We start from the raw sequence: 100,052 nt of genomic DNA, 5'->3' as shown, positions 1-100,052 counted from the left end.
ATCGCAAGGCGGAGGAGGGAGCCCAATGCAGCGCATTGGCGACCGACGACAACGCGGCGAGGCGCGTGCCCCGGCGTCGGCCCGCAGACGGGAGTCCGAAGACGGGCCCTAGGATCGAGGCCATGCAGCCGGCCCCCGCCGATGACCCGGCCGATGACCCCGGCGACCCCCGTCACCCGGCCGAGGCCGCCGCCCGCGCCACCGGACTCACCGTCCTCGACCGGGTCGTCACCGACTGCCGGGCCTGCCCCCGGCTGGTCGCCTGGCGCGAGGAGACCGCCCGCACCAAGCGCCGCGCCTACCAGGACTGGGACTACTGGGCCCGGCCGATCCCCGGTTTCGGCCCGCCCGACGCCCCGCTCGTCCTGGTCGGTCTCGCCCCCGCCGCCCACGGCGCCAACCGCACCGGCCGGATCTTCACCGGCGACCCCTCCGGCGACCTCCTCTACGCGGCCCTCCACGAGCTCGGGCTCGCCAACCGCGCGGAGTCCGTCCGGCACGGCGACGGCCTGGAACTGTACGGCGTCCGGATCACCGACCCGGTGCGCTGCGCCCCGCCCGACAACAAGCCCAGCACCGCCGAACGCGACACCTGCCGCCCCTGGATCACCCGCGAACTGCAACTGCTGCGCCCCACCGTGCGGACGGTCGTCGCCCTCGGCGGCTTCGCCTGGCAGGCGATGCTGCCGGTGCTCGCCGACGCCGGCTGGACCGTGCCCCGACCGCGCCCGGTCTTCGGCCACGCCGCCCTGGTCACCCTCCCCGCCCGGGACGGCGGCCCCGACCTGCGGCTGTACGGCTGCTACCACGTCAGCCCGCGCAACACGAACACCGGCCGGCTGACCACCGCGATGCTCCGCGACCTGCTCCGCGAGGCGGCCGTCTCGGCGGGGCTCGACCCCCGCTGAACCCCCACTGACCCCCAGCTGATCCCCCGCTGACCCGCGGCTCCGAGCAGCTCAGTCGAACCGCCGGGTGGCCGTGATCCCGCCGTCCACCGCCAGGGTCACGCCCGCCACGTACGAGGCCCGGTCGCTGAGCAACCAGGCCGCCGCCTCCGCCACCTCGGTGTCCAGGCCCGGGCGGCCCAACGGGGTCGAGCGGGAGACCAGGGCGGCGAACTCCGGGCCCGCCGCGAAGTACTCCTCCGTCCCGGGGGTGCGGACCACCCCGGGCGCGACGGCGTTGACCCGGACGCCGTACCGGGCGTAGTCGGCGGTGGCCGCCTTCACCAGGCCGGTCAGTCCGTGCTTGGCGGCCTGCTGGGCGCCGTCGCCGAAGCCCCCGACCAGCGCGCCCACCCCGGAGGTGAGCACCACCGAGCCACCGCGGCCCGCCGCCGCCATCGCCCGCAGCTGGGCGCGCAGGCAGAGCCAGTTGCCCCGCAGGTTGAGCGCGTGGGTGTCGTCCCACTCGGCCTCCGAGCGTTCGGCGAGCGGAGCGGGCAGCAGGCCGTTGCCCGCGTTGTCGAAGGCCGCGTCCAGCCGGCCGAAGGCGGTCAGCGCCGCGTCCACCGTCCGCTGGGCGCCCTCGGCGGTGGTCAGGTCGGCGGCCACCGCCACCGCCTCCCCGCCGGCGGCCCGAAGTTCGGCGGCCAGTGCCTCCACCTGCGGCGCGGAGCGGGCGGCCAGCACCAGCAGCGCGCCCTCCCGGGCGAACAGCCGGGCGGCGGTGGCGCCGATGCCCCGCCCGGCACCGGTGACGATCGTGACCTTGTCGTCGAGAAGTCCCATGCGGCGAGCCTGCCGCCGCCCCCGCCGGCCCACCAGCGGCCGGTCGTTCCCCGGACCGCCCGACCAGGGACAGCCCAGCCAAGGACCGCCCAGCCAGGGACAGCCCGGTCCTGGTTGGGCCGGCCCGGCTGTGGCAGCCTGGCGCGCATGCCCGAGACCCCGCTGGGCGCGTTCCTGCGCGCCCGCCGTGCCCGACTCGCGCCCGCCGAAGCGGGCCTGCCCGCCGCCGACCGCCGCCGCACCCCCGGGCTGCGCCGTGAGGAGGTCGCCGCCCGCGCCGGGATCTCGGCCGACTACTACGCCCGGCTGGAACAGGGCCGCCAACGGGTGCCCACCGGCCCGGTCCTGGACGGTCTCGCCGAGGCCCTGCACCTGAGCGGCCCGGAGCGTGCCTACCTGCACCGGCTGGCCGTACGGCGCGACCGTACGACGCCGCCCTCCACCGCCCCCGCGGCCGCCCCGGCCGTCCCCGCGGCCACCCTGGCCCTGCTGGAGACCCTGGACGCCGCCCCCGCCTTCGTCACCGGCCCGACCTTCGACCTGCTGGCCTGGAACCGACCCGCCGCCCTGCTGCTGGCCGGGCCGGAGCGGCGGCCGCCGCACGAGCGCAACCTGCTCTGGCAGGTCTTCTGCTGCCCGTACCGGGACCGCTCGCCGGGCAACACGGCCGCCGACCGCTCGATCGGCGCCGACCTGGTCGCCTCCCTGCGCGCCCAGCACGCCGACCGCCCCCGCGACCGGAACCTGCTCGCCCTGGTCGGCCGGCTCTCCACGGCCAGCCCGGAGTTCGCCGCGCTCTGGGACCACCACCGGGCCGCCCCGCCGGGCCCCGGCCGCCTCCACGTCCGCCACCCCGCGCTGGACACCGCCGTCCTCGACTACACCGTGCTGCCGCTCCCCGAGGAGGGCCGCCACGTCTTCGCCTTCCTCGCCCCACCGGACAGCCCCACCCGCCGCGCCTTCGCCGCCGCGCGCGGGACGTGACGCAGCGGGCCGGGCGCGCGGGACGGACAGCGCAGGCAGGACGGCAAAACCGGTACCGCCGCGCCCCCGAACGGCCGTAGCCTCCACCCGAACCCGACGTGCCCCCACATGACGACCCGGAGTACCCGGAGCGATGACAGCACACTGCTGCGAGTCCATGACCAGGCAGCTGGCCCGGCAGTGCCACCAGCACGACAACCCGTACGACTGCCCCGACGCGGTGGTGCTGTTCATCGCCAAGTACCAGGAGTACGGGATCGTCGTCCACGACGGCGGCCGGGCGAGCATCGGCATCGACTTCTGCCCGTGGTGCGCGACACGGCTCCCCGAGTCCCAGCGGGACCGCTGGTTCGGCGAGCTCGAACGCCGAGGCATCGACCCCTGGGCGCAGGACATCCCCGCCGAGTTCGAGGACGACCGCTGGCTCGCCCTGCCCGGCGGCGACACCCGCTAGGGCCACAGGCCTCCTAACCGAACCGCGCCAGCTTCCGGCCCGCCGCCCCCGCCCACACCTGCGGCAGCCGGGCCCGGGCGGCCTCCGCCGCCGCCAGCTGGCCCGCGTAGAGCACCCCACAGGCGAAGGGCTCGCCGGCCGCCGCGGGCCGGGCCGCCAGGGCCGCGGCGGCGACCACCGCGTCCTGGTGCTCGCCCAGCACCTCCTGGACGGCCTTCATCCGCTCCGCGTACCGCTCCGCCGCCGCGCCGACCGCGGGTGCCGCCGTCTCCCCGGCGTAGCGGGCCCGCTTGGCGGCCTTGCGGGCCTCGTGCAGGGCGCCGTCGCGTTCCGCGGGGCCGGCCGCTAGGGCGGTGTGCACCCGGGCGGCGGTGCGGCGCTGTTCGCGGGCCGCGATCCGGGAGAGCTCGGGGCCGGCGGCCCGGGCCGCGCGCGGGCGCAGCGGCGGGTCGGCGAGCAGGGTGGTCAGGGCTTCGGTCAGCGCCCGGCGGCGGGGGCTGTCGAGGGCGGCGACCACCTCGGGCCGGGCCCGGCGGTACTCGGCCTCGCCCCACTCCCGCAGCGACCCGGCGACCCGTTCCGGCCCGCAGGCCTCGGGCAGTTCGCGGGCCCGGGCGGCCAGTCGTTCGGCGAGCACCTCGCTGTCGCGGGCCCGGCCGAGGGTGGCGCCCAGCCAGCGCAGGTCGGCGACCAGGGTGTCGGTGGCACCGGGGTCGAGGAGCCGGCGGAAGGTCCGCAGCGCGCTGCGCAGCCGCCGGCAGGCAACCCGCATCCGGTGCACGGCGTCGGGTTCGTCCGCCCGGACGGCGTCGTCCAGCCCGGCCAGCACCACCGCCTGGGCCTCGACGCGGTCGAGCAGCACCTCTCCGACCGTGGTCTCGGGCCTCGCCATGGACGCGCACCCCCTCGTCGGGGTCACCGGTGATGCCTTCCAGGGTAGGCACCGGGCGGCGGCTGTCGACCCCGCACGGCCCGAGCGGGCACCGTCACGGCACGAGCTGGCGCCGCCCGGGCTGTCAAGGGTCCTACGCGCCCTCGTCCCCGGCACGAGGGTCATGGCATACTCCGGAGCGTGCTGACCTCCACCCATGCGACCAGGGCCCTGCGGGCCGCGGTGTTCACCGCGCTCGCCGTGCCGATGGCCGCGTTGGGCCAGGTGGTCATCACCGGTCGCCCGCTGTCGTTGTCGCTGGTGGCCACGGCGAGCGCCGTCGTCTTCCTGGTGGTGGCCGCGATGGCCGGCGGGGAACGCCGGCTGCTGCACATCACCGCCGTGATGGTGCCGGTCGAGCTGCTGCTGAACACCACCTTCAACCTGGGCCAGACCGCCTGTGGGCCGGTGCTCTCCGAGCACGTGTCCGCGCGCGGGGTGAACCTGCTGGTCTGCGGCGGCGGTTCGGTGGACGGCTCGCTGCTGGGCGGCCCGCTGGGCCACACCGGGGAACTGGCGCCCGCGGCGACCCAGTTGCTGCTCCTGGTGGTGCACCTGGCGATCGCGCTGGCCGCCTCGGCCTGGCTGCGGCTGGGCGACGCCGCGCTGTCCGGCCTGGCCCGGGCGCTGCGCGCGCTGCACCAGTCGCTGGCCCGCCCGCTGCGGGCGCTGGTCCTGCTGATGCTCCCCGCCCCGGTGCGCCCGGTGCTGCGGGTGCCGCTGCCGGTGTCCGACCACGAGCGGCCGCGCCGCGAGGACGTGGTGCTGAGCCCGGCTCCCCGGCGTGGTCCACCGGTTCTCGCGCCTGCCTGCTGAGCGCGTACCCCCTTCCGGCACCTGAGCGTGCACGGTTCCGTACGCCCGTGGGCAGTGCGCTCGACTCCGCGTCACTTGCCCCCGCCGCACCCGAGTGCGGCCACCCGCGCGCGCCCGCGCGCCGCGTACAGGAGTTGACTTCCCCATGGCTCAGGACAAGAACAAGAAGCGCGTCAGCGCCCGCGAGCGGATCCAGGAGGCGCAGCGCCGCGAGCAGCAGGCGGCCAAGCGCCGTCAGCTGATCGTCGTGTCGGTCTCCGCCGTCGTCGTGCTGGCGCTGGCCGGCGGTGTCGCGCTCGCGATCAACACCGGTTCGAAGAACGACGACAAGGCGGCCGCGGCCGCCTCCTCGGCCCCGCTGGTCGTGCCGGCCAACGCCACTGGCCCGGACGGCACGGTGATCACCCTCGGCAAGGCCGACGCCCCGCACACCATGGAGGTCTACGAGGACTTCCGCTGCCCGGTCTGCAAGCACTTCGAGGCGGCGAACGGCCAGACCGTCAAGCAGCTCACCCAGGACGGCCAGATCAAGGTGGAGTTCCACCTGGCCGCCTTCCTGGACAAGAACCTCGGCGGCAAGGGCTCGCGCACCGCGCTGGCCGCCGCGGGCGCCGCGCTGAACGAGGGCGTGGACAAGTTCAAGGCCTTCCACGACGTGCTCTACGCCAACCAGCCGGACGAGCGCAGCGACGACTTCGGCGACGTCAACCACCTGCTGGACCTGGCCGGCCAGGTGCCCGGGCTCAAGACGGACGCCTTCGTGAAGGCGGTCACGGACAGGACGTACGCGCCGTGGGCGGCGAAGGTGGCCGACGCGTTCAACAACAGCCAGGTGACCGGCACCCCGACGGTCAAGGTGGACGGCAAGACGATCAACCTGTTCGCGGGCAACACCACCGCCACGCCGGAGCAGTTCACCGCCCAGGTGAAGCAGGCCGCCGGCCTCCAGTAGGCCGCACCGCACCCGTCCCGCACCACCCCGCACCACACCGCCCCGCACGGCACCACCGGCCCGGCCGAACTCCCGGCCGGGCCGGCTCCTCCCAGCCAGCCACCGGAGTGTGCTGTCATGACCGCCCCGACCACCGTGCACCCCTCCCCGTCCGTCCCCGACGCCGCCGGCCGTGGCCAGATCGGCGCGAGCCGGGCCCTCGCCCTCCTCCTGTTCCTCGGCGGACTGGTCGGGCTGGCCGCCTCGGCCGTCCTGACCTTCGACAAGCTCCGCATCCTGGAGAACCCGTCGTACGTCCCCAGCTGCAACATCAATCCGGTGATCAGCTGCGGCTCGGTGATGCGCACCGAGCAGGCGGGGGTCTTCGGCTTCCCGAACCCGCTGCTCGGCCTGGCCGCGTTCGGCGCGCTGGCGGCGATCGGGGCCGGGCTGCTGGCGGGCGCCGCGTACCGGCGCTGGTTCTGGCTGGGCCTGCACGCCGGGACGGCGCTGGGCGTGGTGTTCGTGCACTGGCTGATCGACCAGGCACTGTACGAGATCGGCGCGCTGTGCCCGTACTGCATGGTGGTCTGGGCGACGGTGGTGGTGCTGTTCTGGTACGTCACGCTGCACAACCTGCGCACCGGCGTGATCCCGGTCGGGCCCAGGGCGCGGGCGGTGGTCCGGGAGGCGGCGCGCTACCACTGGGCGCTGCCGGTGCTGTGGGCGGCGGTGATCGCGCTGCTGGTCCTGAGCCGGTTCTGGTACTACTGGAGCACCCTCCTCTGACCGGCCCGGTCAGCCCACGTACCCCGCCGAGTGCAGCAGTACGGCGGCGCCGGTGCGCCGGGCCTCCAGGGCCCCGGTGAGCCGGCGCGCCGCGCTGGGGTGCAGCAGGGCGGCCGCCCGGGCGGGGGTGAAGTAGCCGTGGTCGGCGATCTCCTCCGCCTGCAGCCGGATCACCGCTCCCCGCTCGACCGCACCGCCGTCGAACATGAAGTGCACGGCCGGGTGGGCGTGCCGGCCCTGGTCGGGGATCGCCTCGCGCCACTCCACCACCAGGAGCCGCAGCTCGCCCGCCGACAGCCCGGTCTCCTCCCGCAGTTCGCGGGCGGCGCACTCGGCGGGGCCCTCCCCCGGGTCCATCCCGCCGCCGGGGAACTGCCACTGGTCGCGGTAACTCGCTTTCAGCAGCAGGACCTTGCCGTCCTCGCCGGTGAGCAGCACGCTGCAGCCGATGTAGGCGCGCAGTATCCGGGCGAGCCACTGTTCCTCCGTGAGTGCCCAGGTCTCCGTCATCGCGCCTCCTCCGCCGGCCGCTGCCCGTCCCGGTCACTCTGCCGCAACCGCCGCTCCGGCAAAGGCGGTTCGTACCTAATCCACCCGATCGGGTATCACCCGAAGACGGCTCGTCGGAAGGCGTTGCGCAGGTCGGTCAGCGGCTGGGTGTTCCGGTCGTGGTGCACCTTGTTGGTGAGCAGCAGGGCCCAGCGGCCCTGGCGGCGGGAGACCCAGCAGCCGGTGCCGGTGAAGCCGTAGTGGACGAAGGTGCCCTCGGCCGGGTCGGTGCCGGCGGCGACCAGCCAGGACAGGCCGCGCGCGGGGGCCAGGCCGCCGGTCTGTTCGCGCAGCGATGCGGTGATCCACCGTGCGCCCCACGGGAGTTCGGGCGGCGGGGCGAGCACGGCGGTGAGGAAGCGGGCCAGGTCGCGGGCGGTGGAGAAGACGCCGGCGTTGCCGGAGACGCCGCCGAGCAGCCGGGCGGAGGGGTCGTGGACGACGCCGTGCAGGTGGGCGCCGGTCGGCTCGTGCCATTCGGTGGGCGCGGTCCGGGCGGTCTCCGCGGCGCCGAGCGGCCCGTACCGGGTGTCGGTCATGCCGAGCGGCCGCCAGGTCCAGCGCTCGGCGAGGACGTCCAGCGGCGCGCCGCCGAGGTCCTCGACCAGGTAGCAGAGCAGCACGGCGGCGCGGTCGGTGTACTCCACGGCCGCTCCCGGCGCACGGTGCAGCGGGGCGGCCAGCACCCCGGCCCGGATCGCCGCCGGCTCCCGCCCGTAGAGCTGCTCGAAGCGGGTGTACGGCGGCAACCCCGCGGTGTGAGCCATGAGTTGACGGACCGTCACTGCGCCGACGGGCCGCCCGGCGGCGGGCGGCCACCAGCGGCCGAGCGGTTCGTCCAGCGGCAGCCGGCCGGACTGCCACAGCACTCCGGCGGCGGGCCAGAGCGCCACCACCTTGGTGAGGCTGGCGAGGTCGTACAGGGTGTCCGGCCCCGGCGCGAGCCGCGCGTACGGGCCCTGCCCGAGGGTGCCGTGGCTGCCGCCGCCGAGGGCGCCCCCGGCGTCGCCGACGGCCCAGACGGCACCGGCGCCGACGGCGCGCAGGCCGGCCAGGACCAGCCGGTCCAGCTCCCCGCCGGGCGCGGCCAGGACGGGGAGGCGTTCCGCTTCGGGTGCTCGGTGGTCCACCCCGGGTGTCTACCCGGGGCGCCGGCCGCTCAGACCGCCGCGGGGAGCTCCTTGCCGAGGCAGATGCTCAGCGGGTGGTCCTTGTAGATGCCGAACTTGCGGATCGCCGTGTAGCCCTCGGAGCCGTACAGCGCGATGGCCTCGGGCTGCTCGCTGCCGGTCTCCAGGATGACGCGGGTGTGCCCGGCCTCGGCCGCGGTCTCCTCCAGGCGGTGCAGCACCGCCCGGGCCAGGCCCCGGCCGCGGGCGGCGGGGACCACGAACATCCGCTTGAGCTCGACGTCGCCGTCGCGCAGCCCGTCCGGGCCGGCCTGCTTGGCCCGCCAGCCGCCGCAGGCGACCGGCCGGCCGTCCAGGTAGGCGATCATGAACAGGCCGGCCGGGGCCTCGAAGTCCTCGGGGTGCATCACGGTCTCGTCCGGGTCGCCGTAGCGGCGGACGTACTCCTGCTGCACCTCCGCCGACAGGGCCTGCGCGTCGGGGTGGGCGTACCCGGTGATGCGGAACTCGACGGTGCTGGCGGCCTGCGCGGCGGTGCTCTCCATGGTCGAAGAGCCTACGACCTGCCCTTACTGAGACTCGAACCGGGCGAGCAGCTCGGTCTTGCCGAACATCGCGGCGGCGTCGACGGCGGACGGGACGCCCGCCCTGGGGTCGGCGCCGCCGGCCAGCAGGGCGTCGACGACGTCCGAGCCGCCCTTGAAGACGGCCCCGGCGAGCGGGGTCTGGCCCTTGTCGTTGGCGCGGTTCGGGTCGGCGCCGCGCCGGAGCAGGGTTTCCACGGTGGCCGCGTGGCCGTGGTAGGCGGCCAGCATCACCAGGGTGTCGCCGCTGCCGTTGGTGAGGTCCGCGGAGACCCCGGCGTCGAGCGCGGTGGTCAGGGTGGCGGTGTCGCCGGCCCGGGCGGCGTCGAAGAGCTTCCCGGCGAGCGCGACCACCTCGGCGTCGGGGGCATCGGTCATGGCGGACTGCCTTTCCAGAGGGGTGACGAGGGCTCGTGCGTACCGCACCGTAGCGGCCGGCGCCGCCGACGGACCAGCGGGCGTCCGGATTCCGGACGACGGCCCCACCGGCCCCGGGCGCGGTACGACGTGCGGCCGCACGGGTTGCGCGGCCATTCGAGCGAACTTCCGGGACCCCCCGGAAACTTCCCACCCACCCCCCGGGAATGCCTCGCGGCACCGGTCCCACCCGGATCCCGCACGACTCCAGGCCCCCACCCCGGCCGGTTCGCACACCGCCGCCCGGCCCACCCGACGGCAATGAACGGCAGAACCACCCATTTGCGCCGTTCCATCATCTATTACTTTTTGTCACGATTAGGGCACTTTAAGTAACACTGTCCCCCGTCCCCCTCCCCGAGGAGCAGAAGTGATCCTCTCGATTTCCGGCATCGTCCTGTTCGGCACCATCGCCTTTCTGTTCTTCCGCAGGGACGGACTAAAGGTCTCGCACGCCATCGTCTGCGCCCTCTTCGGCTTCTACGTCGCCGGCTCCTCGATCGCCCCCAGCATCACCGCGGGCGGTGCCAGCCTGGCGAGCCTGCTCGGCGGCCTTCGGTTCTAGGCACCGCCTCTCCCCCACCGGCCCGGGCGCGGATCCCACCGCCCCGGGCCCCGTCGTACCACGAGCAGTCCCCCCTCACCCCACCCGTCCCACTCGACCGGGGAGTCACGGAATGCCGCTCCACCGCCATCTCGGCAAGGGCCGCGAGTTCGCCCGAACCGCCGGGGACCACGCCACCGACATGTTCGCCCCGCTCACCGTGATCGGCCGCGGGCTGCGCCACCACGCCGGCTGGGCCAAGGGCCGCTGGCAGGCCACCCCGAAGGAGCGGCGCGGCCCGACGCTGTTCCTGTCGGCCGCCATGCTGGTCGGCATCTACCTGCTGCCGCACGGCCTGCTGTTCGCACTGGTCGGCCTGATGGCCAGCGCCGCCTGGGCCGGCCGGGCCCCCAAGGCGGCACCCGCCCCGCCCGCGCCCGACGTCGCCGACGTCAAGCTCGCCGCCCTCTACTCGGCGCTCACGCCGTACCTGTGCGGCCCCGAGGACGCCAATCCGCTGTACCACTTCGAGGGCAGCTACAAGAACGCCTTCGGCTCCTGGGAGTTCGACGGCGAGGGCCGGCTCTCCCGGCTGGAGCTGGGCTACCCCGCCTACTTCACCGACACCGAGCCCGCCGCCCGGGCCCGGATCGAGCAGGTCGTCCAGGGCAAGGCCGGGCGGGCCCGGGAGTACCGCTTCGACTGGGACGAGGAGTCCAACCGGCTGCGGATCACCGCACTGGCCCCGCTGCCCACCGACATCGCCGCCCAGCGCTTCGTCGCCGCCCCGGGCGAGATCGTGCTCGGCTTCACCGACGAGGACGGCAGCGCCCGCACCATCCCGGTCCACCAGGGCGGGGCCACCGCCCAGCAGCCGCCGGTGGTCTGGCGCACCGGCCCGCGCTCCTCCGAGCCGCACCTGCTGGCCCTCGGCGTCACCGGCTACGGCACCTCCAGCCTGATCCGCTCGATCGCCCTCCAGGCGCTCCCGTACGGCGACCTGGTGGTGATCGACGGCGCCGGCACCGGGGAGCACGCCTGCCTGGTCAACCGGCCCGGCGTGCACACCGTGGAGACCAGCCTGCACGGCGCGCTGGCCGCCCTGGAGTGGGCCGCCCAGGAGACCGAGCGGCGGCTCACCGCGCTGAACACCGCCCGGCACACCGGTACCCCGCTGCCCGAGGACCTCACCCGGCCGCTCTGGCTGCTGCTGGACCACCCGACCGAGCTGGGCGAGCTCGCCCACGCCGAGGGCCGCCCCGACCCGCAGGAGCTGCTGGAGCTGCCGCTGCGGCACGGCCGCGCCGCCCGGGTCACCGTGGTGATCGCCGACGACGTCGAGGCCCGGGACCGGATCACCCCGACCGTCCGGGCCACCACCCGGGCCAGGGTGCTGCTCGGCCCGGCCGGGCCCGAGGAGGGCCGAGCCGCGCTCGGCGCGCCGCTGGACATCGTGCCCGCCGCCCACGCCCCGGTCGGCCGCGGCTACGCCCGGATCGGCAACGGCGCCCCGGTCCGCCTCCAGGTGCCCGCCACCGTCGACCCGCTGGACGAGGAGGCCCCGGCCCAGCTGCGCGACGCGGTGATCGCCCTGCTGCCGCACCGCGACAGCCGGACCGAGCCCGCCTCCGCGGCGCCGCCCCGACCGGACCGCCCGCCGGTGGTCCCGCCGGACGCCGCCGCGCCCGTCCGCCCGGTCGACCTCGGCAAGACCGAGCCGATGATCCGTTCCCGACCGATCTCCTGACCGCCCGGGAAGCGGGGGCGACCGGCGCCGCGGAATCGCCGACCGGTACGCTCGTCACAGAAAGTCCGCACGATCACCAGATGTGAAATTGGTGACACCTGGGGTGATATCACCGGCCAGATGTGACAAATCGGGCGACGGTGGGTACAAACAGGGGCGGCACGACAGACGACGCATGTCCCGGGACGGGAATCTTCGTCGGAAGCCGAGCGTTGACCGAACGACGAAGAACAGCGACCAGAACAGCGACCACTAGTCCTGTGGGCCATTAAGCCCGGGAGGCACGATTCATGAGCGAGCGAGCTCTCCGCGGCACGCGACTCGGGGCCACTAGCTACGAGACCGACCGTGGTATCGATCTGGCTCCGCGCCAGACCGTCGAGTACGCATGTCAGAACGGACACCGATTCGAGGTTCCTTTCTCGGTCGAGGCGGAGATCCCTCAGGCCTGGGAATGCCGCTTCTGCGGCCAGGAGGCGGTTCTCCTCGACGGTGACGAGCCTGAGGAGAAGAAGACCAAGCCCACGCGCACCCATTGGGACATGCTGATGGAGCGCCGGACGCGCGAGGAGCTGGAGGAGGTGCTGGCCGAGCGGCTGGCCGTGCTCCGCTCCGGCGGGATGAACCTCGCGGTGCACCCGCGTGACACCCGCAAGAGCGCCTGACACATCTCGCTCCCGCCGCAGGCGGGAGGACGCGAAAAGGGACCCTGGTCACCAGGGTCCCTTTCGCGTTGTCCGGAGCAGTTCGCGTTGTCCGGAGCAGTGGGTGCCGGAGCCGTGGGTGTCAGCCGGAGATCGGCGGGCGGTAGGTGGTGTCGGGGCCCTGCGGTCCGCGCGGACCCGCCTCCGGGTCGACCACCTCGCCCTGGACGACCTTGCCGTCCGGGCGGTGGATGCGCATCTGCTCCTGCAGCCGCATCGCGTCCGCGAACGCGTCGGCGCCCACGGCGGAGGTGCTGCGCATCGCCTTGTCCGCGATCCGGCGGCCGGCCACCCGCCACAGCGCCCGGGTCGGCGGGAACAGCAGGGTCAGGGCGACCAGGTCGGACAGGAAGCCCGGCACGATCAGCAGCAGCCCGGCCCCCACGGTCATGCTGGTGCCGGTCTGCGGCTGCTCGGACTGCGGGTTCTTGCTCTGCTCGATCGCCGCCGACAGGGCCTTGAGCCCGGCCCGCTTGATCAGCGAGCCGCCGATCACCGCGCCGGCGATGAGCAGCAGCAGGACGGTGAGGCCGCCGAGCCAGGAGGCGACCTGCACCAGCAGCCAGATCTCCAGCACCAGCCAGGCGGTGAACAGCAGCGGCAGCACCCGGCGCAGCCTGCTCCGCGGGGCCGGACGGGCGGGGGTAGCTTGCTGGGTCACGGTACGGATCCACTCCAAGCGGTGCTCTGCGCGCCGCACGGGAGGTCCGGGCCGGCTACGGCACCACCTGGTCCAACGATTCCGCGGCGGCCGGTGTTCCGTGGAGCGTTCCGTCCACGGCCTTCCGGCGGCGGCCGACCAGCAGGGCGGCGGCGCAGGCCAGCAGGCCGCCGACGGCCAGCGTCCACTCCGGGACGGAGCCGACCTCGTCGGCGACCGTGGTGCCGTCACGCAGCGGGACGGTGGCGGACAGCTCGGCCGGGGTCAGCTCCCGGGTGCGCTGCTCGACGGTGCCGTCCGGGGCGATCACGGCACTGATGCCGCTGGTGGCCGCGATCAGCACGGCCCGGCCGTGCTCGACCGCGCGCAGCCGGCTCATCGCCAGCTGCTGCTCGGGCTGGCCGGTCTCGGCGTAGGTCGCGTTGTTGGTCTGGACGACCAGGACCCGGGCGCCGCTGTCCACGGTGTCCCGGACGATCTCGTCGTAGGCCACCTCGAAGCAGATCACGTCGCCGATCCGCGCCGGGCCGAGCTGCATCACGCCGTTGTGGTCGCCGGGGTAGAAGTCGCGGGCGACCCGCTGGAGGCGGGTGATCACCTTCATCAGCTGGGCCCGGAACGGCACGTACTCGCCGAACGGGACGGGGTGCTGCTTGGTGTAGGAGGCGCCGGGGCCAGTAACCGGGTCCCAGACGATCCCCTCGTTCTGGACGTGCTGCGCGTCCGGGCCGTCCACCAGGGTGCCGACCAGGGTGGGCACGCCGACGGCCTTGACCGCCTCGTCGATGCGCTGGCGGGCCAGCGGGTCGCTGAACGGGTCCAGGTCGGAGGAGTTCTCCGGCCAGATCACCACGTCGGGGCGCGGGACCTTGCCGGCCTGCACGTCGGCGGCGAGGCGCTCGGTGGCCGAGGCGTGGTTGTTGAGCACCATCATCGGGCGGCCGAGGAAGTCCATGCCCGGGTTGGGCACGTTGCCCTGGACGATGGCCACCTTCACGGTGTCGGCCGCGGCGGTGGGCACCGGGACGAGGTAGCCGGCCAGCAGCGCGGCCACCGCGCCGAGCGCCGCCAGTGCGGCCGCCTTCGGGGCCCGGCCCGGCCCGCGCAGGCGCAGCGCGGCCCAGGCGAGCAGGGTGCCGGACAGGGCGACGGCGAAGGTCACCAGCGGAGCGCCGCCGAGGGCGGCCAGCGGGGTGTACGGCGTCGCGGTGTTGGCGAAGGCCAGTCGGCCCCAGGGGAAGCCGCCCAGCGGCAGCCGGTCACGCGCCCACTCCTGGGTGACCCACAGGGCGGCCGCCCAGAACGCCCAGCCGGGCAGCCGGGAGGTGAGCGCCAGCGCCCCGCCGAGCAGGGCCAGGAACAGCGCCTCGATCACCGACAGGCCGACGGTCGCATCCCAGCCGACCACCCGCAGCCAGCTGAGCAGCATCAGGAAGAACGGGAAGCCGAAGGCGAAGCCCGTCCAGGCGCCCTGGCGGAAGGTGCGGCCGCGGGTGAGCAGCGACAGCGCGGCGACGCCCAGCAGCGACAGCGGCCAGAGGTCGTACGGCGGGAAGGCGAAGGCGAGCAGCAGGCCGGACAGCGCGGCGAGGCCGGTGCGCGGCAGGCCGGCCCGGACCTTGGCGAGGGCGCGGGCGAGGCGGCCGGGGGTCGGGGCCGGTTCCGGCTGCTCGGGAGCGGTCCCGGACCGCTCCTGGGTGACGGGCATGGCCACCGGCGCACCATCTTCCTGGGGCTTGCTGTTCGGACGCTGTGCGAAGAAGGTACCCCGGAACGTCGCGGGCGCGTGAGGTCAGGGTGCTGGGCCGGTTCGGGGGGTGGGGTCAGCGCTCCGCGTAGTGGAAGCGCCCCAGCGGCCAGTGGTCGGTGAGCCAGGCGGAGACGGCGCGGTACAGCGGGGCGTCCAGCTCGGCGCGGTCGGCGCGGACCCAGGAGCTGACCGAGACCACGGAGGCGTCCTCGCGGTCCGGGTAGATGTACACGCAGCCGATCACCTCGCCCCGGTCCGGCTCCAGGACGGTGTAGGTGAAGCCCCGGCGGGCCTCGAAGTCGGCGGCGTGCCGGCGCAGGTCGGCGAGGTTGTCCGCCAGGGGCATGCCGTCGGCGGGCGGCCAGCCGCGGCCGGCCCAGCCGGGGGTGGCGCGGATGTGCGAGGTGCGCGGGCGGGCCCGGCGAGGAGCGTCGGGTCAGCGCGCGGTGTTGGGGTGCGTGCATCGCAAGGCGGAGGAGGGAGTCCATGCGGAGCATCGGCGACCGACGACAACGCGGCGAGGTGCGTGCCCCGGCACCGCGCGCCCGACGGTCCTCGCCGGGCCCGCCCATGTCCAGGCGGCGTGGTCGGAGGCGTTGTGCTGCTCGCCCAGGGGTTCCAGGCGGAACTCCGGGGCGAGCAGCTCGCGCGGGACGGTGAAGTCGGCGGGGACGATCTCGGTCATGGTCGGCACCTTACGAGGGCGACCGCCCGCCGATCACCTGAATTACCGCTCGTACACGGTGTTACCGCTCGTACACGGTGCGGCCGCGGACCACCGTGCGCAGGCAGAGCGGGAGTTCGTGGCCCGGGGTGAGGTCGGGCAGGCCGGGGGTGCCGGAGCGCGGGTCGGTGGACCAGCCCGCCACCCGGGAGTCCGGGGCCTGGACGACCAGCTCGTCGGCGGCCCAGAGCGCGTAGTTGGCGACCGCGCCGGGCACCAGCACGCCGTCGTGGTCGCGGCCGATCGCGCGCCAGCCGCCGCGGGTGTGGGCGGTGAAGGCGGCGCGGACCGAGATCCGGTGCTCCAGGGTCCGGTGGAAGGCCGCGGCGCGGACGGTGCCCCAGGGGTCGAGCGGGGTGACCGGGGCGTCCGAGCCGAAGGCCAGCGGGACGCCGGCCCTCAGCAGGGCCGCGTACGGGTTGAGGCCGGCCGCCCGCTCGGCGCCCAGGCGCTGCGCGTACATGCCCTCCGGGCCGCCCCAGGCGGCGTCGAAGGCGGGCTGGACGGAGGCGGTGAGGCCGAGTTCGCCGAAGGCCGCGATCGCCTTGTCGTCCAGGGCCTCGGCGTGCTCGACGCGGTGGCGCAGCGCCTTGACCCGGTCGGCGCCGACCCGCTCCCCGGCCGTGCGCACGCCCTCGATCACGGCGGCGAGCGCCGCGTCGCCGATCGCGTGGAAACCGGCCTGCAGTCCGGCCCCGGTGCAGGCGGCGACGTGGTCGGCGACCTGCTCGGCGGTCAGGTAGGCGGTGCCGGTGTGCTCGGCGTCGGCGTACCGGGCGTGCAGGCAGGCGGTGTGCGAGCCGAGCGCGCCGTCCACGAAGAGGTCTCCGCCGGCGCCCACCGCGCCGAGCCGGCGGGCGGTCTCGATGCCGCCCAGCTCGCCCCAGTAGCCGAAGACCTCGGGGCCCTCGCCCTCGGCGGCCAGCTCCAGCAGTGCGGCGAGGTCGGCCTCGGAGGAGATCTCCGGGCCGGCGCACTCGTGCAGGGCGCCGATGCCGAGCTCGGCGGCGCGGGCCAGGGTGGCGCGCTGGGCGCGGCGGCGCTGCTCGGGGGTGAGGTGCGCCAGCGCGGTCCGACGGACGGCGTGGTGGGCGTCCTTGGTGAGCGGGCCGTCGGCGTGGTGGCCGGGGCGCTCGGCGAGGTCCTCGGTGAGGGTGCGCAGCGCGGTGGTGGCGAGCGCGGAGTGGACGTCGGTGCGGGAGAGGTAGAGCGCCGCACCGCGGGCGGCCGCGTCGAGTTCGGCGCGCGTGGGCGGGCGGCCCTCGGGCCAGCCGGTCTCGTCCCAGCCGTGGCCGATCAGCACCCCGCCGGTCTCCGGCTGCGCCTCGACGAAGGCGGTGACGGCGGCCAGCGCGGCGGGCAGCGAGGGGCTGCCGGTGAGGTCGAGGCCGGTGAGCGCCAGTCCGGTGGCGGTGGCGTGCACATGGGCGTCGACGAAGGCGGGGGTGACCAGGGCGCCGTCCAGCTCGACGATCTCGTCGGCGGTCGCGGCGTACGCCTCGGCGGCGCCGTCGCTGCCGACCCAGGCGATGTGCCCGCCCTCCACGAGCATCGCGGTGGCGAAGGGGTCGGCGGGGCTGTAGACGGCGCCGCCACGCAGCAGGACGGTCCGGGAGGTGCGTTCGGTCATGCGCCCAAGTCTGCACCCCGCCGGTTCGCGCTCAGATCTTCGGGGGTCGTGCCTCGTAGGGGGTGGAGAGCACCACCGTGGTGCGGGTGGACACTCCGGCGGCGCTGCGGATCCGCGCCAGCAGGTCCTCCAGGTCGCCCGGGGCGCCGACCCGGACCTTGAGGATGTAGTTCTCGTCGCCGGCGACGCTGTGGCAGGCCTCGATCTCGGGCAGGCCGGCCAGTCTCTCCGGGGTGTCGTCCGGGGCGCTGGGGTCGAAGGGCTTGACCGAGATGAACGCGGTCAGCGCCAGGTCGACGGCGTCGGGGTCGACGATCGCGGTGTAGCCGCGGATCACCCCGCGCTGTTCGAGGCGGCGCACCCGCTGGTGCACCGCCGAGGTGGACAGGCCAGTGGCCTTGCCCAGGTCCGTGTAGCTCATCCGGCCGTCCTCTAGGAGCAGCTGGACGATGCGTTGGTCGAGATCCTCCACGGTGCGCAAACCTACCCGGTCGGGGAGCACGGGGGGCGCACGGTGGTTGCACGGGGTCGGACCGCAGGTGTCGTACGGGCATGTGCCTGGTGAATGTGGCGGGCGGTGTGGCCAAGGACACACCCGGTGCATCACGGTGCGCAAGTCCGCAGGGTTATGAGCCCGAGTCGCAGGGAAGTGCTGGTTGTGGCCCCAGAGCGACCACGCCGGGCCCGATCCTAGGGGGATCTCCATGCCTGCTACCGACCAGCGCGTGCTGGCTCTCGACGAGACCGACGATCTGACCGGCCGCGACGACCTCGCGGTCGACCACGCGCCGGGCACCGACCCCGGCGACGCCGAGACCTGGGACATCTTCCGGGTCCACTGCCCCGAGTGCCGCCGCCCGATCGCCCTGGTGGCGGACGAGGAGCAGCTGCCGCAGCACGCACTGCTGCCCACGGCCTGGAACCCCTTCGCCCCCGCGATCTGCCCCGGCTCGGGCACCCTGACCGACGACCTGGCCGAGGCGGAGACCCGGGAGGACGCCGAACCGACCGGGTTCGAGGCGCTGTGCAAGCTGCCGAGCGGACTCGACTGGCGCACCCAGCCGTTCTCGCACGCACCGGTGCACCGCCCGGTGCGCAGCGCGGGCGGCGGTGTCGCGGCCCCGGCCAAGGCCGGGCGGGCGGTCGCCTCGGCCGTCCCGCTCGCCACCATCCCGGAGCAGCGCCGGCGGCTCGCGCGGCGCTGATTCCCTGCGGCAGCAGGCGAGTTGACGCCTGATCAGCGAATTGCCCCCGGTCGTCACTCCGCACCCTGGAGTGACGACCGGGGGCCGTATCGGGGAGGCCTCGGCCCCGAGCCGGACTGCGGCACCGGGGCCGGGCTTCGGGCCCGCCTCGGCTCAGCCCTTGGTGAGGTGGCGGCCGATCACCAGGCGCTGGATCTGGTTGGTGCCCTCGACGATCTGCAGCACCTTGGCCTCGCGCATGTAGCGCTCGGCCGGGAAGTCCTGGGTGTAGCCGTAGCCGCCGAGCACCTGGACGGCGTCGGTGGTCACCCGCATCCCGGCGTCGGTGCAGAACAGCTTGGCCATCGCCGCCTCCTTGGAGAACGGCCGGCCCGCGTCCCGCAGCCGCGCGGCGGCGAGGTAGAGCGACCGCCCGGCCTCGATCTGGGTGGCCATGTCGGCGAGCATGAAGGACAGGCCCTGGAAGTCCGCGATCGGGCGGCCGAACTGGCGCCGGGTGCGGGCGTAGTCGACGGCGAGGTCGAGCGCGGCCTGGGCGACGCCGACGGCACAGGCGGCGATGCCGAGGCGGCCGGAGTCCAGCGCGGCGAGCGCGATCTGGAAGCCCTGGCCCTCCTCCCCGACCAGCCGCTCGCGGGGCACCCGGGCACCGTCGAAGTGCAGCTGGGCGGTCGGCGAGGAACGCATGCCCATCTTGTGCTCCGGCGGCGCGGCCGACAGGCCCTGCTGGGCGCCGGGCACGAGCAGGCAGCTGATGCCCTTGGGGCCGTCCACCCCGGTGCGCACCAGGGCGCTGTAGAAGTCGGCCTGGCCGCCGTGGGTGATCCACGCCTTGGTGCCGTTGACGACGTACTCGTCCCCGTCGAGGTCGGCGCGGGTGCGCAGGGCCGCCGCGTCGGAGCCGGACTGCGGCTCGGAGAGGCAGTAGGCGCCGAGCTGCTCGCCGGAGAGCATGCCGGGCAGCCACGTCTCGCGCTGCTCGTCGCTGCCGAAGGTGGCCAGCGCGTGGCAGGAGAGGGTGTGCACGCTGACACCGAGGCCCACCGCCAGCCAGCCCGCGGCGAGCTCCTCCAGGACCTGGAGGTACACCTCGTAGGGCTGCTCGCCGCCGCCGTACTTCTCGTCGTACGGGAGGGAGAGCAGGCCGGCCTCGCCGAGGGTGCGGAAGACCTCCCGGGGGAAGCGGTCCGCGGCCTCGTCCTCCGCCGCGCGCGGCTGGAGCTCGCGCTGGACCAGGTCCCGGGTGAGGCTCAGCAGCTCGCGGGCCTCCTCGCTGGGCAGCTGGCGCTCCACGGCTTTCACGGGGGAGGGGGTCATGGCGAGGGTCGCCTCCTCGATCGGGCGCCGGCCCGGGGTGGCGGGTGGTCCGGCGCGGGTGTGGCAGGTCGGCCCGACCGGCACCGGGTTGCGGTGAACGGCCGTTCACAGGCGTGGCGAAGGCGAGTATGCCCGAAACCCGCGCTGCCGTCACGACCTGCACAGATGATCTGTCCGCAGTGGTGGGCTACGGCACCGTAGGGTTGACGTTGTGGCTGCATCCGGAACCGCCCCCTCCTCCCGCCCGTCCGCTCCCGCCGACCCGCTGACCGGGCTGGTCCGGGAGCTGCGGGCGTTGCCGCCCTCCTGCGGGCCGGTGCGGTTGGTCGCGGTGGACGGGCACGCGGGCTCCGGCAAGACGACCTTCGCCGGGCGGCTGGCGGCGGCGCTCGGCGGCGCACCGGTGGTCCACCTCGACGACCTGGCCACCCACACCGAGCTCTTCGACTGGACCGGACGGCTGCGCGAGCAGGTGCTGGAGCCGCTGGCGGCCGGCCGGGACGCCGAGCACCGGGTGTACGACTGGACGCTGCGCCGCTTCGCCGGCACCGCCCGGGTGCCGCTCGCCCCGGTGGTGCTGGTGGAGGGGGTCGGCGCGGGGCGCCGCGAGGTGCGGCCGTGGCTGGCCCGGGTGATCTGGATGGAGCTGGAGGCCGCTGCGGCCCGTCGGCGCGGCGAGGAGCGGGACGGGCCGGAACTCGCCGCGTTCTGGGCGGGTTGGGCCCGCGCGGAGGCGGCGCACTTCGCCGCCGACCCGAGCCGTCCGCACGCCGCCACCAGGGTCGACGGGGTGACCGGGCGGATCGTGCCGAGCACCGTCGGTGAACCTTCAACTAAGCCCTTGACCTGCGACATCACCAGGACTTAGGTTCTCCTCAGTCGCCGGAACCCACCGTTCCGGCCGCTTCGGACCCGGCGCTCCCGACTTGTTCCCCCGTGAGCCGGGAGCGCCGTCCGGTCCCCTCCCCCAGCCCCCCCGGTCAGCGGTTTTTCGGCCATCCGGCCGCCCAACCACCGTGTGCGCGATCGCATTTGACCCTGTGCGGCACCCTTCCGGATCAGCCCCGCGCCGGTACGATTCCCGGTAGGCGCATATGCGCCCCGGGGGCTCGACGACCACCGGCCCGGCTGCGTACAGGCGATCCGCCGGCCGAGCCCCGGGCCACACCGCGGGGGGCGTGAGTGACGACGGTCGACAGTTCCGACAGCACGGCGGGCGGCCCGGACCGGCTCGCCGACCGGGCCTGGCTGCGGGCCATGGACGCCTACACGGCCGGCGCCTACGCCCGGGCCGAGGAGGAGTTCCGGGCGGCCGTCCGGCTGGACCCCGGCATGGCCGACGCCTGGCTCGGCCTGCACGCGCTGCGCAGCGACACCTCGGCCGCCCTGCTCGCCATGTACCGCAACCAGAACCGCTTCGGCGAGCAGCGGCGGCTGCACCGCCGCCCGCTCAGCTCCTGGTACTGGCTGGGGTGGTGGGTGCAGCCGGTGCTGGAGGACGCCCGCGACCTCGCGCTGGCGCACGCCTCGCACTGGCTGGACGGCCGCCACCTGGCCGAGCTGGACCGGGCGTTGGAGCAGTGCCCGGCCCCCAGCGAGGACCCGTCCGCGCAGTTCCTGTACGCCTGCCGGTCCTACCTGCTCAAGGACTGGGAGCAGTTGATCCGGGACACCGACCGGCTGCTGGACGACCCGCTGCTGGGCATCGAGGCCGGGCTCTTCGCCGGCATGGCCCGGGTGCGGCTGGACATGTGCGCCCAGGCGCAGGCCCCGCTGGCCGCCTCACTGGCCCGCTGCCGCTCCGAGCAGCCGCAGCGCAAGGAGCTGCGCTACTGGCTGGCCCGGGCCTACGAGGGGGCCGGGCGCAGCGCCGCGGCGCTGCCGCTCTACCGGGCGGTGCACCGGGCGGACCCGGCGTTCATGGACACCTCGGCCCGGCTGACGGCCATCTCGGCCGAGGACGCGCTCGCGGACGGGCTGCTCGCGGACGGGCGCTCGGGCGGGCTGGACGGCTTCGGCCCGGACGGCGTCGGGCTCGACGGGGCCGGGCTGGACGGCGTCGGGCTGGACGGGGCCGGCCTCGACGGGACCGGGCTGGACGGGACCGGCCTCGACGGTGTGGGCCCGGAGGGAGCCGGGGCGGGCGGTGGGACGGGCTACCAGGAGGACCCCGGCTACGCCGAAGGGCCGCTCTACGACGCCGAGTTCGGCACCGGCGCCGCCCCGGTCGGCGGCGGGCCCACGGTGGACGCGACCCTCCTGGACGGCCCGCTCACCGCGCCGGACCCGGACCTCGCCCCGGCGGACGGCGCACCCCAGGCGGCCGGCGAACGCTCGGGTTCGGGCGCCCCGGCCGGCCCCGCCGCACCGCCGCTGCCGGTGCGCGGCGAGGCCCAGCCCCGCACCGCCGCCGCCCCGCCGCCCCGGACCGCCGGCAACGAGCGGGAGTTGGACGCGGCCCTGGCCGAACTCTCGCTGATGGTCGGCCTGGAGCCGGTCAAGCGCCAAGTCAGGGCGCTCTCGGCCCAGTTGAGGATGTCGCGGCTGCGCGCCGAACAGGGGCTTCCGGTCCAGCCGCCGAAGCGGCACTTCGTCTTCTCCGGCCCGTCCGGCACCGGCAAGACCACCGTGGCACGGATCCTCGGCCGGGTCTTCCACGCCCTCGGACTGCTCTCCGGCGACCACCTGGTGGAGGCCCAACGAGCTGACCTGGTGGGCGAGTTCCTCGGCCAGACCGCCGTCAAGGCGAACGAGCTGATCGACTCCGCGCTGGACGGCGTGCTGTTCATCGACGAGGCGTACAGCCTCTCCAACTCCGGCTACACCAAGGGCGACGCCTACGGCGACGAGGCGCTCCAGGTGCTGCTCAAGCGGGCCGAGGACAACCGGGACCGGCTGGTGGTGATCCTGGCCGGCTACCCGGAGGGGATGAACCGGCTGCTCGCCACCAACCCCGGCCTCAACTCCCGCTTCACCACCCGGGTCGACTTCCCCAGCTACCGGCCGAACGAGCTGACCGCGATCGGCGCGGCACTGGCCGGCCGGGACGGCGACGGCTGGGACGAGGACGCGGCCGAGGAGCTGGCCAGCATCTGCACCCACGTGGTGCGCGAGGGCTGGATCGACGAGCTGGGCAACGGCCGGTTCATCCGCACCCTGTACGAGAAGTCCTGCGCCTACCGGGACCTGCGGCTCTCGCTGCTGCGCGTGGCGCCGGGCCGGGAGGACCTGGCGACGCTGCGGCTGCCGGACCTGGTGCAGGCGTACGGGGAGCTGATCGACGGCCGGGGCTGACGACCGGCTCCCCCACCGGGCCTCAGCCCCTGAGCAGCTCCGCCTCGCGCGCCGGGTCGAGCCCGACGCTCGGCCGGTCGGCCCGCTGCGGGGCCTCGCCGCCGATCGACCGCAGCCAGGCCCAGGTGTCCTCGACCGTCTCGGCGACCGGGCGGCAGCGCAGCCCGGCGTCGACGGCGCGGGCGACCGAGGCGCCGTGCAGGAAGTCGTAGAGCTCACCGGGCGCCAGCCACACCGGCAGCTCCGTCCAGGGCTGCACACCGGCCGCCAGGATCCGCTCCGGGTCGGTCCAGCGCAGCTCGGCGTCCGAGCCGGTGGCCCCGACGCAGGCCTCCAGCAGCCCGCCCATGGTGGTGTGGCCGGCCGGGCTGACCACGTTGTACGGTCCGCCCAGCCGGGCCGCCGCCGCGTCCAGGGTCCAGGCGGCGAGGTCGCGGCCGTCGATGTACTGCAGCGGCAGCTCGCGCGGGCCGGGAGCGAGCACCGGGCCGCCGCGGGCGATCCGGTTCAGCCACCAGGGCAGCCGGCCGATGTCCTCGTACGGGCCGAGGATCAGTCCGGCGCGGACCAGCAGGGCGCGCCCGCCGTACTCCGCCTCCAGGGCCAGTTCGGCGCCGCGCTTGGCCTCCGCGTAGCCCACCTCGCCGGTGAGGTCCGGCGCGGAGTCGACCACCGGTGCGCTCTCGTCGGCCCCGGCGCGCAGCGGGTGGTCGTACACCGAGCGGCTGGAGACGTACGCGTAGTGGCCGACCCGGCCGTTCAGCCTCCGGGCGCTGTCGCGCACCGCCGCCGGGGCCCAGGACCAGGTGTCCACCACCGCGTCCCACTCCCCCGTGCCGAGCGCGGCAAGGCCGTCCTCGGCGGTGCGGTCGCCCCGCAGCACCCGGACGCCCTCGGGCGCGGGCTGCGTGCCGCGGTTGAGGGCCGTCACCTCCCATCCCCTGGCCAGCGCCTCCTCGGCGACGGCCCGTCCGACGAACTTCGTTCCACCCAGCAGCAGGAGTCTCATGCCGACCACCCTCCTCCGAGGGTGGCCGACCTGGGAACCGTTGCCTGCTGTGAGCAGATTCGCCCTCGGCGGACAGGCCGGTCACGGACACGCCGTCGGCGGACGGGGCGTCGTCAGACGGGCGTCGGCGGACGGGGGCCTTCGGAGCGCTTCCCGTGGCCAGGCCCTGTCCGGCCTAGGCGGTCGTCCGGTGGTCCGGGTCGTGCATCTCGCCGACCAGTTCCTCCAGGACGTCCTCCAGCATCACCACGCCGACCGTGCGGCCGTCCTGGTCCAGCACGGCGGCCAGGTGGCAGGTGGCCCGGCGCATCGCGCCGAGGGCGTCGTCCAGCGGGAGGCTGCCGCGCAGCACCGTGATCGGCCGCCACAGCCGGGCCGGGACGGGCGCCGACGGGTCGTCCACGTCGAGGATGTCCTTGAGGTGGAGGTAGCCGAGGTAGCCGTGGCCGGCCGGGTCCCCGTCGGTGACCGGGAAGCGCGAGAAGCCGGTGCGCAGGGCGAGCTCCTCGACCTCGGCGGCGGTCGCCTTCGGGTCCACGGTGACCAGCTGCTCGGGCCGCAGCAGGACGTCGGTGACCGGGCGGCGGCCCAGCTCCAGGGCATCCTCCAGGCGTTCCTGGCGGTCCTCGTCGAGCAGGCCGGCGTCCCGGGAGTCGACCAGCAGGTACATCAGCTGCTCGGTGGTGAACACCGACTCGACCTCGTCCTTGGCCTCCACCCGGAACAGCCGCAGCACGCCGTTGGCGCAGGCGTTGAGCGCCCGGATCACCGGGGCGAGCCAGCGGGCCAGCCGGTCCAGCGGCGGGCCGAGCAGCAGCGCGGCCCGCTCCGGGCCGGCCATCGCCATGTTCTTCGGCACCATCTCGCCCAGCACCATGTGCAGGAAGACCACGACGGCCAGCGAGATCCCGTACGAGAGCGGGTGCATCAGGCCGGACGGGACGCCGATCGCGTGGAACGGGCCCTCCAGCAGGGAGGCGATGGTCGGCTCGGCGAGCGCACCGAGGCCCAGCGAGCAGACGGTGATGCCGAGTTGGGCGGCGGCCAGCATCGCGGAAACGTTGGACAGCGCGTGCAGCACCGTCCGGGCGCGCTTGTGCCCGGCCTCGGCGAGCGGCTCGATCTGGCTGCGGCGCACCGAGACGACGGCGAACTCCGCGCCGACGAAGAACGCGTTGCCGAGCAGGAGCACGACGGCGACGGCGAGTTGGAGCACGGTCATCGGACGCCCTCCCCGTTCTCGCCGAACCGGCCGGGCGCGCTGGTGCGCTCCACCCGGACCTGGCTGGTGCGGTGCCGGTCGACGCCGGTCACGGTGAGCCGCCAGCCGGGCAGTTCGGCCTGCTCACCCACCACGGGGAGCTTGCCGAGCAGGTCGGAGACCAGGCCGGCCAGGGTCTCGTACGGACCGTCCGGGGCGTTCAGGCCGATCGCCTCCAGCTGGTCGAGCCGGGCGCGGCCGTCCGCCTCCCAGACGGGCAGGCCGTCGACGGCCGGCAGCTGGAGCAGGTCGGGGTGGTCCTCCGGGTCGTGCTCGTCCTGCACCTCGCCGACGATCTCCTCGACGATGTCCTCGACGGTGACGACCCCGGCGGTGCCGCCGTACTCGTCGACCACGATGGCCATCGGCTGGAGGCGGCGCAGCTGGTCCAGCAGCCGCTCGGCGGGCAGGGTCTCGGGCACCAGCAGCGGCGGCGAGGCCAGCTCGGCGACCCGGACCAGGCCGCGGCGGGCGGCCGGGACGGCGAGGGCGTCCTTGAGCGTCACGATGCCGGTGATCTCGTCCACGGTGTCGGTGTAGACGGGGAAGCGGGACAGGCCGGTGGCCCGGGTCAGGTTGATGACGTCGGAGGCGGTGGCGTCGCGCTGGAGGGCGGCGACGTCGATCCGCGGGGTCATCACGGACTCGGCGGTGAGCTCGCCGAGGCCGAGGGTGCGGACGAACAGGGTCGCCGACTCCTCGTCTATCGCGCCGGCCTTGGCCGAGTGCCGGGCCAGCGAGACCAGCTCGGCCGGGGTGCGGGCGTGCTCCAGCTCCTCCTGCGGCTCGATGCCGAAGGCCCGGACGGTGCGGTCCGCGGCGCCGTTCAGGAAGCTGATCAGCGGGCGGCAGGCGAAGGAGAAGGCCATGTGCGGGGCGGCGACCGCGCGGGCCACCTGGAGCGGGCGGGAGATCGCCCAGTTCTTGGGGACCAGCTCGCCGATCACCATCTGCACGACGGTCGCCAGCACCATGCCGACCACCACGGCGACACCGCGGGCGGCCGAGTCCGGCACCCCGATGCCCGACATCACGGGCGAGAGCAGGGTCGACAGGGCCGGCTCGGCGAGCATGCCGACCACCAGCGAGGTGACGGTGATGCCCAGCTGGGCGCCGGAGAGTTCGAAGGACAGGTGCCGCAGGGCCCGGGAGACCCGGCGGGACTTGACGTCGCCGGCTGCGGCGGACCGTTCCACCGCGCCGCGGTCGGCGGTCACGAAGGCGAACTCGGCGGCCACGAAGAGGCCGTTGGCGAGGATCAGGAGCAGGGCCGCGAGCAACAGCAGCCAGGCGGTGATCACAGTGCCGCCTGCCTTCCGGAGGTCGGAAGCGAGGCGGCGCAGGTACTACCGGACGGATCGTCCATCGAGGGGGAGTGTCACTCCTCTGGTCGGTGCGGTACAGGTCGTGCCGGGGGCAGGATTGAAGTTTTGCCCCACTTTTACCAGCGTAGACCATATCGGCGCGACGGTAGGAAGCGTGTTCGGACCCGCCGGGACCCCGGGCCGGGGTTCGGGGGTCCGGGGATCCGGGGGTGCGGAGGTCCGGGGGTGCGGAGGTCCGGGGTCAGGCCCGGGCGTGCTGCTCGACCAGGTCGCGCAGCGCACGGGCGTCCGCGATCGCCCGGTCCTTGCCGACACCGGACTGGATGCCGACCGCGGCCAGCGAGGTGCCGTCGGCGAGGTCGAGGGTGGCCCACGGATCGCCCTGGCGGAAGTTGACCCGGACGATCTCCGGCCAGGACAGGCGGCGGCTGCGGACGAAGTTGACCACCGTCACGCCCTCGGCGTCGGCGCTCACCCGGGGGCGGGCCAGCATCAGGCCGACGGCGGCGAACAGCACGCCGCTGGCGACCATCATGATCCGGTCGTTGAGCTGCCAGTTCGCCGGGAGCAGCACGGCCAGCACCACGAACAGGGCCACGAGCACGGCGCAGACCGGCAGCAGCACCGCGCGGGTGCGCCGGGGCGCCCAGGTGACGGGGAACTCGACGGGCGGCGTGGACACGTGGGGTCTCCGGTGGCTCTGGATCGTGGCGGTCGTGACGGTCGTGGCGGTGGGGACCGTCGTGACCGTCGTGGCGGTGCGGACCGCCGGGACGGCGAAGGGGCGGGGACGCCGACCGGCGTCCCCGCCCCTATTGAACCGTTCTTTACTCTCTGCCGTGCGAGCAGGTCAGAGGCGGCAGGCGTGGATGTTGGTGACCAGGATCGCCCGGGCGCCGATGCCCCACAGGTCGTCCATGATCTGCTGGGCCTCCTTGCGGAGCACCATCGACCGGACGGCCACCCAGCCCTCGGTGTGCAGCGGGGAGACGGTCGGCGACTCCAGACCGGGGGTGAGCGCCACGGCGGCGCCGACCTTCTCGGCCCGGATGTCGTAGTCCATCAGGACGTAGCGGCGGGCCACCAGCACGCCCTGGAGACGGCGCAGGAACTGCTCCACCCGGGCGTCCTCGCCCGCGCCCTTGGGGCGGATCACCACGGAGTCCGAGATCAGGATCGGCTCGCCGAAGACCTCCAGGCCCGCGTTGCGCAGGCTGGTCCCGGTCTCCACCACGTCGGCGATCACGTCGGCGACGCCCAGCTGCACGGCGGTCTCGACCGCGCCGTCCAGCTTGGTGACCGTCGCCGTCACGCCGTGGTCCGCCAGGTGCTGCTCGACCAGGCCGGTGTAGGAGGTCGCGATCCGCAGGCCCTCCAGGCCCTGCACGTCCTTGACGTCCACGCCCTCGGGGCGGGCGAAGCGGAAGGTCGACCCGGCGAAGCCGAGGGCGAGCACCTCCTCCGCGTTGGAGTGCGAGTCCAGCAGCAGGTCGCGGCCGGTGATGCCGACGTCGAGGCGGCCGGAGCCGACGTACACGGCGATGTCGCGCGGGCGGAGGAAGAAGAACTCGACCTCGTTGGCCGGGTCGACGAGGACGAGCTCCTTCGGGTCCTTCCGCTGGCGGTAGCCGGCCTCATGGAGCATCTCCGCCGCGGGACCCGAGAGCGAACCCTTGTTGGGGACGGCGATGCGCAGCATGGGAAGTCGGTTCCTTACCTGTTCGGGGAGGGGTGCTGTCGGGAGCGGTTCAGAGGTACTTGTACACGTCGTCGAGCGTCAGCCCGCGGGCGATCATCATCACCTGAAGGTGGTAGAGGAGCTGCGAGATCTCCTCCGCCGTCTGCTCGTCCGACTGGAACTCGGCGGCCATCCAGACCTCGGCGGCCTCCTCGACGACCTTCTTGCCGATCGCATGGACGCCCTGCTGGACGAGCTGCGCGGTACGGGAGGACGAGGGGTCGCCGGTGGCGGCCTTCTGCTGGAGCTCGGAGAAGAGCTCCTCGAATGTCTTCGAAGCCATGATGGGACTCACCATACGGCGTGCGGGGTGGCGGACGGTAAACGGTCCCGGAGCGTGGACAGTCCTGTGGACGTCCACGCTCCGGGACCGGACGGCCTGCCGTCAGCGGGCGTCGCGCAGGGCGACGGCGGTGGCGACGGCGGCGGTGACGGCCTCGTGGCCCTTGTCCTCGGCGGAGCCCGGCAGACCGGCCCGGTCCAGCGCCTGCTCCTCGTTGTCGCAGGTCAGCACGCCGAAGCCGACCGGGACGCCGGTGTCCACGGTGACCTGGGTCAGGCCGAGGGTGGCCGCCTGGCAGACGTAGTCGAAGTGCGGGGTGCCGCCGCGGATCACCACGCCGAGGGCGATCACGGCGTCGTAGCCGCGGTCGGCGAGGCGCTTGGCGGCGACCGGCAGCTCGAAGGTGCCCGGGACGCGCAGCACGGTCGGCTCGGCGACGCCCAGCTCCTTGAGCGCCCGGTGGGCGCCGTCCAGCAGGCCGTTCATCACCTTGTCGTGCCACTGGGCGGCGATGACCGCGACCTTGAGGTCGGCAGCGCCGTCGATGGTCAGCTCGGGGGCTCCGTGGCCGCTCATGTCGTCCTACTTCCTGTGGTCGGTGGGTGGTTCAGTGGTTCAGGAGCCGAGGCCGGGCAGGTCGTGGCCCATCCGGTCGCGCTTGGTGCGCAGGTAGCGCAGGTTGTGCTCACCGGGCGCGATCTCGACCGCCTCGCGCCCCTTGACCTTGAGCCCGTGGTCGGTGAGCGCGGTCTGCTTCCGCGGGTTGTTGGTCATCAGGGTGAGCGAGCGGACGCCGAGGTCCACCAGCATCTGCGCCGCGATGCTGTAGTCGCGGGCGTCCGCGGGCAGCCCCAGGTCCAGGTTGGCGTCGACGGTGTCGCGTCCCTGCTCCTGCAGCTCGTACGCGCGCAGCTTGTGGGCCAGGCCGATCCCCCGGCCCTCGTGGCCGCGCAGGTACAGCACCACGCCGCGGCCGGACTCGGCGACCCGCCGGAGCGAGGCCTCCAGCTGCGGACCGCAGTCGCAGCGCAGCGAGCCGAGGACGTCGCCGGTCAGGCACTCGGAATGCACCCGCACCAGCACGTCCTCGCCGTCCGGCAGTCGGCCGTCCTCGCCGAGGCCGCCGGCCACCAGCGCGATGTGCTCGACGCCGTCGAGGGTGCCCCGGTAGCCGACCGCGGTGAACTCGCCGTGCACGGTGGGCAGGGCGGTGGTGGCGGCCCGGTCGACGTGCAGCTCGGTGCGGCGGCGGTAGGCGATCAGGTCCTCGATGGAGATGATCGCCAGGCCGTGCTCGCGGGCGAAGGCGACCAGCTCGGGCAGCCGGGCCATGGTGCCGTCGTCGTTGACCACCTCGACGCACACGCCGGCCGGCGGCAGCCCGGCGAGCCGGGCCAGGTCGACGGTGGCCTCGGTGTGCCCGGGGCGGACCAGCACGCCGCCGTCGACGGCGCGCAGCGGGAAGACGTGGCCCGGGCGGGTCAGGTCCCCCGGCTCGGTGCCGGGCGAGGCCAGCAGGCGGACGGTGCGGGCGCGGTCGGCGGCGGAGATGCCGGTGTCCACGCCCTCGCGGGCGTCCACCGAGACGGTGTAGGCGGTGCCCTTGCGGTCCTCGTTGACCTGGGTCATCGGCGGGAGCTTGAGGCGGTCCAGCTCCTCGCCGGTCATCGGGGTGCAGATCACGCCGGAGCTGTAGCGGATGGTGAAGGCCATCAGCTCGGGGGTCGCGGCGGAGGCGGCGAAGATGAAGTCGCCCTCGTTCTCGCGGTCCTCGTCGTCGACCACGATCACCGCGCGGCCGGCCGCGATGTCGGCGATCGCCCGCTCGACCGGGTCGAGGACGAACTCCTCGGCGCCGCTGCCGGCGTCGCTGCCGGGCCGGGTCTGGTTCTCGGTCATGCCGTGACTCCCTGCGGGACGTTGGCGGAGGTGGCTCGCGGCTCACGGGTGCTCAGCCACCAGGACCGCAGGCCGAGCAGCACCAGGACGAAGTAGACGGAGTAGGTGAGGCCCGAGAAGGTGTAACCGCTGTTGAAGGCGAACGGGACGCCGACCGCGTCGACCGCGATCCAGGCGAACCAGAACTCCAGCCAGCCGCGTGCCTGGGCCACCATCGCGGCGAGCGTGCCGACGAAGATGTAGGCGTCCGACCAGGGGCTCCAGGACAGCTCGGGGTAGGCGGTGAACAGCAGCGCCAGGGCGACCGTGCCGACTGCGGTGCCGGCCACCAGGGCGGCCCGCTCGGGCCAACTGGCGAACCGCACCGAGATGGTGCCGGTGTCACGGCGCCCGCGCCGCCACTGCGCCCAACCCCAGGCGGCGGTGACGATGACGATCAGCTGCTTGCCGATCAGACCGGGGACGTGGCCCCCGAGGTAGGCGGCGATCAGCACGACACCGGACAGGAGTTGGACCGGCCAGCTCCACACCGAACGGCGCCAGCCGAGCGCCAGGCCGCCGAAGCCGAACAGGTTGCCGATCATGTCGGCCCACTTCACGTGTTCACCGAGGACGGTGAACGCCTCTCCGCTGAGCCAGCTCATTCCTTGTCCCCCGTGCTGTGCGTGATGTGTGCGGTGTGTGCGATGTCCGCGGTGTCTGCGGTGTGCGTGGCCGGTGCGGCCGGTGCGGTGTGCGGCAGGTTCGGGAGGGTGCGCGATTCGAGCAACCGCTCCACGTACTTGGCGAGCACGTCCACCTCGAGGTTGACGCTCTCGCCGAGGGTCTTGGCGCCGAGCGTGGTCAGTGCGAGGGTGGCCGGGATGAGGCTGACGGTGAAGCTGTCGCGGGCCGCCTCCACCACGGTGAGGCTGACGCCGTCGACCGTGATCGAGCCCTTCTCCACCAGATAGCGGGAGATGGACTCCGGCAGCGAGAAGCGCAGCACCTCCCAGCGCAGGTTGCCGGCCGCGTCGCGCTCGCCGGGCTCGCGGCTCAACAGCCGCCCGGTGGCGTCGACATGGCCCTGGACCAGGTGCCCGCCGAGCCTGGCGCCGAGCGCCATCGCGCGCTCCAGGTTGACCGGGGAGCCGGGCTTCAACTCGCCCAGGCTGGAACGGTGCAGCGTCTCGGCCATCACGTCGGCGCTGAACTCGCCCGTCTCGGCGGCCAGTTCCTCGGCACTGTCGACCACGGTCAGACAGACGCCGTTGACCGCGATGGAGTCGCCGTGACGCGCACCGACACGAACCACCGGGCCACGGAGGCGGATTCGCGAGGAGTCGCCGATCTCCTCGATCGACACGACCTCGCCGAGCTCTTCGATGATGCCGGTGAACACCCGGGTCTCCTCGCGCTTGGGGCGCGGACTCCGGGGCGGCAGAGGGAGATGACAAACGGACGGGCACCGGTGCACGAGGCTGCCGACACGACCCGTCGCCGGGATGCCGGAACCGCCGGGAGATCGCTCGCCCGACCCGGGAGACACCTCTCCCGCCGTTCACCTGACCGTGGTCCGGTCCGGTTCGTGATGGACCACGGGTACTGCTCTTCGTCCGTCCGCGCACGCCTCCCATCCGGACTTTAACCGTCGGTCCAGGAATTTCACCTGGTCAACCGGCCGCTGGCTGCGGACGGGTCGCGGACTGTAACCGCCGGTTCGGATTTTCACCGACCCCGGAGTGCGCTGAACGTCACTGCTGATGACGTCATTGTGCCACGCGGGGTGCGAGCCGAGGGAGAGGGTTCCGCTGTGGCCTGTTTCACGGCCTCGCGGGGAATGCGCGGTGGGTCCGGTACGGCGCCGGTGGCGCCGCCGTGCGCGCAGGGTGACCCTGGTGGTGGGGCCGGAAGGCCGGCGGGATTCGCGGAGTTCGCGGAGTTCGCGGGATCCGCGCAGTTCGCAGGGCTCGCAGTGTTCGAAAGGTTCTGAAAGTTCTCGGGATTCGCGGGGTTCGCGGGGTTCGCAAGGTACGGAGGCGAGCACGATGAAGTTCATGGACGTCCACCACGGGATGGTCGGCATCACGCCGGAGCAGCTCAGGGCGGCCCACACGGCCGACTTGGCGGTCGAGGGCGAGGAGGGCGTGCACTTCGAGCAGGCCTGGGCGGACCCCGAGTCCGGCACGGTGTACTGCCTGTCCGAGGCGCCGTCCAGGGAAGCGGTGCAGCGGGTCCACGAACGGACCGGGCACCCGGCGTCCGAGATCCACTCGGTGCCGTTCTCGGTGTGACCGACTCGGAGTGAGCGTTCCGGGGCCTTCGGCCCCGGCCGGGCTCAGAGCGTGGCGGGTGCGGGGATCGGCGTGAAGTGGGTGACCTCCGGGGGGTGCACGAGATAGTGCAACTCGCCCTCCGACCAGACCGGCCGGATCCGCCACATCGGCCCGGCGTACCCCCGCAGGGCCTCCTCGTCGCGCCAGCGGCTGACCACGAGCACCCGGTGCCCGTCCTCGGTCACCGAGCGCAACAGCTCACCGCCGAGGCAACCGTCCGTCCGCCCCAACTGCGGGATCACCTGGCCGACCAGGTGCGCGCAGAACTCCTCGATGCGATCGGCCGTGACCTGCCCGGCCCAAATTCTGATGATCACGGCCACCACCTCCGGCTGGCTGGAGTCCCTGGCCCCATTATCAGCGGAAAACCGCTGGTGGGGAGGGGTGGAGCGACTCTTTCACGGAGAGTTGAGGAAGCCGGGAGACGGGGCGCGGAAAGAGCCCTCCGTTAGATTCCCGGTATGACCCTCACACCGGAAGCTCCCGCACCGTCAACCCCCGCTCTGGACGCACCGAACAGCCTGTTCGCCGCCCTCAGCGCGCGTGCCCTCACCGAGCCGGCCCAGCTGCGTGAGGTCTACGAGCAGCCCGGCGACCACGCGCGCCGCAAACAGGTGGACCACCTCCACGAGGTCGCCCAGCGCCTCATCGCCTGCGCCTCGCTGGTGTTCGTGGCCAGCTCCGACGCGGCCGGCCGCTGCGACGTCTCCCCGCGCGGCGGCCCGGCCGGGGTCGTCTCGGTGCTCGACGAGCACACCCTGGCCATTCCGGACGCCACCGGCAACAAGCGCCTGGACACCCTGCACAACATCCTGGAGAACGGCCGGGTCGGACTGCTCTTCGTCGTCCCGGGGCGGGACACCACGCTGCGGGTCAACGGGCGGGCCTGCATCTCCACCGACCCGGAGCTGCTGCGGCAGCTGACGGCTGTCGGCAAGCCCCCGCGCAGCGCGATCGTGGTGGCTGTGGAGGAGGTGTACGCGCACTGCCCGAAGTCGCTCATGCGCGGCTCGGCCTGGAAGCCGGAGAACTGGCTGGCGGAGGACGCCCAGCCGACGTCGGCGGAGGTCACGCTGTCGCACCTGAGGGACGACTCGCTGACCATCGACATGATCGAACAGACGGAGCGGGAAGCGCTCCTGTACCGGTACGAGTAGGCACGGCGCCGGCACGAGTGGGCGCGGGTGCCGATGGCCCCGCCGCCGGTCCGGGTGGACCGGCTGCGGGGCCCTCGCTCGCCCCGGCCCGGGTCAGGCGGCCTTCGGGACGTCGACCACCGCCGCGCCGTCGGCGGCCCGTTGGACGGCCTCGACGCCCTTGTGGGCGGCGTCCTTGCTGACGTAGCCCTGGCCGGTCGCGACGATCTCGCCGTTGCCCGCCTTGAGCCGGAACCGGTACTTGCCGCCGGTGTCCTCGTAGACCTCGAACTTGCCCGACATCCGGGCCACCTCCTCGTGCGGCACGGGTGCGCCGCGTCGATCCGTCCCCCTCCCCCCTCGCAGTACCGTGCGCCCGGCGCGGGCACGGGCGCACCCGTTCGGCCGCCGGACGGGTGACGCCGGGCCGACCCGGGTTTGCGGGGGTGCCGGGAAGGCGGCCGGTGGTTTGAATGGACGGATGGACTGCGTGTTCTGTGCGGTGGTGGCGGGCGAGGAACCGGCGCACCGGGTGCTGGACGACGCGGCGGCGGTGGCCTTCCTGGACCGCCGGCCGCTGTTCCCCGGTCACGTGCTGGTCGTGCCGCGCGCCCACCACCGGACCCTGGCGGACCTGCCGCCCGAGGAGGTCGGGCCGTTCTTCCTGCGGGTGCAGCGGGTGGCGGCGGCCGTGGAGCGGGGTCTGGGCGCGGCGGGCAGCTTCGTGGCGGCGAACAACCGGATCAGCCAGTCGGTGCCGCACCTGCACGTCCACGTGGTGCCGCGCAATCCCAAGGACGGGCTGCGCGGGTTCTTCTGGCCGCGGGGGAAGTACCCGGACGAGGCGGGGGCGGCGGAGGTGGCGGCGCGGCTGCGGGCGGCACTGGAGGAGGAGTAGGGGCGGCGGGGGGCTTTCGGCGTTCGACCGGCACTTCGACCGGGCACTTCTGCCGGGCTTGACCGGGCACTTCGGCCGGACCTCTTGACAGGTATAGACCACTCCGCTTGAGTCGGTGTCGGCCCCGCACCGGCCCGCACCCCGGTCGGCCGTCCCCCACGACGCGCCCCCGCACGGGCCACGGCTCCCCTGCCCCACCAGGTCCCGGTCCCGACGACGTGCGGCCCCCACCGCACGAGGGGTGATGACGTGTCAGTCAAACGCCTGCTCGCGCTGCTGTCCGCCGTGGTCACGGCGCTCGCGCTCGCGGTGCTCCTCCCGGCCTCCGCCAGCGCCGCCGCCTGCGGCACCGCGTGGAGCGCGACCGCCGTGTACACCGGCGGCGCCGCCGTCTCGTACAACAGCCACAACTGGACCGCCAAGTGGTGGACCCAGAACGAACCGCCGAGCACCGGGGGCTCCGGGGTCTGGTCCGACCAGGGCCCCTGCGGCGGCCCCACCGACCCCGGCCCGACCCCCACACCGACCCAGAACCCGGGCGGATTCCCGGTCAGCCAGGCCCAGTTCGACCGGATGTTCCCGAACCGGAACCCCTTCTACACCTACCAGGGCCTGCTCGACGCCACCAGCGCCTACCCCGGCTTCGCGGCCACCGGCAGCGACACCGTACGGAACCAGGAGGCCGCGGCCTTCCTCGCCAACGTCAGCCACGAGACCGGAGGACTGGTCTACGTGGTCGAGCAGGACACCTCCAACTACCCGCACTACTGCGACACTTCGCAGCCGTACGGGTGCCCGGCCGGGCAGGCCGCGTACTACGGGCGCGGACCGATCCAGCTCAGCTGGAACTTCAACTACAAGGCGGCGGGCGACGCGCTCGGCATCGACCTGCTGCACAACCCCGACCTGGTGCAGACCGACCCGGCGGTGGCCTGGAAGACCGGCCTCTGGTACTGGAACACCCAGAACGGTCCCGGCACCATGACCGCGCACGACGCGATGGTCAACGGGCGGGGCTTCGGCGAGACGATCCGCAGCATCAACGGCGCGCTGGAGTGCAACGGCAACAACACCGCGCAGATGCAGCACCGGATCAGCCTGTACCAGAGCTTCGTCCAGATCCTCGGCACCGTGCCCGGGGGCAATCTGAGCTGCTGACGGGCCCTACGGTCCGTCTTCGAGCTCCCGTCGTTGCCCCGCAGGCGGGAGTTCGAAGACGGGCCCTAAGGTCGGGGCATGAACGAACTCGCGCGCCTCGTGCAGCAGACCTCCGACCGGGTGGCGGGCCGGTGCGTCGGCGTGGTGGTCGCCGGGGTGGCCGGTGGCGCCGTGGAGATCCACGGTGCCGGGCGGACGGGCCCGGGGGGCGAAGTGCCGGGGGCCCGGACGTTGTTCGACATCGGCTCCGTCACCAAGGTGTTCACCGCGCTCGCGCTCGCGCGGCTGACGCTCGACGGCACCGTGCGTCTCGACGAGCCGCTCGCGGAGGTGCTGACCCGCTCTGCGGCCGTCCCCTCCCGGGGCGGGGAGGCGATCACGCTCCGGCACCTCGCCACCCACACCTCGGGGCTCCCCCGGCTGCCCCGGGGCGTGCTGCTGCGCGCGCTGCTGCGGCCCGACCGGGCGGACCCGTACGCCCATTGCACCGCCGAGCGAATACTCTCCGGGCTCGGGCGGACGCGGTTGCACTCCGCCCCCGGGCGCAACTTCCGGTACTCCAACCTCGGCGCCGGGCTGCTCGGGCTGGCCCTCGCCCAGCGGGCCGACGCCACGTACGGGGAGCTGGTGGACCGCGAGGTCTGCGCACCGCTGGGGCTGACGGACACCTGCCTGCGGCCGGATGCCGATCAGTCCGCCCGGCTGGCGTCCGGCCATGCACCGACCGGGCGCCCGGTGCCGTCCTGGGAGTTCGCGGCGCTCCCCGGCATGGGCGGGCTCCGCTCGACGGCGGCCGACCTCGCGGCCTTCCTGCGGGCGCAGTTGGCGGCCGAGGGCGGGCCGGACGCACCGCTGGCACCGGCGATGCTGCTCGCCCGGGAGACCAGGCACCGGGTCAACCCGTTCGCCTGGACGCACCTCGGCTGGCTCGGCCACCGACTGCACGCCCAGCAGGGCAGGCACTTGCAGTTGTGGCACAACGGGGGGACGGGCGGGTCCGCCTCCTTCCTCGCGTTCGACCCGGAACAGCAGGTGGGGGTGGTGGTGCTGGCCAACTCCCGGCGGTCGGTGGACGAGGCGGGCACGGCGCTGCTGCGGCGGCTGCAGGTGGGGCTCGGCGCAGCCGGGCGCTGACGGGCGGGGCCTCCCCCGCTGCCGCGGCCGCCTCCTGCACCTCGCCTCCTACACCTCGCCTCCCCCGCCGACCGTCGTTTCGGTCGCCCCTGCCGAACGGCACCCCCTGCTGCCGGACACGCTCCGGCTGTTTCGGGCCAAGGGGTGTCGATTGGCACTGTTCCGGAGGGTGGTGGGCGATCGATCCTGGTGGTCCGACATCCGGGAGTCGTAGTTCCGGTTGGGGAGACCGTCGAGGGCAAGGAGGGCGAAGTGGCGATGCTGTGGTCGCCCGGGTGGGCGTGGCCGTTCATGGAGAACGGTCAGGCCCGTCGCGGGTCGGCCGGTCCGCTCGGGCCGGTGGTGCGGGTGCACCGGGCGTTCCGGCCGGTCCCGTGGCGGGCGCGGACGTGGCTGGACACCGTGGCGGCGGTCCTGGCGCTGGTGGCCTGCCTGGCGTTCGGCGAGTGGTGGCCCGCCCCCGTGGTGGCGGCCGCGGCGGTGCTGGCCGCGAACGGGTACGGCGCCCTACGGTCCGCGCCCGGGCTGCGCGCCGTACGGGTCCATGAGGGCGGGCTGGCACTGGTCGGGGCGGGCGCCGGCGAGCGGCTGCTGCCGTGGGCGGGCATCGAAGCCGTCGAGTACTCCCCCGCCTCCCCCGGCTTCCCCGGCGGGCGGCGGCGGGAGCCCGAGCGGATCCGAGTATGGCCCGTCGGCGCGGACGAGCCCCTGGTGCTGGCCCAACTGCACGGGCTGGAGGGCTTGGCGCGGGAGGTGGACGAGTTCCTGTCCCCGCACCTCCGGGCCGCGCTGCACGAGGCACTGCGCAGCGAGGGGAGCGTCCGGTTCGCCCGGGGGCGGCTGACGGTGACGGCCGGCGGGCTGGTGCACCGGCCGCCGCACCCCTTGGTCGCGGCGGAGGCGTACCGGTGGGCGGAGGTGCACTCGGCCCGGGCGTCAGGCCTCGGCGAGCTGGAGCTCCGGACCCGGTCGGCGGGCCTGCCGCTCACCCTCCCGGTGCCCAACGCCCGTGCGGCGGCGGACTTCCTGGAGGCCGTCCGGGCCGGGGCCCGGGTCACCTTGGCGGACGCGTAGGTCGACCTGGAGGGGGTCGGCTGACCCGGACCGGCACCGGTCGGATCGGGCGGAATCCGGCGGGATCCTGCGGGCCCGACCGATCATCCCCTAGGGGCTGCCGGGGGTCCGTCCCGCAAGGGATCAGTACATCGCTGAGTGGACGTCAGTTCGCCTGCCCGCGACCTACCGTCGCTCGTATGAGCCGACACACGAGCCGACTTCGCACCACCGCCGCGGTCGCGGCCCTGCTGCTCGCAGTGCCCCTGTCCGTCGCAGCGGCGGCACCGGCCCTGGCCGCACCCGCCGCACCCGCCGCGCCGGTCGCCGCCACTGCTGGCACCGCCGGCACGCCGAGCGCCGTCCACCTCGAACTCCCGCGCCCGACCGGGCCGTTCGCGGTCGGGCAGGAGGTCCTGCACCTGGTCGACGAGAACCGCCCGGACCCATGGGTGCCCTCCGCCGGGCCGCGCCAGCTGATGGTCACGATGTACTACCCCGCCCACGCCGGGACGGGCAGCCCGGCCCCGTACATGACCGCCGCGGCCGCCCGGCTGCTGCTGGACGCCAAACTGCCGGGCAACACCGTCCCGGCCGAGGCGGTGACCGACACCCGGACCTGGTCCAGGACGGACGCCCGCCCCCAGGGCGGCCACTACCCGCTGGTGGTCCTCTCCCCCGGCTTCACCATGCCGCGCGCCTCGCTCAGCAGCCTCGCCGAGGACCTGGGCAGCCGCGGCTACGTGGTGGCCCTGGTCGACCACACCTACGAGAACACCGGTACCACCTTCCCGGACGGGCAGACGCTGCCCTGCGTGGAGTGCGGCCGGCTCACCACCCCCGAGGCCTGGAAGGGCCTGGACGAGAGCCGGGCGAAGGACGCCTCCTTCGTCATCGACCAGCTGACCGCCCGCCCCCACCCGGCCTGGCGCTACGCCCGCATGATCGACCGCGACCGGATCGGCATGGCCGGGCACTCCGCCGGTGGCGCGGCCAGCGTCCCGGCGCTGGTGACCGACGACCGGATCCGGGCGGGGGTGGATCTGGACGGCAGCATGGACTTCGAGGTGCCCGAGTCCGGGATCGGCGGCAAGCCGTACCTGATGATCGGCCACCCGCTGCCCGACGGTGCCGAGGACACCAGCTGGACCGACAGCTGGCCCCGACTCGACGGCTGGAAGCGGTGGCTGACCGTCGACGGCACCGACCACGGCAGCTTCACCGACTACCCGCTCTTCCTCAAGGCGCTCGGCGCGCCCCAGCCCCCGGGGACCACCATCACGGGACAGCGCGCCGTCGAGCTCACCCGCCGGTACGTCGGGGCGTTCTTCGACCTCCAGTTGAAGGGCATCGACCAGCCGCTGCTCGACGGACCGACCGCCGCCGACCCGGAGGTCCGCTTCCACTCCTGACCGGGCGCACCCGAGGGGCCGTCGGCGCGCTGCCGGCGGCCTTCGGCTCTGTGCGCGCGGCCCGGGGGCCCGGGGGGCTCCGCTACGCGGCGGAGGCGGCGGCTGCCGAGGCGATCGGTTCGAGCAGCGGGTGCGGGCGGACCAGGGCGCGGGAGACCGCGTCCTCGCGGTGGCCGCCGGCGTGGGCCGGGCTGGGGCGCATGGTGACCTCGGCCGGGGGGACGGGCCCGCCGCCGCAGCCGGGGCAGGCGCCGATGAGGTCGAGGTCGGTGCCGCAGACGCGGTGCGCGAACAGGTGGTGCGGGCCGCCCGGGGTCGCGTGCCGGCCGCCCCAGCGGCTCAACTGGTAGAGCGGGCCCCAGAGTTCGAGGCCGGTCTCGGTGAGCAGGTAGCCGTGGCGCAGCGGCGCCTGCTGGTACGGCTCCTTGCGCAGCACCCCCGCCGCGACCAGGGCGTTGAGTCGCGCGGTGAGGACGGCTCGCGGGATGCCCAGGTGGACGAGGAAGTCGTTGAAGCGCTGCACGCCGTAGAACGCGTCGCGGACGATCAACAGGCTCCAGCGCTCGCCGACCACCTCCAGGGCGCGGGCCAGTGCGCAGTCCTGCAGTTCGTAGTCCGTTCCCAGCGCCATGCGGGTCAGCGTAGTCCACGGCCGACGTGGGTTCAATGAACAGACTTTCGGTGGTAGCGTCCCACTCAAGACGAAGGTTCATTCACCAGACTCATCGGCCCGTCCTCCGGAGGGAACACCCATGTCCCCCGCACCGCCTGCCCCTTCCACACTGCCCGGCCCGCTCGTCCGGGGCCGCCGGCCCGTACGGCCCGGTGCCACCCTGGCCGTCACGGCGGCCGCCACCGCCCTGGTCACCGTCGCGTACACCGCCCCCACCGCCTCGCTCGCGGCCACCGCCCAGGCCGCCCACCTCGGCGCCACCGGCCGCACCTGGATCCTCACCGGCACCCTCGTCGGCATCTCGGCCCTCCTGCTCACGGCCGGCAGCGCCGCCGACGACCACGGCCGCAAACGGGTCTTCACCTCCGGCGTAGCGCTGTTCGCCGCCGCCGAGGCCCTGGCCGCACTCGCCCCCGACGGCACCGCCTACCTGGCCGCCCGGGTCCTGCTCGGCGCCGCCTCCGCCGCCGTCCTCGCGCCCGCACTCGGCCTGATCAGCCACGCCCACCCGGCCGGGCCGAAACGGATCCGGGCGCTCGGCGTCTGGGGCGCGGCCGTCGGCCTCGGCATCGCGGTCGGACCGGTCTACGGCGCGCTCGTCCAGCAGTGGGCGGGCTGGCGGGCGGTCGGCGGCGGACTCGCCGTCGCCTCGGCCGTCGTCGCCGCCTGCGCCGCCGTCCTCCTCACCGAGTCCCGGGCCGAACGGCCCCGCGCCCTGGACCCGTACGGCGTGCTCACCCTCGCCGCCGGAACCACCCTGCTCATCGCCGGGCTCGCGGAGGGCCGCGACGGCTGGGGGCGGGCCCCGGTGGTGACACTGCTGGTCGGCGGGGTGCTGCTGCTCGCCGCCTTCGCGGTGGTGGAGACGAAGGTCCGCGAGCCGATGCTCGACCCGGCCCTGTTCCGCAGCCCCGGCTTCCTCGCCGCGACCGGCGGCGCCCTGTTCACCGGGCTCTCACTGGTCGGCTTCATGAGCTACCTGCCCACCCTGCTCCAGGGCGTGCTCGGCCTCTCCGGCCTGGCGGCAGGCGGCGTACTCGCACTGTGGTCCGGCCTGTCCGTGGTCGCCGCCCTCCAGGCCCGCCGCCTGGCCGCCCACCTGTCGGCCACCACCCAGGTCGCCCTCGGCCTGCTCGTCTGCGGCCTCGGCGAGGCAGGACTCTACGGCCTCGGCCCCGACTCCTCCTGGCTCCGGCTCGCCCCCGGCCTGGCCGTGGCCGGTCTCGGCAGCGGCGTCCTCAACGCGGCCCTCGCCCGGCTGGCGGTCAGCAGCGTCCCCACCCACCGCGCGGCCATGGGCTCGGGCGCCAACAACACCTCCCGCTACCTCGGCTCCGCCCTCGGCGTCGCCGCGACGGTCGCCGTCGCCTCCTCCGCCCACCCCCACACCCCCGACCCCGAGGCCGTCGCCCAGGCCCTCGCCACCGGCACCGACCGCGCGGTCCTGCTCGCCGCCACCCTCTGCCTCCTCGGCGCAACCCTCGCCCTCACCACCCGCCACGCCGAACGCCGCCCCCAGGCCAGGGCCCAGACCCCATGACCGGGCGCGCCCACAGAAAGTCGACCCCGCCGGCTTCCCACGCACACCCACCACATGCACACCGGAGAACTCCTCTGCACCCGATGCGCCCGCTCGGCAGGGACACGGGCCACACAGAAAGTCGATCCGCCCGACTTCCTGTGCGGGGTCGGGGCCTGCGCATGGGGGATCAGTCGTTGGGGGTGGGGGCTTCCTCGGTGGGGGGCTCGTCGGCGAGGTCTTCGGGCTGGTCGTCGGTGGGCTCGTCGGTGGGCTCGTCGGGGTCGGTGAATCCTCCGCCGAATTCGGGCATGGGGGCTCCTCCGGGTCGTCGGGGCGCGCGTGGGTGAACGGGCTCGGTCCGAGGATCGCAGGGGTCTCCCGGCCTCGGCCAGGCGTCTGCCCAACTTCGTTCGGCTGTCGGAGCGTTGCCGCGGGTGAGCGGGGAGCCAGGGTCGTGGGTGACGCCCGGTGCCGGATCGCGTACAGCCCGCTCGCGCGGGTCGGCGGCGGCCACGAGGGGCGGGGCGCGGGGGCTGCGTGCGAGGATGGCAGGGCTGGTGGGAACGAGCTCCGGGCGGTTCTCTGGCCATGGTGGACGATGACGCGCAACGCCGGGGGGAGCCGCAGCACGGCGCCCTGCTGATGGTGCCGATCGCCACGGCGCTGATCGAGGCCGACGGGCGGATCCTGCACTGGAGCGGCGACGCGGAGGCACTGCTCGGTTACCGTGCGGACGAGGCGGTGGGGGCGAAGGCCGCCCGGCTGCTGACCTCGGACGAGCACCGGCCGGAGGTGCTGGAGCTGTTCCGGGAGATCCTGGCGGGCCGCGAGTGGTCCGGGGTGTTCCCGGTGCGGCACCGGGACGGGCACCTGGTGAACCTGGAGTTCCGGACCCATCCGGTCCGGGGGCCCGGCGGGGAGCCGCTGGTGCTGGCGGTGGCGTCGGAGGTGACGACGCTGCGCCGGATCCAGGCGGACCTGGCCGTGCTGGACGGTTTCTTCACCCAGTCCCCGGTCGGCATGGCGGTGTTCGACACCGGTCTGCGCTACGTGCGGCTGAACGAGGCCCTGGCGGTGGCGAACGGCCTGGCCGTGCCCGAGCACCTGGGCCGCCGGCTCACCGAGGTGCTGCCCGGGATCAACGGGGACGAGGCCGAGGCGGTGATGCGGCAGGTGCTGTCGACCGGCCGGCCGGTGGTGGACTTCCGTACCCAGGGCCGTACGCCGGGGGATCCGCAGCGGGACCGGGCCTGGTCCGCCTCGTACTTCCGGCTGGCGGACCGGAGCGGGCGGGTGCTCGGGGTGAGCGCGACCATCATCGACGTCACCGAGCGCTACCGGGCCGATGCCCGGGCGGCAAGGGCGCAGGAGCGGCTGTCGCTGCTGGTCGACGCGACCGCCTCGATCGGCACCACCCTGGACCTGCGGCAGACGGCCCGGGAGCTGGCGGACGCGATGGTGCCCCGGGTCGCCGACATCAGCGGGGTGTTCGCGTTGGAGGCGCTGATCGCCGGGCGCAACGTCGAGCCGCCCGCCCCGGACGCGGCCCAGCTGGTGCGCCGGCTGGCGCTGGCCACCACGGATCCGCTGTACCCGGCCGACGCGCTGCCGGTGGACTCTGTGTACGAGCTGCCCGCGGACTCCCCGTACGCCCGGGCGCTGATCACCGGGCGGACGGTGGTGGTGCCGTCCTGGGAGCTGTCGCCGCTGGCCGACGCGCTCAGCGAGAACCGTCGCCGGGCGTTCCTGGGCGACCGGCCGCGCTCGGTGCGGATCACCCCGCTGGTGGCGCGCGGCACGACGCTCGGCATGGTGGTCTACTCGCGGCGCGGCGAGCGGGAGTCCTTCGCGGAGGCGGACATCACGCTCGGTGACGAGTTGGCCTCGCGCGCGGCCGTCGCGATCGACAACGCCCGGCTGTACCTGCGCCAGCACCAGACGGTGCTGGCCCGGCAGCAGGCGTTGCGCGAGGCGAAGGCCGCGCAGGAGCGGCTGGCGCTGGTGAACACGGCCTCCGCCCGGATCGGGACCACGCTCGATCTCGACCGCACCGCCCACGAGTTGGCCGAGGTGGCGACGCCCCGGCTGGCGGACACGGTGGTGGTGGAGGTGCTGGAGGAGCTGGTGCGGGGCGAGCGGGAGCCGCGCGCCCCGGCGGACGGTTCGGCGCTGCTGCGGCGGATGGCGTTCCACTCGGTGCGCGGTTCCACCCTGGCGCCGATCGCCCGACTGGGCGGGGTGCACCGGTTCCAGCCCGGTTCGCCGTACGCGTGGAGCCTGGCGCACCGCAGGCCGGTGCTGGTGCCGCGGATGGACGAGGAGGGGCTGGCCTGGTTCGCCGACGATCCGGTGCGCACGGCCGCGGTGCGGGAGCAGAACGTGCGCTCGTTCATGGTCGTCCCGCTGATCGCTCGCGGCAATCCGGTCGGTGTCGCGGGCTTCTACCGGACGCTGGTGGAGCGCCCGTACGAGGACGAGGACCTGGCGCTGGCCGGGGAGTTGGCCGTACGCGCGGCGGTGTCGATCGACAACGCGCTGCTGTTCACCCGGGAGCGGGACGCGGCCGCGGCCCGGCAGCGGGCGCTGGACGAGGCCTGGGCCGCCCAGCAGCGGCTGGGCCTGCTGAACGAGGCCAGCAACCGGATCGGCACCACGCTCGATCTGCACCGCACCGCAAGGGAGTTGGTGGAGGTGGTGATCCCGCGCTTCGCCGACTTCGTGACGGTGGACCTGCGCGACGCCGTGCTCGGCGGCGAGGAGCCCGGGCCGGTGCCGAGGGACGGGCCGGTGCTGATGCGGGCGGTGGCGGTCGGCGAGTCGGCGCCGGACGGCAGCATGACGGCGGCCGCGGACCAGGTCGGCGAGACCTCGCAGTCGGCCGAGGTGTACGCGCAGAGCCTGCGGACCCGGCGCTCGATCCTGGTCTCCGAGGTGACGGAGCAGGAACTGCGGCGGATCGTCGCCTCCCCCGACCGGGTGGAGCCAGGGCTGGCCGCCGGGGTGCACTCCTACCTGATGGTGCCGCTGGTGGCGCGCGGACTGGTGCTCGGCGGCGCGGAGTTCGTCCGCACCCACAATCCGGCGCCGTTCGGCCCGGCGGACCGTTCGCTGGCCGAGGAGCTGGCCGCCCGCACCGCACTGGCGATCGACAACGCCCGGCTCTACCGGCGGGAGCGGGACACCGCACTCACCCTCCAGCGCAGCCTGCTGCCGCAGGAGATCCACCGCACCCTCGGCCTGGAACTGGCCTACCGCTACCTGCCGAGCAGCGTGGTCAGCGAGGTCGGCGGCGACTGGTTCGACGTGGTGCCGCTGTCCTCCGGCCGGGTCGCCCTGATCGTCGGCGACGTGATGGGCCACGGCATCCGGGCCGCCGCCACCATGGGCCAACTACGGACGGTGGCACGGACGTTGATCACCCTGGAGCTCAACCCGGTGCGGGTCCTGCACCGACTGGACGAGGCCACCTCGGCGCTCGGCGAGGGACAGTTCGCGACCTGCGTCTGCGTGGTCTACGACCCGGCGGACCGCAGGTGCACCGCCGCCTGCGCCGGCCACCTGCCGCCCGTCGTCGCCGACACCGAGGGCAACGCCCACCTGGTCGAACTGCCGCCCGGCGCGCCGCTGGGCGTGGGTGGAGTCCCGTTCGAGAGCGTCGAGTTCACCCTCCCCGAGCAGGCCATCCTGACCCTCTACACCGACGGACTGGTCGAGCGCCGGGGCCACGACCTGGACGAGGGGCTGGAGTTGCTCTGCCGCACGGTCGCCGACCGGCGCCGCTCCCTGGAGCAGACCTGCGACGCCGTCCTGACCCGGCTCACCGGGCGCACCCAGGAGGACGACATCGCCGTCATCATGGCGCAGGTCCGCCCGGCCGGCGCCGACCGGATCGCCGTCCTGCCGCTCACCGGCGACCACGCGATGGTCGCCCACTCCCGGCGCTTCACCCGCGAGACGCTCACCGCCTGGGGCCTGGCCTCGCTCACCGACTGGGCCGAGCTGCTCACCAGCGAGCTGATCACCAACGCCCTGGTGCACGCCGGATCGCCCGTCCAACTAAGGCTGTTCTGCAACCAGGTGCTCACCGTCGAGGTCGCGGACCGGGAGAGCGAGACGCCCCGGATCCGGCGCGCCCGCAGCGAGGACGAGGGCGGCCGCGGCATCCACCTGGTCAACGAGCTGGCGCACCGCTGGGGCAGCCGCCGGACCGCGGACGGCAAGGTGGTCTGGTTCGAGCTGGAACTGCCGCCGGACTTCCCGCCGCCTGCGTGAACAACCACGGGTTGTCGGCCCGGGACGGGCGTTGTTGGCCGCCGGGGCAGCCGCGGGGCTTTGCTGGTGCCACGGCCGGGCAGCCCGACCGGACGGACCACGACGAGCCACAGGAGCCCACCATGCCGCAGAACGACGCCCGCACCGTCGTCACCGAGTACGTCACCCGGCTCGCCGCAGGCGAACTCGACGCCGCCGTGGCCCTGTTCGCCGAGGACGCCACCTGGACCTACCCGGGAGACCTGGCGCTCTCCCGCACCTGGCGCGGCAAGCAGGAGATCTTCGGCGACTTCCTCGGCCAGGTCGGCACCCTCTTCGCCTCCGACGGCCTGCCGAGCCTCACCCTCACCGGCGTCCTCGCCGACGGCCCGCAGGCGGTGGCCGAGTGGACCGCCGTCGGGACGGCAGCCAACGGTGCCCGCTACGAGAACCACTGCCTGGGCGTGTTCACCGTCGAGAACGGGCTGATCACCGCCGTCCGCGAGTACCTGGATACCCACCATGTGGCGCGGACCCTGCTGGCCTGACCCCCTGTCGGCCTGGCCCCCTGTCGGCCTGAACCCCCGCCGGCCTGAACCCCCGCCGGCCGGGCGACCGGCAGTCGGCCGCGGCACCGGATCAATCCGGCAGCAACAGGTTGACGTCCCCGAACTCGTGCCACAGGTAACGCTGTTGCACGGCCTCGCGATAGCAGGCTGACAGCAGAGGGCGACCCGCGACGGCGGCCAGCATCAGCAGGTGCGAGGCGCGCGGCTCGTGCCAGCCGGTGAGCAGGCCGTCCACCGCGCGCACGCCGCACTCCGGGGTGATCACCAACTCCGTCCAGCCGTCCGCCTCCTGGAGCGTGCCGTCCGACGCGACCGCCGACTCCAGGGCGCGGACCACGGTGGTGCCGACGGCGATCACCCGGCCGCCCTCGGCCCGGACGTGACCGACCAACCGGGCGGTGGCCGCCGGGACGTGGAAGCGCTCCGCGTACGGGGCCTCGTGCGCCTCCGGCGAGGCCACCCCGGTGTGCAGGGTGACCGGAGCGACCAGCACGCCCCGACCGGCCAGCCGCGCCACCGTGTCCGGCGTGAACGGGCGGGCGGCGCTGGGCATTTCGCTGCTACCGGGGACGGTCGCGAAGACCGTCCGGTAGGCCTCGATCGGCCAGTCGCGGTCCACGTAGCCGTACCGGATCGCCCGGCCGTGCCGGTCCAGGTAGGGCAACAGAGGTGCGGGCAGGGACAGTTCGGCGTACCAGAGGCGGGCGGTGAAGGGCTGCACCAGGACGGCCCCGCCGCCCGCCGGCAGGGCGACGCACAGGCCCGGGCGGGCCGGGGACTCCTCCGGCGGGTAGTAGGCCGCGGCCGCACCGGGCACGGACCGACGCAACTCGACGAGGTAGGAGCCCTGTTGGTCGGGCTGGGCGGAGGACAGGTGCAGCGCGACCGGGGTGCCGTCGGGCAGCCGGCCCGGCAGGGCGGCCGGGACGGTGGCCGAGTTGTTCACCACCAGGAGGTCCCCCGGGCACAGCACCTCGGGCAGCTCGGTGAAGCGGTGGTGCTCGACGGCGCCGGTGTCGCGCCGGCCGACCAGCATCCGCACGCCGTCCCGGGCGGTGCCGCGCGCCTCCGCCGGTGCGCGGGCGGAGAGTTCGGGCGGGACGGTCACGTCGAGGCCCAGCGCGGCCAGGGTGGTCATCGTCCGCTCCGGCCGAGGGCGGGGGCAGGGGCGGCGGCAGGGGCAGGGGCGGGGAGGGCCGCCAGGTCCTCGGCGCGGTAGCGGCCGGACGGCGTGCGGTGGTGCAGCAGGCCGAGCAGCAGCGGGGCGACCCGTTCGGGCAGCGGCTCGCTGGAGATGTCTTCACCGGGACTGGCCTCCTGCAGCATCGCGGTGCGCATGCTGCCCGGGTCGACCGCCCAGACCCGCAACTGCGGCTCCTCCCGGGCGAGTACGGCGGTGGCGTGGTCGAGCGCCGCCTTGCTGGCACCGTAGCCGCCCCAGCCGAGGTAGGGCTCCACGGCGGCGTCCGAGCTGATGTTCAGCACGGCCCCGGCGTGGGCCCGCAGTTGCGGCAGGACGAGCTGGGTGAGGGCGATCGGGGCGAGCGCGTTGACCTCGAAGAGTTCCAGCAGGTCCGGCAGTGGGAAGTCGGCCAGCCGGGGCAGCGGTTCGGCGCCGGGCGTGGTGGCGCCGTTGAGCGAACCGGCGTTGTTGATCAGGAGGCTCACCCCGCCGAGGCGCTCCGCGGCCTCGGCGAGGTGGGCCCGGTGGTCGTCGTCGACGATCGAACCCGGCAGGGCGACGACCTCGGTCAGGGCGGACAGTTCGGCTGCGGCCCCGGCGAGGGCGGTCGCGCCCCGAGCGGTGACCACCAACCGCCAGCCCTCGGCGGCGAGGGCGTGGGCGAGGGCCAGCCCGAGGCCGCGGGAGGCGCCGGTGACCAGGGCGACGGGGGCGGAATCGGTGTGCTGCGCTGCGTTCATGGCCCAACCATCGCGCCACCGGACGGGCGGCGGATCGGCCCCCGGGACCGGGACCCGGCCCTCCGTTCGTCCTAGACCGCCGGCCGGACCTAGGACCGGGACCCGGGGGCCTGCGCCCCCCGGCGGGAGGTCAGCCCCCGGCCGCCCAGCCGGACGGGTCGTCCCAGGCGGCGAGCGTGCGGCGGCTCTCGAAGCGGCGCTCCCGACCGGTCAGCGGGTCGGTGAACTCGACCGTCGAGGCCAGCAGTTGCAGCGGTCGGCGGAAGTCGTCCGGGGCCGGTTCGGGCAGCACCACCGGGTACACCGGGTCACCGAGGATCGGCACTCCGAGGCCGCTCATGTGCAGCCGCAGCTGGTGGGTGCGCCCGCTCAGCGGCTGCAGCCCGTAGCAGGCGAGGCCGTCGCGGCGCTCCAGCAGCTCGATCCGGCTCTCGCTGTTCGGCGGCGCGTCGAGCTCCCGGGCGGCGATCACCCCGCGCTCCTTGACGATGTGGCTGCGCACCGTGCGCGGCAGTGCCAGGTCCGGGTCGTACGGGGCGATCGCCCGGTACTCCTTGCGCACCTGCCGGTCGCGGAAGAGCGTCTGGTAGGCGCCGCGCTCCTCGGGGCGGACCACGAACATGGCCAGGCCCGCGGTGAGCCGGTCGATCCGGTGGGCGGGGCTGAGCGCGGGCAGGTCGAGGGCGTGCCGCAACCGGGAGAGCGCCGTCTCGATGACGTGCCGGCCGCGCGGGGTGGTGGCCAGGAAGTGCGGCTTGTCGACCACCACCAGGTGCTCGTCGCGGTGCAGCACCACCAGCTCGAAGGGGACGGGCACCTCCGCCGGGAGGTCCCGGTAGAACCACAGGTGCGCGCCGGGACGAAACGGTTCGTCGGGGGCGACCGGGCCCTGCTCGCCGACGATCTCGCCCGCGCGCAGCGCCGCGTCGACCCGCGCCGCCGCCACCGCGGGCAGCCGCTCGACCAGGTGCTCCCGTACGGTCGGCCAGTCGCCCTCCAGGGGCAGCCGCAGGTGCACCGGGTCCACGCCGAGGCGCTGCGGGAGGGGGGAGGCCGGGCGGCGGTTCTTGCGTCTCATCTCCCGGCCCAGCCTAGGCCCTGCCGGACAGGGCCCAGTGCGCGCCCCGTCCGCCCCCGCGGTGAGGTGCCGGGAGGGTCCGAGCACCGGCACGCCGCCGGTGCGCCCCCGCGCCGAGGTGCTGACCCGGGGCAGGGCGGGGAAAGTGGTTCGAAGGCCCTCGGGCCTGGAGCTTCCCGACCACTGGAGGAGAACGCGTGAGCGCCGACGGCCCGGACGGGCTTCCGCCGCTGCACCTGCCACGGCGGACCCGGCTGCTGCTGTACGGCGCCCTCGTCCTGCTGGTCGCCGCGGTGGTGGCCGCCCTGGCCCTCGGCCCCGGAGCGACCCTGTCCCCGTTACTCGCGGTGGCCCCGGTGCTCTTCGGGGCCACCACCCGCAAGGCCCGGGTGCCGCTGCTGGTCGGCGCGGCCGCGCTGCTGGCGGTCGGCGCGCTGGAGTCCGACAACACCCAGCTGCCGCTCTCGGTGCGGATCAGCGTGCCGGTCACGGTGCTGGCGGCGACCCTGGCCAGTGCCGCCAGCGTGGTGCTGGTGGCGGCCCGGGAGCGGCAGCTGTACCAGGTCCGGACGGTGGCCGAGGCCGCCCAGCGGGCCCTGCTGCGGCCGCCCGCCGAGCGGATCGGGCCGCTGCGGCTGGCCGTGCGGTACGTCGCGGCGACCGCCGAGGCCCGGATCGGAGGGGACCTGTACGCCGTGGTGGAGACCCGCTTCGGCGTGCGGATCCTGCTGGGCGACGTGCAGGGCCACGGGCTCCCGGCGGTGGAGACGGCCGCCGACGTGCTGGGGGTGTTCCGGGAGGCGGCCCGTACCGAGCCCGACCCCGGGCGGCTCGCCGAGCGGCTGGACGCGGCGCTCACCGCGCGGCCGGGCGACGGCCGGTTCGCCACCGCGCTGCTGCTGGACGTGCCGGCCGGCCGGGAGCCGGTGCGGGTGGTGAACTGCGGCCACCCGCCCCCGCTGCTGCGCCGGGCGGGCCGGGTCGAGGAGCTGGCGCCGACCGTCCCCGCACCGCCGTTGGGCCTGCGCGAGCTGACCGGGGAGGACTACTCGGCCAGCCGCTTCGAACCGGGCCCGGGCGACCTGTTGCTGCTGCACACCGACGGGGTGTCGGAGGCCCGGGACTCCGGGGGCCGGTTCTACCCGCTGGCGGAGCGGCTGCCCGGACTGCACGGCACCAGCCCCGCCGACCTGCTGGACGCCGTGCTGGCGGACGTCCGGGGCTGGGTCGGGGACGCCGGGCTGGCGGACGACGCGGCGCTGCTGGCGCTGCGCTGGGACCACTGAGGCGGGGGCGCCGGGAGTACGGGAGCTCCGGAGGCGGCTGGCGGCCAGCCGCTGGCGGACGCGATTGTCAGTGGCGTGTGCAACGCTTCACACACGGTCGCCGGGAGTCGACCGTACGGGTCGGAGCGCGTGCCGAGCGGCGCGTGTCGACGGCGTGTGAGGACCGACGAGGGGAGCGTGCCATGGCCGAGGCGAGCGGGTCGTTCGAGGTGACGGCGTTCGAGCCGGTGGAGACGGAGCAGCGCGAGGGCGCGGCGTTCGGGCGGGTGCGGATCGCCAAGACCTTCACGGGTGGGCTGAGCGGTCGCGGCGAGGTGCGGATGCTGTCCGTCGGCGACGCTTCGGGCGGGCCGGCCTCGTACGTCGCGGTGGAACACGTGACGGGCGAACTGGACGGACGCAAGGGCTCGTTCGTGCTGCAGCACGCGGCCTGGGACGCCACCGGTGTGACGATACGCGTGGTGCCGGGCACGGGGGCGGGCGAGCTGGCCGGGATCACCGGCGAGTTCCGGCTCTCCGTCGACGCGTCCGGCGCCCACACCTACGTGCTGGCGTACGAGCTGGGCTGACGACCGGCGCACCGGCCCGGCCCGGGCCGGTGCAGTCGGAGCCGGTCCGGTCGGGGCCGGTACGGTCCGGGCCCGTGTCCGCTCAGAGGATGGGCTGGGTCGCCTCCAGGCGCTGGATCGCGGTCCGGACGGCCGTCGCGAAGCTCCAGAACAGGGGCAGCGTGTTGGCCGCCCGGTCGGCCCGGGTGTTCTTGCCGGGGGCGAACATCGCGACCCGCAGCTCGGTGGTCAGCTCCAGCTGGACGCCCGCGCCGAGCATGCTGCGGTTGCAGATGTTCTCCGGGGAGATGCCGGCGATCCCCTCCTCCCCCGAGGCGGTGACGGCGCGGATGCCCGCTGCGCCGAACTCCTCCATCAGGTACTGGCGGAAGGTGGAGTTCAGCCCGCCGACCAGCACGGCCCGGGCACCCGCCTCCAGACCTGCCTGGCCGGTGGTGCAGCCGTGCAGCGAGAGCACGTTGAGGCTGCCGGAGCACATCGCCCGGACCACGGTGTCGTCGCAGTGGGTCGAGGTGACGTGCAGCGCGCTGTTGTTGGAGGGGCGCAGGCCCTCGAACATCCAGAAGTCGTGGACCGGCCCGGCGGCCGGGGTCGGGGCGAGGTCGGCGGGGTGGTACCCGGCGACGGCCAGGCACAGCTCGGAGGTGCCGCCCTCGATGCCGCCGCCGTGCGGGGCGACGACGGTGGTCCGGATGAAGGCCGGACGGCCCTGCGGGCTCTGGTCGTCGATCAGGTGCCGGCGGTAGCGGCGGCCGTAGTCGACGCCCTCGACCAGGCCGGGGTCGGCGTACAGCGCGGTGTTGGAGGGGTACTGGTCGGCGGCGCTCGCGGGGGTGCTGCCCACGGCGGCGCCGAGGGTGCTGAGGGCCGGGGCCGCGGCGAGCGCGGCGATCAGGGTACGACGGTTGATCACGTTCGGGATCATGACAGGAGGTGGGGCATCGGTAAAGTCGACGCAAAGCAACGATCAAGTCTGCACCCCATTGCGGCAGGGGCGGCCTGAACGTGTGACACGGGCTCCGCGGACGCGCGCCGGGACCACCGGGCCTACCTCCACGCTGTCACGATGATGCGATCAGTGCACGATCGGCATCGGAGGGTGGCACATGCCCGGTACCGCAACAGGCCCTGCGGCAACGGCAGCAACGGCAGCCCCGGTGGTGGCCCGCACGCCGGCGTCGGTCGAGGAGGTGGTCGGACGGCTGCGGGAGATCGCGGCGGCCCTGCCCCTGGCGGACGGGGTGGCGGTGTTCAACCGCCTCTACCTCACCGTCACGGAGGCGGTCCGCGACCGGCTCGCGGACGGGTACTTCACCGACCCGCCCGCGGTGGCCGAGCTGGACGCGCTGTTCGCCGGGCGGTACCTGCTGGCCGTGGCCGCCGACGCGGCCGGGCAGGAGCCGCCCGCCTGCTGGCGGCCGCTGTTCGCGCTGCGCGCCCACCCGGGCGTGCACCCGCTGCAGTTCGCGCTGGCCGGGATGAACGCCCACATCCAGCACGACCTGCCGCTCGCGGTGGTGGAGCTGTGCCGCCGCCGGGACTGCGCACCGGCCGGGGTCGAGCAGGACTACCACCGGATCAACGGGGTGCTGGCCGAGGTGGAGGCGGTGGTCCGGGAGCAGCTGCTGCCCGGGTCCGAGCTGCCCGGGTGCGCCGAGCCGCTCACCCACCTGCTCGGCGCCTGGTCGGTCGGGGCCGCCCGGGAAGGGGCCTGGTCCGCCGTCCAGGCGCTCTGGGAACTGCGCGGGCTCCCGACCGCCGCCCAGGCCTTCGCCACGATGCTGGACAGCTCCGTCGGGCTGCTCGGCCACGCGCTGCTGCTCCCACTGGTGCCGTACGACAACTACGGCGACCATGGCGGCCACGACCGTGCCGGACGCACCGCGCTCGCAGCGGACGCCGAGCAGCACGAGGGCGGGGCGGGCCCCGGAACGGCCGCGGCCGCCCGGCTCCCCGAAGCGAGGAACCGGACGGCCGACGGTACGGACGCGGGTGGACCCAACCGGCTCGGCGAGCCCACCGGGCCGATCAGCCCGGCAGGCGCCGCAAGCTGACCAAACCGGACAGCCGGAGCGCCCCGACCAGCCCGATCAGGCCCAGCTGGAGTGCAGCGGCTTGCCCTCGGCGTAGCCGGCCGCGCTCTGGATGCCCACGATCGCCTTCTCGTGGAACTCCTCCAGGGTGTTGGCGCCCGCGTAGGTGCAGGAGCTGCGCACGCCGGCCACGATCGAGTCGATCAGGTCCTCGACGCCCGGGCGGGCCGGGTCGAGGAACATCCGGGAGTGCGAGATGCCCTCCTCGAACAGCGCCTTGCGGGCCCGGTCGTACGAGGAGTCCTGGGCGGTGCGGTTGCTGACCGCGCGGGCCGAGGCCATGCCGAAGCTCTCCTTGTACTGGCGGCCGTCGGCGGCGGTCTGGAGGTCGCCCGGGGACTCGTAGGTCCCGGCGAACCAGGAGCCGATCATCACGTTGGAGGCGCCGGCGGCCAGCGCCATCGCGACGTCGCGCGGGTGGCGCACGCCGCCGTCGGCCCAGACGTGCTTGCCGAGCCGGCGGGCCTCGGCGGCGCACTCCAGGACGGCGGAGAACTGCGGCCGGCCGACGCCGGTCATCATCCGGGTGGTGCACATCGCGCCGGGGCCGACACCGACCTTGAGGATGTCCGCGCCCGCCTCGACCAGGTCGCGGACACCGGCGGCGGAGACCACGTTGCCGGCCACGATCGGGATCTGCGGGTCCAGGCCGCGCACGGCGCGCAGCGCGCTGATCATGCTCTCCTGGTGGCCGTGCGCGGTGTCGACGACGAGCACGTCGGCGCCGGCGTCGATGAGCGCCTTGGCCTTGCCCGCGACGTCGCCGTTGATGCCGACGGTGGCGGCGATCCGCAGCTTGCCGTTCGCGTCCACGGCCGGGGTGTACAGGGTGGCGCGCAGCGCGTTCCTGCGGGTCAGCAGGCCGACCAGCTTGCCCTCGCCGTCGACGACGGGGGCGAGCTTGCGGTGCGCCTCGGTGAGCCTGTCGAAGGCGGTGCGCGGGTCGAGGCCCTCGTCGAGCAGCAGCAGGTCGCGGGACATCACGTCGGCGAGGCTGGTGAAGCGGTCGACGCCCTGGCAGTCGGAGTCGGTGACCACGCCGACGGGCTTGCCGTCCTCGACCACCACGAGGGCGCCGTGGGCGCGCTTGGGCAGCAGCGAGAGGGCCTCGGCGACGGTGGCGCCGGGGGCGAGGGTGATCGCGGTGTCGACCACCAGGTGGCGCTGCTTGACCCAGGAGATGACCTCGGCGATGACCTCGGTGGGGATGTCCTGGGGGATGGCGACCAGGCCGCCGCGGCGGGCGACGGTCTCGGCCATCCGGCGGCCGGCGATGGCGGTCATGTTGGCGACGACCAGCGGGATGGTGGTGCCGGTGCCGTCGTTCGAGGAGAGGTCGACGGCCTGCCGGGAGCCCACGGAGGAACGGCTGGGGACCATGAAGACGTCGTCGTACGTCAGGTCGTACGAGGGCTTGAGGTCGTTCAGGAAGCGCATGAAGGGGGCTCTCCGGCTGGGGGAAGGTACACCTCGGGTGCGGTTGCGGCGATGCCGCCGGGGCGCACTCGGGCGCCCGGCACCCAGCATTCGATTCTCCGCGAGGGTGGGGACAAAAGCCAGTTCGAGCACCATTGCTGGGTGTGCACACAAAGCATGATCAATGCTCCGCGCGTAGACATGTGCGATCCTCCAAAGCCCGGCGGGGCTGGGCTCCCGGTTCCGGCTTTCGCCCCGTCCGGGGCCGCTCCCGTAGCATTCAGGCGGTAACGGCGGGGCGATCGGGAAAGCAGCGGGCGTGAGCATCGAGCAGATGGACATCGAGCAGGGTCAAGGCGAGGAGGAGATCGACTACGGTCCGGGCCTCGCCCCCGAGCGGCTGCGGCTCTGCCTGGAGGTGCTCGCCGAGCTCGACGAGCTGCACGTCGACCACCCGGACGCGATCACCGTGCGCCAGGCCGTCGGCGGCATATTCCGGACGCTCAAGCAGCGCCGCCGCCAGGAGACCCGGGCCCGCAAGACGGCCAACGACCGCGAGGTCACCGCCCGCACCGCCACCGGCGCGCCGACCCGGATCGACGACGAGACGGCCGGCGCCTTCGGCCTGACCACCGTCACCACCACCGAGATCGCCGGCATCCTGGAGCGCCCGCGCTCCTGCTACACCTGCAAGGCCCGGTACGTCGAGGTCGACGCCTTCTACCACAACCTGTGCCAGAAGTGCGCCGTGCTGAACCGGTCCCGCCGGGACGCCCGGGCCGACCTCACCGGCAAGCGCGCGCTGCTCACCGGCGGCCGGGCCAAGATCGGGATGTACATCGCGCTGATGCTGCTGCGCGACGGCGCCCACACCACCATCACCACCCGCTTCCCCAACGACGCGATCCGCCGCTTCACGGCGATGCCGGACAGCGCCGACTGGATCCACCGACTCAAGATCATCGGCATCGACCTGCGCGACCCCGCCCAGGTGATGGCCCTGGCCGACGAGGTCGCCGCCGACGGCCCGCTGGACATCCTGATCAACAACGCCGCGCAGACCGTCCGCCGCCCGCCGGAGTCCTACCGGGAGCTGGTCAACGCCGAGTCCGCGCCGCTGCCCGCCGGCGCACTGCCGCAGGCCACCACGATCGGCCGCTTCAACAGCGGCAGCGTCGACCTGCCCGCCCTCCCCCAGCAGGCGGGCGGCGGCGAGCAGCGGCTGGCCGCCGAGGACGTCACCTCGCTCGCGCTGGTCACCGGCTCCGCCACCCCGGCCCGGATCGAGGCCGGCACGGCGATCGACGCCGGCGGCCTGGTGCCCGACCTCGCGCCCACCAACAGCTGGGTGCAGACCGTCAGCGAGGTGGGCCCGGTCGAGCTGCTGGAGGTCCAGCTCTGCAACTCCACCGCGCCGTTCATCCTGATCAGCCGACTGCGCCCGGCGATGGCCGCCTCCGCGTCCCGCCGCAAGTACGTCGTCAACGTCTCCGCCATGGAGGGCGTGTTCCAGCGCGGCTACAAGGGCGCCGGCCACCCGCACACCAACATGGCCAAGGCCGCGCTGAACATGCTGACCCGCACCAGCGCCCAGGAGATGTTCGAGTCCGACGGCATCCTGATGACCGCCGTCGACACCGGCTGGATCACCGACGAACGGCCGCACCCGGACAAGATGCGCCTCGCGGACGAGGGCTTCCACGCCCCGCTCGACCTGGTCGACGGCGCGGCCCGGGTGTACGACCCGATCGTGCGCGGCGAGGCCGGCGAGGACCTGTACGGCTGCTTCCTCAAGGACTACGAGCGCGGCAACTGGTAGGCCCCACACGGGTGGGCACCACGAGGGAGGACGCAAGTTGACCACCGCACCCACCGGACCCGTCGCACCGATGCTGGGCGCCGGGGTCATCGTGCCCACCGGGGACGGCCGGGTGCTGATCGGCCGCCGCACCACGGCCGGTGAGCCGCCGACCTGGAGCCTGCCCGGCGGCAAGGTCGACCCGGGCGAGTCCTTCGAGCGGACCGCGGCCCGCGAACTGGCCGAGGAGACCGGGGTCGTGCTGCCGGCCGAGCGGATGCGGGTGCTCGCCGTGCACCTGGACCACGAGCTCGGCCGGCCCCGGCTGACCGCCGCCGTGCTGGCGCCGCCGAGCCTGGCCGAGGCCGTGGTCACCGAGCCGCACGCGTGCGCCGGGTGGGAGCGCTTCCCGGTGGACGCGCTGCCGGAGCCGATGTTCTACCCGTCCGCGCTGGTGCTCGGCAGTTGGCTGCCGCGGTACACCCCGGCGGTACGGGCCGCGACGCACGGCTACCCCGTCGCCCGCTGAGAGCGCGGACGACGGGGCAACGGGGCAACCGGGCAACCGGGCAACCGGGCAACCGGGCAACCGGGCAACCGGGCAACCGGCGGGATGGTCAACTCGCCGACGGCGCTCAGCCGTTGCGGGCGGCCTCCGGTCCGGTGATCCGCCGCAGCAGCGGCAGGGTCGAGGCGATGATGCCCAGCGAGGCGACCAGGCCGAAGCCGGTGAGTCCGTAGTACGTCAGGCCCGGCGAGACCAGGGCGTAGTCCATCTGGGACTTGAGGAACATCGCCGCCGCCGCGAAGCCCGTCCCGATCGCGAGCGCCGAGACCACCAGCAGCGGCAGCGCGCTCTCCAGTCCGACCACCCGGCGCAGCAGCCGCAGCGGCGCGCCGGTCAGCCGGAGCATCGCGAACGGCCTTCTGCGGTCGGACAGTCCGGCGACCACGCTCACCGCGAGGCTGCACCCGGCGACCGGCAGGGTGGTCAGCAGCACCACGTTCGCCAGCTGCCGCCAGCCCTGGACCTTCTTCTGCCCTTCGGAGGAGTAGTCGTCGGCCATCCTGGTCACGTACGCCGGGAACGCCTCGGTGAACAGGGTCCGCAGCTGCTCCTTGGCCGCCTGGGAGTCGTCGGTGGTCGCGTAGACGATGAACACCGGGAGGGCGGCGGCCTCCTCGGCGGAGAGCGGCGCCGCCGGCCACTCCTTCTCCGGGTGCGCCTGGAGGTCCAGGACGCCGTTCCGGTCGACGGCCGCGACCACGGCCCCGGGGGCGCAGTGGCCGACGGCGGGGATCTGCGCCAGTTCCGAGCAGCGGGCCAGGACGGGCACGATCCGTTCCCGGCCGTACTGCGACGCGCCGATCCCGGCGGGGTTGTCGTGCAGCAGTGCCATCCCCTCGAAGCCCGGGACGGCCCGGGCCCGCGCGATCACCCCGTCGGGCACCGAGGGGAGCACGGCGGACCGCTCCGGGCCGAGCAGCGGGGTGGCCACGACCGCCTTGCGGACCTCGGGAGCGCCGTCGAGCGAGCCCCGGTTCTCGTTGATGGTGCTCATGATGCCCAGGGTCGCGGTGGTCACGAACAGCGCCAGCACCAGGCCGGCGACCGAGCGGAAGCCCGCCCTCGGGTCGTCCGACAGACGGCGCATCGCGATCAGCGAGGCCGGCCGGCCCGTCCGCCGGGCCACCGCCCGGGCGGTCGCCATGGTGAGCCAGGGACCGGCGATCACCAGGCCGAGCATGACCAGGACGAAGCCGCTCAGGTACGCCAGCGACTGGCCGTTGGTGCTCTTCGGATGGTCGCCGACGAAGTACCCCAGCTCGGCGAGACCGGCCACCAGCGGTGCCAGCCGCCAAGGGCTCGGCGGTTTCGGGGTGACCCGGCGGGAGACCCCGAGCGGTGAGACGGTGACCCGGCGCAGGGCGAACCGGGCGGCGAGCGCGGCCGCCACCGGCACACCCACCGCCGCACCGACGGCCTGCGGCAGGCTCAGGGAGAGATCGGCGGCGAAGAACCGGTCACCGGTGAACGGCACGTCGGCCACCAGCGGCTTCAACGCGAAGTACAGGCCGAAGCCGAGCACCGTGCCGGCCGCCGCCGCCACCGCGGACTCCACCGCCGAGATCACCGACACCTGGCCCGGCGTGGCCCCCACCAGCCGCATCGCGGCGTAGCGCTGCTCGCGGGTGGCCGCGGACAGCCGGGTCGCCGTGCCGATGAAGATCAGCACCGGGAAGATCAGCGCGGCGGCCACCACGGTGAGCACCAGGACGAGCGCGTCGCCGTGCACGCCCGCGCCGTAGCAGTCGTACTCGCAGTCGGTGGGCAGCGTGGTGGCGATGCTGGTGACGGTGGTGGCCCGGGGCATCGCCCGGACCTCGTCGGCGGTGCGGCCGATGGCCACCGCGAGGGTGTCCGGGGAGGGCAGCGCGTCCTCACCGAGGATGCCGACCTGGCGGCCCGGGAAGCGGTCGCCCAGTTCGACGGCCGGGGTCTCGCGCAGCAGCTTCGCGAGCGCCGGGGAGGCGTAGTACTCGCCCGGCGCGGGAAGTCGGCTCAGGCCGGGGAGCACCGGCGCGTGGGGACCGGTCGGGGCGAGTTCGGCCCGGAAGACGCTCGCCCCCTGGTAGTAGTCCATCCGCGCGTGCCACCAGAGCGGGTCCGCCGGGGCGGCCGCGGTCGCCCCCTTGGCACCCGTGTTCATCCAGGTCTGCCGGGCGTTGGTGCGGTCGATCGCGTTGATGCAGGAGAGCACCGACAGCAGCAGCCCGACCCCGATCGCCACCGCCGCCGCGATCATCAGCAGCCGGGCCACGGCCTCCCGGCCGCCGCTGACGGCCAGTCGGAGCGAGAAGCGGATCACGGGGCCACCGGCCCGGCGGAGAGCGTACGGGCCTGGCCGTCGCGGACGATCGCCTCGCGGTCGGCGTAGGCGGCGACCCGCGGTTCGTGGGTGACCAGGATGACGGTGGTGCCCTGCTCGCGGGCCGCGCCGACCATCAGTTCCATCACCTGCTCGCCGGTCAGCGAGTCCAGCGCGCCGGTCGGCTCGTCGGCGAACAGCACCCGCGGCCGGGCCACCAATCCCCGGGCCAGCGCCACCCGTTGGGCCTGGCCGCCGGAGAGCTCACCGGAGCGGCGCTGCTCCAGGCCGTCCAGGCCGAGCCGGGCGAACCAGGGGCGGGCCTGGGCCAGCGCCGCGGCCCGGCGGACGCCGTTCAGCAGCAGCGGCAGGGCCACGTTCTCCTCGGCCGTCAACTCCGGTACCAGCTGGCCGAACTGGAAGACGAAGCCGAACTTGTCGCGGCGCAGGGCACTGCGCTGTGCCTCGTTCATGCGGTCCAGGCGCTGCCCCTCGAACAGCACCTCGCCGGCGTCGGGCACCAGGATGCCGGCCAGGCAGTGGAGTAACGTCGACTTGCCCGAGCCGCTGGGGCCCATGACGGCGAGCGCCTCGCCGGCCCCGACGGACAGGCTCGCCCCGCGCAGGGCGGGCGTCTCACCGAAGGCGAGGGCGAGGTCGCGGGCCTCGATGACCGCGGTCATCCGCGCACCTCCGCGGCGAGGGCGTCCAGCCGGGCGGCGGTGAGGTCGATCCAGCGCAGGTCGGCCTCCAGGTGGAACAGGCCGTGGTCGGCGAGCAGGGCGTCCACCAGGGCGCCGGTGCGGCGCAGTTCGGTGAGTTCGCGCATCCGGCGCAGGTGGGCACTGCGCTGGGTGTCCAGGTACAGCTCGGCGTCGCGGCCGAGCAGCAGGGCCAGCACCACCTTGGTGAACAGCACGGACTGCAGGGTGGGTTCGGGGGCGACCGGCTCCTGGAGCCAGGTCTCGAACTCGGTCGCCCCGGTCTCGGTGATGACGTAGCGCTTGCGCTCGGGCCCGTCGCCCGGCTCGGCCTCACCGGCCATCACCTTGCCGTCGCGGGCCAGTCGGCCGAGGGTCGCGTAGACCTGGCCGTACGGGAGGGGCTTGCCCCGGCCGAAGAAGGAGTCGTAGTCGCGCTTGAGGTCGTAGCCGTGGCTCGGCTCCCGCTCCAGCAGCCCGAGGAGGGTCAAAGGAACACTCATGCGGAGGACCATACACCAGGGATATACACCGAGTGTATATCCGGCGAGAACAAGCCACTGACCTGGTGGAACGTCAACTCGTCGACAGGGGCGGGCAGGAGGCGGCCCCACGACCGCCCCCTGCGCCGCACCACGACCCGGCACCCCCACGGTCACCGGACCGGGGCCGCACCCAGGCACGGAGGGCGCGGCCGGACTCCAGCCTGCCCGCCCGGGCGGCCCCTGCCGAGGGCCGAACGTCCCGGGTGGACCGGGCCCGGCCAGGGCGAATCGGGTCGAACCGGGACGGCCGGCACCACGAGCGAATCCCGGTCTTGTGCGAGGGGGGCGGTCGGGTGGAGATTGGGTAACGAAACCCCGTACGCGCCCGCGTCCTTGAGGAGATCCAGCGTGTCCAGCACACCCCGCCCGGCCAGGTCGGCGTCGCTCCCGCGGCGAACCGGCCGTCAGCTGCGGCGGGCCTTCGGTGCCCGGCACGAACCGTTGGCCCGCCCGCTCGACCGGTCCCGCGCCCGCGCCTGGCTGCTCACCGTCGTCGGCGGGCTGCTGGCCACCGCCCTCTCCGTCGGCGGCGCACTGCTGCTCTTCCGCGCCACCGCCCCGCAGGCCGACACCGACCTGACCCGGCTGCACCGGATCGACGCCGTGGTGACCGCCGAGCCCAACCGCGGCACGGCTCCCACCAGCCGGTTCTCCGGCGGCTACGGCAACCGGGTCGAGGTCGAGGCCGCCTGGACCTACCCCGGGGCCACCCCGCACACCGGCACCGTCGAGGCCTCCGGCCCACCCACCGTCGGCGGCGTCGTCCAGGTCTGGGTCGACCCGGCCGGCAACGCCACCGATCCGCCGCTCGACCGCACCGCCCTCGCCGTCTCCGCGGCCTGCACCGGCGCCGGTGCACTGCTCGCCCTGTCCGCCCTGATCGCCTTCGCCCTGCGGCTGCGCCTGAGCGCGCTCAACCGCCGGGCCGAGACCGGCTGGACCGCCGAGTGGGCCCGACTGGAGCCGCTCTGGAGCGGCCGCGCCGGGCACCGCCGGGAGGAGTGAAAGGGGCCCGTCCTCGAACGCGACCGTCCGTCCCGTCCGTCCCGTCCGTCCTGTCCGTCCTGTCCGTCCTGTCCGTCCGTCCGTCCGTCCGTCCGGGGAGGTGGGCAGCAGGAGCCGGACGGGAACGGCCGGACCGGTCCGGCAGCAGGCCGCCCGGAGGAGCTGTCGCGGCCTCAGCGGCGCGCCGTCCAGGCCGGGGCCGGGACGGGCCCGGCCGCGTGGTGGGTGAGGGCGGCGACCGCGACCAGCAGGGCGAGCGCCAGGCCCAGGGCGACCGGGACGGCGGCGTGCAGGACCAGGACGGCACCGAGGAGGGCGCCGGCGAACATCCACACCGTCGAGGCGAGCCGGCGCGGGCCGGTGCGGTCCGCGGCGAGGGCGGTGATGGTCATGGTGAGCACGGTGGTGGTGAGGTCGGGGACCTTGAGCGAGCGGACCACCGCGTTCTGGCCGCCCATGGCGAGGGCGAGCAGCCCGATCAGGGTGTAGCGGGCGGGCTCGGAGCCGTGGCCGAGCACGGCCGCCAGGACGGTGCTCGCGGAGACGAGCACCGCCTGGCCGGCGACGGCGACGGTCAGCAGGTGCCCCCGGTGGCCGGGCAGGTGCCGGGCCAGGTGGCCGCCGGCCAGGGCGCCGAGCACGAAGGCGGCCAGGGCGGCCAGCGAGGCGGTGGCGGACAGGCCGGGGGCGCCGGCCAGGGCGAAGCCGAGGAAGACCACGTTGCCGGTCATGTTGGCGACGAAGACGTGTCCGAGCTCCAGGTAGCTGACCGCGTCCACCACCCCGGTCACCAGGGTCAGCACCAGCAGCATCGGCACCAACGGCCCGTGCTCGGGGTCGGCTTTCAGCATCGGACGGCCTCCCGGAGGGTACGCGTGACGGTCCCTCCGTTCTACTACCTCGGCTCCCTCGGCGTGCTCAGGCATGCTCAGGCGTGCTCAGGCGTGCTCAGATGTGCTCAGGCGAGCGCGGGGCTGCCCGGTTCGTCCGACTCGTCGTCCAGGTGCCAGTGCAGGTCCCGGACGCCCGGCTCCAGCGAGAGCCGGCTGACGACCTGCTCCAGCGCGGGGGCCACCTGGCCCGTGATCGCCACGGTGGCCCGCAGGCTGGTGGCGTCGCCCTGCTCGGTGCGGCGGGCGCGCAGGCCGGTCGGGGCCAGGCCGGAGGCGGTCAGGGCCTGGAGCAGCAGGGCCCGGATGTGGGTCTCGGACTTGCGGTCGCACTCCACGTGGACGGTGGCCCGGGTGGTGGAGTCCGGGTCGCTGCCGGACTGCGGGGACCGGTCGAGCAGTCGGCCGGCCGGGCGCAGCACCAGGTGGACGGCGAGCACCGCGAAGGTGCCGAGCGCGGCCAGCTCCAGCTTGCCGGAGGCCGCCAGCACCCCGACCGCGGCCGAACACCACAGCGTGGCGGCGGTGTTGAGGCCACGGACGCCGGCCCCGTCGCGCAGGATCACGCCACCGCCGAGGAAGCCGATGCCGGAGACCACGTAGGAGGCGACCCGGGTGGGGCTGCCGGTGTCGCCGACCGCCTCGCTGTACAGGACGAACAGGGTGGCACCGGCGGCGACCAGGGCGTTGGTCCGCAGGCCGGCCATCCGGGCCCGCCACTGGCGCTCGATGCCGATCAGCGCGCCGCAGGCGACGCCGGTGGCGAGCCGGACCAGGAACTCGACGGTGGTCAGGGTGTGCACGACGGCACCTCCTCCAGAGGATTCACGGGGAAACGGGGCAACACGGGGAACGCGGGCCGGGGGGATCGCGGGCAAAGGAACGGACGGGTGGCGAGCCGCTGCCCGCCACCCGTCCGTACGGGCTCCGCTCGGCGGCTCAGTGGTTGAGCGCGGTCTGGACGACCTTGATGATGACCATGACCATCGCGATCAGCAGGTAGGCGCGCAGGGCGCCCATGCCGACCTTGCGGGCGGTGGACATCACCGGACGGCCCAGCGTCTCCAGCGGGGGCATCCGCCAGTCCTCCCGGCCGGTGCGGTCATGGGGGCACCCCCGGCCGGAGGCTGGGGGAGGGTCCTCCTTGGTGCCGGTGCGGCCGGCGGTGAAGAAGTAGCCCGCGACCAGGACCCCGATCACGCCGCAGCCGCCCATGATCCACAGGATCGCGTCCGAGCTGATGTCCGGCCAGACCACCGAGGCGGTCAGGATCAGCGAGAGCATCACCAGCACGCCGACCACCGTGGAGGTGAAGGCGTTGGTCCGGGGCCCGTTGGCCCAGGGGCCGAGCACGGCCTTGTCGTTGCAGAGCAGCAGCAGGAAGACGGTGGCGGAGGGCAGCAGCACCCCGGCCAGCACCTGGACGAACTGGGTGATCAGGCCCTGGGTGTAGCCGTTGGACAGCAGGGTGATCGTCGCGGCGACGGCCACCAGTCCGGCGTACACGGCGTAGAAGCCCTTGGCGCCCTTGACCCCGCGGTGCAGCGAGTGCTTGATGCCGAACACGTCGCCGATGGCGTAGGCGGTGGAGAGCGAGACGGCGAAGGCGCCGATGATCGAGGCGTCCAGCAGGGCGATGGCGAACAGCACGCCCGCCAGGTGGCCGGCCTTGTCCTCGATGCCCTTGGCGACGGCGGCCGTGTCGGAGAACTGACCGAAGCCGTCGGTGCCCGCGAACGCCGCCGCCGTGAGGCCGATCAGCGCGGCCGCGCCGATGATCACGATCGCGATGCCGATCCACAGGTCGACCTTCTCGTACTTCATGAAACGCGGGGTGATCCGCTTGTCGATGACGTACGACTGCTGGAAGAACAGCTGCCAGGGGGCGACGGTGGTGCCGACGATCGAGATGATGACCATCATGACGGCCGCGAGCTGGCCGGCGCCGCCGGGCATCTGCGGCGTCACGAAGTCGTGGGCCATCTGCGAGGTCTTCGGGTGGACCATGAAGTAGATCGGGACCAGCAGCAGCGAGCCGACGCAGAGCGTGATGGCGACCCGCTCGAAGCGCTGGAAGGAGCCGGTGAAGGCCGAGGCGATGATGATCGCCGCCGCCAGCACCACCGAGAGGACCTTGGGCAGGCCCAGGTACCCGGCCGCCATGGTGACGCCGATGAACTCGGTGACCAGGGTGAGGGCGTTGAGCAGGAAGAGGTCGATGACGCTGAACGCGCCCCAGAACTTGCCGAAGCGCTCCAGGATCAGCCGGGCGTGGCCGACACCGGTGACCGCGCCCAGGCGCAGCACCATCTCCTGGTTGACGTACAGCACCGGGACGAGCAGGAGCAGCGTCCACAGCAGCTGGGTGCCGTAGTTCTGGCCGGCCTGGCCGTAGGTGGAGAAGGCGCCGGCGTCGTTGTCGCCGACCATGACGATCAGGCCGGGGCCGACGATCGCCAGCAGGGTCTTGAGCCGGGCGGAGAGTCCGTGGCGGGGGGTGGTGTCGTCGAGCCGGATGGTGCCGAGCGCACCCTTGATGTCGCCGACGTGGGCGTCGTCCAGGACGGCGGACTTGGCGGCCGGAGCGGCGGCGGGAGCGGCGGCGGGAGCGGTGGGGACCGTGGGAATCTTCGGGTCCAGCATCACGTTGGTCATGGCGGGGCCTCCCTCCCCCTACCTTGAGGGGGCGTCAGGGGGCACGCAGCGGCGAACCTCCCTGCGGGCGCACGGCATCCACGCCGTACGGCGACGCTGAGCGGCGGCGGCCGTGCGGGCACGATGATGCTGACGACGCGTCAAGCGGCTTGCGTCCGGGCATGGTTGAGCGCAGGACGAAGCTTCGGGTGAACGCGCAGGGAAGGTTGTTACCGCGTGCCGGAGGTGTTCGAGAGCATGCGGGGGCAGGGGCTACTGTGGCCCGGACTATCGCAGTCCATGTCTCTCGCCTCCTCCCGGTCGGGGGCGCACCGTCTGTGCGCCGCATCACGACACGGCAAGGAGCACACCGGCCTTCGAGGACCGGTACACCCCAACTCGTCAGAGCTTTGGCACTCCACGGCGTGTCCAGCCGGATCGGCCGGAAGCCACTTGGGGTCAACCCTTAACTCGGGAAGACCTGTCCTGAACCTGGGCGTCTCTCGACGTCGTCGGGTCAGTGGCCTGTGTCCGTGAAGACGCCTCACCGAACGAGGTGCCTTTTCAAACCTCCCAAAGCATAGACCCGGCGCGGCGACCCCGAGTCACCTTTTCGGCCGATCTTCGACAGCTTTGTAGAACCTTGACCAAATCCGCCATGACTTGCTCATCCCCCACCGGCATATATAGTTCACCGACATATGCAGCTGAACAGCTCACGAGGGGGAACCATGTCCCACATCGATCCGAGCCGACCCGCGCCCGTCCTGCAGCTGGCCGGAGTCTCCCGGGTGCACGGCCGCGGCGCCGCCGAGGTGCACGCCCTGCGCGAGGTCGACCTGACCGTCCACGCCGGCGAGTTCGTCGCCGTGATGGGGCCCTCCGGCTCGGGCAAGTCGACCCTGCTCACCCTGGCCGGCGGGCTGGACCTGCCCAGCGGCGGCGAGGTGCTGGTCGAGGGCGTCACCCTCGGCGGCCTCGGCCGGGGCAAGCTCGCCGACCTGCGGCGACGCTCCGTCGGCTACGTCTTCCAGGACTACAACCTGATCCCGGCGCTCACCGCCGCCGAGAACATCGCCCTGCCGCGCGAGCTCGACGGCGTCTCCGGACGCACCGCCCGCCGGGAGGCCCTCGCCGCCCTGGAGGAACTGGGCATCGGCGAGCTCGCCGACCGCTTCCCCGACGACATGTCCGGCGGCCAGCAGCAGCGCGTCGCCATCGCCCGCGCCCTGATCGGCGAGCGCCGCCTCGTCCTCGCCGACGAACCCACGGGGGCGCTCGACTCCGCCACCGGCGACGCCGTGCTCGCCGTACTGCGCGCCCGCTGCGACGCCGGGGCGGCCGCCATGATGGTCACCCACGAGGCCTCGCACGCCAGTTGGGCCGACCGGGTGGTCCACCTGCGGGACGGCTCGGTCGCCTCGGAGAGCGTCGGACGCCGCTCCGGCAACCACCGGGCCGCCGTCCACCGCTCCCACACCGTCGACGACTCCACCGCCAACTCCTTCGGCGAGGTGGCCCGATGAGGTTCGGAGCGTGGAAGGTCGCGCTGCGGATGGCCCGGCGCGACGCCCTGCGGGCCAAGGGGCGCAGCGCCCTGATCGTGGCCATGATCGCCCTGCCCGTGCTCGGCGTCACCGGCGCCGACGTGGTCCACCGCAGCGGCCAGCTGTCCCCCGCCGAACGGGTCGAGCGGGTGGTGGGCGGCGCGGACGCGCTGGTCACCGCGCTCAACCCGGGCCAGGCCGTCGAACAGGCCCCGGTCGCCGAGGACGGCGCGTTCGCCGTCCAGCCGCGGCCCGGCCAACAGCCCACGCCCGAGCAGCTCAAGGGCGCGAGCACCGACCCGACCGTCCTGGTCGGCTCGCTGCTGCCGCCCGGCAGCGCGCTCACCCCCGTCCGGACCGGACCGGAGACCGGTGCGAGCTCGCCCGAGGGCCTGGTCCGCACCCTCACCGCCGAGGCCGACCTGGGCGACCCGGTCTGGCGCGGCCGGGTCGACCTGGTCAAGGGCCGCGCGCCCGGCGCGCCGCACGAACTCGCCGTCACCCAGGCCTTCCTGGACAACTCCGGGCTCCGGCTCGGCAGCGACACCACCGTCCAGGGACTGGAGCGGACCACCTTCCGCATCACCGGCCTGGTGGAGCACCCGGACGACCTCAAGCGGGTCGAACTCATCGCCCGGCCGGGCGAGTTGCTCGACCAGCTGGCCGCCGCGGCGGAACCCGGACAGCCCGCCCCCGAGCAGGGCCGCACCAACCGCGGCTCCTGGCTGGTGCACCTCCCGGGCGGGGCCGCCCTCGACTGGGCCACGGTCCAGTCGTTCAACGCCCACGGCTACACCCTCACCGCGCGGGCCGTCGCGCTCGACCCGCCGCCGTACGGCGCCGTCCCCTACTACCGGGACTCCACCGTCTACCGCGACCCCGCCGGCGGCAACAGCACCAAGGTCGTGGTCGCCACCGTCACCGGCATGGGGCTGCTGGAGGTCGCCCTGCTCGCCGGGCCCGCCTTCGCGGTCGGCGCCCGCCGCTCCCGCCGCCAGCTCGCGCTGCTCGGCGCCGCGGGCGGCCGGCGCACCCACATCGGCGCGGTGGTGCTCGGCGGCGGCCTGGTGCTCGGCCTGGCCGGGGCGGTCCTCGGGGTGACCGTCGGCACCGGACTGGTCGCCGCACTGCGGTCGGTGATCGAGGAGGTCGGCGGTGCCCGCTTCGGCCACTTCGCCCTCCCCCCGGTGGACCTGCTCGCCATCGCCGGGATCGGCGTGATCACCGCCCTGCTCGCGGCCGCGCTGCCGGCCTGGCAGGCCGCCCGGCGCAGCGTCACCGCCGGCCTCACCGGACGGGACACCGTCCGGGCGCCCAACCGCCTGGTCACCGTGCTCGGCGTGGCGCTGCTCCTCGGCGGCGGCGCGATCGCGATGTACGGCGCGGGTGCCGTCCAGCGCGGCGCGCCCGTGGTCAGCACCTACGACGCCCGCACCCTCACCGTGCTGCTCGGCTCGGTCTGCGCCGAACTCGGACTGCTCGCCTGCACCCCCCTGCTGGTCGCCCTGTTCGGCCGGTTCGCCGGGCGGCTGCCGCTCGGCCCCCGGCTGGCGCTGCGCGACTCCGCCCGCAACCGCTCCCGCACCGCACCGGCCGTCGCCGCGGTGATGGCCGCCGTGGCCGGGGCCGTCGCCATCGGGGTGTACAGCACCAGCACCGACGCCGAGAACCGGCGCGACTACCGGCCGGAGGCCCCGTACGGCGCCGTCCAGCTGCTCAGCCACAGCAGCGGGCCGCAGACCGCCCAGCTGCCGGCCGAGGTGGAGAAGCAGCTCACCGGACTCGGCCCGCGCGCCGAACTCGGCCAGGCCGTCTACAAGTTCTGCGACAACTGCTCCAGCGACGTCACCCTCAAGGGCCCGGTGGACATGCACCGGCTCGCGGACTTCCCGCACATCGCCACCGGGGACGCCACCCTGCTGCACAACCTGTTCGACGTGCGCGACCAGGCTGCCGAGCAGGCGCTGGCCGCCGGCAAGCTGCTGGTCTTCGACCGGTCGCTGATCGGCGCCGACGGCAAGGCCGTGCTGCTGCTGCGCGGAGGCGGCGGCGCCCCGCTGCAGCCCGGGCAGGTCCCCAAGCCCGACCTCCAGGAAGTCCCGGTGGACGCGGTGCTGGTCGACAACCCGGACGCCGCCCGCTACGCCCAGGGGCTGATGCCGACCGGTGCGCTGGCCAAGCTCGGCCTCGCCTCGGCGCCCCAGGGCGCGGTCTGGCGCCCGGCCACCCCGCCCGACCGCAAGGCCCAGCAGCGGGCCGCGGCCGCCGCCGCCCGGCTGAACCACCACGCCGAGCTGAACGTCGAACGCGGCTACCAGCCCAAGGGCGACGCCCTCACCCTCGCGCTCAGCGGCTTCGCCGGGCTGGTGGTGCTCGGCGCGGCCGGGATCGCCACCGGGCTCGCGGCCGCCGACTCCCGGCAGGACCAGGCCACCCTGGCCGCGGTCGGCGCCCCGCCGCGGATCCGCCGGACCATGGCGGGCCTGCAGTGCGCGCTGATCGCCCTGCTCGGAGCACTGCTCGGGGCGGTGAACGGCTTCGTCCCGGCGGTGGGGCTGTTGAAGTCCCGGGCCAGCGGGTTCGGTTCGAAGGGGATGCTGCTCGCCGCGCCCTGGGGGGAGCTGCTGCTGGTGGTCCTGGTGCTGCCGGTAGTGGCCGGGCTGCTCGCGGCGCTGTTCACCCGCTCCAAGATGCCGCTGGGGCGGCGGCTGTCCTGAGCCGTCCCGCTCGCTCTCCTGCTCTCCCGCTCTTCTGTTCGGGCACGCGTCGGGCACGTCGGGCGCGTCGGGCACCTTTTGACCACCGGCCGAGCACGACCTGAGCACCCCCCGGGCACCGCCCGGAATCCGTGGGCGCCCGCCCCCCTCACCCGGGGGCGGGCGCCCGGTGCGTTCCGTAGCATGGGCCGCGTTCCAGCGGGCGAAGGGCGCCGGCGGTCGGTGCGGCGAGGGAGACGAGGGCGGTGCTACGGGGTTTCGGCGATCTCGAGGCCGAGATCATGGACCGACTGTGGGACTGGGAGCGCCCGGCCACGGTGCGCGAGGTGGTCGACGACCTCCAGCAGCAGCGCCCGGTCGCGTACACCACCGTGACCACCGTCGCCGACATCCTGCACACCAAGGGCTGGCTGCGCCGGGACAAGGTCGGCCGCGCCTGGGTGTACGAGCCGACCTGCACCCGGGAGGCGTACACCGCCCAGCTGATGCACCAGGCGCTGGAGACGACCACGGACCGGGCCGGCGCCCTGCTGCACTTCGTCGACCGGATGAGCGGGGACGAGGCGTCCGCCCTGCTCGCCGCCCTCGAACAGGTGAAGGCCCGGGACGCCGAGTGACGCTCGCCCTACTCGGCCTCTACCTGGCCGCGACCGGCGTGCTGCTCCCCCGCCGACTGGCCGGCTCGGCCCGGGTCCAGGCCCGGCTCCAGACCCGCCCCCTGCTCGGGGTCGCGCTGTGGCTGGCGCTGATGGCCTCCTTCACGGTCGCCCTGGTGCTCGCGGCGCACCACGCCTTCGAGCCCGCCGCGCACGAGCCGGCCGGGCTGATCGGCCTGTTCCCGCACCTCGAACCGACCGGTCCGGTACTGCCGCACACCCACGACTGGTGGCTGCTCGCCGCCGCCGGGGCCCTGCTCACCGGGCTGCTGGCCGCCGTCGGCGCCCGGACCGGACGGGCCCGGCGGCGGCACCGGGCGGTGCTGGACGTGGTCGCCGTACGGGACCGGCGCTGGGGCGCGCTGGTCCTGGAGCACGCCCACCCGACGGTCTACTGCCTGCCCGGCCGACGCTCCCGGGTGGTGCTGTCCCGCGGTGCGCTGCGGCTGCTGGACGAGCGGCAGTTGGCCGCGGCCGTCGCCCACGAGCACGGGCACATCCGCGGCCGCCACCACCTCTTCCGCCTGCCCGCCGACACCTTCGCGCTGCTGCTGGGCCCCCTGCCGCTGGCCCGGCTGGGGCGCTCGGAGGTGGCGCTGCTGCTGGAGATGGCGGCCGACGACGCGGCGCTGGCCGAGGTGTCCCGGAGCGAACTGGCCTCGGCGCTCTGCGCGTTGGCCGCCTCGGGGACAACTCCCGGTGGCACCTGGGGAGTCGCCTCCACCGGCGTGCTGGCCCGGGTCCGCCGGCTGGCCCGGCCGGGCAGCGGCCGGCGGCGCCAACTGGCCTGGCGAATCGGTGTCTTGACGCTTCCGGCGGTGCCGTACCTGCTGGCCTGCGCGCCGCACCCGTAGGAGGTGCGGCGCGCAGCCGCCTCACCGGTGCCGCAGGTACGCCGCCGCCGTTTCCCGCAGCCGGTCGTGCAGGCCGTCGTAGGCGCGGGCGCGGCCCAGGACGCGCTTCGGCAGCTTGGCGACCATCGTGTAGTTGGTGTCGCAGACGTTCGCGGCCGGGGCCAGACCGGCCTGGCTGACCAGCTGGTAGGCGTCGAGTTGGTCCAGTCCGAGCAGTCCGCCGGTCCAGCCGACCAGGTCGTGCTGGCTGATCCGGAAGGCGTCCTCCAGCGGGCGGGCGGAGCCGGTGCTGATCAGGAAGTCGTCGTTCTCCAGCCGGGGCCAGGCCGGGCCGCCGCCCTTGACCAGGTCGACGATCACGGTGGTGCGCATCGCCGCCTCGACGGCCGTGCCGCACACCTCGCCCTCGCCCTGCCGGGCGTGGCCGTCGCCGATGGCGAGCAGGCCGCCCTCGACGTTGACGCCGAAGTAGGCGGTGGTGCCGGCCCGCATCTCGGGGGTGTCCAGGTTGCCGCCGTGGGCGCCCGGGGTGATCGAGGCCAGCACCTCGCCCGCCGCGGGGGCGACGCCGACCGTGCCGTGCATCGGGTCCAGCGGCAGGTCGACCGTGAACTCGCCGGTGCGGGCCCGGAAGCGGCAGAGGCCGGCCGCGACGTCCAGGTCGTAGACCCAGACCCGCTCCTCCAGCGGGGCGTGCAGCATCGCCGTACTGTGGGTGGCGGTCAGCGCGCCGAAGTGCGGGAAGGTGCTGGAGACGCCGTGGTCCCGGGCCGGGGTGATCTCGACGAAGTGCACCGCGAGCAGGTCGCCGGGTTCGGCGCCGGCCACCGCGATCGGGCCGGTGACGGGGTTGAGGAACGGGAAGGCGCAGACCTGGCTGGGCAGGTCGCCGGTGCCGCGCACCTTGCCGCCGAAGCAGTCCTCGGTGGCCAGTTCGACGACGGTGCCGGGCCGGACGGTCACCAGCGGGGCTCGGCCGCCGAAGGTGTAGGCGTGGTCCTCGGGGTTCGGGTCCAGCCGGACGACGGTCTCGGGCAGGCTCACGTGCTCTCCTCGGGAGTGGTTTCCGGAGCGGGCGCGGGGCGCGGGGCGCCACAGCTCAGGTGGAAGATTCGCCCCCTGACTGTCCACCACCCGTCCACCGTAGTCCGCTAGCCTGCCCCTCGCCATCTCAACACACGGACGAACAAGGGGACTTGATGTCAGCCAGTCAGCGCGCGAAGGCCCTCCGCCGGGTCACCCTGCTCGCCGCCACCACCGCCCTCGTCCTCGCCGGCGGCGGCGCCCGGGCCGCGTCCGCTCCGGTGTCCGGCACCCCCGGCGTCGTCACCGTCGGCTCGGGCCAGGCGCTGCCCTCCGTCAGCCCGGACGGCGCCACGGCCTACGTCGTCACGACCGACTCCGACGGCAACCTCGTGGTGCGGGCGGTGGACACCCGGTCCGGCCAGGTGACCGGCACGGCCCCGCTCGGCGCCGCCCAGGGCTCCCCGCAGTCGGCGCTCAGCCCGGACGGCTCGCGCCTGTACGTGGTGAACGGCCTGCAACTCAGCGTCGTCGCCACCGGCGGCCCGACCGTGCTCGCCACCGTCCCGCTGCCGGACCAGCCGCGCCCGACGGGCTGGTCCCAGGGCCTGGTCAGCGGCCTCGTCGTCGGCCCGGACGGCTCCGAGGTGTACCTCGTCCAGCAAGGCCCGTCGGCCTGGCGGCAGGGCGGGCAGGCCCGGGTGCTCGCCTTCGGCACCGCGCAGCGGCAGTTCGGCTCCACCGTGGGGCTGCCCGCCCTGAACACCGGCGCCCCGGCGCTCCACCCGAACGGCCGGGACCTGTACATCGGGGGCGGCGCCGGGCTGTACCACGTGAGTGCGGCCGGCGGCACGCTGACCTTCGTCCGAACGGTGCCCGGGACGGCCACCAACGGCGACAACGGGCTCGCCTTCACCCGGGACGGCGGCCGGCTCTTCGCGACCAGCCCCAACTCGGGCGGCACCCTCGACCTGATCGACCCCGCCACGGACACCCTGCTCCGGAGCATCCGCACCGTCCCCGTCCGCAGCGACGTCCCGCCGCGGCTGAGCGCCGACGGCAGCCGGTTCTACCTGCTCCAGCAGGACTCCTCCGGCACCACGGCGGTCATCTCCGTCGACACCGCGACCGCCACCGTCGACACCGCCGACTCCCTCGCCCCCCAGGAGTCGGCGCTCGACGGCCTGGCCGTCGGCCCCGACGGCCACACCCTGTACGTCGGCGGCACCAACGACACCGACGCCCAGCTGGAGGTCCTCGGCCTCTGACGGGCCGCGGGAGCGCCTCCGGACGAGCTACCGGAACGCCTCCGGACGGGTCGTCGGCGACCCGTCCGGAGGCGTGCGGCGCGCGGAGACCGATACGGGCGGAGGCCGCTACGGGCGGACGGCACCCATGTAGGGCATCGCGGAGATCGGCAGGACCTCGACGTTCTTGCCGGTGCGCGGGGCGTGGATCATCTTGCCGTCGCCGATGTAGATCCCGACGTGGTGGATGTCCGGGTAGAAGAAGACCAGGTCACCGGGCTGGAGGTCGGAGCGGGCGACCCGCGGGCCGTCGTTCCACTGGTCCTGGGAGATCCGGGAGAGCTTGACGTTCGCCGCGCGGTAGGCGGCGCCGGTGAGGCCGGAGCAGTCGAAGCTGTTGGGGCCGGTGGAGCTCCACTGGTACGGCTTGCCGAGCTGGGCGTAGGCGAACTGGACGATCGCCGCGGCCCGGCCGCTGGCGGCCGCCGGCGGCGGGGCCGGGGTGTTCATGTCCGGGCGCGCGGCCGAGCGGGAGGCCCGGTCGGCGGCGGCCGCCTGCTGGGCCTCGGCCTTGGCCTTGTCGGCGGCCTGCTGGGCGTTGACCTTGGCGCGGTCCTCGGCGCTCAGCTTGTTGAGGGTGGCCTGGGCCTGGGCCAGCTTGGTCTGGATCTGCTGCTTCTTCGCCGTCAGTTCGGTGCCGACCGAGTCGAGCTGGGCGAGCGTGGCGGTGGCCTCGGCGCGGTCCTGGTCGAGCTTGCGCTGCTCGTCCTGGGCCTGCTTGAGCAGGGCCGTCTGGGTGCCGGCGGCCTGGTTCTGCGCCGAGGCGCGCTCCAGGTAGCCGGCCGGGTCGGAGTCGAACATCAGCTGGACGGAGGGGTCGATGCCGCCGTTGCGGTACTGGTCGGCGGCGACGGCACCGAGCCGGGTGCGCAGCTCGTTCATCGACTCCTGGCCGCGGGCGACCTTCTCCTGGATCCGGTTGGCCTCGCCCTGGAGCTTCTGCTGCTTCTCCTGGAAGCCGTTGTACTGCTCGACGGACTGCTCGGCCTCCTCGTTGAGCTTGTCCACCTGCTCCTTGACGGAGGCCAGGCTCGGGGTCGGCTCGGCGTGGGCGGTGCCGGCGGCGAGCACCGCACCGCCGGCCATCGCCGTGGTGAGGACCGCCATGCGGGCCCGGCTCGGGGGGCTGGGCTTACGGCGCTTTCCCATCGAGGTGGCACTCCTTCGGGGGACGGGCGGGGAGGTGCGGTGACGTGCGGTGACACTGGAGGAACGTCCGAGTGGCATTCGCACGTTCATTCGGTCGAGATCTCCGACCAGGACATCCGGCCGGGACGCCCGACCGAGGCATCCGACCGGGACGTCCAGCCGAGGCATTCGGCCGGGACACCCGCAGGGCGCGCCGGGGGACGCGCAGGGGACGGCGAAGGACGGGCGGGGCCGTACGGGGGATGCCGTCCCCACCCGCCTTCTTCGAAGTAACTTAATAGATGAGGGGCGGGGTTCCGCAATCCCCCTGATCCAGGGCACTTTCGGGCGGCCCGTCGACCCTCCGCCGGGCTCCGGCCCCCGCCTCGTGGCACTCCCCGCCGGGCGGAGTGCTGGCCACGGGCCGAAAGCGCGCCAAATCGAGAACAAGGTCACACTTAACGACCCTCCTTCCGCTCCGCTAACGGGCGCTAACCTGCGGACATGAAGGTCCCGCCCGAAAGGCTCCCCCTCGCCGCCGAGTTCCCGGCCGCGCACCGTGAGCAGTGGCAGCAGCTCGTCGAGGGCGTGCTGCGCAAGTCCGGTGCCCGGCCCGAGGACGGCGCCGCCGCCGAGCAGGCGCTCACCACCGCGCTCCAGGACGGGCTGCGCGCCCGCCCGCTGTACACCGCCGAGAACACCTCGGTCGAGCCCGGCTACCCCGGCTTCCCCCCGTTCGTCCGCGGCGGCCGGCCGCAGGGCTCCGCCGTCGCCGGGTGGGACGTACGGCAGCGGCACGCCGCCCCTGACCGCCGGCGCGCCAACGAGGCCGTCCTGGCCGACCTGGAGCACGGCGTCGGCTCGCTCTGGCTGGAGCTCGGCGACGCGGGCCTGCCCGTCGCCGCCCTGCCCGAGGCGCTCGACGGGGTGTACCTGGACCTCGCCGCCGTCGCCCTCGACGCGGGACCGGACTTCACCGAGGCCGCCGAGCGGCTGTTCGGGCTGTACGAGGAGCGCGAGGTCTCCCCCGCCTCCGCCGCCGGCAACCTCGGCGCCGACCCGCTCGGCCTCCAGGCCCGCACCGGCTCCGCCGACCGCACCGACGCCCTGCTCGCCGAGGCCGCCTCGCTCGCCGCCCGCTGCGCCGAGGGCTACCCGAACGTCAGGGCCCTCACCGTGGACGCCCTGCCGTACCACGAGGCCGGCGCCTCCCCCGCCCAGGAGCTGGGCTGCGCGCTCGCCACCGGCGTCGCCTACCTGCGCGCGCTGACCGCGGCCGGCCTGTCCGTCGACGCCGCGCTCGGCCAGCTGGAATTCCGCTACGCCGCCGACGCCGACCAGTTCCTGACCATCGCCAAGTTCCGCGCCGCGCGCCGCCTCTGGGCCCGCGTCGCCGAGGTGTCCGGCGGCGCCGCCGAGGCCTCGGCGCAGCGCCAGCACGCCGTCACCTCCCGGGTGATGATGACCGCCCGCGACCCGTGGGTGAACATGCTGCGCACCACCGTGGCCTGCCTGGCCGCCGGGGTCGGCGGCGCCGACGCCGTCACCGTGCTGCCCTTCGACAGCGCCCTCGGCCTGCCCGACGCCTTCGCCCGCCGGATCGCCCGCAACACCCAGTCGATCCTGCTGGAGGAGTCCCACCTGTCCCGGGTGATCGACCCGGCCGGCGGCTCCTGGTACGTCGAGCAGCTCGGCGAGGAGCTGGCGCAGGCCGCCTGGGCCTGGTTCCAGGAGATCGAACGGACCGGCGGCCAGCAGGCCGCGCTGGCGTCCGGGCTGGTCGGCGACCGGATCGCCGCGACCTGGGCGGAGCGGTCCGCGAAGCTCGCCAAGCGGCGCGAACCCGTCACCGGCGTCAGCGAGTTCCCGCACCTGGACGAGCAGCCGCTGGTCCGCGAACCGGCCCCGGCCGGGCACACCGGCGGCCTGCCGCGGGTGCGCCGCGCCGAGGCGTACGAGGCGCTGCGGGACCGCTCGGACGCCCACCTGGCGGCCACCGGCGCCCGTCCGGCGCTGTTCCTGGCCTCGATCGGCACCGCCTCCGCGCACACCGGGCGCACCACCTTCGCCGCCAACCTGTTCCAGGCCGGCGGCATCGCGACGGCGTCCACCGAGGGCGTCGACCCGGCCGCGTTCGCCGCGGCGTTCCGCGAGTCCGGTGCCGCCGTCGCCTGCCTGTGCTCCAGCGACGCCCTGTACGGCGAGCACGCCGCGGCCGTCGCCGTAGCCTTGAAGGAGGCGGGCGCCCAGCGCGTGCTGCTGGCCGGCCGCCCGGCCGAAGTACCCGCCGGAGTGGACGAGTTCATCTACGCGGGCGGGGACGCGATCGCCGTCCTCACCTCCCTGCTGGACCTCATTGGAGTGGCGCGATGATCCCCGACTTCACCGGAATCGGGCTGGACGACTCCTCCGCCGGTTCCTCTGCCGGCTCCGCTGCCGGAGAGGTCACCGACGCCCAGTGGCAGGCCGCCTGGCAGCGGTCCACCGGCAAGGCCCCCGACGAGCTGGTCTGGGACACCCCCGAGGGCATCGGCGTCAAGCCGCTGTACACCGCGGCCGACCTCGACGGCCTGGACTTCCTGGAGACGTACCCCGGCATCGCCCCGTACCTGCGCGGGCCGTACCCGACCATGTACGTCAACCAGCCGTGGACCGTCCGCCAGTACGCGGGCTTCTCCACCGCCGAGGAGTCCAACGCCTTCTACCGCCGCAACCTCGCGGCCGGCCAGAAGGGCCTCTCGGTCGCCTTCGACCTGCCGACCCACCGCGGCTACGACAGCGACCACCCGCGCGTCACCGGCGACGTCGGCATGGCGGGCGTCGCCATCGACTCGATCTACGACATGCGCCAGCTGTTCGACGGCATCCCGCTGGACAAGATGTCGGTGTCGATGACCATGAACGGCGCGGTGCTGCCCGTCCTCGCGCTGTACATCGTCGCGGCCGAGGAGCAGGGGGTGCCGCCGGAGAAGCTCGCCGGGACCATCCAGAACGACATCCTCAAGGAGTTCATGGTCCGCAACACCTACATCTACCCGCCGCAGCCGTCGATGCGGATCATCTCGGACATCTTCGCGTACACCTCGCAGAAGATGCCCCGGTACAACTCGATCTCCATCTCCGGCTACCACATCCAGGAGGCCGGGGCCACCGCCGACCTGGAGCTCGCCTACACCCTGGCCGACGGGGTCGAGTACCTGCGCGCGGGCCTGGACGTGGGCCTGGACGTAGACGCCTTCGCGCCGCGGCTGTCGTTCTTCTGGGCGATCGGCATGAACTTCTTCATGGAGGTCGCCAAGCTGCGCGCGGCCCGGCTGCTGTGGGCCAAGCTGGTCAAGCAGTTCGACCCGAAGAACCCCAAGTCCCTTTCGCTGCGCACCCATTCGCAGACCTCCGGCTGGTCGCTGACCGCCCAGGACGTCTTCAACAACGTGACGCGCACGTGCGTCGAGGCGATGGCCGCCACCCAGGGCCACACCCAGTCGCTGCACACCAACGCCCTCGACGAGGCGCTCGCCCTGCCGACGGACTTCTCCGCCCGGATCGCCCGCAACACCCAGCTGCTGCTCCAGCAGGAGTCCGGCACCTGCCGGGTCATCGACCCGTGGGGCGGCTCCGCGTACGTCGAGAAGCTGACGCAGGACCTCGCCGCCCGGGCCTGGCAGCACATCCAGGAGGTCGAGGCGGCCGGCGGCATGGCCAAGGCCATCGACGCGGGCATCCCCAAGATGCGCGTCGAGGAGGCCGCCGCCCGCACCCAGGCGCGGATCGACTCCGGCCGCCAGCCCGTGATCGGCGTCAACAAGTACCGGGTCGAGAACGACGAGCAGATCGACGTCCTCAAGGTCGACAACTCGGCGGTGCGGGCCCGGCAGATCGAGAAGCTGCGCCGGCTGCGCGAGGAGCGCGACGAGGCGCAGTGCCAGGACGCCCTGCGCGCGCTGACGGCGGCCGCCGAGGCCGGCCCGCAGCGCGGCGGCTCGCTGGACGGCAACCTGCTGCACCTGGCCGTCAACGCGGCCCGGGCGAAGGCAACGGTCGGCGAGATCTCCGACGCCCTGGAGAAGGTGTACGGCCGCCACTCCGGCCAGATCCGTACCATTTCCGGTGTGTACCGAGACGAAGCGGGCCCGTCGGCGCCCCTCCAGCGCACCCGCGACCTGGTCGAGCGGTTCGAGCAGGCCGAAGGCCGTCGCCCGCGCATCCTGGTCGCCAAGATGGGCCAGGACGGCCACGACCGCGGCCAGAAGGTGATCGCCACCGCCTTCGCCGACCTCGGCTTCACCGTCGACGTCGGCCCGCTGTTCCAGACCCCGGCCGAGGTCGCCCGCCAGGCCGTCGAGGCGGACGTCCACATCGTCGGCGTCTCCTCGCTGGCCGCCGGGCACCTCACCCTGGTCCCCGCGCTGCGCACCGAACTGGCCGCGGCCGGGCGGGAGGACATCACCATCGTGGTCGGCGGCGTCATCCCGCCGCAGGACTTCCAGGCACTGTACGAGGCGGGCGCGGCGGCGGTCTTCGGCCCGGGCACGGTGATCCCGGACGCGGCCTTCGACCTGCTGACGGCGCTGGCCGTCGAACTCGGCCACGAGCTGTGAGCTGCTGAGTCCGATGCCACCGAGGACGATCGACCTCGACGCCTACGTGACGGGCGTCCTGGACGGCTCGCGCGCCTGGATCGCGCGCGCCGTCACCCTCGTCGAGTCCACCCGCCCCGACCACCGCGCGCTCGCGCAGCAGCTGCTCCAGCGGCTGCTGCCGCACGCGGGCGGGGCGGTGCGGGTCGGCATCACCGGGGTGCCCGGTGTCGGCAAATCGACCTTCATCGACTCCTTCGGGACGATGCTCACCGGACTCGGCCACCGGGTCGCCGTGCTCGCCGTCGACCCGACGTCGAGCCGCACCGGCGGGTCCATCCTGGGCGACAAGACCCGGATGGAGCGGCTGGCGGTGGACCCGGCCGCCTTCGTGCGGCCGTCGCCGACCTCGGGGACGCTGGGCGGCGTCGCCAAGGCCACCCGGGAGTCGATGGTCGTCATGGAGGCGGCGGGCTACGACGTCGTCCTCATCGAGACGGTGGGGGTCGGGCAGTCGGAGACGACGGTGGCCGGGATGGTGGACACCTTCCTGCTGCTGTCACTGGCCCGGACCGGCGACCAGCTGCAGGGCATCAAGAAGGGCGTGCTGGAGCTCGCGGACGTCATCGCCGTCAACAAGGCCGACGGCCCGCACGAGCGCGACGCGAGGGCGGCCGCACGTGAACTCGCGGGCGCGCTACGGCTGTTGCAGGCACCGGACGCGGCGTGGACGCCACCGGTGCTGACCTGCAGCGGGCTCGACGGGGCCGGGCTCGATGTCCTGTGGGAGCGGCTGCAGCAGCACCGCAAGATACTGGACGCGACGGGCGGGCTGGCCGCCAAGCGGCGGGAACAGCAGGTCGAGTGGACGTGGTCGATGGTCCACGACCAGCTGTACGCGCGGCTGCACGAACACCCGGAGGTACGGCGGCTCACCCCGGAACTGGAGGCCCAGGTGCGGGCCGGTACGCTGCCGGCGGGGCTGGCCGCGCAGCGAATCCTGGACAGCTTCTTCGGTACTGCTTGAGGGAGTTGGGGACCATCGCCACGGTTGTCGAGGACGTACTGATCGAGGCCGACGCGGCGTCCGTGTGGGACGCCGTACGGGACGTCGGCGCCGTACACGAGCGCCTCATCCCCGGCTACGTCCTCGACACCCGGATGGACGGCGACGTCCGGTACCTCACCATGCCCGGCGGTGCGGTGATCCGGGAGCTGATCGTCAGCGTGGACGAGGAGTTGCGGCGGTTGGCGTACTCGGCCGTCGAGGGCTTCAAGCTCCCGCTGACCCACCACCACGCCTCCTTCCAGGTGCTCCCGGTGGCCGAGGGACGGTGCCGCCTGGTGTGGACGACGGACGTGCTCCCTCATGAGATGGCCGACCAGGTCCGCCTGCGGGTCAGCCGCGGCGCCCAGGTCATGAAGGCGACTCTGGAAGCCGTCTAACGGTCACACCCGGCGACGAACCCCGCCACCACAGACGCAGAGAACAACACCCACCACACGAGTCGGGCGGCAGCCCCCACTACGCCACCTCACAGACGCTGCGGAGATTGCGCGCCGTGCCCCACCCATGCGTGGGGCACGGCGCTTCGGCATCCTCCTGATACTCGAACCACACCACCTTGCCCCGCTCCGCCGGGCGCCACCCCCACGCGTGGGCGAGAGCCTGGACGAGCAACAACCCCCGCCCGGTGGTCGCTTCGGGATCCCGCTCCCGATACGGAAGCTCCGCACCCCGATCGGCAACCTCCACCCGCACCCGCCCACTACGCCGGTGGACGGACACGACACACCGCTCCCCCGTGTGCAGGAGCGCATTCGCGATGACCTCGCTCGCACACAACTCCACCTCCTGGAGCCCGTCTTCGGTCAACGGCACCCCCCACTCCCGCAGGATCGCCCCCACCAGCCGCCGAGCCGCCGGCACGGCCTCGACCCCCGGCGGCACACCCCACTCCAGAGGCACCGGGAACCGGGCGGTGTTGAGTGGGCTGACGATCAGATCCGACGCCATTGCTCCTCCATCCCTGCGGGTGGACGAATGGCCGAAGTCGACACCCGGCTCAACCCGCAAGCAGTGACCGTCACAGTCGGACGGCAGCGAAAGGGGATCCATGCGTAGCTCTCCGCCACGCTGGCAACACTGAAAGTAGTCGCAGAGTTTCTGCGAGTCAAGAAGCTCTGCCACTCGCAGTTCTTCACCGAGTCATGCAAGACTCAACCAACCAGGAAGGGGAGAACCATGGGATTCGGTCTTGTCGTTCGCTTCGTCGCCCACGACGCAACTGCCGCTCAAGCCTTCGATGTTCTGGCAGAGGATGCGCTCAACGGCATCCGCGCGAAGGAACCCGGCACTCTCGTCTACGTCAACCACGCCGTGGCGGACGAACCGTGCGTCCGGGTCTTCTACGAGCTGTACGCGGACCGCGAAGCTTTCGAGGAGCACGAGCGCCAGCCTCATGTCCGCCGGTTCCTGGCCGAACGCGGCCAGTACCTCGACTCCTTCGAGGTCACGTTCCTGGATGAGATCTCCGGCAAGGGCGGCTCTGCCGCCCAGGCCCTCCAGTGAGCCCAGAGGAAAGGCGGGCCTTCGGCGCTCGGGTCGCTCAGCTCCGAAAGAGCCGCGGTATGAGGCAGGATGAACTTGCCGCGGCCATCAACCGGACCGCCAGCTGGGTGTCACAGGTCGAACGGGGCGTCCAGCCGGTTGTCCGCCTTGATGTTCTCCAACTGCTGGCGAACGGCCTCGGCGTTTCCGTTCAAACCCTGCGACCTGATGCTCCGTCTCCCGCTGTCACGACACCCGCAACCTCGGATCAGCCCAACGACCTCGACCTGGCCCGGCTGTCGCTCTCGGGGCATCCAGCTCTCGATGGGTTGCTCGCCGATCAGGACCGAATGGTCACCGATGATCCTGCCGAACTGGCCAACGCCGTCGAACGGCTGTGGCAACTGACCCACAGCAATCAGTTCGCCGAACTGAGTACTGCCATCGCCGACGTTCTGCCAAGGTTGGAGCGAGCTGCACGGACCGCTGACACGGACGATCGCGGCAAGGTCCACCTGCTTCTCAGCCAGGCTTACCAGGCACTCGCAGCTGCCTTTGTTCGGCAGGATGAAGCCGATGCGGCCTGGGTTGCCGCCGATCGCTCCATTCGAGCCGCCGAGCAGTCCGGCCAGCCACTGCACGTGTTCGCTGGCATCTTCCGGATGGCTCATGCGTTCGTCCGGCTACAGCGGCTGGACCAGGCAGAACACGTGGCGCAGAGTGCAGTCTCCGCCCTGCGAGTGCACACCTCGACCAGCAACCGGCCGCCGGAAGCACTGTCAGTCCTCGGATCGCTCCACTTGGTTCTCGCGTTGACCGCCGCTCGCGCCGGTCAACGCGAGCAGGCCCGGAAGGAAATCGGCTGCGCCCGAGACATAGCCGCACAGCTCGGAGCGGACCGAAACGACTTCAATCTGGAGTTCGGCCCGACGAATGTCGAGATTCAAGCGGTCTCCACCGCCCTCGAACTCGGCGATGCGGGCGAGGCCCTGGAACTGGGCCAACGGATCGATGCCGCGCAACTCTCGCCCGAGCGAAGGTCCCGGCTCCTCATCGACCTCGGACGAGCTCACGCTCAACGACGAAATCTCGGGGAAGCTCTCGATTGCCTCCTTCGCGCCGAGGAAGTGGCACCGGAGAGCGTCCGAACCCACGTAGCGGCCCGGACGGCGATCCGTGAACTCATCCTCATCGCCGGCCGTGGCGCACCAGCGGAACTGGTGAAACTCGCCAAGCGCGCAAATGCCACGGGGTGACCTCGGTTACCGGGCCCGGGGATAGGGTCGCCGCCGCCCTCTCGTGGAGGGCGGCGGCGCACTGGCGTGACCAGACGGGCTCCGTCCCTCCTGCAGTTGGTATCCCGCATGTCACCGATGAGGCAATGCCGGGCGGACTGCCGCAACCGCGTCGGTGTACAGCTCGGTGGTCAAGTCATCTTCCTCGATACCGAGTTCAGCCAGCACGGCACGAATCGCGGAAACAGAACTGCCGGGGCCTGATGACCCCCGAACTGGTGAACCTCCTCGCGCCGGGATCGACCCCGCACGCCACCGCGTTCCAGGTCATCGGAGCGTGCCCGGCACTGGACGTCGTCCTCACCTCGACCAGCACCCGCCAGCACTGGGACGATGCGAGAGCGGCGCTCGCCGAACCGATCCCCGACAAGCGACTCAGGACGGTGCTCGATGTCCTTTCAGCCGGATGACGACACCCGGCGCAACCTGATGGCAGCGCACGCAAAGGCGGCGGCCTTCCTCGGCCTCGTGTGCACCGGACCGGCGGTCTTCGGCACCTCCGGAACCACCATCGGCCAGCGAGCCGAGAGTGTCTGGCTCCGGGTCTCCAGAAACAGCCGTCACCGGGCGCCCCGACCGACCGGTCAGGGAGCCCTCGGCGCGGAACAGCTCATCCCCGCCTCCGTCCCGCGACCCCGGCTCCACAACACCGTGGACTGGACCGAGACCGGCTGGTTCTACCAGGCCGACGTCTTCGACCTGGTAGGTCCCGCGGTCTCCTCCACGCCGGATCTTCGCGACGATCCTGGCCTGGACGACGGCTGGTGGAGCGCATTGAAGGACGCGCTGGCCGGCATCGCGGAAGCACCCAGTGCGAAGATCACTCTGCGCCGGACGTGGGTCGAACAGGTCTTCCCGAAGTACCTCGGCATCCCGGCCCCGGCCGAAGTCGAGCGGACCACCGGGCACGGTGACCTCCAGTGGGCCAACCTGACCACCGGGCCGCTCAAGATCCTCGACTGGGAACGATGGGGCCTGGTGCCGATCGGCTACGACCCCGCAGTCCTGTGGGTCAGCAGCCTCCTCGTGCCCGAGGTCGCGGACCGCGTCCGCGCGGAGTTCGCCGACATCCTCGACACTCCTGCCGGACGTGTCGGTCAGCTGATCGCTCTCGCAGAGATGCTCCAGGCTGTCGATCGGGGGTACTACCCAGAACTTGCCCCTCTCCTCGCTGACCGGGCATGTGAGCTGACTGGGGTCACCCCGCCGCAGGGCACGGACCCCGGCCTCGTCCGGTAGACCATGGACCAGCAGCAGAGTTGACGAACAGGGAAGGAGTGCACATGGACTCCATCGCGCGCCCTCCGGGCGGTCACGACGCCGAGGACATCGCAAGCGCGAAGGAGCGAGGCTGGCGAGATCTGGCGCCGATCGACGACGCCTACCAGGCGGGCGAGATCACGGTCGCCGAGTGGCACGCGGCTACGGCGGCACGGCCGACGTCGTCGCCTACGCACGGCACCGGAGCGTGCCGGTCGTCGTGCTCTGGCCGCAGGGAGCACGGCGATGAGCCAGCGGGCCCGCTGAACCCTCCGGATCACACCGGTCGCGCCGCCGCGACCGCATCGGTGTACAGGTCCGTGGTCAAGTCGGCCTCTCCGATGCCCAGTTCCGCAAGAACGGCGCGGACGAAAGCGAGTGCCGACCCTAGCTCGTGCTCCGTTGCCGCCATCGTCTCGACCTCGATGAACGTGGTGTCGTCCAGCTCGGGTACGCGCACGAGCGTGACCAGCACCCGCCGGCCATCGCGCTCGAACGCGTAGTTACGGCATCGCTTCTCGAACGCGATGCGCGGAACGAAACCCAAGCCCCGGACGATCTCGTGCGCAGCCTCGGCATCCTCGACCCTCGTCTCGGCCTCCGGCTTCGAGCCGGAGGCCTCGTCCACCCTGGCGCCCTTGTAGGTCAGGACCGTGCGCGTGCCGTTCGAGCTGTGCACCGTACGGATCCGCAGTTCACGGTCGGCACCCATCAGACTGCCGTCCGGCGCGTCGTAGTACGTGTCGCGGTAGACCTCGGCCCGGCCGGCGCCGTACCGCTCCTCCAGCCGCTTGAGCACGCCTTCCGGGTCGCGCACGACCGCCTTGAGCTCAGCCTCGATCGCCATCCACGTTCCTCCGCCCGCCGTCGAGCGGCTTCTCACCGAGGGCAGCGCGGAGCCAGTCCAGCGAGTCACTCGCGAGAATCGCATCGGCGAGGGCGTTGCCGGACTTCGTGGTGAGCCGCCCACGGCTGTTGTCGATCCACCGCTGCGCGTTGGCATAGCCCTGCGCCTTGTACTCGACGCCCTGGATCATGCACTCCAGCTTGTCCGCGTCCCGGGCGCAGACCGCCTCCGGGCTCTCCTTCCCCTCGTACTCCGCAACGAGGTCCTGAATGGCCGAGGCCAGGGTCTCGGGCATCCCGGCGACCTGGTCAGCCGTCACGGCCACCGGATCCGCACCGGGCGCGTACTTCTTGCCCAGGTGGTTGACGTCCCCGGTACGCGTCTCCTGCGAGTCGTGCCAGACCGCGAGGAAGGCGGCCTGCGCCGGGTCGGCGCCTTCGAGCTTGGCGATGACCGATGCGATCAGCGCGGTCCGCCAGGAATGCTCGGCGACCGACTCCGGATCGCGGACCCCGGCCATCCACCATCCCGTGCGCTTGGTCTGCTTGAGCGTCCCGGCTTCGAACAGGAACCTCGCCACCGAGGTCAGGTCGTCCGTCATCCTCTGGCTCCTCTCACGCCTCGGCAAGGCGGATCGCGTAACGGATGCTGTCGAGTTCGCGCCGCCCCCGTGGCGAGAGCTCCCGCCCATCCGACATCACCGGAAGCCGTTCGCGAGGTAGCCCAGCGGCTCCGGAACGTTACCTCGTCGCCCGTTCCGGATGTCGAGGGGCCAGAGAAGCGACCACTCCTCCAACTGCATGGGAAGAAAGCAGATCTGGCGATGCCGTGGCTTCCGTCATCGAACTGATCCGGAGGACCGTGGTGGATCGCCGGGGTTCGCAGTCGCCTCCGGCGCGTGTGCACTTCCGACGCTGGGTCTGCCCGACCCGGACGCCGTCGTCCGGCGCGGGCGCCTCAAGTCCGGGGATCGGTCGCGTCGGTGTGATCTCGGCCCTCGACCAGAACGGGGTCGAGGGCTGGTCAACTGGTGATCGCGGAGAGCCTCCGTCGCAGGGGCTGCTCAAGGTCGAGGTTGTCGCCTCGTGTGGTGGTCTGTAGCAGTTCAGTGATGACGGCCAGTTCGGCGAACTGCCCGGCCGGCGTGTCGAGGATGTGGGCGAGTCGGTGACGGACCTGCGTGGCGGTGTCCGGCACGAGGAGGCTGTACGAGTGCAACAGCGCCGCGTCGTACCCGGCGGGAGCGACGCCCCAGCCTTCCCAGTCGAGAACCGTGAGGACCGGGCCCGTGAGGTTGGCCCAGTGCAGGTCGCCGTGGGCCGTCGTCCAGGCGGCCACCTTGGTGTCGATCGAGATGCCGAGGTACTGGGGCATAGCGCGGTCCAGGTACTCCTGCCGGACAGCGACCCGGTCGCTCGAGACGGTGGCGATGGCGTCGAGGGCGGTGCTGAGCGCGTCCCACCAGGCATCGTCCAGGTCGGGTGCCTCCCGAAGGATCGGCTCGTGGGTGGTGATGGTGGGGGCGGTGATCTGGTCGTACAGCTCTGCCAGGTAGCCGTGCCCGGCCTCGGTCCAGGTGCGCCGCTCCCGCAGGCGTGGCCTGGGTACCGCGGGAGGCATGAGCCGTTCTGCCTCCCGCGGCCCCTCCCAGAGCTTCCCGCCGGCCTTGTCGGCCGGGGCCGACACCAGGCGGAGCCAGCCCTCGCCGGACGCCGTGGCAACCGGGCGGCTGAGGGTACGACCGCGCCAGCCCCACGCTTCGCGGGAGCCGATCGGCGTCGCGTCGAACGCCGCTGCTGCTGTGGCGTGCATCCCGCGCATCCGCCTGGCGGTGTCCGGCTCAGGTTCCGAGTACATCAACGACCCTTCGCAGTACGTCCGGAGACAACGGCGGTCGGCCGACGGCTCCGGCGGCCTGACCCCAGTGTTCCGCGTTCCCCGTCGACAGGAGCACGCGCTTCACCCCTGGGGCTGAGGCCACAACGGCGAGGGCGGTCTCGGTAGGGGTCTTGCCAGGGGTGATCAGCTCGGACAGTTCCGGGGTCACCAGGTCAGGAATCTCGCCGCCGTGGAGCGGGGCGGAGGCGAACACCTCCAGCCCCGCATTCAGGGCGTCGGCCAACGGGCCATGTCCGCCGAGAGCCTGGGCGACGGGCACGAGGTGGACGAGGGAGACCGGGAGCTGGATGGCCCGCAGGTGGTGGTTCGGGCCGCCGGCTTTGGCCGCGAGTTCGATCAGCGTGGGTACGTCGAAGAGGCGGCTACTGAAGCCGCGCCAGGTCGCCACTCCGTAGGTGCTGATGACCTGTTGACTGCAGGCCTCTTCCAGGGTCAGGAAGGCCTTGTAGAGCCGGCCGGTGATCTCGCCGTCCGGGCAACCGTGTTCGGGGTTGTGCACGAACACCAGGTCGGGTACCCGGCCGAGCATGCGCCTGCTACGGGCGAGCTGCCAGGCGACGTAGTTCGGGGCGAGGCAGTACCCGCGTTCGGCATCCGCTGCAATCAGGGCACCGGCCCGCACGCCGATGTGCCCGGCGCCGGCCGGGATGAAGCCCACCTTCGTGGAGACGCGAAGATCCCGGTGGGCAGCCAGAACCGGGGCGAGCGAGGTTTCCGCCTGGCCGCCTGCGTAGTTGGGCGCGGTGTCCACCCAGTCGGCACCTCGGGAGGCGGCCATCAGCGCGGCCTCGGCCACATCGAGGCAGCGGTAGGTGCCGAGGCCCAGCTGGGCCGTCATGGCGCACCTCCGATCACGGCGGCTTGGCCGTCGACCAGCTCCGTCACGACATTGGCCGCCTGTGTGATGGTGATGCCTGCGGCCTGTGCGAGATCAGCCAGCCGATGGGGGTCCCCGTCTGCGAGGAGCGCGAGCATCGGCTCGGCCTTGGCGGCGAACGTCCACTCCTCACCGCCAGCGGTCAACCGGACGGTGCCGTCGGACACGGCCGTGAGCGCGGGTCGCGTGGTGACCAGGCGCACCTGGAGGTCGGCATCCGGCGGGGCCGCCGTGATGTGGGGCAGCGACGGCGCGAGCCGGGCTCGCTCGGTGGCGTCGCGGGCGGAGGAGAAGCGGGCGATCAGGTCGTCGCTCTCCAACTCGGCCGCGAGGAGCTTGCCGATCGTGTCGAGGAAGGCACGCTGCTCCTCGGCGCCCCCGAAGCGCGGAATGTCCGCCCGGACGGCCTCGTGCGCGCGCAGCATCTCCGACAGCCAGGTGATGAGATCCGCGCCCGTCGTGCTCTGCAGCCCGCACGTGACGTGTAGCGAGGGTTTGCCCTCGGAGGCGGCGACGGCGTGCCACCAGCCCCGAGGCAGGTAGAGCACATCACCGGCCGTGAGGACCAGATCGGCAACAGGCTCTTCCGGCGGCGGCTCCGGTGTCTCGACGTCGCGGTGCATCGGTACCGTGCGGGTGGGGCCGTAGATGCGCCAGCGCTTCGTGCCGTCGAGCTGGACGACGACCACGTCGTGATCGTCCCAGTGGACACCAAAACCTTCGATGCCGGTCCACGAGCCGTACAGGTTGACCTGCACGCCGGTTCGCAGCCAGCGCTCCAATTGACCGGCCAAAGCACGAATTCCGGGGTGCAGCTCGTCAACGGCGTCCAGCACCAGCGTGGCACCTTCAGCGAGACGCCGGTGCAACTCCGAGGGCTGGAGCTGGTGCCAGACGGTGCTCCGTCGGGTGACGACCGGCCGGGAGTACGTGTGCGCGGCCAGTTGCTCCCCGTTGGTGGCGAGTCGGAAGCGAGGGGGTTCGAACCGGTGGTGGGTCAGGATGGCATTGAGGTCATCCCAGCCCATCAGTCCGGCGAGCGACGCGGCGCCGCCGCGTGCGACCTTGAAGCTGCGGCCGAGCGTCCGGGCGAGGAAGTCATCCCCGCCCAGACGCTCAACCACCGAGAAGTGCTCGGCAGTCATCGTGATGCAGCCGTCAGTCGTTGGTGTCGGTTCGGCCGGTGGAGCCGCCGTCCGACGGCTGCTCGCCGCGCGAGCGAGCCGCGGCGACCTTTGCTCGGGCGACCACCAGGCCGTCGCCCTCCGGCTCGGTGCTGGTCGTCAGGTTCTCGGGCATGAGGGACTCCTTCGGTTTCATGGGGCGGGCCGACTGCCCGCTCCCGTGATGGGTGCGGCGATGGATCCGGTGCCAGGGCAAACCGCTGGCAAGGAACCTCAGGTGCCTGTGCCGCGCGGCTGTCGACCAAGCGCGGCCACCTGCATCCCCCAAGCCCGCATCGGGGTGGGGGAAGTCTTGTCAGGCACTGGTCGGGACGACGCCCCGAGCCTTCGGGGCCGCGGCCCTCACCAGCGCGGTGAGTCGCTCGTCGCCCGAGACTGCGGCAGTGGTGCCGACCTCGAACCAGGTCCGCTTTCCGGCGGGGTCCGGCTCGACGCCCCAGTTCGTTGCGAGCGCTGCCACCAGGAACAGCCCTCGCCCGCCGGTGGCGTCGAGATCGATCCCGCCGACAGCCGGGAGGTCGTGGCCGACGTCCGTCACCTCGACACGCAGCCGTTCAGAGTCCCAGGACACGCACACGACGCACGGGGCATCCGTGTGGCACACGGCATTGGTGATCAGCTCGCTGGACAGCAACTCGACATCGCGGAGCGCGTCCTCCGCCAGCGGCAAGCCCCAACCGCGCACGGTCCGTATCACCCGCCGCCGGGCGTTCGGTACGGCCTCGGCACTGGGCAGCACGCGAAAGCCGAACGGGGCGGGGGTGATGGCTTGGCGAGTGGCGACGGACATGAGTGCGGACCTTTCACCGGGACGAGGTCGGCATCGGGCCGATTCGCGCCGGGATTCACCCGGCAGGTATCCACAGAACCGCCTCCAACGCCGGTGAACCAGAGCAGAATTGAGGCGACAACGAGGCATCCGTGCTGCAAACCCGGCCATGACCTGGCCTGTTACGGCTACGGACGAACTGGCCTACCCCTGGAGGACGCGGAATGGCATCCAGGAGGTCCCGGCTGATCCAGCGCAGGGAGGCAGTCGGTCACACACAGGAATCCCTGGCTGAAGCCCTCGACGTGGACCGTACGACCGTGGGGCGATGGGAGAGCGGCAGGGGCACCCCACAGCCCTGGATGCGGCCGAGGCTCGCCCGCGTCCTGAGGCTCTCGGTCGACCAGTTGGCTGACCTGCTGGGAGCACCCCTGGCAGCCGCCGAAGCAATTCCACCGCTCAACAGCGTGAGCGAAACCTCGCCCCTTGTGCCTGCCTCACACACGGACCACGACGGCGATCTCGTAGTGGCCGTAGCAGCCGACTCGGCAGAGTCCGCGCTCTTCCTCCGCTTCGCGAGCGCGTCCAACGTGGACGACACGCTGCTCGAACAGATCGACGCGGACATTGCGAGGCTGGCAGGGGACTACGTGAGCAAGCCGGTGTCCGAGCTCTTCCACGACATCGGAACCCTCCGGCGAGGAGTGTTCGACTTACTCCGAGGCCGCCAACACCCCTACCAGACAAGCCATCTCTACCTACAAGCCGGACGCCTCTGTGGCCTGGCCACCCATGTCGCCCTCGACCTCGGCCAGTACGCGGCTGCGGCCACGCATTCTCGAACGGCCTGGCGCTGCGCGGAGTCAGCCGGCCACAACGGTCTCCGGGCCTGGATCCGATCCGTCCAGTCCCTGATCGCCTACTGGCAGCAGGACCACCGCCAGGCCGCCGAGCTGGCCAGAGCCGGACTACCGTACGCGGACAGCGGGACCATCGCAGCTCGTCTGCTCAGCCTCGAAGCACGGGCCACCGCCGCGCTCGGCGACAGCGCGAGCGCGCTACGGGCCGTGGAAATGGCCACGGCAGCGCGGCACACGGTAGCGGCCGTGGACCTTCCCGGTGTGTTCACGTTCCCCGAGGCCAAGCAGTGGGCCTACGCGGGTACCACCCTCATTGCCCTGGGCGGTCACCGTCACGTGAATCGAGCCATCGAGGCGTCCTCCAGGGCTATCGCCCTGTACGAGTCCGGGCCGCAGCAGGAGCAGTCCTCCGGCGACCTGCTGGCCGCGTTCCTCGACCTTGCCAACGCCCACCTCGCCCACGGTGACCTCGACGGTGTGCAGGAGAAGCTCTCGGTGGTGCTGGATGCCGCACCGGGTCGTCGCACAGCGAGCATCTCTGCCCGTCTTCGGGTGCTGAGCACCCGTCTCGCCGAGCCCGCCTACGCAGGCTCCCCGATCGTCCTGGGTCTCCGCGAGAATGTCAGGGAAGCCTGCTCTCGACCCGCACTCACGAACCCTCCGGAGCTGCCCGCATGACGAGCAACACCGCTCAGCAGGACGCCGCAGTCACCGACCGGTCCGTCCTCGCGAACAACGCCTACGCCGACGGACGCCACCTGGCTGCCCGCCAGTCGATCTACCGGTGGCAGCAGCCGCGGTACGACCTGCCCGGGATCGTCGTCGAAGAGCTGGCCGACACAAGCGGGATCGTCGTCGACATCGGCTGCGGCAACGGCAAGTTCGTCAGCCGCTTGCACAAGGACCGTCCAGACCTTCAGATCGTCGGGATGGACATCTCGGCGGGCATCCTCACCGAGGTCCAAAGACCGGTCCTGGTGGCCGACGCCCAGGCTCTGCCCTTCGCCGACGACAGCGCCGACGCCGTGCTGGCCCTGCACATGCTGTACCACGTCAGCGATATCGAGGCCGCGATCAAGGAACTGGCCCGTGTCCTTCGGCCTGGCGGCGTGCTCATCGCCTCGACCAACAGCGACACCGACAAGCGCGAGCTGGACCGGCTCTGGGCCAGGGCCGCAGGAGACGTCCTCGGTATCCCGAAAGGGCCAGCACGGGTCTCCCTCAGCTCCCGCTTCTCCCTGGAAGAGGCAACCGGCTACCTCCGGACAGCGTTCAAGGACATCCGGGTGCGGGAACTACCCGGCACCGTCGAGATCACCGATCCTGCGCCGATCGTTTCCCACCTCGCCTCCTACGAAGCGTGGGCTGACCAATCCGGCGTCCCTTTCCGCGAGACGGTCAGTCGGGCAGCAGAGATCGCTGCCGCCGCCATCAAGACGGAAGGCTCATTCAAGATCACGTGCCTTGGCGGAATTCTGACTTGTCGACGCTAAGGCCGCCAGCGATGTGGTCGCTGCCTACAGTGACAGTGGGCGGCAGAGCCGTGGCCGTCGTTCGCGTGACTTTTCGGCTCACCGCTGTACGGCCTCCGAGCGGCTCGGGCTCACTGTCGCCTCCGAGGGCCGGTGGGGCGTGGCTCGATCACTTGGCCCACGCATGGCTGTTGGGGTGGCGCGGTATGTTGCCGGGCGTGCCGATGGATGACGACCACCCGAACGCCGCAGCCAGCCGTGAGCAGTGGCAGCGGGTGCGGGCCTACCTGAATGACCATCGCTTCGCGTTGACCGGGCAGCTGCTGGCCGAAGGCGTATCCGGACGGCTGGTCCCGGGTCTGCCCCTGTTGGCCCGTCCGCACTGGATTCCGGGGCAGCCGGTGCCGCTGGAGCGGGTCCGGTTGCGGTGGCAGGCGGACACGCCCCCGGTCGCGCTGGACGGCGGGGAGCCCGAGCTCGATCACGTCCGGGCGCGGCGGGAGGACGGCACCGCGTTCCGGTACTACTCCGATGCGGTCGGCGAGCTCGCCAGGCCCCGGTTGTTCGAGGACCGGGGCTGCTACCGGCTGTTGGAGGTGGCGGCGGACGGCCCGACGCTGACCTTCGGGCGCGGGCGGTACTTCGATGTGATCAACATCTGCGAGGCGGCGGCCCACGAGTACGCCGCCTCCGTCCTGGCGGGCCCGGACGGGCGTACGCCGTTCCGGGCCGCCGTCGGCGATCCGACCGACCTCTCCCGCCGCCCGGTCATGGCGGCCGTCACCACGCTGACCGTCCGGCACGATCGCCGCACCGGCGACGCCGAGTTCCTGCTGCACTGGCGCGACCCCGCGAAGGTGGCCACCGGCGGCGGGCTGTTCCAGGTGATGCCGGTCGGAATGTTCCAGGCCTCCCACGACGCGCCCTGGAACGAGGCCAACGACTTCGACCTCTGGCGGGCTGTCCTGCGGGAGCTGAGCGAGGAGCTCCTCGGCGGCAGTGAGGAGTACGGGAGCAGCAAGGCACCCATCGACTACGAGGCCTGGCCGCTGCACCGGACGCTCGGAGCAGCGCGGGAGGACGGCAGGCTCCGACTGTCCTGGCTCGGTCTCGGGATGGACCCGCTGACCTTCGTCACCGACCTGCTCACGGTGGCCGTCTTCGACGCCGAGCTGTTCGACGAGGTCTTCCGGCGGATCGTCTCCACCAACGACGAGGGCCGCCGCGTCGGCCTGGACGACGCGACCGGCCGCTCGGTCGGCATTCCGTTCACCGCCGAGCAGGTGGACCGCCTCACCACCACCGAGCCGATACAACCCGCCGGTGCGGCGCTGCTCCGGCTTGCCTGGGGGCACCGGGAGGCGCTGCTGCGCCGCTGAGCGGGCGTGGCGGGCCGACCGTGGGCGCCGTGCGCGCGGTGGGCTGCCCAGGGGGCCGGATTCGCCGCCCGACCGAGTGTCGAGGAAACTGAACAGCGTGACTGATGTGCGAGAGATCCTGGACTACCAGACCTTCGGCCGGGCGGTGCGCGAGCTGGCGCAGACGATCGCCGACGACGGGTTCGAGCCCGACCTCGTCCTGAGCATCGCCCGCGGTGGCGTGTTCGTGGCGGGTGGGCTGGCGTATGCGCTGGACTGCAAGAACATCCACCTGGTGAACGTCGAGTTCTACACGGGCGTGGGCACCACCCTCGACATGCCCGTGATGCTGGCGCCCGTCCCCGCCGCGATCGACTTCACCGACAAGAAGGTGCTGATCGCGGACGACGTCGCCGACACCGGCAAGACGTTGAAGCTGGTGCACGACTTCTGCCTCGACCACGTCGCCGAGGTCCGGTCCGCGGTGATCTACGAGAAGTCGCACTCCCTGGTGAAGTGCGAGTACGTGTGGAAGCGGACCGACGACTGGATCGAGTTCCCGTGGTCGGCGCAGGACCCGGTGGTCAAGCGCCCCGGCCAGGTGCTCGACGCCTGAGTCGCCGGCCCGCCGTCACCGCCGGTGCGCCGGAGCGGGGCGGGGCAGAGCGGGGCACGGCGGGGCCGGGCGGCCTCAGTGGGTCGCCCCCTCCGGGACGCGGAGGTCCACCGTACGGGTGGCGGCCGTGGTGAGCAGGGCGCGCAGGGCGTGGGCGACGAGGTCGGCCGGCAGGGCGGGGGCGGAGCCGTCGAGGACCTGCTCGGGCAGGGCCGGGATGTGCACGAACCCGCCATTGGCGGTGGGGTGTTCGGTGGCGAGCGTGTGCATCAGGGCGTAGAAGACGTGGTTGCAGACGAAGGTCCCCGCGGTGTGGGAGAGGGAGGCGGGCGCGCCCGCCTCCCGGACGGCGGCCACGCAGGCCTTGACGGGCAGGGTGGCGAAGTAGGCCGCGGGACCGCCGGGGACGACGGGCCGGTCGACCGGCTGTCGGCCGGCGTTGTCGGGGATGCGGGCGTCGTCCACGTTGACGGCGACGCGCTCGACGGTGACGTCCGGTCGGCCGATCGCCTGGCCGAGGCAGACGACCAGGTCGGGGGCGCAGGCCGCGATCGCCGTGCGCAGTTCCTCGGCCGCCCGTCCGAAGACGCAGCTCAGCCGGGTGGCGGTGACCAGGAGCCCGTCGGGCGGGTTGTCGGCGACGAGGCGGGCGACCTCCCAGGAGGGGTTGACGTCGGCGCCGTCGAACGGTTCGAAGCCGGTGAGCAGGACTCTGGTCACGGGGGGCTGCCTTTCCGGGAGGGGTCAGAACGCGAAGAGCGACATGATGGCGATGTTGCAGACCAACAGCGCTCCTGCGGTGGGGAGTTGGGCCTTGATCGGCCCGTACTGGTCCTTGAGTTCGAGCAGGGCCGCCGGGACGAGGTTGAAGTTGGCCGCCATCGGGGTGACCAGGGTGCCGCAGAAGCCGGCCAGCATGCCGACGGCCAGGACGACGCCCGGGCTGCCGTGCAGTTGGGTGATCAGGACCGGCCAGCCGATCGCCGCGGTCATCACCGGGAAGGCGGCGAAGGCGTTGCCCATGATGATCGTGAACAGGGCCATACCCAGGCAGTAGACCGCCACCGCCGCGTACTTGCTGCCGTCCGGGAGGAAGTGGGTGGTGATCCTGCCCACCTGGCTGCCGACGCCGGCGCTCTGGAAGATCGAGCCCAGGACGGCGAGGAGTTGGGGCAGCAGCAGGGCCCAGCCCATGGCCTCCAGCAGCCCGCGGCCCGAGCGCAGGGCGACGGCGGGGTTGCGTTCGCGGGTGAGCAGCAGGGCGAGGCCCAGGGCGACGAGCGAGGCGATGCCGAGCCCGAGGAGCGTCTCGCTGCCGGTCTGCAGCAGCACCCCGCCTCCCAGGTGCACGCCCTTGAGGAGCGTGCCGCAGGCCAGCGCGACCAGCGGGAGCGCCAGCGCCGGGATGAACAGCCGGTTGCCCAGGCGCGCGGCGGAGGCGGCCCGCTGCTCGGGGGCGGCGGCCGTGGGGGTGCCGCGGCCGGTGAAGCCGAAGCCGGCCAGGCAGATCATCGCCAGGACCGCGACGCCCAGCGGCGCGGCGGGGGCGGACTTGTCGGCGACCCACGAGCCGTAGACGAAGCTCACGCCGAGCAGGCCCCAGAAGGCGGCACTGCCGTAGCGCTTGGGGTTGCCGCGGTCCGCGGCCATCTGCGCGGCCATCGCGAGGAAGACGGCTCCGACCAGCCAGTACAGCCACTCGACCTTGATCACTTGGTCGTCTCCTCGGTGCGGTCGGCGGTGGTGGCGGTGGGCGCGGCGGGCGCGGTGCTAGCGATGGTGGCGGCGGCGGAGGCCGCGACAGCGGCCGCGGCGGAGGGCCCGGCGGGCAGGTCCCGGGCGAGGGTGCGGTCCAGGCGCAGCAGGCGCGCGCCGTGGATGAGGGTGGCGCAGACCGCGGTGGGGATGGCCCAGAGCGCGAGCTGCACCGGCTCCAGGTCGGTGTGGTAGGTCGCGTCGACGAAGCCGGTGATCAGGAGGATCGAGCCGACGGCGAGGAAGCAGTCCTCGCCGAAGAACAGGCCGACGTTGTCGGCGCTGGCGGCGAAGGAGCGCAGGCGTTCGCGGGCCTTGTCGGTCAGGGTGCCGTGGCGGCGTTCGGCGGCGGCCTCGGCCATCGGCGCGACCATCGGGCGCACCGCCTGGGCCGGTCCGCCTAGTCCGGTGAGACCGAAGGCGGCGGTGAGCTGGCGGACCACCAGGTAGACCGCGAGGACGCGTCCGGCGCTGGCCTTGGCGAGCTTGTTCATCAGGGTGCGGGCCTGCTCCTGGAGGCCGTGGCGCTCCAGCAGGCCGATCACCGGCAGGGTGATCGCGAAGAGGGTCACCGAGCGGCTGGAGGCGAAGCCGGTGCCGAAGGCCTCCAGGACTTTCAGCGGGCTCATCCCGCCCAGCAGTCCGGTGAGGATGCCGGCGGCGCCGACGACGAGGAGTGGATTGCGCCGGGTGGCGAACCCGGCCACCACGACGAGGATGCCGACAAGAACGATCATGTTCCTGACCGCCTTTCAGAGGACCTCCGCCCTACGGGTGGCCGCCTGGGCACCCCGGGGCCGAGGCGGTCGCGATTGGGTGGACCGCGACCGTTCGGGGGTTGCCGAGAGGCTAGGGGATTGTGGAACAATCCGACAAGAGTTCAGGAGGTGGAACGTGACCGGAGTTTTCGACGCGCTCGCGGCCGACCGGGGTCGCATCGAACGCGCCAGCGCCGCCCAACGCGTGGCCGAGGTGCTGCGCGAGCACATCACCGAGGGCCGGCTCGCCCCGGGCACCCGGCTCTCCGAGGAGGCGCTCGGCGAGGCGCTCACCGTCTCGCGCAACACGCTCCGCGAGGCGTTCCGGCTGCTGGCCGACCAGCGGCTGGTCGTGCACGAGCTCAACCGCGGCGTGTTCGTCCGCGTCCTCGAACCGGCCGACGTCGCCGACATCTACACCCTGCGCCTCGCGCTGGAGACGGCCGGCGTACGGGCCCTGCGCGCCGCGACGCCCGAGCGCCTGGCCGCGGTGCGGACCGCACTGGCCCGCGCGGAGGACGCCGAGGCGTTCGGTGACTGGGTCACCGTCGGCACCGCCGACCTGCACTTCCACCAGGCCATCGCGGGGCTCGCCGGCAGCCGGCGGATCGACGAGTGCATGGCCCGGCTGATGGCCGAGCTGCGCCTGGCCTTCGCCGCCGTCCCGTCGGCCAGCGGGCTCCACGAGCCGTTCCTGCGCCGCAACCAGACGCTCGCCGGGCTGCTGGAGGCAGGCGAGATCGACGACGCCGAGGTGGAACTGACCAGGTACCTGGACGACGCGCGCGCGGTGATCGTCCGCGCGATGACGGACGGCGCGGCGTGACACCGCCCGGAAGCACCGAAGGCACCGAAGGCACCGAAGGCACCCAAACCACCGAAGCCGCCGAAACCACCGAAGCCACCGGGGGCGCCCCCATGACGGTCGTCGACCTCAACGCCGACCTCGGCGAGGGCTTCGGCCGCTGGACGCTCACCGACGACGACGCCCTGCTGTCCGTGGTCACCAGCGCCAACGTCGCCTGCGGCTTCCACGCCGGGGACCCGAGCACCATGCAGCGGGTCTGCGAGCTGGCCGCGGCCCGGGGCGTACGGATCGGCGCCCAGGTCTCCTACCGGGACCTCGCCGGGTTCGGCCGTCGGGCGATGGACGTCCCGCCCGACGAACTGGCCCACGAAGTCGCCTACCAGATCGGGGCGTTGCAGGTGTTCGCCCGGGCGGCCGGAGCGGACGTGGCGTACGTCAAACCGCACGGCGCGCTGTACAACCGGACGGTGCACGACGAGGAGCAGGCGGAGGCGGTGGTCCGAGGCATCCGCCTCGCCACCCGGGAGCAGGACCTGCCCGTGCTCGGGCTGCCCGGCTCACGGCTGCACGAGGCGGCCGGGCGGGCCGGACTACCGGCGGTCGCCGAGGCGTTCGCCGACCGCGCCTACACCCCGGACGGCACGCTCGTGCCGCGCCGCGAACCCGGCGCCGTCGTCCACGATCCCGACGCGGTCGTCGACCGCTCGGTCGCCATCGCCCGGGACGGCGAGGTCACCGCCCGCACCGGCGAGCGGATCCGGCTGCGCGCCCGCTCGCTGTGCGTGCACGGCGACACCCCGGGGGCCGCCGAGCTGGCCCAGCGGGTGCGGACCGCGCTCTGGCGGGCCGGGGTCCGCGTCGAGGCGTTCGCACCGGCACCGGAGCGGGCGGGAAGAGGTACGGGATGAACCTGCGAGTCCTGCGGGTCGGCCCGGACGCGCTGCTGGTCGAACTCGACGGCGCCGACGAGACGATCGCCTTCCACGCCGAACTCCAGCGCCGCCGCGCGGCGTCCGGGTTCCCGTCCGTCACCGAGGTCGTGCCGGCCGAACGCACCGTGCTGCTCGACGGCGTGGCCGACCCGGACGCCCTGGCCGCCGAACTGCCCGGCTGGCGCGTCCCGCCGCTGCGGACGAGCGCCGACGCGACCGTGACCGTCCCGGTGCGCTACGACGGCGCCGACGTGGCGGAGGTCGCCGCGCTGTGGGGCGTCGCCGAGCGGGAGGTCGCGCGGATCCACTCCGCGACGGAGTTCCGGGTCGCGTTCAGCGGCTTCTCCCCCGGCTTCGGCTACCTGACCGGCCTGCCCGAGCGGTACCGGGTGCCGCGGCGGGCCGCGCCGCGTCCCGCCGTCCCGCCCGGGGCGATCGCCCTCGCCGGCCGCTACACCGGCGCCTACCCGCGCTCCTCCCCCGGCGGCTGGCAGCTGATCGGGCACACCGACGCCGTGCTGTGGGACCCGTCCCGCGAACCCGCGGCCCTGCTCAGCCCGGGTGCCCGGGTCCGCTTCGTGATCGAGGACGCATGAGCGGGGAAGATGAGCGGGGTCGGCGAGAAGGGCGCGAAGGGCGAGAAAAGCAAGGAGAGCAAGGAGAGCGAGGAAGCATGACCGTCACCGTCACCCGCTCCGGCCTGCTGACGACCGTCCAGGACCTGGGCCGCCCCGGGCACGCGCACCTGGGCGTGCCGCGGTCCGGCGCGCTGGACCAGCCCGCCCACCGGCTGGCCAACCGGCTGGTCGGCAACCCCCCGACGGCGGCCACCCTGGAGACCACCGTGCTCGGCTGCGCGCTGCGCGCGGACCGCGCGGTGACGGTCGCCGTGACCGGAGCACCGTGCGCCGTACGGGTCGACGGGCGGCCCGCCGCCTGGGGCGCCCCGGTGCGGCTGCCCGCCGGGGCGCTGCTGGACGTGGGCCCCGCGACGCGGGGCGTGCGCAGCTACCTGGCCTTCGCGGGCGGGGTCGCCGCCGCCCCGGTCCTCGGCAGCCGCTCGACCGATCTGCTGTCGGGGCTGGGCCCCGCTCCGCTGGCACCGGGCGACGCCCTGCCGCTCGGCGAGCCGGTCGGCCCGGCCGCCCGGGCGGACGTGGTGCCGACGCCGGCGCCGCCCGATCCGCTGCTCCTGCCGGTGCTGTTCGGCCCGCGCGAGGACTGGTTCACGGCCGGCTCGCTCGCCGTCCTGACCGCTTCCGGCTACCGCGTCTCCCCCACCAGCAACCGGATCGGCCTGCGCCTGGACGGCCCGCCCCTGGAGCGCGCCCGGGACGGCGAACTCCCCAGCGAGGGCATGGTCCTGGGCTCCGTCCAGGTCCCGCCGGACGGCCGTCCGGTGGTCTTCCTCGCGGACCACCCCACCACCGGCGGCTACCCCGTCATCGGTGTCGTCCCCGCCGCCGCGCTGGCCGCCGCCGCCCAGGCCGCCCCGGGCACCCCGGTCCGCTTCACCCCGATGCGGCGGCGGTGAGTCGGCGCCGGGGCCCGCACCGGCAGGACGCCGAACCCGTCGAGCCCCAGCGGCCCGCGGGGGCGGCCGGGGCTCGACGGGCCAGCGCCGCAAGGCGGGGCGTACGTCCCAATCCGGGAGCTGGTTGTGG

Annotated in this window: 100 protein-coding genes, 1 pseudogene and 2 riboswitches; of the genes and pseudogenes, 49 read left to right on the top strand and 52 right to left on the bottom strand. The window is 73.5% G+C overall.

Annotation, left to right across the window (positions count from 1 at the left end; genetic code table 11):
* Window positions 1-122 precede the first annotated feature (122 nt).
* Window positions 123-908, top strand: a complete 786-nt coding sequence (locus ACFV8H_RS19745; RefSeq protein ID WP_380401407.1) for a uracil-DNA glycosylase — start codon at window positions 123-125, stop codon at window positions 906-908.
* 51 nt (window positions 909-959) lie between these two features.
* Here the strand turns inward: ACFV8H_RS19745 and ACFV8H_RS19740 are convergent, their stop codons facing one another.
* Window positions 960-1,733: an SDR family NAD(P)-dependent oxidoreductase gene (locus ACFV8H_RS19740; RefSeq protein ID WP_380401404.1), complete on the bottom strand. Its 774-nt coding sequence runs from the start codon at window positions 1,731-1,733 to the stop codon at window positions 960-962.
* 147 nt (window positions 1,734-1,880) lie between these two features.
* Between ACFV8H_RS19740 and ACFV8H_RS19735 the strand changes: the two genes are divergently transcribed.
* Both ACFV8H_RS19735 and ACFV8H_RS19730 read left to right on the top strand, forming a co-directional pair.
* Complete coding sequence (locus ACFV8H_RS19735; protein WP_380401401.1) at window positions 1,881-2,717, top strand: helix-turn-helix transcriptional regulator; 837 nt, start codon at window positions 1,881-1,883, stop codon at window positions 2,715-2,717.
* Window positions 2,718-2,850: 133 nt separating this feature from the next.
* A complete protein-coding gene (locus tag ACFV8H_RS19730) occupies window positions 2,851-3,171 on the top strand; it encodes a DUF6980 family protein (protein ID WP_380401398.1) in 321 nt (106 codons plus the stop codon).
* A gap of 13 nt (window positions 3,172-3,184) precedes the next feature.
* On the opposite strand, the gene ACFV8H_RS19725 is transcribed toward ACFV8H_RS19730, so the two are convergent.
* Window positions 3,185-4,063, bottom strand: a complete 879-nt coding sequence (locus ACFV8H_RS19725) for a CHAD domain-containing protein (protein WP_380401395.1) — start codon at window positions 4,061-4,063, stop codon at window positions 3,185-3,187.
* A gap of 180 nt (window positions 4,064-4,243) precedes the next feature.
* Between ACFV8H_RS19725 and ACFV8H_RS19720 the strand changes: the two genes are divergently transcribed.
* The 3 genes from ACFV8H_RS19720 (at window position 4,244) to ACFV8H_RS19710 (ending at window position 6,638) form a co-directional block, all read left to right on the top strand.
* A complete protein-coding gene (locus tag ACFV8H_RS19720) occupies window positions 4,244-4,918 on the top strand; it encodes a hypothetical protein (protein WP_380401392.1) in 675 nt (224 codons plus the stop codon).
* Between the two features lie 145 nt (window positions 4,919-5,063).
* Entirely contained in the window at window positions 5,064-5,870 is an 807-nt protein-coding gene (locus tag ACFV8H_RS19715; RefSeq protein ID WP_380401389.1) for a DsbA family protein, read from the top strand.
* A 117-nt stretch (window positions 5,871-5,987) separates the two neighbouring features.
* Window positions 5,988-6,638: a vitamin K epoxide reductase family protein gene (locus ACFV8H_RS19710; RefSeq protein ID WP_380401386.1), complete on the top strand. Its 651-nt coding sequence runs from the start codon at window positions 5,988-5,990 to the stop codon at window positions 6,636-6,638.
* A 9-nt stretch (window positions 6,639-6,647) separates the two neighbouring features.
* Here ACFV8H_RS19710 and ACFV8H_RS19705 read toward each other — a convergent pair whose 3' ends face one another.
* The 4 genes from ACFV8H_RS19705 to ACFV8H_RS19690 form a co-directional block, all read right to left on the bottom strand.
* Window positions 6,648-7,148: an NUDIX domain-containing protein gene (locus ACFV8H_RS19705; protein ID WP_375883953.1), complete on the bottom strand. Its 501-nt coding sequence runs from the start codon at window positions 7,146-7,148 to the stop codon at window positions 6,648-6,650.
* Between the two features lie 95 nt (window positions 7,149-7,243).
* Window positions 7,244-8,317: a serine hydrolase domain-containing protein gene (locus ACFV8H_RS19700; RefSeq protein ID WP_380401383.1), complete on the bottom strand. Its 1,074-nt coding sequence runs from the start codon at window positions 8,315-8,317 to the stop codon at window positions 7,244-7,246.
* Between the two features lie 29 nt (window positions 8,318-8,346).
* The gene (locus ACFV8H_RS19695; protein ID WP_380401381.1) at window positions 8,347-8,862 is read right to left on the bottom strand and encodes a GNAT family N-acetyltransferase; all 516 of its coding nucleotides are present in this window, start codon (window positions 8,860-8,862) and stop codon (window positions 8,347-8,349) included.
* Window positions 8,863-8,886: 24 nt separating this feature from the next.
* Complete coding sequence (locus ACFV8H_RS19690) at window positions 8,887-9,279, bottom strand: ankyrin repeat domain-containing protein (RefSeq protein ID WP_380401378.1); 393 nt, start codon at window positions 9,277-9,279, stop codon at window positions 8,887-8,889.
* Window positions 9,280-9,688: 409 nt separating this feature from the next.
* On the opposite strand from ACFV8H_RS19690, the gene ACFV8H_RS19685 reads away from it, so the two are divergent.
* The 3 genes from ACFV8H_RS19685 to ACFV8H_RS19675 all read left to right on the top strand — a co-directional run bounded on the left by ACFV8H_RS19685 (window position 9,689) and on the right by ACFV8H_RS19675 (window position 12,274).
* Window positions 9,689-9,883, top strand: a complete 195-nt coding sequence (locus tag ACFV8H_RS19685; RefSeq protein WP_188305060.1) for a hypothetical protein — start codon at window positions 9,689-9,691, stop codon at window positions 9,881-9,883.
* A 112-nt stretch (window positions 9,884-9,995) separates the two neighbouring features.
* Entirely contained in the window at window positions 9,996-11,609 is a 1,614-nt protein-coding gene (locus ACFV8H_RS19680) for a hypothetical protein (protein ID WP_380401375.1), read from the top strand.
* Between the two features lie 290 nt (window positions 11,610-11,899).
* Window positions 11,900-12,274, top strand: a complete 375-nt coding sequence (locus ACFV8H_RS19675) for an RNA polymerase-binding protein RbpA (RefSeq protein ID WP_350506367.1) — start codon at window positions 11,900-11,902, stop codon at window positions 12,272-12,274.
* Window positions 12,275-12,395: 121 nt separating this feature from the next.
* On the opposite strand, the gene fxsA is transcribed toward ACFV8H_RS19675, so the two are convergent.
* From fxsA to ACFV8H_RS19645, 6 genes are all read right to left on the bottom strand, one after another.
* Window positions 12,396-12,974: an FxsA family membrane protein gene (gene fxsA / locus ACFV8H_RS19670; protein WP_380401372.1), complete on the bottom strand. Its 579-nt coding sequence runs from the start codon at window positions 12,972-12,974 to the stop codon at window positions 12,396-12,398.
* A gap of 55 nt (window positions 12,975-13,029) precedes the next feature.
* Window positions 13,030-14,682 carry an apolipoprotein N-acyltransferase gene (gene lnt, locus ACFV8H_RS19665; protein ID WP_380401370.1) on the bottom strand — a complete coding sequence of 551 codons (1,653 nt, stop codon included), beginning with the start codon at window positions 14,680-14,682 and terminating at the stop codon, window positions 13,030-13,032.
* A 115-nt stretch (window positions 14,683-14,797) separates the two neighbouring features.
* Window positions 14,798-15,070: a hypothetical protein gene (locus ACFV8H_RS19660; protein WP_380401367.1), complete on the bottom strand. Its 273-nt coding sequence runs from the start codon at window positions 15,068-15,070 to the stop codon at window positions 14,798-14,800.
* 90 nt (window positions 15,071-15,160) lie between these two features.
* On the bottom strand, window positions 15,161-15,409 hold the full coding sequence (locus ACFV8H_RS19655) for a hypothetical protein (protein ID WP_380401365.1): 249 nt from the start codon (window positions 15,407-15,409) through the stop codon (window positions 15,161-15,163).
* Window positions 15,410-15,470: 61 nt separating this feature from the next.
* Window positions 15,471-17,078, bottom strand: coding sequence for an amidohydrolase (locus ACFV8H_RS19650; RefSeq protein ID WP_380401362.1), 1,608 nt, complete (start codon window positions 17,076-17,078; stop codon window positions 15,471-15,473).
* 31 nt (window positions 17,079-17,109) lie between these two features.
* Entirely contained in the window at window positions 17,110-17,550 is a 441-nt protein-coding gene (locus ACFV8H_RS19645) for an Lrp/AsnC family transcriptional regulator (RefSeq protein ID WP_218200145.1), read from the bottom strand.
* Window positions 17,551-17,782: 232 nt separating this feature from the next.
* On the opposite strand from ACFV8H_RS19645, the gene ACFV8H_RS19640 reads away from it, so the two are divergent.
* Window positions 17,783-18,283 (top strand): hypothetical protein, encoded by a 501-nt coding sequence (locus ACFV8H_RS19640; protein ID WP_380401359.1) that lies wholly within the window; start codon window positions 17,783-17,785, stop codon window positions 18,281-18,283.
* Between the two features lie 153 nt (window positions 18,284-18,436).
* On the opposite strand, the gene ACFV8H_RS19635 is transcribed toward ACFV8H_RS19640, so the two are convergent.
* Window positions 18,437-19,600, bottom strand: a complete 1,164-nt coding sequence (locus tag ACFV8H_RS19635) for an acyl-CoA dehydrogenase family protein (protein ID WP_380401356.1) — start codon at window positions 19,598-19,600, stop codon at window positions 18,437-18,439.
* A 211-nt stretch (window positions 19,601-19,811) separates the two neighbouring features.
* On the opposite strand from ACFV8H_RS19635, the gene ACFV8H_RS19630 reads away from it, so the two are divergent.
* Together ACFV8H_RS19630 and ACFV8H_RS19625 are read left to right on the top strand one after the other, a co-directional pair.
* Complete coding sequence (locus tag ACFV8H_RS19630) at window positions 19,812-20,468, top strand: uridine kinase (protein ID WP_380401353.1); 657 nt, start codon at window positions 19,812-19,814, stop codon at window positions 20,466-20,468.
* Between the two features lie 389 nt (window positions 20,469-20,857).
* Window positions 20,858-22,894 (top strand): AAA family ATPase, encoded by a 2,037-nt coding sequence (locus tag ACFV8H_RS19625; RefSeq protein ID WP_380401411.1) that lies wholly within the window; start codon window positions 20,858-20,860, stop codon window positions 22,892-22,894.
* A 22-nt stretch (window positions 22,895-22,916) separates the two neighbouring features.
* On the opposite strand, the gene ACFV8H_RS19620 is transcribed toward ACFV8H_RS19625, so the two are convergent.
* The 10 genes from ACFV8H_RS19620 to ACFV8H_RS19575 form a co-directional block, all read right to left on the bottom strand.
* Window positions 22,917-23,903 (bottom strand): NAD-dependent epimerase/dehydratase family protein, encoded by a 987-nt coding sequence (locus ACFV8H_RS19620; RefSeq protein ID WP_380401350.1) that lies wholly within the window; start codon window positions 23,901-23,903, stop codon window positions 22,917-22,919.
* 175 nt (window positions 23,904-24,078) lie between these two features.
* Window positions 24,079-25,125: a hemolysin family protein gene (locus tag ACFV8H_RS19615; RefSeq protein WP_380401347.1), complete on the bottom strand. Its 1,047-nt coding sequence runs from the start codon at window positions 25,123-25,125 to the stop codon at window positions 24,079-24,081.
* Complete coding sequence (locus ACFV8H_RS19610) at window positions 25,122-26,465, bottom strand: hemolysin family protein (protein ID WP_380401344.1); 1,344 nt, start codon at window positions 26,463-26,465, stop codon at window positions 25,122-25,124. Before ACFV8H_RS19610 ends, ACFV8H_RS19615 begins: the two co-directional genes overlap by 4 nt.
* 265 nt (window positions 26,466-26,730) lie before the next feature.
* Window positions 26,731-27,171 (bottom strand): PH domain-containing protein, encoded by a 441-nt coding sequence (locus tag ACFV8H_RS19605; protein ID WP_380401341.1) that lies wholly within the window; start codon window positions 27,169-27,171, stop codon window positions 26,731-26,733.
* Between the two features lie 168 nt (window positions 27,172-27,339).
* Window positions 27,340-28,188 (bottom strand): ATP phosphoribosyltransferase, encoded by an 849-nt coding sequence (gene hisG, locus ACFV8H_RS19600; protein WP_375883914.1) that lies wholly within the window; start codon window positions 28,186-28,188, stop codon window positions 27,340-27,342.
* 49 nt (window positions 28,189-28,237) lie between these two features.
* Complete coding sequence (locus ACFV8H_RS19595; RefSeq protein WP_363567577.1) at window positions 28,238-28,510, bottom strand: phosphoribosyl-ATP diphosphatase; 273 nt, start codon at window positions 28,508-28,510, stop codon at window positions 28,238-28,240.
* A 102-nt stretch (window positions 28,511-28,612) separates the two neighbouring features.
* Window positions 28,613-29,086 (bottom strand): 6,7-dimethyl-8-ribityllumazine synthase, encoded by a 474-nt coding sequence (gene ribH / locus ACFV8H_RS19590; protein ID WP_380401337.1) that lies wholly within the window; start codon window positions 29,084-29,086, stop codon window positions 28,613-28,615.
* Between the two features lie 39 nt (window positions 29,087-29,125).
* On the bottom strand, window positions 29,126-30,409 hold the full coding sequence (locus ACFV8H_RS19585; RefSeq protein WP_380401334.1) for a bifunctional 3,4-dihydroxy-2-butanone-4-phosphate synthase/GTP cyclohydrolase II: 1,284 nt from the start codon (window positions 30,407-30,409) through the stop codon (window positions 29,126-29,128).
* Window positions 30,406-31,053, bottom strand: coding sequence for a nicotinamide riboside transporter PnuC (locus ACFV8H_RS19580; RefSeq protein ID WP_375883906.1), 648 nt, complete (start codon window positions 31,051-31,053; stop codon window positions 30,406-30,408). Before ACFV8H_RS19580 ends, ACFV8H_RS19585 begins: the two co-directional genes overlap by 4 nt.
* A complete protein-coding gene (locus tag ACFV8H_RS19575) occupies window positions 31,050-31,790 on the bottom strand; it encodes a riboflavin synthase (protein WP_380401331.1) in 741 nt (246 codons plus the stop codon). The genes ACFV8H_RS19580 and ACFV8H_RS19575 overlap by 4 nt, the downstream gene beginning before the upstream one ends.
* Before the next feature lie 219 nt (window positions 31,791-32,009).
* A riboswitch (FMN riboswitch) is annotated at window positions 32,010-32,137 on the bottom strand.
* 299 nt (window positions 32,138-32,436) lie between these two features.
* Here ACFV8H_RS19575 and ACFV8H_RS19570 point away from each other — a divergent pair.
* Window positions 32,437-32,682 (top strand): SCO4226 family nickel-binding protein, encoded by a 246-nt coding sequence (locus tag ACFV8H_RS19570; RefSeq protein WP_380401328.1) that lies wholly within the window; start codon window positions 32,437-32,439, stop codon window positions 32,680-32,682.
* Window positions 32,683-32,726: 44 nt separating this feature from the next.
* On the opposite strand, the gene ACFV8H_RS19565 is transcribed toward ACFV8H_RS19570, so the two are convergent.
* Entirely contained in the window at window positions 32,727-33,041 is a 315-nt protein-coding gene (locus tag ACFV8H_RS19565; protein WP_380401325.1) for an antibiotic biosynthesis monooxygenase family protein, read from the bottom strand.
* Window positions 33,042-33,185: 144 nt separating this feature from the next.
* On the opposite strand from ACFV8H_RS19565, the gene ACFV8H_RS19560 reads away from it, so the two are divergent.
* Window positions 33,186-33,881 (top strand): MSMEG_1061 family FMN-dependent PPOX-type flavoprotein, encoded by a 696-nt coding sequence (locus ACFV8H_RS19560; protein WP_380401322.1) that lies wholly within the window; start codon window positions 33,186-33,188, stop codon window positions 33,879-33,881.
* Window positions 33,882-33,974: 93 nt separating this feature from the next.
* Here ACFV8H_RS19560 and ACFV8H_RS19555 read toward each other — a convergent pair whose 3' ends face one another.
* A complete protein-coding gene (locus ACFV8H_RS19555; protein WP_375883894.1) occupies window positions 33,975-34,163 on the bottom strand; it encodes a YegP family protein in 189 nt (62 codons plus the stop codon).
* Window positions 34,164-34,341: 178 nt separating this feature from the next.
* Here ACFV8H_RS19555 and ACFV8H_RS19550 point away from each other — a divergent pair, with 178 nt between their 5' ends.
* The 5 genes from ACFV8H_RS19550 to ACFV8H_RS19530 all read left to right on the top strand — a co-directional run bounded on the left by ACFV8H_RS19550 (window position 34,342) and on the right by ACFV8H_RS19530 (window position 39,515).
* Window positions 34,342-34,758, top strand: coding sequence for an HIT family protein (locus ACFV8H_RS19550; RefSeq protein WP_380401319.1), 417 nt, complete (start codon window positions 34,342-34,344; stop codon window positions 34,756-34,758).
* 249 nt (window positions 34,759-35,007) lie between these two features.
* Entirely contained in the window at window positions 35,008-35,916 is a 909-nt protein-coding gene (locus tag ACFV8H_RS19545) for a glycoside hydrolase family 19 protein (RefSeq protein WP_380401316.1), read from the top strand.
* A gap of 78 nt (window positions 35,917-35,994) precedes the next feature.
* Window positions 35,995-37,050, top strand: coding sequence for a serine hydrolase domain-containing protein (locus ACFV8H_RS19540; protein WP_380401313.1), 1,056 nt, complete (start codon window positions 35,995-35,997; stop codon window positions 37,048-37,050).
* 252 nt (window positions 37,051-37,302) lie between these two features.
* Complete coding sequence (locus ACFV8H_RS19535; protein ID WP_380401310.1) at window positions 37,303-38,124, top strand: hypothetical protein; 822 nt, start codon at window positions 37,303-37,305, stop codon at window positions 38,122-38,124.
* Between the two features lie 179 nt (window positions 38,125-38,303).
* Window positions 38,304-39,515: an alpha/beta hydrolase family protein gene (locus tag ACFV8H_RS19530; RefSeq protein ID WP_380401307.1), complete on the top strand. Its 1,212-nt coding sequence runs from the start codon at window positions 38,304-38,306 to the stop codon at window positions 39,513-39,515.
* Window positions 39,516-39,597: 82 nt separating this feature from the next.
* On the opposite strand, the gene ACFV8H_RS19525 is transcribed toward ACFV8H_RS19530, so the two are convergent.
* Window positions 39,598-40,146: a winged helix-turn-helix transcriptional regulator gene (locus ACFV8H_RS19525; RefSeq protein ID WP_380401304.1), complete on the bottom strand. Its 549-nt coding sequence runs from the start codon at window positions 40,144-40,146 to the stop codon at window positions 39,598-39,600.
* A 121-nt stretch (window positions 40,147-40,267) separates the two neighbouring features.
* Between ACFV8H_RS19525 and ACFV8H_RS19520 the strand changes: the two genes are divergently transcribed.
* Window positions 40,268-41,728 (top strand): MFS transporter, encoded by a 1,461-nt coding sequence (locus tag ACFV8H_RS19520; RefSeq protein WP_380401301.1) that lies wholly within the window; start codon window positions 40,268-40,270, stop codon window positions 41,726-41,728.
* A 169-nt stretch (window positions 41,729-41,897) separates the two neighbouring features.
* Here ACFV8H_RS19520 and ACFV8H_RS19515 read toward each other — a convergent pair whose 3' ends face one another.
* Complete coding sequence (locus tag ACFV8H_RS19515; protein ID WP_380401298.1) at window positions 41,898-42,020, bottom strand: hypothetical protein; 123 nt, start codon at window positions 42,018-42,020, stop codon at window positions 41,898-41,900.
* Window positions 42,021-42,298: 278 nt separating this feature from the next.
* On the opposite strand from ACFV8H_RS19515, the gene ACFV8H_RS19510 reads away from it, so the two are divergent.
* Window positions 42,299-45,982 (top strand): SpoIIE family protein phosphatase, encoded by a 3,684-nt coding sequence (locus ACFV8H_RS19510; RefSeq protein ID WP_380401295.1) that lies wholly within the window; start codon window positions 42,299-42,301, stop codon window positions 45,980-45,982.
* Between the two features lie 122 nt (window positions 45,983-46,104).
* Entirely contained in the window at window positions 46,105-46,509 is a 405-nt protein-coding gene (locus ACFV8H_RS19505; protein WP_375883874.1) for a nuclear transport factor 2 family protein, read from the top strand.
* A 91-nt stretch (window positions 46,510-46,600) separates the two neighbouring features.
* On the opposite strand, the gene ACFV8H_RS19500 is transcribed toward ACFV8H_RS19505, so the two are convergent.
* From ACFV8H_RS19500 to ACFV8H_RS19490, 3 genes are all read right to left on the bottom strand, one after another.
* Complete coding sequence (locus ACFV8H_RS19500; RefSeq protein WP_380401292.1) at window positions 46,601-47,668, bottom strand: S-adenosylmethionine:tRNA ribosyltransferase-isomerase; 1,068 nt, start codon at window positions 47,666-47,668, stop codon at window positions 46,601-46,603.
* On the bottom strand, window positions 47,665-48,453 hold the full coding sequence (locus ACFV8H_RS19495; protein ID WP_380401289.1) for an SDR family oxidoreductase: 789 nt from the start codon (window positions 48,451-48,453) through the stop codon (window positions 47,665-47,667). The genes ACFV8H_RS19500 and ACFV8H_RS19495 overlap by 4 nt, the downstream gene beginning before the upstream one ends.
* 130 nt (window positions 48,454-48,583) lie before the next feature.
* Window positions 48,584-49,531, bottom strand: coding sequence for an RluA family pseudouridine synthase (locus ACFV8H_RS19490; RefSeq protein ID WP_380401286.1), 948 nt, complete (start codon window positions 49,529-49,531; stop codon window positions 48,584-48,586).
* A gap of 197 nt (window positions 49,532-49,728) precedes the next feature.
* Here ACFV8H_RS19490 and ACFV8H_RS19485 point away from each other — a divergent pair, with 197 nt between their 5' ends.
* Together ACFV8H_RS19485 and ACFV8H_RS19480 are read left to right on the top strand one after the other, a co-directional pair.
* Window positions 49,729-50,817 carry a PP2C family protein-serine/threonine phosphatase gene (locus ACFV8H_RS19485; RefSeq protein ID WP_380401283.1) on the top strand — a complete coding sequence of 363 codons (1,089 nt, stop codon included), beginning with the start codon at window positions 49,729-49,731 and terminating at the stop codon, window positions 50,815-50,817.
* A 182-nt stretch (window positions 50,818-50,999) separates the two neighbouring features.
* The gene (locus tag ACFV8H_RS19480; RefSeq protein WP_380401281.1) at window positions 51,000-51,386 is read left to right on the top strand and encodes a DUF3224 domain-containing protein; all 387 of its coding nucleotides are present in this window, start codon (window positions 51,000-51,002) and stop codon (window positions 51,384-51,386) included.
* A gap of 82 nt (window positions 51,387-51,468) precedes the next feature.
* On the opposite strand, the gene ACFV8H_RS19475 is transcribed toward ACFV8H_RS19480, so the two are convergent.
* Window positions 51,469-52,311 carry a poly-gamma-glutamate hydrolase family protein gene (locus ACFV8H_RS19475; RefSeq protein WP_380401279.1) on the bottom strand — a complete coding sequence of 281 codons (843 nt, stop codon included), beginning with the start codon at window positions 52,309-52,311 and terminating at the stop codon, window positions 51,469-51,471.
* Between the two features lie 232 nt (window positions 52,312-52,543).
* On the opposite strand from ACFV8H_RS19475, the gene ACFV8H_RS19470 reads away from it, so the two are divergent.
* Window positions 52,544-53,440, top strand: a complete 897-nt coding sequence (locus tag ACFV8H_RS19470; RefSeq protein ID WP_380401277.1) for a DUF5995 family protein — start codon at window positions 52,544-52,546, stop codon at window positions 53,438-53,440.
* A 36-nt stretch (window positions 53,441-53,476) separates the two neighbouring features.
* Here ACFV8H_RS19470 and ACFV8H_RS19465 read toward each other — a convergent pair whose 3' ends face one another.
* Window positions 53,477-54,916: a GuaB1 family IMP dehydrogenase-related protein gene (locus tag ACFV8H_RS19465; RefSeq protein ID WP_380401276.1), complete on the bottom strand. Its 1,440-nt coding sequence runs from the start codon at window positions 54,914-54,916 to the stop codon at window positions 53,477-53,479.
* 313 nt (window positions 54,917-55,229) lie between these two features.
* Between ACFV8H_RS19465 and ACFV8H_RS19460 the strand changes: the two genes are divergently transcribed.
* Together ACFV8H_RS19460 and ACFV8H_RS19455 are read left to right on the top strand one after the other, a co-directional pair.
* A complete protein-coding gene (locus tag ACFV8H_RS19460) occupies window positions 55,230-56,714 on the top strand; it encodes an SDR family NAD(P)-dependent oxidoreductase (RefSeq protein WP_380401409.1) in 1,485 nt (494 codons plus the stop codon).
* 37 nt (window positions 56,715-56,751) lie between these two features.
* Complete coding sequence (locus ACFV8H_RS19455) at window positions 56,752-57,222, top strand: NUDIX hydrolase (protein WP_380401274.1); 471 nt, start codon at window positions 56,752-56,754, stop codon at window positions 57,220-57,222.
* 106 nt (window positions 57,223-57,328) lie between these two features.
* On the opposite strand, the gene ACFV8H_RS19450 is transcribed toward ACFV8H_RS19455, so the two are convergent.
* Genes ACFV8H_RS19450 through ACFV8H_RS19440 form a run of 3 tightly spaced genes read right to left on the bottom strand, consistent with a single transcriptional unit; the run spans window position 57,329 to window position 60,767 of the window.
* The gene (locus tag ACFV8H_RS19450) at window positions 57,329-59,563 is read right to left on the bottom strand and encodes an FtsX-like permease family protein (protein ID WP_380401272.1); all 2,235 of its coding nucleotides are present in this window, start codon (window positions 59,561-59,563) and stop codon (window positions 57,329-57,331) included.
* Window positions 59,560-60,246: an ABC transporter ATP-binding protein gene (locus ACFV8H_RS19445; protein ID WP_380401270.1), complete on the bottom strand. Its 687-nt coding sequence runs from the start codon at window positions 60,244-60,246 to the stop codon at window positions 59,560-59,562. The genes ACFV8H_RS19450 and ACFV8H_RS19445 overlap by 4 nt, the downstream gene beginning before the upstream one ends.
* Window positions 60,243-60,767: a helix-turn-helix transcriptional regulator gene (locus tag ACFV8H_RS19440; protein ID WP_375883847.1), complete on the bottom strand. Its 525-nt coding sequence runs from the start codon at window positions 60,765-60,767 to the stop codon at window positions 60,243-60,245. Before ACFV8H_RS19440 ends, ACFV8H_RS19445 begins: the two co-directional genes overlap by 4 nt.
* A gap of 390 nt (window positions 60,768-61,157) precedes the next feature.
* Here ACFV8H_RS19440 and ACFV8H_RS19435 point away from each other — a divergent pair, with 390 nt between their 5' ends.
* Window positions 61,158-61,814, top strand: coding sequence for a hypothetical protein (locus ACFV8H_RS19435; RefSeq protein ID WP_380401268.1), 657 nt, complete (start codon window positions 61,158-61,160; stop codon window positions 61,812-61,814).
* Window positions 61,815-61,987: 173 nt separating this feature from the next.
* On the opposite strand, the gene ACFV8H_RS19430 is transcribed toward ACFV8H_RS19435, so the two are convergent.
* The 3 genes from ACFV8H_RS19430 to ACFV8H_RS19420 all read right to left on the bottom strand — a co-directional run bounded on the left by ACFV8H_RS19430 (window position 61,988) and on the right by ACFV8H_RS19420 (window position 65,359).
* Window positions 61,988-62,665, bottom strand: coding sequence for a YoaK family protein (locus tag ACFV8H_RS19430; RefSeq protein WP_380401267.1), 678 nt, complete (start codon window positions 62,663-62,665; stop codon window positions 61,988-61,990).
* Between the two features lie 107 nt (window positions 62,666-62,772).
* Window positions 62,773-63,507: an MgtC/SapB family protein gene (locus tag ACFV8H_RS19425; protein ID WP_375883840.1), complete on the bottom strand. Its 735-nt coding sequence runs from the start codon at window positions 63,505-63,507 to the stop codon at window positions 62,773-62,775.
* A 136-nt stretch (window positions 63,508-63,643) separates the two neighbouring features.
* A complete protein-coding gene (locus tag ACFV8H_RS19420; protein ID WP_380401265.1) occupies window positions 63,644-65,359 on the bottom strand; it encodes an NRAMP family divalent metal transporter in 1,716 nt (571 codons plus the stop codon).
* A gap of 365 nt (window positions 65,360-65,724) precedes the next feature.
* A riboswitch (M-box (ykoK) riboswitch) is annotated at window positions 65,725-65,901 on the bottom strand.
* A gap of 168 nt (window positions 65,902-66,069) precedes the next feature.
* Here ACFV8H_RS19420 and ACFV8H_RS19415 point away from each other — a divergent pair.
* From ACFV8H_RS19415 to ACFV8H_RS19400, 4 genes are all read left to right on the top strand, one after another.
* A complete protein-coding gene (locus ACFV8H_RS19415; protein WP_380401263.1) occupies window positions 66,070-66,864 on the top strand; it encodes an ABC transporter ATP-binding protein in 795 nt (264 codons plus the stop codon).
* Window positions 66,861-69,602, top strand: coding sequence for an FtsX-like permease family protein (locus ACFV8H_RS19410; protein ID WP_380401261.1), 2,742 nt, complete (start codon window positions 66,861-66,863; stop codon window positions 69,600-69,602). Before ACFV8H_RS19415 ends, ACFV8H_RS19410 begins: the two co-directional genes overlap by 4 nt.
* Window positions 69,603-69,883: 281 nt before the next feature.
* Window positions 69,884-70,219, top strand: a complete 336-nt coding sequence (locus ACFV8H_RS19405) for a BlaI/MecI/CopY family transcriptional regulator (protein WP_375884025.1) — start codon at window positions 69,884-69,886, stop codon at window positions 70,217-70,219.
* Complete coding sequence (locus ACFV8H_RS19400) at window positions 70,216-71,112, top strand: M56 family metallopeptidase (RefSeq protein ID WP_380401259.1); 897 nt, start codon at window positions 70,216-70,218, stop codon at window positions 71,110-71,112. Before ACFV8H_RS19405 ends, ACFV8H_RS19400 begins: the two co-directional genes overlap by 4 nt.
* Window positions 71,113-71,133: 21 nt before the next feature.
* Here ACFV8H_RS19400 and ACFV8H_RS19395 read toward each other — a convergent pair whose 3' ends face one another.
* Window positions 71,134-72,156, bottom strand: coding sequence for an acetamidase/formamidase family protein (locus ACFV8H_RS19395; protein WP_380401257.1), 1,023 nt, complete (start codon window positions 72,154-72,156; stop codon window positions 71,134-71,136).
* 155 nt (window positions 72,157-72,311) lie between these two features.
* Here ACFV8H_RS19395 and ACFV8H_RS19390 point away from each other — a divergent pair, with 155 nt between their 5' ends.
* Window positions 72,312-73,403 carry a hypothetical protein gene (locus tag ACFV8H_RS19390; RefSeq protein ID WP_380401255.1) on the top strand — a complete coding sequence of 364 codons (1,092 nt, stop codon included), beginning with the start codon at window positions 72,312-72,314 and terminating at the stop codon, window positions 73,401-73,403.
* Window positions 73,404-73,511: 108 nt separating this feature from the next.
* On the opposite strand, the gene ACFV8H_RS19385 is transcribed toward ACFV8H_RS19390, so the two are convergent.
* The gene (locus ACFV8H_RS19385; protein WP_375883821.1) at window positions 73,512-74,591 is read right to left on the bottom strand and encodes an NlpC/P60 family protein; all 1,080 of its coding nucleotides are present in this window, start codon (window positions 74,589-74,591) and stop codon (window positions 73,512-73,514) included.
* Window positions 74,592-75,074: 483 nt separating this feature from the next.
* Here ACFV8H_RS19385 and ACFV8H_RS19380 point away from each other — a divergent pair, with 483 nt between their 5' ends.
* The 4 genes from ACFV8H_RS19380 to ACFV8H_RS19365 are packed head-to-tail and all read left to right on the top strand — an operon-like array spanning window position 75,075 to window position 80,593.
* Window positions 75,075-76,943, top strand: a complete 1,869-nt coding sequence (locus tag ACFV8H_RS19380) for a methylmalonyl-CoA mutase family protein (RefSeq protein ID WP_380401253.1) — start codon at window positions 75,075-75,077, stop codon at window positions 76,941-76,943.
* Window positions 76,940-79,168: a methylmalonyl-CoA mutase gene (scpA, locus tag ACFV8H_RS19375; RefSeq protein WP_380401251.1), complete on the top strand. Its 2,229-nt coding sequence runs from the start codon at window positions 76,940-76,942 to the stop codon at window positions 79,166-79,168. The genes ACFV8H_RS19380 and scpA overlap by 4 nt, the downstream gene beginning before the upstream one ends.
* Before the next feature lie 13 nt (window positions 79,169-79,181).
* Window positions 79,182-80,174: a methylmalonyl Co-A mutase-associated GTPase MeaB gene (meaB, locus tag ACFV8H_RS19370; RefSeq protein WP_380401249.1), complete on the top strand. Its 993-nt coding sequence runs from the start codon at window positions 79,182-79,184 to the stop codon at window positions 80,172-80,174.
* A gap of 5 nt (window positions 80,175-80,179) precedes the next feature.
* Complete coding sequence (locus ACFV8H_RS19365; RefSeq protein ID WP_380401247.1) at window positions 80,180-80,593, top strand: SRPBCC family protein; 414 nt, start codon at window positions 80,180-80,182, stop codon at window positions 80,591-80,593.
* A gap of 79 nt (window positions 80,594-80,672) precedes the next feature.
* Here ACFV8H_RS19365 and ACFV8H_RS19360 read toward each other — a convergent pair whose 3' ends face one another.
* Complete coding sequence (locus tag ACFV8H_RS19360) at window positions 80,673-81,164, bottom strand: ATP-binding protein (RefSeq protein WP_380401245.1); 492 nt, start codon at window positions 81,162-81,164, stop codon at window positions 80,673-80,675.
* A gap of 228 nt (window positions 81,165-81,392) precedes the next feature.
* On the opposite strand from ACFV8H_RS19360, the gene ACFV8H_RS19355 reads away from it, so the two are divergent.
* The 4 genes from ACFV8H_RS19355 (at window position 81,393) to ACFV8H_RS19340 (ending at window position 84,232) form a co-directional block, all read left to right on the top strand.
* On the top strand, window positions 81,393-81,719 hold the full coding sequence (locus ACFV8H_RS19355) for a putative quinol monooxygenase (RefSeq protein ID WP_380401244.1): 327 nt from the start codon (window positions 81,393-81,395) through the stop codon (window positions 81,717-81,719).
* The gene (locus ACFV8H_RS19350) at window positions 81,716-82,954 is read left to right on the top strand and encodes a helix-turn-helix domain-containing protein (protein WP_380401242.1); all 1,239 of its coding nucleotides are present in this window, start codon (window positions 81,716-81,718) and stop codon (window positions 82,952-82,954) included. The genes ACFV8H_RS19355 and ACFV8H_RS19350 overlap by 4 nt, the downstream gene beginning before the upstream one ends.
* A 242-nt stretch (window positions 82,955-83,196) precedes the next feature.
* Complete coding sequence (locus tag ACFV8H_RS19345) at window positions 83,197-83,403, top strand: hypothetical protein (RefSeq protein ID WP_380401240.1); 207 nt, start codon at window positions 83,197-83,199, stop codon at window positions 83,401-83,403.
* 241 nt (window positions 83,404-83,644) lie between these two features.
* Window positions 83,645-84,232, top strand: a complete 588-nt coding sequence (locus ACFV8H_RS19340; protein ID WP_380401238.1) for a hypothetical protein — start codon at window positions 83,645-83,647, stop codon at window positions 84,230-84,232.
* A gap of 298 nt (window positions 84,233-84,530) precedes the next feature.
* Here the strand turns inward: ACFV8H_RS19340 and cyaB are convergent, their stop codons facing one another.
* From cyaB to ACFV8H_RS19300, 8 genes and pseudogenes are all read right to left on the bottom strand, one after another.
* Window positions 84,531-85,100, bottom strand: coding sequence for a class IV adenylate cyclase (gene cyaB, locus ACFV8H_RS19335; RefSeq protein ID WP_380401237.1), 570 nt, complete (start codon window positions 85,098-85,100; stop codon window positions 84,531-84,533).
* Window positions 85,084-85,701, bottom strand: coding sequence for an HD family hydrolase (locus tag ACFV8H_RS19330; RefSeq protein WP_380401235.1), 618 nt, complete (start codon window positions 85,699-85,701; stop codon window positions 85,084-85,086). Before ACFV8H_RS19330 ends, cyaB begins: the two co-directional genes overlap by 17 nt.
* Window positions 85,702-85,714: 13 nt before the next feature.
* Window positions 85,715-85,840: pseudogene (locus ACFV8H_RS19325) on the bottom strand (transcriptional regulator); the annotation flags it as partial.
* Between the two features lie 283 nt (window positions 85,841-86,123).
* The gene (locus ACFV8H_RS19320; protein WP_380401233.1) at window positions 86,124-86,957 is read right to left on the bottom strand and encodes a hypothetical protein; all 834 of its coding nucleotides are present in this window, start codon (window positions 86,955-86,957) and stop codon (window positions 86,124-86,126) included.
* On the bottom strand, window positions 86,941-87,837 hold the full coding sequence (locus ACFV8H_RS19315; protein ID WP_380401231.1) for an aldo/keto reductase: 897 nt from the start codon (window positions 87,835-87,837) through the stop codon (window positions 86,941-86,943). Before ACFV8H_RS19315 ends, ACFV8H_RS19320 begins: the two co-directional genes overlap by 17 nt.
* Window positions 87,834-89,021, bottom strand: a complete 1,188-nt coding sequence (locus tag ACFV8H_RS19310) for a JmjC domain-containing protein (RefSeq protein WP_380401229.1) — start codon at window positions 89,019-89,021, stop codon at window positions 87,834-87,836. The genes ACFV8H_RS19315 and ACFV8H_RS19310 overlap by 4 nt, the downstream gene beginning before the upstream one ends.
* A 13-nt stretch (window positions 89,022-89,034) precedes the next feature.
* Window positions 89,035-89,175 (bottom strand): hypothetical protein, encoded by a 141-nt coding sequence (locus tag ACFV8H_RS19305; protein WP_380401227.1) that lies wholly within the window; start codon window positions 89,173-89,175, stop codon window positions 89,035-89,037.
* A gap of 180 nt (window positions 89,176-89,355) precedes the next feature.
* The gene (locus ACFV8H_RS19300; protein WP_380401226.1) at window positions 89,356-89,850 is read right to left on the bottom strand and encodes an ATP-binding protein; all 495 of its coding nucleotides are present in this window, start codon (window positions 89,848-89,850) and stop codon (window positions 89,356-89,358) included.
* A gap of 203 nt (window positions 89,851-90,053) precedes the next feature.
* Here ACFV8H_RS19300 and ACFV8H_RS19295 point away from each other — a divergent pair, with 203 nt between their 5' ends.
* From ACFV8H_RS19295 to ACFV8H_RS19280, 4 genes are all read left to right on the top strand, one after another.
* Window positions 90,054-91,367 carry a helix-turn-helix transcriptional regulator gene (locus tag ACFV8H_RS19295; protein ID WP_380401224.1) on the top strand — a complete coding sequence of 438 codons (1,314 nt, stop codon included), beginning with the start codon at window positions 90,054-90,056 and terminating at the stop codon, window positions 91,365-91,367.
* Window positions 91,364-92,182, top strand: a complete 819-nt coding sequence (locus ACFV8H_RS19290; RefSeq protein ID WP_380401222.1) for a class I SAM-dependent methyltransferase — start codon at window positions 91,364-91,366, stop codon at window positions 92,180-92,182. Before ACFV8H_RS19295 ends, ACFV8H_RS19290 begins: the two co-directional genes overlap by 4 nt.
* Before the next feature lie 197 nt (window positions 92,183-92,379).
* The gene (locus tag ACFV8H_RS19285; RefSeq protein ID WP_380401220.1) at window positions 92,380-93,540 is read left to right on the top strand and encodes a transcriptional regulator; all 1,161 of its coding nucleotides are present in this window, start codon (window positions 92,380-92,382) and stop codon (window positions 93,538-93,540) included.
* 97 nt (window positions 93,541-93,637) lie between these two features.
* Window positions 93,638-94,135, top strand: coding sequence for a phosphoribosyltransferase (locus ACFV8H_RS19280; protein ID WP_360238628.1), 498 nt, complete (start codon window positions 93,638-93,640; stop codon window positions 94,133-94,135).
* Window positions 94,136-94,210: 75 nt separating this feature from the next.
* Here the strand turns inward: ACFV8H_RS19280 and pcp are convergent, their stop codons facing one another.
* Genes pcp through ACFV8H_RS19265 form a run of 3 tightly spaced genes read right to left on the bottom strand, consistent with a single transcriptional unit; the run spans window position 94,211 to window position 96,627 of the window.
* Window positions 94,211-94,855: a pyroglutamyl-peptidase I gene (gene pcp, locus ACFV8H_RS19275; RefSeq protein ID WP_380401218.1), complete on the bottom strand. Its 645-nt coding sequence runs from the start codon at window positions 94,853-94,855 to the stop codon at window positions 94,211-94,213.
* A gap of 24 nt (window positions 94,856-94,879) precedes the next feature.
* A complete protein-coding gene (locus ACFV8H_RS19270) occupies window positions 94,880-95,848 on the bottom strand; it encodes a DUF979 domain-containing protein (protein WP_380401217.1) in 969 nt (322 codons plus the stop codon).
* The gene (locus ACFV8H_RS19265) at window positions 95,845-96,627 is read right to left on the bottom strand and encodes a DUF969 domain-containing protein (RefSeq protein WP_380401215.1); all 783 of its coding nucleotides are present in this window, start codon (window positions 96,625-96,627) and stop codon (window positions 95,845-95,847) included. Before ACFV8H_RS19265 ends, ACFV8H_RS19270 begins: the two co-directional genes overlap by 4 nt.
* A gap of 157 nt (window positions 96,628-96,784) precedes the next feature.
* Here ACFV8H_RS19265 and ACFV8H_RS19260 point away from each other — a divergent pair, with 157 nt between their 5' ends.
* The 4 genes from ACFV8H_RS19260 (at window position 96,785) to ACFV8H_RS19245 (ending at window position 99,922) form a co-directional block, all read left to right on the top strand.
* Window positions 96,785-97,474 carry a GntR family transcriptional regulator gene (locus ACFV8H_RS19260; RefSeq protein ID WP_380401214.1) on the top strand — a complete coding sequence of 230 codons (690 nt, stop codon included), beginning with the start codon at window positions 96,785-96,787 and terminating at the stop codon, window positions 97,472-97,474.
* Window positions 97,475-97,566: 92 nt separating this feature from the next.
* Complete coding sequence (locus ACFV8H_RS19255) at window positions 97,567-98,364, top strand: LamB/YcsF family protein (protein WP_380401212.1); 798 nt, start codon at window positions 97,567-97,569, stop codon at window positions 98,362-98,364.
* Entirely contained in the window at window positions 98,361-98,984 is a 624-nt protein-coding gene (locus tag ACFV8H_RS19250; protein WP_380401211.1) for an allophanate hydrolase subunit 1, read from the top strand. The genes ACFV8H_RS19255 and ACFV8H_RS19250 overlap by 4 nt, the downstream gene beginning before the upstream one ends.
* A gap of 77 nt (window positions 98,985-99,061) precedes the next feature.
* A complete protein-coding gene (locus tag ACFV8H_RS19245; protein ID WP_380401209.1) occupies window positions 99,062-99,922 on the top strand; it encodes a biotin-dependent carboxyltransferase family protein in 861 nt (286 codons plus the stop codon).
* Window positions 99,923-100,052: the final 130 nt, after the last annotated feature.

The sequence above is a fragment of the Kitasatospora sp. NPDC059827 genome (genome assembly GCF_042731675.1).
Classification (GTDB): domain Bacteria; phylum Actinomycetota; class Actinomycetes; order Streptomycetales; family Streptomycetaceae; genus Kitasatospora.
Note: the sequence above shows the minus strand (reverse complement) of the source record. Positions and strands in the feature narration are given on the sequence as shown.

What these genes read in the sequence shown, in the direction of transcription:
- ACFV8H_RS19745 (WP_380401407.1), top strand. Translation starts at nt 123, where the DNA reads ATGCAGCCGGCCCCCGCCGATGACCCGGCCGATGACCCCGGCGACCCC.
- ACFV8H_RS19740 (WP_380401404.1), bottom strand. Translation starts at nt 1,733, where the DNA reads ATGGGACTTCTCGACGACAAGGTCACGATCGTCACCGGTGCCGGGCGG.
- ACFV8H_RS19735 (WP_380401401.1), top strand. Translation starts at nt 1,881, where the DNA reads ATGCCCGAGACCCCGCTGGGCGCGTTCCTGCGCGCCCGCCGTGCCCGA.
- ACFV8H_RS19730 (WP_380401398.1), top strand. Translation starts at nt 2,851, where the DNA reads ATGACAGCACACTGCTGCGAGTCCATGACCAGGCAGCTGGCCCGGCAG.
- ACFV8H_RS19725 (WP_380401395.1), bottom strand. Translation starts at nt 4,063, where the DNA reads ATGGCGAGGCCCGAGACCACGGTCGGAGAGGTGCTGCTCGACCGCGTC.
- ACFV8H_RS19715 (WP_380401389.1), top strand. Translation starts at nt 5,064, where the DNA reads ATGGCTCAGGACAAGAACAAGAAGCGCGTCAGCGCCCGCGAGCGGATC.
- ACFV8H_RS19710 (WP_380401386.1), top strand. Translation starts at nt 5,988, where the DNA reads ATGACCGCCCCGACCACCGTGCACCCCTCCCCGTCCGTCCCCGACGCC.
- ACFV8H_RS19705 (WP_375883953.1), bottom strand. Translation starts at nt 7,148, where the DNA reads ATGACGGAGACCTGGGCACTCACGGAGGAACAGTGGCTCGCCCGGATA.
- ACFV8H_RS19695 (WP_380401381.1), bottom strand. Translation starts at nt 8,862, where the DNA reads ATGGAGAGCACCGCCGCGCAGGCCGCCAGCACCGTCGAGTTCCGCATC.
- ACFV8H_RS19690 (WP_380401378.1), bottom strand. Translation starts at nt 9,279, where the DNA reads ATGACCGATGCCCCCGACGCCGAGGTGGTCGCGCTCGCCGGGAAGCTC.
- ACFV8H_RS19680 (WP_380401375.1), top strand. Translation starts at nt 9,996, where the DNA reads ATGCCGCTCCACCGCCATCTCGGCAAGGGCCGCGAGTTCGCCCGAACC.
- ACFV8H_RS19675 (WP_350506367.1), top strand. Translation starts at nt 11,900, where the DNA reads ATGAGCGAGCGAGCTCTCCGCGGCACGCGACTCGGGGCCACTAGCTAC.
- lnt (WP_380401370.1), bottom strand. Translation starts at nt 14,682, where the DNA reads ATGCCCGTCACCCAGGAGCGGTCCGGGACCGCTCCCGAGCAGCCGGAA.
- ACFV8H_RS19660 (WP_380401367.1), bottom strand. Translation starts at nt 15,070, where the DNA reads ATGCCCCTGGCGGACAACCTCGCCGACCTGCGCCGGCACGCCGCCGAC.
- ACFV8H_RS19655 (WP_380401365.1), bottom strand. Translation starts at nt 15,409, where the DNA reads ATGACCGAGATCGTCCCCGCCGACTTCACCGTCCCGCGCGAGCTGCTC.
- ACFV8H_RS19650 (WP_380401362.1), bottom strand. Translation starts at nt 17,078, where the DNA reads ATGACCGAACGCACCTCCCGGACCGTCCTGCTGCGTGGCGGCGCCGTC.
- ACFV8H_RS19640 (WP_380401359.1), top strand. Translation starts at nt 17,783, where the DNA reads ATGCCTGCTACCGACCAGCGCGTGCTGGCTCTCGACGAGACCGACGAT.
- ACFV8H_RS19635 (WP_380401356.1), bottom strand. Translation starts at nt 19,600, where the DNA reads ATGACCCCCTCCCCCGTGAAAGCCGTGGAGCGCCAGCTGCCCAGCGAG.
- ACFV8H_RS19625 (WP_380401411.1), top strand. Translation starts at nt 20,858, where the DNA reads ATGGACGCCTACACGGCCGGCGCCTACGCCCGGGCCGAGGAGGAGTTC.
- ACFV8H_RS19620 (WP_380401350.1), bottom strand. Translation starts at nt 23,903, where the DNA reads ATGAGACTCCTGCTGCTGGGTGGAACGAAGTTCGTCGGACGGGCCGTC.
- ACFV8H_RS19615 (WP_380401347.1), bottom strand. Translation starts at nt 25,125, where the DNA reads ATGACCGTGCTCCAACTCGCCGTCGCCGTCGTGCTCCTGCTCGGCAAC.
- hisG (WP_375883914.1), bottom strand. Translation starts at nt 28,188, where the DNA reads ATGCTGCGCATCGCCGTCCCCAACAAGGGTTCGCTCTCGGGTCCCGCG.
- ACFV8H_RS19595 (WP_363567577.1), bottom strand. Translation starts at nt 28,510, where the DNA reads ATGGCTTCGAAGACATTCGAGGAGCTCTTCTCCGAGCTCCAGCAGAAG.
- ribH (WP_380401337.1), bottom strand. Translation starts at nt 29,086, where the DNA reads ATGAGCGGCCACGGAGCCCCCGAGCTGACCATCGACGGCGCTGCCGAC.
- ACFV8H_RS19585 (WP_380401334.1), bottom strand. Translation starts at nt 30,409, where the DNA reads ATGACCGAGAACCAGACCCGGCCCGGCAGCGACGCCGGCAGCGGCGCC.
- ACFV8H_RS19580 (WP_375883906.1), bottom strand. Translation starts at nt 31,053, where the DNA reads ATGAGCTGGCTCAGCGGAGAGGCGTTCACCGTCCTCGGTGAACACGTG.
- ACFV8H_RS19570 (WP_380401328.1), top strand. Translation starts at nt 32,437, where the DNA reads ATGAAGTTCATGGACGTCCACCACGGGATGGTCGGCATCACGCCGGAG.
- ACFV8H_RS19560 (WP_380401322.1), top strand. Translation starts at nt 33,186, where the DNA reads ATGACCCTCACACCGGAAGCTCCCGCACCGTCAACCCCCGCTCTGGAC.
- ACFV8H_RS19555 (WP_375883894.1), bottom strand. Translation starts at nt 34,163, where the DNA reads ATGTCGGGCAAGTTCGAGGTCTACGAGGACACCGGCGGCAAGTACCGG.
- ACFV8H_RS19550 (WP_380401319.1), top strand. Translation starts at nt 34,342, where the DNA reads ATGGACTGCGTGTTCTGTGCGGTGGTGGCGGGCGAGGAACCGGCGCAC.
- ACFV8H_RS19540 (WP_380401313.1), top strand. Translation starts at nt 35,995, where the DNA reads ATGAACGAACTCGCGCGCCTCGTGCAGCAGACCTCCGACCGGGTGGCG.
- ACFV8H_RS19530 (WP_380401307.1), top strand. Translation starts at nt 38,304, where the DNA reads ATGAGCCGACACACGAGCCGACTTCGCACCACCGCCGCGGTCGCGGCC.
- ACFV8H_RS19525 (WP_380401304.1), bottom strand. Translation starts at nt 40,146, where the DNA reads ATGGCGCTGGGAACGGACTACGAACTGCAGGACTGCGCACTGGCCCGC.
- ACFV8H_RS19520 (WP_380401301.1), top strand. Translation starts at nt 40,268, where the DNA reads ATGTCCCCCGCACCGCCTGCCCCTTCCACACTGCCCGGCCCGCTCGTC.
- ACFV8H_RS19515 (WP_380401298.1), bottom strand. Translation starts at nt 42,020, where the DNA reads ATGCCCGAATTCGGCGGAGGATTCACCGACCCCGACGAGCCCACCGAC.
- ACFV8H_RS19510 (WP_380401295.1), top strand. Translation starts at nt 42,299, where the DNA reads ATGGTGGACGATGACGCGCAACGCCGGGGGGAGCCGCAGCACGGCGCC.
- ACFV8H_RS19505 (WP_375883874.1), top strand. Translation starts at nt 46,105, where the DNA reads ATGCCGCAGAACGACGCCCGCACCGTCGTCACCGAGTACGTCACCCGG.
- ACFV8H_RS19500 (WP_380401292.1), bottom strand. Translation starts at nt 47,668, where the DNA reads ATGACCACCCTGGCCGCGCTGGGCCTCGACGTGACCGTCCCGCCCGAA.
- ACFV8H_RS19495 (WP_380401289.1), bottom strand. Translation starts at nt 48,453, where the DNA reads ATGAACGCAGCGCAGCACACCGATTCCGCCCCCGTCGCCCTGGTCACC.
- ACFV8H_RS19490 (WP_380401286.1), bottom strand. Translation starts at nt 49,531, where the DNA reads ATGAGACGCAAGAACCGCCGCCCGGCCTCCCCCCTCCCGCAGCGCCTC.
- ACFV8H_RS19480 (WP_380401281.1), top strand. Translation starts at nt 51,000, where the DNA reads ATGGCCGAGGCGAGCGGGTCGTTCGAGGTGACGGCGTTCGAGCCGGTG.
- ACFV8H_RS19475 (WP_380401279.1), bottom strand. Translation starts at nt 52,311, where the DNA reads ATGATCCCGAACGTGATCAACCGTCGTACCCTGATCGCCGCGCTCGCC.
- ACFV8H_RS19465 (WP_380401276.1), bottom strand. Translation starts at nt 54,916, where the DNA reads ATGCGCTTCCTGAACGACCTCAAGCCCTCGTACGACCTGACGTACGAC.
- ACFV8H_RS19460 (WP_380401409.1), top strand. Translation starts at nt 55,230, where the DNA reads ATGGACATCGAGCAGGGTCAAGGCGAGGAGGAGATCGACTACGGTCCG.
- ACFV8H_RS19445 (WP_380401270.1), bottom strand. Translation starts at nt 60,246, where the DNA reads ATGACCGCGGTCATCGAGGCCCGCGACCTCGCCCTCGCCTTCGGTGAG.
- ACFV8H_RS19440 (WP_375883847.1), bottom strand. Translation starts at nt 60,767, where the DNA reads ATGAGTGTTCCTTTGACCCTCCTCGGGCTGCTGGAGCGGGAGCCGAGC.
- ACFV8H_RS19430 (WP_380401267.1), bottom strand. Translation starts at nt 62,665, where the DNA reads ATGCTGAAAGCCGACCCCGAGCACGGGCCGTTGGTGCCGATGCTGCTG.
- ACFV8H_RS19420 (WP_380401265.1), bottom strand. Translation starts at nt 65,359, where the DNA reads ATGACCAACGTGATGCTGGACCCGAAGATTCCCACGGTCCCCACCGCT.
- ACFV8H_RS19415 (WP_380401263.1), top strand. Translation starts at nt 66,070, where the DNA reads ATGTCCCACATCGATCCGAGCCGACCCGCGCCCGTCCTGCAGCTGGCC.
- ACFV8H_RS19410 (WP_380401261.1), top strand. Translation starts at nt 66,861, where the DNA reads ATGAGGTTCGGAGCGTGGAAGGTCGCGCTGCGGATGGCCCGGCGCGAC.
- ACFV8H_RS19405 (WP_375884025.1), top strand. Translation starts at nt 69,884, where the DNA reads ATGGACCGACTGTGGGACTGGGAGCGCCCGGCCACGGTGCGCGAGGTG.
- ACFV8H_RS19390 (WP_380401255.1), top strand. Translation starts at nt 72,312, where the DNA reads ATGTCAGCCAGTCAGCGCGCGAAGGCCCTCCGCCGGGTCACCCTGCTC.
- ACFV8H_RS19385 (WP_375883821.1), bottom strand. Translation starts at nt 74,591, where the DNA reads ATGGGAAAGCGCCGTAAGCCCAGCCCCCCGAGCCGGGCCCGCATGGCG.
- ACFV8H_RS19380 (WP_380401253.1), top strand. Translation starts at nt 75,075, where the DNA reads ATGAAGGTCCCGCCCGAAAGGCTCCCCCTCGCCGCCGAGTTCCCGGCC.
- scpA (WP_380401251.1), top strand. Translation starts at nt 76,940, where the DNA reads ATGATCCCCGACTTCACCGGAATCGGGCTGGACGACTCCTCCGCCGGT.
- meaB (WP_380401249.1), top strand. Translation starts at nt 79,182, where the DNA reads ATGCCACCGAGGACGATCGACCTCGACGCCTACGTGACGGGCGTCCTG.
- ACFV8H_RS19360 (WP_380401245.1), bottom strand. Translation starts at nt 81,164, where the DNA reads ATGGCGTCGGATCTGATCGTCAGCCCACTCAACACCGCCCGGTTCCCG.
- ACFV8H_RS19355 (WP_380401244.1), top strand. Translation starts at nt 81,393, where the DNA reads ATGGGATTCGGTCTTGTCGTTCGCTTCGTCGCCCACGACGCAACTGCC.
- ACFV8H_RS19345 (WP_380401240.1), top strand. Translation starts at nt 83,197, where the DNA reads ATGACCCCCGAACTGGTGAACCTCCTCGCGCCGGGATCGACCCCGCAC.
- cyaB (WP_380401237.1), bottom strand. Translation starts at nt 85,100, where the DNA reads ATGGCGATCGAGGCTGAGCTCAAGGCGGTCGTGCGCGACCCGGAAGGC.
- ACFV8H_RS19330 (WP_380401235.1), bottom strand. Translation starts at nt 85,701, where the DNA reads ATGACGGACGACCTGACCTCGGTGGCGAGGTTCCTGTTCGAAGCCGGG.
- ACFV8H_RS19320 (WP_380401233.1), bottom strand. Translation starts at nt 86,957, where the DNA reads ATGTACTCGGAACCTGAGCCGGACACCGCCAGGCGGATGCGCGGGATG.
- ACFV8H_RS19315 (WP_380401231.1), bottom strand. Translation starts at nt 87,837, where the DNA reads ATGACGGCCCAGCTGGGCCTCGGCACCTACCGCTGCCTCGATGTGGCC.
- ACFV8H_RS19310 (WP_380401229.1), bottom strand. Translation starts at nt 89,021, where the DNA reads ATGACTGCCGAGCACTTCTCGGTGGTTGAGCGTCTGGGCGGGGATGAC.
- ACFV8H_RS19305 (WP_380401227.1), bottom strand. Translation starts at nt 89,175, where the DNA reads ATGCCCGAGAACCTGACGACCAGCACCGAGCCGGAGGGCGACGGCCTG.
- ACFV8H_RS19300 (WP_380401226.1), bottom strand. Translation starts at nt 89,850, where the DNA reads ATGTCCGTCGCCACTCGCCAAGCCATCACCCCCGCCCCGTTCGGCTTT.
- ACFV8H_RS19295 (WP_380401224.1), top strand. Translation starts at nt 90,054, where the DNA reads ATGGCATCCAGGAGGTCCCGGCTGATCCAGCGCAGGGAGGCAGTCGGT.
- ACFV8H_RS19290 (WP_380401222.1), top strand. Translation starts at nt 91,364, where the DNA reads ATGACGAGCAACACCGCTCAGCAGGACGCCGCAGTCACCGACCGGTCC.
- ACFV8H_RS19265 (WP_380401215.1), bottom strand. Translation starts at nt 96,627, where the DNA reads ATGATCGTTCTTGTCGGCATCCTCGTCGTGGTGGCCGGGTTCGCCACC.
- ACFV8H_RS19255 (WP_380401212.1), top strand. Translation starts at nt 97,567, where the DNA reads ATGACGGTCGTCGACCTCAACGCCGACCTCGGCGAGGGCTTCGGCCGC.
- ACFV8H_RS19250 (WP_380401211.1), top strand. Translation starts at nt 98,361, where the DNA reads ATGAACCTGCGAGTCCTGCGGGTCGGCCCGGACGCGCTGCTGGTCGAA.
- ACFV8H_RS19245 (WP_380401209.1), top strand. Translation starts at nt 99,062, where the DNA reads ATGACCGTCACCGTCACCCGCTCCGGCCTGCTGACGACCGTCCAGGAC.